At 40.3% G+C, this 115,343-nt stretch carries 106 protein-coding genes, 3 tRNA genes, 4 pseudogenes and 2 riboswitches (1 of these 115 running past the window's edge); of the genes and pseudogenes, 67 read left to right on the forward strand and 46 right to left on the reverse strand.

The annotated features are described in order from the left end of the window. Positions 1–219: 219 nt before the first annotated feature. Positions 220–2,037 carry a hybrid sensor histidine kinase/response regulator gene (locus tag I8752_RS00015; RefSeq protein ID WP_214430275.1) on the forward strand — a complete coding sequence of 606 codons (1,818 nt, stop codon included), beginning with the start codon at positions 220–222 and terminating at the stop codon, positions 2,035–2,037. Positions 2,038–2,115: 78 nt separating this feature from the next. Continuing rightward, positions 2,116–2,688 carry a Uma2 family endonuclease gene (locus tag I8752_RS00020; RefSeq protein ID WP_214430457.1) on the forward strand — a complete coding sequence of 191 codons (573 nt, stop codon included), beginning with the start codon at positions 2,116–2,118 and terminating at the stop codon, positions 2,686–2,688. Positions 2,689–2,886: 198 nt separating this feature from the next. Here the strand turns inward: I8752_RS00020 and I8752_RS00025 are convergent, their stop codons facing one another. From I8752_RS00025 to fdxB, 8 genes are all read right to left on the reverse strand, one after another. Further along, positions 2,887–3,366, reverse strand: coding sequence for an ArsC/Spx/MgsR family protein (locus I8752_RS00025; protein WP_214430276.1), 480 nt, complete (start codon positions 3,364–3,366; stop codon positions 2,887–2,889). Positions 3,367–3,486: 120 nt separating this feature from the next. Then, entirely contained in the window at positions 3,487–4,098 is a 612-nt protein-coding gene (locus I8752_RS00030) for a cysteine dioxygenase family protein (protein ID WP_214430277.1), read from the reverse strand. A 5-nt stretch (positions 4,099–4,103) separates the two neighbouring features. Further along, positions 4,104–4,241 (reverse strand): hypothetical protein, encoded by a 138-nt coding sequence (locus tag I8752_RS00035; RefSeq protein ID WP_225895364.1) that lies wholly within the window; start codon positions 4,239–4,241, stop codon positions 4,104–4,106. 67 nt (positions 4,242–4,308) lie between these two features. Then, entirely contained in the window at positions 4,309–4,794 is a 486-nt protein-coding gene (locus I8752_RS00040; RefSeq protein WP_214430279.1) for a hypothetical protein, read from the reverse strand. Positions 4,795–4,953: 159 nt separating this feature from the next. Beyond that, complete coding sequence (locus tag I8752_RS00045; RefSeq protein WP_214430280.1) at positions 4,954–5,541, reverse strand: cytochrome c oxidase subunit 3; 588 nt, start codon at positions 5,539–5,541, stop codon at positions 4,954–4,956. 75 nt (positions 5,542–5,616) lie between these two features. After that, positions 5,617–7,293, reverse strand: coding sequence for a cytochrome c oxidase subunit I (ctaD, locus tag I8752_RS00050; RefSeq protein ID WP_214430281.1), 1,677 nt, complete (start codon positions 7,291–7,293; stop codon positions 5,617–5,619). 102 nt (positions 7,294–7,395) lie between these two features. After that, a complete protein-coding gene (locus tag I8752_RS00055) occupies positions 7,396–8,430 on the reverse strand; it encodes a cytochrome c oxidase subunit II (RefSeq protein ID WP_214430282.1) in 1,035 nt (344 codons plus the stop codon). Between the two features lie 557 nt (positions 8,431–8,987). Next, the gene (gene fdxB / locus I8752_RS00060) at positions 8,988–9,281 is read right to left on the reverse strand and encodes a ferredoxin III, nif-specific (protein ID WP_214430283.1); all 294 of its coding nucleotides are present in this window, start codon (positions 9,279–9,281) and stop codon (positions 8,988–8,990) included. Positions 9,282–10,361: 1,080 nt separating this feature from the next. Here fdxB and I8752_RS00065 point away from each other — a divergent pair. Beyond that, positions 10,362–11,948 (forward strand): helix-turn-helix domain-containing protein, encoded by a 1,587-nt coding sequence (locus I8752_RS00065; RefSeq protein WP_214430284.1) that lies wholly within the window; start codon positions 10,362–10,364, stop codon positions 11,946–11,948. Here I8752_RS00065 and I8752_RS00070 read toward each other — a convergent pair. Together I8752_RS00070 and I8752_RS00075 are read right to left on the reverse strand one after the other, a co-directional pair. Beyond that, positions 11,945–12,100: a hypothetical protein gene (locus I8752_RS00070; protein WP_214430285.1), complete on the reverse strand. Its 156-nt coding sequence runs from the start codon at positions 12,098–12,100 to the stop codon at positions 11,945–11,947. The two genes, I8752_RS00065 and I8752_RS00070, sit on opposite strands and share 4 nt — an antisense overlap. 65 nt (positions 12,101–12,165) lie before the next feature. After that, positions 12,166–12,492 (reverse strand): YkvA family protein, encoded by a 327-nt coding sequence (locus I8752_RS00075; RefSeq protein ID WP_214430286.1) that lies wholly within the window; start codon positions 12,490–12,492, stop codon positions 12,166–12,168. Positions 12,493–12,777: 285 nt separating this feature from the next. On the opposite strand from I8752_RS00075, the gene I8752_RS00080 reads away from it, so the two are divergent. The 3 genes from I8752_RS00080 to I8752_RS00090 all read left to right on the forward strand — a co-directional run bounded on the left by I8752_RS00080 (position 12,778) and on the right by I8752_RS00090 (position 14,856). Then, positions 12,778–13,530: a MotA/TolQ/ExbB proton channel family protein gene (locus I8752_RS00080; RefSeq protein WP_214430287.1), complete on the forward strand. Its 753-nt coding sequence runs from the start codon at positions 12,778–12,780 to the stop codon at positions 13,528–13,530. Positions 13,531–13,575: 45 nt separating this feature from the next. Further along, complete coding sequence (locus I8752_RS00085; protein ID WP_214430288.1) at positions 13,576–14,247, forward strand: ExbD/TolR family protein; 672 nt, start codon at positions 13,576–13,578, stop codon at positions 14,245–14,247. A 243-nt stretch (positions 14,248–14,490) separates the two neighbouring features. Then, positions 14,491–14,856 carry a phage holin family protein gene (locus I8752_RS00090; protein WP_214430289.1) on the forward strand — a complete coding sequence of 122 codons (366 nt, stop codon included), beginning with the start codon at positions 14,491–14,493 and terminating at the stop codon, positions 14,854–14,856. 75 nt (positions 14,857–14,931) lie between these two features. Here the strand turns inward: I8752_RS00090 and psb29 are convergent, their stop codons facing one another. After that, positions 14,932–15,639 carry a photosystem II biogenesis protein Psp29 gene (psb29, locus tag I8752_RS00095; protein ID WP_214430290.1) on the reverse strand — a complete coding sequence of 236 codons (708 nt, stop codon included), beginning with the start codon at positions 15,637–15,639 and terminating at the stop codon, positions 14,932–14,934. A gap of 266 nt (positions 15,640–15,905) precedes the next feature. On the opposite strand from psb29, the gene I8752_RS00100 reads away from it, so the two are divergent. Beyond that, positions 15,906–16,508 carry a chromophore lyase CpcT/CpeT gene (locus tag I8752_RS00100; RefSeq protein WP_214430291.1) on the forward strand — a complete coding sequence of 201 codons (603 nt, stop codon included), beginning with the start codon at positions 15,906–15,908 and terminating at the stop codon, positions 16,506–16,508. 48 nt (positions 16,509–16,556) lie between these two features. On the opposite strand, the gene I8752_RS00105 is transcribed toward I8752_RS00100, so the two are convergent. Further along, a complete protein-coding gene (locus I8752_RS00105; RefSeq protein ID WP_214430292.1) occupies positions 16,557–16,925 on the reverse strand; it encodes an STAS domain-containing protein in 369 nt (122 codons plus the stop codon). 444 nt (positions 16,926–17,369) lie between these two features. Beyond that, complete coding sequence (hemF, locus tag I8752_RS00110; RefSeq protein WP_214430293.1) at positions 17,370–18,416, reverse strand: oxygen-dependent coproporphyrinogen oxidase; 1,047 nt, start codon at positions 18,414–18,416, stop codon at positions 17,370–17,372. A gap of 455 nt (positions 18,417–18,871) precedes the next feature. On the opposite strand from hemF, the gene I8752_RS00115 reads away from it, so the two are divergent. Beyond that, on the forward strand, positions 18,872–19,396 hold the full coding sequence (locus I8752_RS00115; RefSeq protein WP_214430294.1) for an SRPBCC family protein: 525 nt from the start codon (positions 18,872–18,874) through the stop codon (positions 19,394–19,396). 92 nt (positions 19,397–19,488) lie between these two features. Here the strand turns inward: I8752_RS00115 and I8752_RS00120 are convergent, their stop codons facing one another. Continuing rightward, positions 19,489–19,722, reverse strand: a complete 234-nt coding sequence (locus I8752_RS00120; protein WP_214430295.1) for a hypothetical protein — start codon at positions 19,720–19,722, stop codon at positions 19,489–19,491. 20 nt (positions 19,723–19,742) lie between these two features. On the opposite strand from I8752_RS00120, the gene I8752_RS00125 reads away from it, so the two are divergent. From I8752_RS00125 to I8752_RS00155, 7 genes are all read left to right on the forward strand, one after another. After that, complete coding sequence (locus tag I8752_RS00125; RefSeq protein ID WP_214430296.1) at positions 19,743–20,813, forward strand: Mrp/NBP35 family ATP-binding protein; 1,071 nt, start codon at positions 19,743–19,745, stop codon at positions 20,811–20,813. Between the two features lie 210 nt (positions 20,814–21,023). After that, positions 21,024–22,340, forward strand: a complete 1,317-nt coding sequence (gene rodA / locus I8752_RS00130; protein WP_214430297.1) for a rod shape-determining protein RodA — start codon at positions 21,024–21,026, stop codon at positions 22,338–22,340. Between the two features lie 127 nt (positions 22,341–22,467). Beyond that, positions 22,468–22,665: an NAD(P)H dehydrogenase subunit NdhS gene (locus I8752_RS00135; protein WP_214430298.1), complete on the forward strand. Its 198-nt coding sequence runs from the start codon at positions 22,468–22,470 to the stop codon at positions 22,663–22,665. A gap of 137 nt (positions 22,666–22,802) precedes the next feature. Then, positions 22,803–23,459, forward strand: coding sequence for an HAS-barrel domain-containing protein (locus I8752_RS00140; RefSeq protein WP_214430299.1), 657 nt, complete (start codon positions 22,803–22,805; stop codon positions 23,457–23,459). A gap of 149 nt (positions 23,460–23,608) precedes the next feature. Continuing rightward, positions 23,609–25,735: a cation:proton antiporter domain-containing protein gene (locus I8752_RS00145; protein ID WP_214430300.1), complete on the forward strand. Its 2,127-nt coding sequence runs from the start codon at positions 23,609–23,611 to the stop codon at positions 25,733–25,735. A gap of 435 nt (positions 25,736–26,170) precedes the next feature. Then, positions 26,171–27,121 carry a UDP-glucuronic acid decarboxylase family protein gene (locus I8752_RS00150; RefSeq protein WP_214430301.1) on the forward strand — a complete coding sequence of 317 codons (951 nt, stop codon included), beginning with the start codon at positions 26,171–26,173 and terminating at the stop codon, positions 27,119–27,121. Positions 27,122–27,274: 153 nt separating this feature from the next. After that, positions 27,275–28,666, forward strand: a complete 1,392-nt coding sequence (locus tag I8752_RS00155) for a UDP-glucose dehydrogenase family protein (protein WP_214430302.1) — start codon at positions 27,275–27,277, stop codon at positions 28,664–28,666. Positions 28,667–28,915: 249 nt separating this feature from the next. On the opposite strand, the gene I8752_RS00160 is transcribed toward I8752_RS00155, so the two are convergent. Both I8752_RS00160 and ygfZ read right to left on the reverse strand, forming a co-directional pair. After that, entirely contained in the window at positions 28,916–30,175 is a 1,260-nt protein-coding gene (locus I8752_RS00160; RefSeq protein ID WP_214430303.1) for an ATP-grasp domain-containing protein, read from the reverse strand. A 595-nt stretch (positions 30,176–30,770) separates the two neighbouring features. Then, complete coding sequence (gene ygfZ / locus I8752_RS00165; RefSeq protein ID WP_214430304.1) at positions 30,771–31,754, reverse strand: CAF17-like 4Fe-4S cluster assembly/insertion protein YgfZ; 984 nt, start codon at positions 31,752–31,754, stop codon at positions 30,771–30,773. A gap of 526 nt (positions 31,755–32,280) precedes the next feature. Here ygfZ and I8752_RS00170 point away from each other — a divergent pair. The 4 genes and pseudogenes from I8752_RS00170 to I8752_RS00185 all read left to right on the forward strand — a co-directional run bounded on the left by I8752_RS00170 (position 32,281) and on the right by I8752_RS00185 (position 36,682). Beyond that, complete coding sequence (locus I8752_RS00170; protein ID WP_214430305.1) at positions 32,281–33,723, forward strand: gas vesicle protein GvpD; 1,443 nt, start codon at positions 32,281–32,283, stop codon at positions 33,721–33,723. A gap of 75 nt (positions 33,724–33,798) precedes the next feature. Beyond that, positions 33,799–34,896 (forward strand): hybrid sensor histidine kinase/response regulator, encoded by a 1,098-nt coding sequence (locus tag I8752_RS00175; RefSeq protein ID WP_214430306.1) that lies wholly within the window; start codon positions 33,799–33,801, stop codon positions 34,894–34,896. Positions 34,897–35,417: 521 nt separating this feature from the next. Continuing rightward, the gene (locus I8752_RS00180) at positions 35,418–36,203 is read left to right on the forward strand and encodes an RNA polymerase sigma factor SigF (RefSeq protein ID WP_214430307.1); all 786 of its coding nucleotides are present in this window, start codon (positions 35,418–35,420) and stop codon (positions 36,201–36,203) included. Positions 36,204–36,311: 108 nt separating this feature from the next. Continuing rightward, a pseudogene (locus I8752_RS00185) lies at positions 36,312–36,682 on the forward strand (four helix bundle protein). A gap of 30 nt (positions 36,683–36,712) precedes the next feature. Here the strand turns inward: I8752_RS00185 and bchD are convergent. Beyond that, positions 36,713–38,743, reverse strand: a complete 2,031-nt coding sequence (bchD, locus tag I8752_RS00190) for a magnesium chelatase ATPase subunit D (RefSeq protein ID WP_214430308.1) — start codon at positions 38,741–38,743, stop codon at positions 36,713–36,715. A gap of 106 nt (positions 38,744–38,849) precedes the next feature. Between bchD and I8752_RS00195 the strand changes: the two genes are divergently transcribed. From I8752_RS00195 to rnc, 4 genes are all read left to right on the forward strand, one after another. Next, positions 38,850–39,437 carry a Uma2 family endonuclease gene (locus I8752_RS00195; protein ID WP_214430458.1) on the forward strand — a complete coding sequence of 196 codons (588 nt, stop codon included), beginning with the start codon at positions 38,850–38,852 and terminating at the stop codon, positions 39,435–39,437. 79 nt (positions 39,438–39,516) lie between these two features. Continuing rightward, positions 39,517–40,125: a hypothetical protein gene (locus I8752_RS00200; protein ID WP_214430309.1), complete on the forward strand. Its 609-nt coding sequence runs from the start codon at positions 39,517–39,519 to the stop codon at positions 40,123–40,125. Between the two features lie 803 nt (positions 40,126–40,928). Then, the gene (locus I8752_RS38535) at positions 40,929–41,159 is read left to right on the forward strand and encodes an HNH endonuclease (protein ID WP_214430310.1); all 231 of its coding nucleotides are present in this window, start codon (positions 40,929–40,931) and stop codon (positions 41,157–41,159) included. A gap of 104 nt (positions 41,160–41,263) precedes the next feature. Continuing rightward, the gene (rnc, locus tag I8752_RS00210; RefSeq protein WP_214430311.1) at positions 41,264–41,947 is read left to right on the forward strand and encodes a ribonuclease III; all 684 of its coding nucleotides are present in this window, start codon (positions 41,264–41,266) and stop codon (positions 41,945–41,947) included. Between the two features lie 96 nt (positions 41,948–42,043). Here rnc and I8752_RS00215 read toward each other — a convergent pair whose 3' ends face one another. Next, positions 42,044–43,345, reverse strand: a complete 1,302-nt coding sequence (locus I8752_RS00215; RefSeq protein WP_214430312.1) for a sensor histidine kinase — start codon at positions 43,343–43,345, stop codon at positions 42,044–42,046. A 451-nt stretch (positions 43,346–43,796) separates the two neighbouring features. Beyond that, a riboswitch (cyclic di-AMP (ydaO/yuaA leader) is annotated at positions 43,797–44,058 on the forward strand. Positions 44,059–44,154: 96 nt separating this feature from the next. Between I8752_RS00215 and ntrB the strand changes: the two genes are divergently transcribed. The 9 genes from ntrB to I8752_RS00260 all read left to right on the forward strand — a co-directional run bounded on the left by ntrB (position 44,155) and on the right by I8752_RS00260 (position 53,511). Continuing rightward, the gene (ntrB, locus tag I8752_RS00220; RefSeq protein WP_214430313.1) at positions 44,155–45,003 is read left to right on the forward strand and encodes a nitrate ABC transporter permease; all 849 of its coding nucleotides are present in this window, start codon (positions 44,155–44,157) and stop codon (positions 45,001–45,003) included. Between the two features lie 110 nt (positions 45,004–45,113). Further along, complete coding sequence (locus I8752_RS00225) at positions 45,114–46,553, forward strand: ABC transporter substrate-binding protein (protein WP_214430314.1); 1,440 nt, start codon at positions 45,114–45,116, stop codon at positions 46,551–46,553. 52 nt (positions 46,554–46,605) lie between these two features. Next, on the forward strand, positions 46,606–47,442 hold the full coding sequence (locus tag I8752_RS00230; RefSeq protein WP_214430459.1) for an ABC transporter ATP-binding protein: 837 nt from the start codon (positions 46,606–46,608) through the stop codon (positions 47,440–47,442). 17 nt (positions 47,443–47,459) lie between these two features. Then, positions 47,460–47,652: riboswitch (cyclic di-AMP (ydaO/yuaA leader) on the forward strand. Between the two features lie 105 nt (positions 47,653–47,757). Then, entirely contained in the window at positions 47,758–48,378 is a 621-nt protein-coding gene (locus I8752_RS00235) for a universal stress protein (RefSeq protein WP_214430460.1), read from the forward strand. 496 nt (positions 48,379–48,874) lie between these two features. Continuing rightward, positions 48,875–49,483 carry a hypothetical protein gene (locus tag I8752_RS00240; RefSeq protein WP_214430315.1) on the forward strand — a complete coding sequence of 203 codons (609 nt, stop codon included), beginning with the start codon at positions 48,875–48,877 and terminating at the stop codon, positions 49,481–49,483. 127 nt (positions 49,484–49,610) lie between these two features. Then, on the forward strand, positions 49,611–51,422 hold the full coding sequence (locus I8752_RS00245) for an OmpA family protein (protein WP_214430316.1): 1,812 nt from the start codon (positions 49,611–49,613) through the stop codon (positions 51,420–51,422). A 36-nt stretch (positions 51,423–51,458) separates the two neighbouring features. Then, positions 51,459–51,956, forward strand: coding sequence for a Rab family GTPase (locus I8752_RS00250; RefSeq protein ID WP_214430317.1), 498 nt, complete (start codon positions 51,459–51,461; stop codon positions 51,954–51,956). Continuing rightward, positions 51,957–52,361: a hypothetical protein gene (locus I8752_RS00255; protein WP_214430318.1), complete on the forward strand. Its 405-nt coding sequence runs from the start codon at positions 51,957–51,959 to the stop codon at positions 52,359–52,361. A 34-nt stretch (positions 52,362–52,395) separates the two neighbouring features. After that, complete coding sequence (locus I8752_RS00260; protein WP_214430319.1) at positions 52,396–53,511, forward strand: sensor histidine kinase; 1,116 nt, start codon at positions 52,396–52,398, stop codon at positions 53,509–53,511. Between the two features lie 16 nt (positions 53,512–53,527). Here I8752_RS00260 and I8752_RS00265 read toward each other — a convergent pair whose 3' ends face one another. From I8752_RS00265 to I8752_RS00275, 3 genes are all read right to left on the reverse strand, one after another. After that, positions 53,528–53,746 (reverse strand): chlorophyll a/b-binding protein, encoded by a 219-nt coding sequence (locus I8752_RS00265; RefSeq protein WP_214430320.1) that lies wholly within the window; start codon positions 53,744–53,746, stop codon positions 53,528–53,530. A gap of 336 nt (positions 53,747–54,082) precedes the next feature. Continuing rightward, a complete protein-coding gene (locus I8752_RS00270) occupies positions 54,083–54,295 on the reverse strand; it encodes a chlorophyll a/b-binding protein (protein ID WP_214430321.1) in 213 nt (70 codons plus the stop codon). Between the two features lie 19 nt (positions 54,296–54,314). Further along, positions 54,315–54,518: a chlorophyll a/b-binding protein gene (locus I8752_RS00275; protein WP_214430322.1), complete on the reverse strand. Its 204-nt coding sequence runs from the start codon at positions 54,516–54,518 to the stop codon at positions 54,315–54,317. A 520-nt stretch (positions 54,519–55,038) separates the two neighbouring features. Between I8752_RS00275 and I8752_RS00280 the strand changes: the two genes are divergently transcribed. The 4 genes from I8752_RS00280 to I8752_RS00290 all read left to right on the forward strand — a co-directional run bounded on the left by I8752_RS00280 (position 55,039) and on the right by I8752_RS00290 (position 60,633). Beyond that, on the forward strand, positions 55,039–58,158 hold the full coding sequence (locus I8752_RS00280) for an MFS transporter (protein ID WP_214430323.1): 3,120 nt from the start codon (positions 55,039–55,041) through the stop codon (positions 58,156–58,158). A 622-nt stretch (positions 58,159–58,780) separates the two neighbouring features. Beyond that, the gene (locus I8752_RS37890) at positions 58,781–59,098 is read left to right on the forward strand and encodes an orange carotenoid protein N-terminal domain-containing protein (protein ID WP_263985247.1); all 318 of its coding nucleotides are present in this window, start codon (positions 58,781–58,783) and stop codon (positions 59,096–59,098) included. Positions 59,099–59,111: 13 nt separating this feature from the next. Next, positions 59,112–59,285, forward strand: a complete 174-nt coding sequence (locus tag I8752_RS37895) for an orange carotenoid protein N-terminal domain-containing protein (protein WP_263985248.1) — start codon at positions 59,112–59,114, stop codon at positions 59,283–59,285. Positions 59,286–59,604: 319 nt separating this feature from the next. Then, positions 59,605–60,633, forward strand: a complete 1,029-nt coding sequence (locus tag I8752_RS00290; protein WP_214430324.1) for a VOC family protein — start codon at positions 59,605–59,607, stop codon at positions 60,631–60,633. Positions 60,634–60,645: 12 nt separating this feature from the next. Here the strand turns inward: I8752_RS00290 and I8752_RS00295 are convergent, their stop codons facing one another. Further along, the gene (locus I8752_RS00295; protein ID WP_214430325.1) at positions 60,646–61,629 is read right to left on the reverse strand and encodes an SDR family NAD(P)-dependent oxidoreductase; all 984 of its coding nucleotides are present in this window, start codon (positions 61,627–61,629) and stop codon (positions 60,646–60,648) included. 159 nt (positions 61,630–61,788) lie between these two features. On the opposite strand from I8752_RS00295, the gene I8752_RS00300 reads away from it, so the two are divergent. Then, positions 61,789–62,253 (forward strand): hypothetical protein, encoded by a 465-nt coding sequence (locus I8752_RS00300; protein ID WP_214430326.1) that lies wholly within the window; start codon positions 61,789–61,791, stop codon positions 62,251–62,253. A gap of 265 nt (positions 62,254–62,518) precedes the next feature. Continuing rightward, positions 62,519–62,974 carry a DUF1392 domain-containing protein gene (locus tag I8752_RS00305; RefSeq protein ID WP_214430327.1) on the forward strand — a complete coding sequence of 152 codons (456 nt, stop codon included), beginning with the start codon at positions 62,519–62,521 and terminating at the stop codon, positions 62,972–62,974. Positions 62,975–63,652: 678 nt separating this feature from the next. On the opposite strand, the gene arsS is transcribed toward I8752_RS00305, so the two are convergent. The 5 genes and pseudogenes from arsS to I8752_RS00330 all read right to left on the reverse strand — a co-directional run bounded on the left by arsS (position 63,653) and on the right by I8752_RS00330 (position 68,124). Continuing rightward, a complete protein-coding gene (gene arsS, locus I8752_RS00310) occupies positions 63,653–64,639 on the reverse strand; it encodes an arsenosugar biosynthesis radical SAM (seleno)protein ArsS (protein WP_214430328.1) in 987 nt (328 codons plus the stop codon). A gap of 62 nt (positions 64,640–64,701) precedes the next feature. Further along, positions 64,702–65,661, reverse strand: a complete 960-nt coding sequence (locus tag I8752_RS00315) for an inorganic phosphate transporter (RefSeq protein WP_214430329.1) — start codon at positions 65,659–65,661, stop codon at positions 64,702–64,704. Positions 65,662–65,678: 17 nt separating this feature from the next. Next, positions 65,679–66,647 (reverse strand): arsenosugar biosynthesis arsenite methyltransferase ArsM, encoded by a 969-nt coding sequence (gene arsM, locus I8752_RS00320; RefSeq protein ID WP_214430330.1) that lies wholly within the window; start codon positions 66,645–66,647, stop codon positions 65,679–65,681. A gap of 565 nt (positions 66,648–67,212) precedes the next feature. Continuing rightward, positions 67,213–67,575, reverse strand: a pseudogene (locus I8752_RS00325) (response regulator transcription factor); the annotation flags it as partial. Between the two features lie 261 nt (positions 67,576–67,836). Beyond that, positions 67,837–68,124, reverse strand: a complete 288-nt coding sequence (locus I8752_RS00330; RefSeq protein WP_214430332.1) for a Mo-dependent nitrogenase C-terminal domain-containing protein — start codon at positions 68,122–68,124, stop codon at positions 67,837–67,839. A 353-nt stretch (positions 68,125–68,477) separates the two neighbouring features. Between I8752_RS00330 and I8752_RS00335 the strand changes: the two genes are divergently transcribed. Next, positions 68,478–69,101, forward strand: coding sequence for a class I SAM-dependent methyltransferase (locus tag I8752_RS00335; RefSeq protein WP_214430333.1), 624 nt, complete (start codon positions 68,478–68,480; stop codon positions 69,099–69,101). A 28-nt stretch (positions 69,102–69,129) separates the two neighbouring features. Here the strand turns inward: I8752_RS00335 and I8752_RS00340 are convergent, their stop codons facing one another. Next, on the reverse strand, positions 69,130–69,600 hold the full coding sequence (locus I8752_RS00340; protein ID WP_404827068.1) for a GNAT family N-acetyltransferase: 471 nt from the start codon (positions 69,598–69,600) through the stop codon (positions 69,130–69,132). Between the two features lie 564 nt (positions 69,601–70,164). On the opposite strand from I8752_RS00340, the gene I8752_RS00345 reads away from it, so the two are divergent. Then, complete coding sequence (locus tag I8752_RS00345) at positions 70,165–70,359, forward strand: hypothetical protein (RefSeq protein ID WP_214430334.1); 195 nt, start codon at positions 70,165–70,167, stop codon at positions 70,357–70,359. Positions 70,360–70,496: 137 nt separating this feature from the next. On the opposite strand, the gene I8752_RS00350 is transcribed toward I8752_RS00345, so the two are convergent. From I8752_RS00350 to I8752_RS38945, 8 genes and pseudogenes are all read right to left on the reverse strand, one after another. Next, complete coding sequence (locus I8752_RS00350) at positions 70,497–70,718, reverse strand: hypothetical protein (RefSeq protein WP_214430335.1); 222 nt, start codon at positions 70,716–70,718, stop codon at positions 70,497–70,499. A 56-nt stretch (positions 70,719–70,774) separates the two neighbouring features. After that, positions 70,775–71,566 (reverse strand): YdcF family protein, encoded by a 792-nt coding sequence (locus I8752_RS00355; protein WP_214430336.1) that lies wholly within the window; start codon positions 71,564–71,566, stop codon positions 70,775–70,777. Positions 71,567–71,835: 269 nt separating this feature from the next. Beyond that, positions 71,836–72,342, reverse strand: a complete 507-nt coding sequence (locus I8752_RS00360) for a hypothetical protein (protein WP_214430337.1) — start codon at positions 72,340–72,342, stop codon at positions 71,836–71,838. A 79-nt stretch (positions 72,343–72,421) separates the two neighbouring features. Then, positions 72,422–73,966 carry a bifunctional aminoglycoside phosphotransferase/ATP-binding protein gene (locus I8752_RS00365; protein ID WP_214430338.1) on the reverse strand — a complete coding sequence of 515 codons (1,545 nt, stop codon included), beginning with the start codon at positions 73,964–73,966 and terminating at the stop codon, positions 72,422–72,424. Positions 73,967–74,057: 91 nt separating this feature from the next. Continuing rightward, positions 74,058–74,681, reverse strand: coding sequence for a 50S ribosomal protein L25/general stress protein Ctc (locus I8752_RS00370; RefSeq protein ID WP_214430339.1), 624 nt, complete (start codon positions 74,679–74,681; stop codon positions 74,058–74,060). Positions 74,682–74,738: 57 nt separating this feature from the next. After that, entirely contained in the window at positions 74,739–76,082 is a 1,344-nt protein-coding gene (locus tag I8752_RS00375; protein WP_214430340.1) for an adenylosuccinate synthase, read from the reverse strand. Positions 76,083–76,509: 427 nt separating this feature from the next. Continuing rightward, complete coding sequence (locus I8752_RS00380) at positions 76,510–76,695, reverse strand: hypothetical protein (protein WP_214430472.1); 186 nt, start codon at positions 76,693–76,695, stop codon at positions 76,510–76,512. Between the two features lie 109 nt (positions 76,696–76,804). Beyond that, positions 76,805–76,918 (reverse strand): annotated as a pseudogene (locus I8752_RS38945) (VOC family protein); the annotation flags it as partial. Positions 76,919–77,221: 303 nt separating this feature from the next. Here I8752_RS38945 and I8752_RS00385 point away from each other — a divergent pair. Continuing rightward, positions 77,222–77,458, forward strand: coding sequence for a hypothetical protein (locus I8752_RS00385; RefSeq protein WP_214430341.1), 237 nt, complete (start codon positions 77,222–77,224; stop codon positions 77,456–77,458). A gap of 200 nt (positions 77,459–77,658) precedes the next feature. Here the strand turns inward: I8752_RS00385 and I8752_RS00390 are convergent, their stop codons facing one another. Together I8752_RS00390 and I8752_RS00395 are read right to left on the reverse strand one after the other, a co-directional pair. After that, positions 77,659–78,444, reverse strand: coding sequence for a TrmH family RNA methyltransferase (locus I8752_RS00390; RefSeq protein ID WP_214430462.1), 786 nt, complete (start codon positions 78,442–78,444; stop codon positions 77,659–77,661). Positions 78,445–78,517: 73 nt separating this feature from the next. After that, positions 78,518–78,599: transfer RNA gene (locus I8752_RS00395), tRNA-Leu, on the reverse strand. Between the two features lie 395 nt (positions 78,600–78,994). Between I8752_RS00395 and murA the strand changes: the two genes are divergently transcribed. The 6 genes from murA (at position 78,995) to I8752_RS00425 (ending at position 84,723) form a co-directional block, all read left to right on the forward strand. After that, positions 78,995–80,374, forward strand: coding sequence for a UDP-N-acetylglucosamine 1-carboxyvinyltransferase (murA, locus tag I8752_RS00400; protein WP_214430463.1), 1,380 nt, complete (start codon positions 78,995–78,997; stop codon positions 80,372–80,374). 192 nt (positions 80,375–80,566) lie between these two features. Further along, positions 80,567–81,442, forward strand: a complete 876-nt coding sequence (locus tag I8752_RS00405) for a M48 family metallopeptidase (RefSeq protein ID WP_214430342.1) — start codon at positions 80,567–80,569, stop codon at positions 81,440–81,442. Between the two features lie 48 nt (positions 81,443–81,490). After that, positions 81,491–81,730 carry a hypothetical protein gene (locus tag I8752_RS00410; RefSeq protein WP_214430343.1) on the forward strand — a complete coding sequence of 80 codons (240 nt, stop codon included), beginning with the start codon at positions 81,491–81,493 and terminating at the stop codon, positions 81,728–81,730. A 134-nt stretch (positions 81,731–81,864) separates the two neighbouring features. Continuing rightward, the gene (locus I8752_RS00415; RefSeq protein ID WP_214430344.1) at positions 81,865–82,983 is read left to right on the forward strand and encodes an alpha-hydroxy acid oxidase; all 1,119 of its coding nucleotides are present in this window, start codon (positions 81,865–81,867) and stop codon (positions 82,981–82,983) included. A 384-nt stretch (positions 82,984–83,367) separates the two neighbouring features. Beyond that, positions 83,368–83,451 (forward strand) — tRNA-Leu (locus I8752_RS00420). Between the two features lie 603 nt (positions 83,452–84,054). Beyond that, positions 84,055–84,723, forward strand: coding sequence for a class I SAM-dependent methyltransferase (locus I8752_RS00425; RefSeq protein WP_225895374.1), 669 nt, complete (start codon positions 84,055–84,057; stop codon positions 84,721–84,723). Positions 84,724–84,829: 106 nt separating this feature from the next. Here the strand turns inward: I8752_RS00425 and I8752_RS00430 are convergent. Continuing rightward, positions 84,830–85,069 (reverse strand): annotated as a pseudogene (locus I8752_RS00430) (transposase); the annotation flags it as partial. 1,108 nt (positions 85,070–86,177) lie between these two features. Here I8752_RS00430 and I8752_RS00435 point away from each other — a divergent pair. The 18 genes from I8752_RS00435 to I8752_RS00520 all read left to right on the forward strand — a co-directional run bounded on the left by I8752_RS00435 (position 86,178) and on the right by I8752_RS00520 (position 106,178). Further along, on the forward strand, positions 86,178–86,975 hold the full coding sequence (locus I8752_RS00435; protein ID WP_214430346.1) for a WecB/TagA/CpsF family glycosyltransferase: 798 nt from the start codon (positions 86,178–86,180) through the stop codon (positions 86,973–86,975). A 672-nt stretch (positions 86,976–87,647) separates the two neighbouring features. Then, positions 87,648–87,968 carry a hypothetical protein gene (locus I8752_RS00440; RefSeq protein WP_214430347.1) on the forward strand — a complete coding sequence of 107 codons (321 nt, stop codon included), beginning with the start codon at positions 87,648–87,650 and terminating at the stop codon, positions 87,966–87,968. A gap of 104 nt (positions 87,969–88,072) precedes the next feature. Then, positions 88,073–88,975, forward strand: a complete 903-nt coding sequence (locus I8752_RS00445; RefSeq protein WP_214430348.1) for an ABC transporter permease — start codon at positions 88,073–88,075, stop codon at positions 88,973–88,975. A 2-nt stretch (positions 88,976–88,977) separates the two neighbouring features. Next, positions 88,978–90,270, forward strand: a complete 1,293-nt coding sequence (locus tag I8752_RS00450) for an ABC transporter ATP-binding protein (RefSeq protein WP_214430349.1) — start codon at positions 88,978–88,980, stop codon at positions 90,268–90,270. An 82-nt stretch (positions 90,271–90,352) separates the two neighbouring features. Next, positions 90,353–90,592 (forward strand): TylF/MycF family methyltransferase, encoded by a 240-nt coding sequence (locus I8752_RS00455; RefSeq protein ID WP_214430350.1) that lies wholly within the window; start codon positions 90,353–90,355, stop codon positions 90,590–90,592. Between the two features lie 53 nt (positions 90,593–90,645). Continuing rightward, on the forward strand, positions 90,646–91,698 hold the full coding sequence (locus tag I8752_RS00460; protein ID WP_214430351.1) for a polysaccharide pyruvyl transferase family protein: 1,053 nt from the start codon (positions 90,646–90,648) through the stop codon (positions 91,696–91,698). A gap of 264 nt (positions 91,699–91,962) precedes the next feature. Continuing rightward, a complete protein-coding gene (locus I8752_RS00465; protein WP_214430352.1) occupies positions 91,963–93,186 on the forward strand; it encodes a glycosyltransferase family 4 protein in 1,224 nt (407 codons plus the stop codon). Positions 93,187–93,307: 121 nt separating this feature from the next. Next, the gene (locus I8752_RS00470) at positions 93,308–94,102 is read left to right on the forward strand and encodes a glycosyltransferase family 2 protein (RefSeq protein WP_214430353.1); all 795 of its coding nucleotides are present in this window, start codon (positions 93,308–93,310) and stop codon (positions 94,100–94,102) included. Between the two features lie 82 nt (positions 94,103–94,184). Beyond that, the gene (locus tag I8752_RS00475; protein ID WP_214430354.1) at positions 94,185–95,258 is read left to right on the forward strand and encodes a glycosyltransferase; all 1,074 of its coding nucleotides are present in this window, start codon (positions 94,185–94,187) and stop codon (positions 95,256–95,258) included. A gap of 203 nt (positions 95,259–95,461) precedes the next feature. Next, complete coding sequence (locus tag I8752_RS00480) at positions 95,462–96,361, forward strand: glycosyltransferase (RefSeq protein ID WP_214430355.1); 900 nt, start codon at positions 95,462–95,464, stop codon at positions 96,359–96,361. A 44-nt stretch (positions 96,362–96,405) separates the two neighbouring features. Next, entirely contained in the window at positions 96,406–97,389 is a 984-nt protein-coding gene (locus I8752_RS00485; protein ID WP_318780802.1) for a glycosyltransferase family 2 protein, read from the forward strand. A gap of 113 nt (positions 97,390–97,502) precedes the next feature. Continuing rightward, entirely contained in the window at positions 97,503–98,627 is a 1,125-nt protein-coding gene (locus I8752_RS00490) for a glycosyltransferase family 4 protein (RefSeq protein ID WP_214430356.1), read from the forward strand. A 110-nt stretch (positions 98,628–98,737) separates the two neighbouring features. Further along, entirely contained in the window at positions 98,738–99,544 is an 807-nt protein-coding gene (locus tag I8752_RS00495) for a hypothetical protein (protein ID WP_214430357.1), read from the forward strand. Between the two features lie 9 nt (positions 99,545–99,553). Continuing rightward, on the forward strand, positions 99,554–100,804 hold the full coding sequence (locus tag I8752_RS00500) for a glycosyltransferase family 4 protein (protein ID WP_214430358.1): 1,251 nt from the start codon (positions 99,554–99,556) through the stop codon (positions 100,802–100,804). A 15-nt stretch (positions 100,805–100,819) separates the two neighbouring features. Continuing rightward, positions 100,820–101,998 (forward strand): glycosyltransferase family 4 protein, encoded by a 1,179-nt coding sequence (locus tag I8752_RS00505; protein WP_214430359.1) that lies wholly within the window; start codon positions 100,820–100,822, stop codon positions 101,996–101,998. 29 nt (positions 101,999–102,027) lie between these two features. Further along, complete coding sequence (locus tag I8752_RS00510; protein WP_214430360.1) at positions 102,028–103,398, forward strand: hypothetical protein; 1,371 nt, start codon at positions 102,028–102,030, stop codon at positions 103,396–103,398. A gap of 245 nt (positions 103,399–103,643) precedes the next feature. Next, complete coding sequence (locus I8752_RS00515) at positions 103,644–104,876, forward strand: glycosyltransferase family 4 protein (protein ID WP_214430361.1); 1,233 nt, start codon at positions 103,644–103,646, stop codon at positions 104,874–104,876. 93 nt (positions 104,877–104,969) lie between these two features. Further along, on the forward strand, positions 104,970–106,178 hold the full coding sequence (locus tag I8752_RS00520) for a glycosyltransferase family 4 protein (RefSeq protein WP_214430362.1): 1,209 nt from the start codon (positions 104,970–104,972) through the stop codon (positions 106,176–106,178). 80 nt (positions 106,179–106,258) lie between these two features. Here I8752_RS00520 and I8752_RS00525 read toward each other — a convergent pair whose 3' ends face one another. The 7 genes from I8752_RS00525 to I8752_RS00555 form a co-directional block, all read right to left on the reverse strand. After that, on the reverse strand, positions 106,259–107,494 hold the full coding sequence (locus I8752_RS00525) for a nucleotidyltransferase domain-containing protein (protein WP_214430363.1): 1,236 nt from the start codon (positions 107,492–107,494) through the stop codon (positions 106,259–106,261). 99 nt (positions 107,495–107,593) lie between these two features. Further along, entirely contained in the window at positions 107,594–109,432 is a 1,839-nt protein-coding gene (locus I8752_RS00530) for an ABC transporter ATP-binding protein (RefSeq protein ID WP_214430364.1), read from the reverse strand. A gap of 151 nt (positions 109,433–109,583) precedes the next feature. Continuing rightward, positions 109,584–110,483 carry a hypothetical protein gene (locus tag I8752_RS00535; RefSeq protein WP_214430365.1) on the reverse strand — a complete coding sequence of 300 codons (900 nt, stop codon included), beginning with the start codon at positions 110,481–110,483 and terminating at the stop codon, positions 109,584–109,586. Between the two features lie 342 nt (positions 110,484–110,825). Beyond that, on the reverse strand, positions 110,826–111,008 hold the full coding sequence (locus I8752_RS00540; protein ID WP_214430366.1) for a lasso peptide: 183 nt from the start codon (positions 111,006–111,008) through the stop codon (positions 110,826–110,828). Positions 111,009–111,113: 105 nt separating this feature from the next. Continuing rightward, the gene (locus I8752_RS00545) at positions 111,114–113,129 is read right to left on the reverse strand and encodes a lasso peptide isopeptide bond-forming cyclase (protein ID WP_214430367.1); all 2,016 of its coding nucleotides are present in this window, start codon (positions 113,127–113,129) and stop codon (positions 111,114–111,116) included. Then, positions 113,126–113,560: a lasso peptide biosynthesis B2 protein gene (locus I8752_RS00550; RefSeq protein WP_214430368.1), complete on the reverse strand. Its 435-nt coding sequence runs from the start codon at positions 113,558–113,560 to the stop codon at positions 113,126–113,128. Before I8752_RS00550 ends, I8752_RS00545 begins: the two co-directional genes overlap by 4 nt. Then, complete coding sequence (locus tag I8752_RS00555) at positions 113,544–113,858, reverse strand: PqqD family peptide modification chaperone (RefSeq protein WP_214430369.1); 315 nt, start codon at positions 113,856–113,858, stop codon at positions 113,544–113,546. The genes I8752_RS00550 and I8752_RS00555 overlap by 17 nt, the downstream gene beginning before the upstream one ends. A 696-nt stretch (positions 113,859–114,554) precedes the next feature. On the opposite strand from I8752_RS00555, the gene I8752_RS00560 reads away from it, so the two are divergent. Together I8752_RS00560 and I8752_RS00565 are read left to right on the forward strand one after the other, a co-directional pair. Then, positions 114,555–114,626: transfer RNA gene (locus I8752_RS00560), tRNA-Gln, on the forward strand. A 669-nt stretch (positions 114,627–115,295) separates the two neighbouring features. Beyond that, positions 115,296–115,343: the 5' portion of a GumC family protein gene (locus I8752_RS00565; RefSeq protein ID WP_214430370.1), read on the forward strand. The gene runs 2,151 nt beyond the window's last position; 48 of the gene's 2,199 nt are visible here — the first part of the coding sequence; its start codon is at positions 115,296–115,298; the stop codon falls past the right edge of the window.

Below are 115,343 nucleotides of genomic sequence, written 5' to 3' on the forward strand. Positions count from 1 at the left end.
AGATGAGGGAGATGAGGGAGAATGCATGAGAGAACTTTTCATTGCCCTTTAATTCTTTCTCTTCTTCAGATTCCTTTTTCTCGTCTCACCCAGTTTCTTGGCATTTAGTAAAGAAATTTAGATTTTATTTATATTGATTGGGAATTTTAGATTATTTTTAGAAATATGTAATAAATCACAATCTAAATAAGAGTAATCTATATTGCTCCCAGCTCCTCTATGTTAGATACATGGAAGCTACTGATCGTTGATGATTGTGTAGCAGATCGAAAAATCTATCGTCGATTTCTTTTAAGAGATCCGCACCTGTCTTACCAAATTTTAGAGGTAGACTGTGCAGAAGATGGGCTTGCCTTGTGCCAAGAAATGCACTTTGATGTCATTCTGCTTGATTTGTGTCTACCAGATATGAATGGGCTAGAACTCCTCGATCGCCTAAATCAAGAAGTTTTGGATACTGCTACACCAGTAATTATACTGACAGGACGTGGTGATGAAGAAGTCGCTGTGCAAGCGATGAAAAGGGGTGCTTTAGATTATTTGATTAAGCAACAACTCAAGCCAGATGTATTGCAATTATCAGTCCGCAACGCCATCAAGCAATTAGGTTTGCAAGCCCAACTCAGCAAAACTCAGGAGCGTCAGCGTTTAATAGCTACAACCGCACTGCGAATTCGTCAATCTCTTGATTTGGAGCAAATTTTGAATACGGCTGTAGTAGAAGTACAGCAACTTCTAAAGTGCGATCGCGTGATGGTATATCAGTTCGCCCCAGACCTAAGTGGTAAGATAGTTGCCTCCTCAGCTGAATCGGGCAATGTAGCGTTGGGCGATCGCCCAGATATCGAAGGATTGGTTTATCAAAGAGTACCCTCTCATTTGGAGGATCGCATCCAAAATATCTGCTATCAAGAGAGAGCAGAAAAGGAAAATGAGAATTGGGAACTAGGTGAGACAGGGAAAAAGTTAAATGTTAAAGGGCAAGAAGATGAATCTTCGCTTATTCCCTTTTCCTTTTGCCCAATTCCTAATCCTCAATCTTTAATTCCTGGTAAAAGAGCAATTTCTTATGTCTATGAAGCTGGCTTGAGTAATTGTTATGACACCCCAACCGCGCAATTTCATACTAAAGCACATCTAGTAGTTCCCATTAATCTAAGTAACAATGGCAACCTGACTCCTAAGCCTTGGGGTTTGTTGATTGCCTATCAAGATTCCGGGGAGCAACAATGGCAATCTGATGATGTGGAAATGCTCTATGAAGTGTCGGTGCAACTAGCGATCGCAATTCAACAAGCGGAATTACTAGCCCAAACTCAAGCAGCGTTACAGAAAGAAAAGCAACTCAACACCTTTAAATCTCAAATCATTGGCACGGTTTCTCACGAGTGTCGCACGCCCTTAACTTCTATCCTTGTTGCTGCATCAACTTTAGTAAAACACTCTCAGCAGTTAGATGAATCTAAACAACACAGATTCATGCAAATCATTGAGCAAAAAGCTAGGTATATGTCCAAACTCGTGGATAACATGCTTTTAGTTAACCAATTTGAGTTGGATAAAGCCAAGTTTAAGCCAATTCCGCTCGATTTACTGCAATTTTTCTTTGAACTTGTAGAACAAGAGCGAGAAACAGTAGGCGATCGCCACGAATTGATTTTTGAGAGTACTGGGAATAATCAAGGCTTTTGGGGCGATCGCGGACTTTTGCAGCAAATCTTTGCAAATTTAATGTCCAATGCGATTAAGTACTCTCCTAAAGGAAGCAGAGTAGAATTTCACCTGATCGGCAACGACTCAGAAGTGATGTTTTATGTCAAAGATCGGGGAATCGGTATACCGCTTGCAGACCAAAAAAACTTGTTTCAATCTTTCTGTCGTGGAAGTAACGTTGACACAATTCCTGGTACGGGTTTAGGACTAGCGATCGCTAAAGCTTGTGTAGAGTTACATGGTGGCAATATTACCTTGTCCAGTCAAGTAGGACAAGGAACTACAGTTACAGTCAGCTTACCAAAGCGATTTACTACTAATTGAGTGGGTAAGTGAAAATAAATATATCTAAATCCAGAAATGTTAGAACGCATAAAGCACTTACCAGTGACAAATAATGCTATGGTTGCAACTAGACCCCTACTTACACTGCAAGAATTCCTTCGACTACCACAAGGAGAAGGAGATATTACCTACGAATTAGTAGATGGGGAAGCAAAACCAAAGATGGCTCCAAAAAGGTTTCACTCCAGATTAACTCTTGCTCTTAGTCAACTTCTAACTCCCTGGGCGAAAGATCGCGGTGAGGTTGGTATCGAGTGGGCAATTACCTTAAAACGTCAGGGTCGTGACTGGGTTCCAGTACCAGACTTACTTTATGTATCTTATTCTCGCCTTCCTAGTGACATCATTGAGGATGAAGCTTGCCCAATCCCTCCAGAATTAGCTATTGAAATTACCTCTCCTGACCAAAGTTTTGGAGAAATGAGTGCAAAAGCCACAGACTACCTTGATGCAGGTGTAATGAGAGTTTGGGTAGTAGATGCAAAAGCTAAAACAGTCACTATTTTCTATCCTGACGCGCGACCTCAAACAAAAAATGGTGCAGACAGTTTAGAAGACTCCCTTCTCGAAGGACTGCAAATTACACCGCAACAGATTTTTCAACAAGCAGGAATTATAGCAAAGTGCTGAGTCCTGAGTGCTGAGTCCTGAGTAAAAACCCAGTTGCTTTAAGGCTTTGAGCAATCAAAACTGTCCTAAAGGGTGTGGCTACGGCTATACCTGAATCGTCAGTACTAGGATCGAAATCAAAACTGCCATGTTAATCAGGAGTTGACATGGCAGCGATTGAATTAATAAGAAATTTGTGCCTTAACAGCGCCTCTTGGTCTAATGATGGTTACAGCCACCTTTGTGATTGTGGTGATTGTCGTGGTGATGACCATTACCGTGGGCACAGCCTTGCAAATCTTTGCTCATGAGATTTTCGCTCATTTCTTGGAAGGACTCATCCACAGGTTTTAAGCCAATCCAAGCATCAATCTTTTCGACATCAAAGCCTACCTCACGGCGATCGCCTACTTCTAGTAAAGGACGGCGGATTAATAGAGGCTCTTTCAACATCAGCAACAAAGCAGTTTGTTCATCAGTGTTTTCGGGAACCACCTCACCAGATTTTACCCGTGGAGCAGAACGATTAAACCATTCGGCTACAGAGCGATCGCCAAAAAATGAGCGTAAACGTTCGGCTGTCCAAGGTTCTGTTAGTAGGCTGTACGCTACCACTTCATGACCCGCAGCTGTTAATAAAACTTTTTGCCTAGTACCATTTTTACAGCCTGGTTTTTCATAGAAAATTACTCTTGCCATTCAACTGCCTCCCAATTATTAATTCGTAATTACAACCACTGTCGAGATGCGCCATAGCCTGTTTTTACATAGATTTTGATTTTGGAGTTTACGCAGTTGAAAAATGTTGTAAGCATGGTGTTAAAACTTTTTAGCACTATGTTTAACTGGATCGAACTCGAATCTTTCTTTCGGATCGGTTTCCCCATAAACATTAAAAGTCACAGTTGGTTCGTCGCCTACTGCTTGTACGCAGTGAATTGCCCCAGGAGTGAAGCTGACAATATCTCCTGGCGACAGAATTATTTCACCAGTAGGTTCTATTTTGTCCTCTGATTTGGGGTTGCGATCGCGTCGCCAAAAGGTATTTTTTTCCTGACCTTTTAACACCGCCACTACTCCCCAAGTTCCATGATTATGAATGTTCGATCTGGTTCCCGGTGCAAATGTTACCGTTTGCACAGTTAAGGGAAAACCCAACTCATCATATAGGAGTGAAACAGAGGTTCCCGTTTTGGCAGAAGGCTCTAAATATTGACTTCTTACCCAGTAGGAATTAACAATCAAACGCCTGACTAACATCATGATTTCTGGGAGACGACTAGATTCATCCTCCACACCATTGAGAACATCTTCTACTTCAGTTAAAAACCGATAAAGACGATAATTCTCTCTTAGTAAATCCCATGCTCTGACAGATTTGCAGGCTTGATAATCACCATCTTCATTTACCAGCCAATCCCTACCTTTCATAAACTTTAAAATCTCAGTTGAGAAGATTGTGGTAAAAGAAATACTGGTGCGGGATAAAGAGAGCCGACATTACTATGATTGGGGATGGTGATAGGAGATGCAGGAAAAGTAGCAGGGAGAGGATTACTCGGAAGGTCAGACATAGAAAAAGGTTGATAGAGAGAAAAACTACTCATGACTGTTGATTGTTACTTGTTGATTGTTGACTAATTAATCATCATCTTCTGCTGGACGCGACAAAATATCCAAAAGGATTCCGGCTCCAAAGTCATTCTTTTTATCAATTTCTTTGACTCTGGCGCTGATTTCCTTGGCTCGCTCGATTTCCCCTAACTTTGCCAATACTAATCCAGCAGCAGCATAAGCATTCAAGTACAATCTGATTTGGGGTTCTTCTCGTCGATTAATTAATATCGGCTTCAGTTGCTCCCAGTTATCAGAGAAATGCTCTTGTTCTTTAATTTTATCTAAAACTTTAACTGCTGTTTGTAGTGCAAGTGAATAATTGTTTTTATAGTAGAAAAATCTATATGCTGCTACTAAAACTTCTGTATTTCCACCAGATATAGATAAAGCTTGTTGAATATACTTTTCTGAATCTGAGGTGTTTTCCCAGTTTTGTGCTGCTAAGATAAGTAATTTTTTGATATCTTCTGGAACCTGAAACCAGGAGAATCGATTGGCATCAACTTGCATAATCTTTTGGGGAACTGGGGAATTGGGGACTGGGAAATAAGCACAGGAGCAGGGGAGCAGAGGGGCAGACGAGAATACGCAACTCCCCACTCAGCACTCCCCACTCAAAACTCTTGTACAGATGCGATTAATCGCGTCTCTACTCCTGACTCAGCACTTTTAAAACAAAGTGAGAATGTACACTAAGGTGAACAGAACAATCCAGATGATGTCTACGAAGTGCCAGTAAATTTCTGCCATTTCTATGCCAGTGTGTTTGGTCGCAGAATAGTGACCGGGACGACGCGATCGCCACAATACTCCTAATATCAATAACAGTCCCACGAAAACGTGCAAACCGTGGAAGCCCGTCATGATGTAAAAGCAGTTGGCGAAAACGTTGGTGGTTAGACCATATCCTAAAGTGGCGTATTCATACGCCTGACCGAGTAAGAAAATTGCCCCCATGATTGCGGTAACGATGTACCACCGCCGCATTCCTTTGACATCATTCTTTTTAATCGCCGTATCACCCCAGTGAATGACGAAACTGCTGGATACCAGAATGATGGTGTTAATTGTCGGCAATAATAGTTCTACTTCGGTTCCTTCTGGAGGCCAAACCACTGTACTGCCTCTAAAGAACAAGTAAGTGGCAAAAAATCCCCCAAACATCAAAGATTCTGAGACGAGGAATGTCAACAGTCCCCATACTCTTAAATCTGGATGGTGTTCTTCGTGATGTTCGCTCGTGGTCGCTATGGTCATTTGGTTGACCCTCTAAATAAATGTCCAACAAAGGTGAAAGGGCGGGCAGGATGCCCACCCCACAAGATTTTTTAACTAAGCACTAACTTCTGGTGTACCTGCTGGCTGTACTTCGGAGTGACCGTAGTCGTAAGGGCCATGAGTGACAACGGGTAACACTTCCCAGTTTTCAATGAGGGGTGGCGAGTTGGTTGTCCATTCTAAGGTCAAAGCTTGCCAAGGATTATCACCCGCTAGCTTACCTTTGCTCCAACTGTAGATGACGTTGATGGCAAAGGGAATTACCGATATCCCCAAGACAAATGCACCAAAGGTACAAAGCTGATTAAGGTCGATAAATTGTGGGTCATACATGGCAACTCGTCGGGGCATTCCTTGTAAACCCAACTCGTGCATGGGCAAGAAGGTGAGGTTTGTGCCGATGAGTGTGAGGACAAAGTGAATCTGACCCCAAGTTTCATTCAGCTTGCGTCCGGTCATTTTGGGGAACCAGTGATAGATACCGGCATAGATGCCAAACACGGAACCGCCAAATAGAACGTAGTGGAAGTGTGCCACTACATAATAGGTATCGTGGACGTGAACATCAAAGGGGGCTGTTCCCATTGTCACGCCGCTTAAACCGCCCATAACAAACATGGACAACAAGCCAATAGCAAAAAGCATGGCAGTTGTAAAGCGGATTTTACCACCCCACAGAGTCGCAACCCAGCCGAAAATCTTCACGCCAGTGGGAACGGCAACGATGAGGGTAGAGATGGTGAAAAACATCCGCATCCAACCAGGTGTGCCGCTGGTAAACATGTGGTGTACCCAGACGAACAAACCGACGACGCAGATTGCCAAACTTGAATAAGCGATCGCTTTATAACCGAAAATTGGCTTACGCGCGTGAACGGGAATCACCTCGGACATGATGCCGAAGATGGGCAGAATCATCAAATATACTGCCGGGTGAGAATAGAACCAGAACAAGTGTTGGTAAATAACAACGTTACCGCCTGCATCTGGTTTAAAGAAGGAAGTCCCAAAGTTGAGGTCAAACAACAGCAGTATTAAACCGGCGGCTAACACTGGTGTGGAAAGCAGTGCCAAAACTGAAGTTGCTAGGATTGCCCAACAAAATAGAGGCAGCTGATCCCATTTCATGCTGGGAACCTTCATCATCAGAATGGTGATCACAAAGTTCAGCGAACCCAAAATTGAGGAAGTTCCCACCAGAACGATCGCTAATATCCACATTGTTTGAGCGATGGGCGCTGTCACCAAACTCAAAGGTGGGTAAGCTGTCCAACCTGATTGCGAACCACCAAAGATGAAACTACCTAGGATGAGCGCCCCAGCTGGCGGGTTTAACCAAAAGGCGATCGCGTTCAGCTTCGGGAAAGCCATATCCCTAGCACCAATCATTAGTGGCACTAGATAGTTACCAAATCCCCCAATGGCACTAGGAACGATCCATAGGAAGATCATGATCGTCCCGTGATTGGTCATGAAAGCGTTATACAGATTGGGGTCTAGCACATCTGCCTCTGGTGTTGCCAGTTCAGCACGCAGAGCGATCGCCATCAGTCCGCCGATCAAATAGAACACAAACGCCGTCACTAGGTATTGGATACCAATAACTTTGTGGTCGATATTAAACGTGAAGTAGTCGTACCATTTCCACGCCTTAGGATGGGAGGTGTGGGCAACCGTTGGGGGTTTATTTTCTTCTGGTGGCGTGTTCCGTGGAAATTCTACTTGTGTCATATTTTTGTCCTTTGTCAGTTGTTAGTTGTTAGTTGTCAGTTGTTAGTTGTTAGTTGTCAGTTGTTAGTTTTTTACTACTGACTACTGACTAATGACCACTGACTATTGACTACTGACTAATGACTCTAGAATTGCTGCACTAATCCCCATATGATGGGCGTGGGGAGCAAGAAACTCTGATGTTGATAAGTCGGCTGGATTGACCCTTCGGGTTCGCGAGTTCCCCATCGCCGGAAACCGCCAAGACGGGGACTCGCTCACTGCAATGATTTGCTGCGAATCTTGTTTTTGAGCAACCTGATTTTCACTCAGCCAGCTATCAAACTCTTCTGGTGTGTGAACAACTACTTGTGTCCGCATAGAACCGTGATAACCGCCGCACAATTCAGCACAAACTACGGGATATGTACCGGGTTTGGTGGCGACAAATCGCAGTTGGGTGGGGATACCAGGAAGCGCATCTTGCTTTAACCGGAAATTCGGCACCCAAAATGAGTGAATTACATCGTCTGCGGAAAGGTTGAGTAGCACGTCAGCACCAACGGGAACGTGCAATTCTCCAGAACTGATGCCAGTTGCGGGGTAGTTAAATAGCCAAGCGTATTGTATGCCTTTAACATCTACAACTAAGTCGGCTGGTTTACCTAGGGTTTTGGGAGTCGCACCAATACCAATTTCTGGGGCTGTTGCGGGTTTTAAGGAATCATCCAAGGTAGCCGCGATCGCGCTTCCTGTCATCTGAGCAGTATGCCTCGGTAAATGAGGATGACTCCCAGGCTCAAACCCTCCCATTCGATTAAAAACATCTACACTGTAAATGCCTAAACACAGGACAATCACTGATGGGATTGCCGTCCAAAAGATTTCTAGAGGAACGTTACCTTCTACTCGCACGCCATCGCTATCATCTCCTCGACGGCGACGATACTTGATCAAAAAAAGTACAATAGTTCCTTCTACAACCAGAAACAAAGCAATGGCGATGGTAAACATAATGTTGAAAAATCCGTCTACCAAAGGTGCTTGTTGCGATGCTTGTACTGGTAGTAAAGAGTGGGTGTGACCAATCCAAATGCTGATAGCTGTGACTACTATCCCAGCGACCAGAGTCCATAGTGAAACAGGAATTTGTTCCATATATGCTACCTGCTTTGTAAAACGTCTTTACACGTGTGATTTTCTGGTTTTAGGTATTAGCTATTAGGTATTAAGTCTTGAGAAAAATTCATTTTCTAATTCCCAGTCCCCAATCCCTAATCCCTAATCCCTAGTCCCTATTTTTGGCAATTGACTTTTAGATTTTCACAGGGCAGCGTTTTTTATTTTCACTTATTATTTTTCTATCTCACACTTATAAAAATTGGGGGAATTTTCCAGATTTTTTCACATCTTTCCCCCCAATTGTTCGCCATATATTTTAACTCCTATAACAAAGGAGCTTTTTGGTTACAAACCAGTTAATTTATACAAGAGTACACCGTTAGTCTTAATATTGACCAACCTATATTAGCAGCAAGTATGATTTTGTTAATAACTAACAATTTGTGATTTACGGTTCTGTTTACTACGAACTTTGTGTTGAGATTCGCTAAGTATTTATCGTTCCCCTCTAATTACCTTGCCTAGTGCGATCGCACTTTCTTCTAACAGTGCCTCCTTGTAAAAAACACAACTGCTAAAAATCCCAAAAAACCTTAATTGTTCAAAGCCGCATGGGTGTAGCAGTTCTTAGGACAAATCCGCGAACAAGCTTCACAACCAATACAGTTTTCTGGAGTAGCAACGACCATTACTTTCCGTTCGATTTCTTCATCATCTTCATCTTCTACAAATTCTCCTTCTTCGTTGAGTGCTTTCAAATCCAACACACTATAACCACAGACTTTCATACATCTGCCACAGCCGATACATTTGTCTTTGTCAATTTCTTGAGCAAATTTTGGTGTCCAAGTCTTACCACCAAATGTCACTCCTGTTAGTGTTGCCATAAATAACTCCTTGGCAGTTATGCCTACAATTTTGTTGGTGCTTCGATCATCATCCTAACCTAATCTCATTCTCTTGTTTTGATGTCAATCAACTAATTTTTAACTAATCAAATTTTGATGACTTTTTAGAATATTTTTCTGATTTTAGATGTTTTAAAGGTTAAACAAAAGTTTTTATCAATAATTATTTAGTCATTTTTCTTACTAAGATACTTATTTAACATTCTTCCATTTAAATAATTTATTCCTTGGAGTTCCCTGATAGCCAAGCCATTGAGATATTAGGAGTTCTGATAAATAATTGGTGGGCAATTTATAATCGGTAGGTCTTTATGCTTGGTAATAAAGACATATTTCCGTACAGACAAATCAATCGTTGTTAATTATTCATGTACAAAAATAGCAACTCTCTAAATAATGACATTGTTTTTCAAGTTTTCAATTTGCACAAAACATGCGATTGCAATAGTATTACAATATACATTTTATAAATTTATCTAGGAAAATAGCACATTTGCAGCCGAGATTAAACAAAGCAATAATACTCAATTTTACTTTTATTTATTTGTCTCTATAATTGCGCTCAAAACAGTAATTATCTTTTGATATTAATGTTACTAAAGCAGATTATTTAATTCCTGAAATAAATGTAACGTTTATGGCAGAATATTAAATAGCATTAAATATTAAAATTATTAATAAATCAGATAAAATTCACCTACAATAGGCGTAGATACTCGTTAAAAAGCTTTTGGGTAAGAATTCTCAGTCAAGTAAAAAAGGTTAGTAAGCTAAATATTTATTCAAATATAAAGAAATATTCCTAAGCTCATTGCGAACAAACTTATTGAAATCTTTATGAAATGTATAGTTAATAAAGAAGTGATATTAGGCTCAGTTTAAAAGCCTGAAATAGCTTCCAGTTGGATGCGAAGTCTGAAGATGAATGTGGGGAATGATGACAGCAAGAAAAATTTTTTCTTGCTACGGAGATAATGTGGTAGCAAATGATGAATAAGAGGACACATCCAGGGGAAACCTGAGCCAGACATCTCAACGATTAGAGTGGGAACTAGCCCTATGCCTTATACAATTCCTAACAACAGTTGCGTTGGATGTGACAACTGCCGTCCCCAATGTCCTACGGGTGCAATCAGACTAGAGAACGATGAATACTGGATCGATCCTTGTCTTTGTAACAACTGCGAAGGCTATTATCCGGAACCGCAATGTGTAATAGCTTGTCCGACAAATTCTCCGATGCCTTGGCAGGCGAAAAAAGGAAGATGTAAAGTTGAACCGAGAGATGCTACCAGCCCAGATTTATTTTCCAATGGGAAGAATAACCCATTTGCTTCCGCGATCGCAATTTGGGAAGCTTGCAACGTATTGGCACAACGTACATCCCTCAACTGGGAAATTGATGCTGAGGGTTACTTATGTTATGGACGACAAGTCAAACAAGGTCGAGGAGCGATCGCCTTTCACATCCAAGATCCCTTTAAAGTTAGCGATCGCGTCACAGACTTAACAGCCATCGAAGAGCTTGACATTAGAGCTGCTAGCATTCATTTGATCTTTGCCGCCCATGCTACAGCCTTAGAGCAACCTTGGCAAGAAGAGTTTGCGATCGACGAACGCCAAATCGAAAAATATTTAGGCTTAGAGAAACGCAAAGACCTGAGTAAAAATGCCAAGTTAGCTTTAATGAAAAACATTGTACAGCAAGCTTGCTCGCTAATTGTTTCCATTGACTGGCCGGGGCAAGGTCGAGTTCAAGGATTCTCAATTAAACAGAGTCGCTTGTGGCACTTAGTAGATATTCAGCACCACTTTCAAGAAGATAAAATGGGGTGCAAATATCTAGTTGGACTAACTTTTAAAGTGAGAGCAGGAATATGGGCGCAATATTTCTTAAATAAACAAGCATGTAAACAGCGAACTGCATTTTATCAATACGGTAGTCTGCCGAAAACGCTATTAACTACTGTAATGAGCATTTGGCAGCAACATGAAGGAGCAGTCAGACTTATGCTGTGGTTGCTGTTTAAAACCAAAATGGGTAAAGAACAACGCATCACTGTTCCTACCTTGCTACGCATCGCTTACGGAGAAGAAAAAGTCGCCCTGGCTGCCAGACAAAGAGAAGAACGCAAACGTTTGCTGCGAACATTTGAAAACGATCTAGAAGTTCTCAATCATCTTGGCATTAAACCAATTTTCGATCCTGTAACTTACCCAGCAGAAATTCAACCATTATGGGCTAAGTTAATGGGCATTCCTGAAGATCCAGATGAAGCATTGGAATTTTGGATCAATGATGCTGGTGGCGAAAACCGTCTCACAGATTCAGGCCCCCGTGGTAAGTGGAATCTATTGATGAATGCGCGGATTTTATCTTTTGAATTACCACCAGAATGGGAACAAAACTCTGAATCTGAAAAAAGGCAGCGGCGAACTATCAAGTCCAGAAGAAAGCCCAAAATTACAGGTGATTTGCTTGGCGAACAAATTTTACAGGCGCGGCAAAATTTAAAACTCTCCCAGCGGGAATTGGCAAAGCTCACAGGTAAAAGCCAAAGCTGGATTCGAGACGTAGAAAATGGTCGCTTAAAAGCCAAGTTAGAAGACCAATTACTGTTGCGAAAAGTTCTAAATATTGCTTAGAGGACTTCCAAATAAAAGCTGGCTTCACAGTCATCAACAGCTAGTGCTGTGCGGTGAATCACCACTGCAAACAGAAGTTGCCAGGAGGGCTGACCGCAGGGTAGCAAGTGGAGCGGTTTCCCTCCAAAGCCATTAACAAATATCCCCTGCATTGCAAGCTTATCTCTGAGCCAATTGCAAAAGCAGGGGTTTTTTAAATTTTATTCGATTGGAAAAACTATTTAACAGAGACAGCATCTACATCAATGGTGTTTGCGTTGGAAGCAGAAGCCTCTGACTGATTGTCTGAGTGATTTGGGTCTTGACTATTCACATTACCTTTGCGAGCCTTCCAGCCTTCAATCACTAGTCCAGATACTTCAGAAACTAGTAGTGTCATCAGGAAAACATCATCAATCTGTCCCACAATAGGTATAAAGTCTGGGGCGATATCAAATGGGCTGACTAGATAAACTAGTGTTCCTAAAATAACCCACCAACGGTACTTTGGATTACGAAGCAAATTGCGATACCAAGTGTAAAGCGATTGGACTGAGAATTTCATTTTTTAGCCCTCTAATTACTTTTAATTTTGACAAATTATACTAAAGATTTCTGGTGGGAATAACCGCCCATGTTAGTCTGGAAGACGCTACTCGTAAAGAGTTAGAGAAAAAAGGGGAAAGGTTTAGATATTCCCTTTTCCCAAGCGTTCCCCCTGTTTCCCCATCTTCTGACTGCTTACTTTATTCTGCGATTGGGCACAAGAATATGGTAATTGTGCATTAATCTCTAGAATTAAAATGCTTTGGGATATTTGTTCTAACAATGCAGGGAGGAAACTTAAGAAATGGATATTTTAGATTTGTTTTATAAGGGCGGGCCAGCGATGTGGCCTTTGCTTGTTCTGTCAATACTGTCTTTAAGCGTGATTTTCGAGCGTTTGTGGTTTTGGTTGCGAATTTTAACTCAGGAAAAGGAAATAGTCACTCGCGTTCTAGATGCTGCCCGTGATAATTGGGAAGTAGCTGCGGAAATGGCTAAACGAGCAACAGATCAACCTATCGGGCGGTTTCTCTATGCGCCTTTAAGCCTGCGTAATATTGATAGTGAAACCTTTCGACTGGCGCTGGAATCCACAGCCGAAGATGAATTAGCTGGGATGCGGCGGGGCGAAAAACTTTTAGAAGCCGTGATTGCCCTAGCACCACTGTTGGGATTGTTGGGTACAGTTTTGGGTTTGATTCACTCTTTGCGGTCAATTCGGATTGGCGATTTAGGAACAGAATCCACAGCTGGAGTGACAACTGGTATTGGTGAATCCTTAATTAGTACGGCAACAGGGCTAATAGTTGCGATCGTGAGTTTGGCATTTTACCGCTTGTTTCAAGGCTTTTTAGTCAACCAAGTCAAAGTATTTCGTAAGGCCGGGAATGAAATGGAATTGCTTTACCGTCAGTCGCCGCCTAATTTTAGCAATAGTACATCAGTAATAGCAGAGGAAACTTCACGCAACAGCTTCAATCCGCCCCGGAAGCGAGGTAAAAGCACTTTTCCCGAACCTCCTGCACCTCCAAATACTCCAGATTCATTAGAATCATAGTCAATTAATGTTAGATACATCCCAAATTATGCATAGAGTCAGACAATGAAAGTTAATCTACATACTCCAATTGAAGAAATACAAGTTCAGATTATTCCTTTAATTGATGTCGTTTTTTGTATCCTGACGTTTTTTCTGTTAGCAGCTTTGCAATTTACTCGCCAACAGGTAATTAATGTTGATTTGCCTAAAGCCAGCACAAGTACAGTCGCTAGTGCAAGCTCACAAAATGCCAGTCAGATTGTCACTATTGATGCTGTTGGTAATACTTACATAGAAAAACAACTCGTGAGAAAAGAAGAGTTGGCGCAGAGATTAAAGAAGTATCTCGAACAAAATCCCAACGGCATTTTAGTACTAAATGCATCGCGTACAGCTACTTACAATGATGTGATTGAGACTTTGGATTTACTCAGACAAGTAGGAGGCGATCGCGTCTCTCTAGGAATTATACCCGGCCCATCGCAATTACCCACATCACCTATACCTACTAATCCCAATTTTCCAGTAAATCCTGAAAACATACCTAATACTGTTCCAATTCCTGGAATCAATCCCCAAGGCGAGTTTAACCCTAACTTGCCTTCAAATCCTAATCAAGTTCCCTTACCCACAACACCCAGCCTACCACCAACAAATCAAGGTGTTACTCCCATCGTTCCCAGTACACAAGTACCTCAAGTACCTACAAAAACTAATCCCGTTCCTCAAAGATAAGATATCAGCTTTGTGAGTTACATTAATACCCCACCCGCGCGATCGCGCGGATGGGGTGTACCTCATATACTTGCAAGATGCTGTATTTAAATTTTTTCCTAAAACCTAAAGATATAAGAAATAAATTCTGGCTAGATAAAAAAAACTGCTAATTTACAAATAACTTGGTTGAGCTTCAAAGATTGTCTATCACCAAACTGAGTGTACCGCCAATTGCCATTTGCGTTTCAGGGGTTATGGCTAATGAATGAAATTGTTACGCTTTTAATTGTTTGGATAGTAACATCTATCAGCTTGTTAATTATTAGCAAGTTGCCTTTGGGAGTTGAAATTGACAATCCCCAAAAAGCATTTTTATCTGCTGCAATACTGGGTATTGTCACGGCAATAGTCAGACCGATTTTACGCCTAGTATTTGCTGTACCTAATGTGCTGACATTTGACTTACTATCTAGCATTTTTACCTTCATGATTGCCGTTGTTTGTTTTAGTATCGCGGCTTGGTTGGTAGAAGGCTTTCGCTTGCGTTTCGGTATTTGGAGTGCTGTACTAGGGGCATTTACACTCACTCTCATCAACAGCTTAATCTACAGACTATTGGGTGTATAAAGTTAAGAGTGATAAGTAATGAGTTATGAGTTGTTAATAACTCCTAACTCTTAATTTCTAACTCTTAACTTTTCACTATTCGTTGGCAGTTGGGGGAGCAACTGGGGCAGTTGATTGTTGTTTGCGCTGTTCGCGTTTTTTGCGATCCGCTGAGAGCATATCTGCCATTACTATAAGTGCTTGTGCCATCTTGTCTAAGTTTGAAAGGTATAACTCCAAATCTTTGTTGAGTTTCTCTTCTGAAAGCTTTAAGCCAGCAGCGACAGTTTTTAAAGCCTCAGTGCGTTGCTTTTCATCTTTGACTAATTCTGGATTTGAAAACTCTAGCAACGAGAATAAACCTATTGCAAACAAGCGACTGTATTTAAAGTTAGGATTATTAGCGATCGCTTGCAGTTGTGCTTGCAGGTCAGGATCGCGATCGAGATTTGTAGTTTGGCCGAGCCACGCTGTTAAATCATTTACTGATAGACTTTTAGCTAAATTTTGCAGCCGTTCAGCTTCTTGTCGATAGCGTTGTGGTTCCTGCTCTACAGCCTGACACAGGGCGTTAAAAATCGATTCTTTATCCCCCTCTGGTTGGTAGCCTTGCATGAAGCGGTCAAATGATGTGACGACACCCAATGCATAAATAGAATTGTAGCTAAAGTCAACATTGACTGATAGCAGATGCATTTCCACCATCAGTTCTTCCACAACCCGACGATAAATTGTGTTAATCGGTCGAGTGTGAAGGGAGTAAAAAGTTCGCTTTGTATCAGAGACGGTGCGGACGTTATTCACAAATAAAAAGAAAATGTTAAGCGCGACGTTATATTATTCTCTCCCTTAAAGGCGACTTTGCCAAGTTCAGGTTTCCGAACACGAGCTACTATTTCAGGAAACTCCAAAAAACTAATTAGTTCCCAGTCATACAGTTGACAGTCAATAATTACAAGTGGAATATTTTTTATTTGCAAGTCCTTTAACTAGTAGTATGAGGGGTGTGAACCCTCTTTGCTAGATAGCTACCCAAAAATTATGATTGATTGTGATTATGTATCGCAATTATGAGCTTTTCACCAAATTTAAGAGCTTTAGGTGAGTACCTAGCAGGTGAATTTGATAATCAAGAGCAAGCATTGGCAGAGCCAGTGTGGTTCGTCCACTTGCGGATGTGGCAAAGACCAGTAGATTTATTTCGAGAAGATAGCATTACCTTGTTTGCCGAACAAGCCAATATTCTTAACTTAGACCGTCCATATCGCCAGAGAATTATGCGGCTAATGCCAAATCAAGACTCTGGTTCGATCGTAATTCAGTACTATATGCTTAAAGATCCAAGTGCCTTAAGTGGTGCAGGTTGTAATCCGGCTTTACTTAAGACACTGGCGATCGAGCAATTAGATTTACTACCAGGTTGCATTCTCACAGTTACTCAAGAGATACTAGCTCCCAATAGCTATAAGTTTGCCGCTACTCCACTTCCAGAAAATCGTTGCAGCTTTACTTATCTTGGCAATAGCATACAAGTTTCCTTGGGGTTTGAAGCCACGACAGCAGAATTTCACAGCTACGACAAAGGAATTGACCCAGAAACTGGCAAAGCCACTTGGGGAGCGATTATCGGCCCTTATCGCTACACTAAGCGAGAACAGTACTCTCTATTTTAAATTTCAAATTTTGGATTCTACTGTAATTTAAAATCTCAAATCCAAAATTTAGCTAGCGATACTACGAGGTACACCTTCTAAAGCTTCATCCTCCGTTTCAAAGATTTCAAATACCGTATCCATCATCGTAACTTCAAACACAAGTTTGGCTTCTGGATGTACATTACAGATGCGGAAACTGCCCTTGACTTTATCAGCATCGCGCATCCCAGCGACCAAAGATGTCAGCCCAGAACTATCAATAAAATTTACTTGGCCGAGATTCACAACTACATGGCGACTGAGTTTAGAAATACATTCCTGTAACTTCAGGCGAAATTGCCAAGCCGTGGTGATATCAAGGCGACCTGCTGGTGTCAAGACAATAACAGTATTACCATCTTGGGTTGTATAAGTTGTTTGTTCTATCTGAATCACTAAGCCTCCCCGTGGCACTCATTTTAAAATTGACTGCTGCTGGATTTAATCTGGGATTGGTGAGTCGATAGACTTGCTTTTAGGCAATTTTTACTTTCTCTAAGCCAAAACAATCTCCGGAGAGTTAGTAAATGAGTTGACTCACCCCTTCCAAACTTAATTCAGTGCTAACACTTGAGATTAACAAGCGACAGCTAAATTTGTCACCTTTTTTGCTAGGTGCTTACTTTTAGTAGTTTAACTCACCAAAATAGTGCTGAGTAACCTTGTAAGTACTTAGTAGGGATTGGGGATTGGGAACTGGGGATTAGGGATTGGGGATTGGGGATTGGAAGACAAGGAGACAAGGGGAAGAGGCAGGGGGCAGAGGGGAAAAATGAGAAAAATATTGTTCCCTATTCCCTTGCCCAACTGACCACTGACAACTGACAACTGACCACTGACTTAGCACTCAGGACTCTTGAAGTTTAGCCAATCTTGAGGCTTGAGGAAGGTTTCATACAATTCGGCTTCTGGAGTATTGGGTTCTGGCTGATAACCGTATTCCCAGCGTACTAAGGGTGGTAGGGACATCAAAATAGATTCTGTACGTCCGTTGGTTTGCAGACCAAAGATAGTGCCTCGGTCATAAACCAAGTTGAATTCTACATACCTGCCCCGGCGATAGAGTTGGAAATTCCGTTCGCGATCGCCATACTCGATTTCATGTCGCCGTTGTACAATTGGCACGTAAGCTGGCAAAAATGCTCTGCCACAGCCTTGAACAAAGGCAAATAAATCTTCCCAATTGCGTTGCTCTGGTGCGCCCACTTGGTTGCTGTAGATGGCTGCTTCTCCGTTGGGGTTGGGGCCGCGATACAAATTACCCTGACCATCTTGATAATCCAAAAATAGACCGCCGATGCCGCGTGTCTCACCCCGATGCTTGAGATAGAAATATTCATCACACCAGCGCTTAAACACTGGATAATACTCTGGGTGGTGTTGATCGCAAGCCTGCTTCAGCGTTTTATGGAAATGGGTAGCATCCTCGGCAAAGGGATAATAAGGTGTTAAATCAGCACCGCCACCAAACCACCAGACTGGTCCTGCCTCAAAATAGCGGTAATTTAAGTGGACTGTCGGTACATAAGGATTGCGCGGATGTAACACTAATGAAGTGCCTGTAGCATAGAAGCCGTGTCCGGCAGCTTCGGGGCGCTGGGCTAAAATTGATGCAGGCAGATGAGAACCCCAGACTTCAGAAAAATTTACACCTGCTTGTTCAAATATTGCACCATCACGCAACACGCGCGATCGCCCTCCACCCCCTTCTGGACGTTCCCAACTATCCTCATGAAACTTACCTGCACCATCGATTTCTGCCAAAGCTTGAGAAATTTCGTCTTGCAGCTGTTTCATAAACTGACTGACTCTAGTTTGAGCATCAGTTGCTGGCAAAGACTTGGAAGGTACTGCGTCTACAGTGGGAGTGTGCGAGTTGGTCAACATAAGATTCCCGAACCTAAATTACAATTTCCGAAACGCCACAAATTTTTAGTTTAAAAATTTGCGGGCAAGACGAGCCAACAATCAGGCTCAATTTGCCCAGCCTAATTTTTTCTTAATGGTCAAGCATTTACAAAATTGATGGGCATGATTAGAGTTATTTTCCCTCAAATGCGTATAGGCTTGTATATTGACTGAGTTTTTTTTGAATTTCTTGATGGGATTCTGGTGTCAACGTCAGACTCTGGCGAATTAAAATACGAGCACTCTCTACTTTAAAGCATCAAGGTACGGACTGAACTGTTCAATGGTGTTTCACGAGTCGAGGTTTAAATTCAAGAGCGATCGTGTTATCCTCTATGCCTAATCAGGGTTTGCCATGCTGAGGGCAAATTAGAGAAGTGCGATCCAACCATACCAGAGTTACCAGCAAGTGTGTAACGAGGAGGATTAGGCAAATGCTAGGCTGTTTATCTAAATTCATCCACCGCAAACGTCGGCGGTTTTGCGCTTCTCTGGTACGGACGTATCGAGAAATTAGTTCTGCTTCTGTAGATGAACTCTGGCTGAAGGTAGTTGACTTAACAGACGTTTCCTGGCATCCACAGCTCAAAAGTACCAACGTTCCCTACGGATTAGTACCCAAACCCGGATTGATTTACCAAGCGGTGACGCGCTTTTCACCGTTTCCCATCCGCATTTTCGTAGAGCGTGTCAATCCCAGAGAAATGCTGAGTATTCGAGTACTAGCGATTCCAGGTGTCGAGGAACGGATAACTTACCAAGTAGAATCCACAGTTTGTGGCACTTGCTTATCTTATTCTGTAACGCTACGAGGTTGGTTGTCTCCACTGATTTGGTCATTGTCCCGTCCTTACGCAGATCGTGTAGCGCGCTCATTAGTCGAAGCAGTAGAAAAAGCCGCATTGCAAGCAGTCTCAGGAAAGAAAAAATCTCTTAACGATAGTTGTTTTGATTTTTAGGGAATGGGGATAAGACAGCAAGGTAAGAAAATTTTAAATGATGTTGACTCATCCTCAATAGCAAATCTCTAATCCTTAATACCTAAAGAAAGTTAAGATTCTATTAGATGATAATGAAAATTTTTAAGTTTCATTACGGCGATCGCAGTAAAAATACTAAGCGATCGCTCAACTAATTTGCATCTGGTGACTAGCCAAGACGCACGTGGTGATGTCTTCTCTACCCTAGCCTTCTCCTCTGGAGACGCTAACGCGAACGACAAGCCGCGCCAACAAAGCGCGTCCACAGGTTCTGCTTTAGCAGTACGGGTAATGCATTTATTCATTTTTAATTTTGAATTGTTTTATGTACAACGTCCTCGATTCGCGCTCTGTGTTAGAAGTGTTGCGACCAGTGCAAGACCCAGAACTCCGCAAAAGTCTGGTAGAACTGAATATGATTCGCAACGTCAAAATTGAAGGTGGCAAGGTAAGCTTCACTTTGGTGTTGACCACACCCGCTTGTCCCTTACGTGAATTTATCGTTGAAGACTGTGAAAGAGCTGTTAAAAAATTACCAGGCGTTACAGATGTCAGTGTAGAGGTGACAGCAGAAACACCCCAACAAAAAAGCCTACCCGATCGCAATGGCGTTCCTGGTGTCAAAAATATTTTGGCAGTTTCCAGCGGCAAAGGTGGTGTTGGTAAAAGTACAGTGGCTGTTAACGTCGCAGTGGCTTTAGCGCAAACTGGGGCGAAAGTTGGGTTGCTAGATGCCGATATTTACGGCCCCAACGATCCCACTATGCTAGGGCTGGCTGACGCTCAAATCGTCGTCCAATCCACAGAAAAAGGTGAAGTTTTAGAACCTGCCTTTAATCATGGTGTCAAATTAGTTTCAATGGGCTTTTTGATTGACCGAGATCAGCCAGTGATTTGGCGGGGGCCGATGCTCAATGGAGTGATTCGCCAGTTTCTCTATCAAGTGCAATGGGGAGAACTGGACTATTTGATTGTAGATATGCCACCAGGAACCGGAGATGCTCAGTTAACTTTAACCCAAGCAGTACCGATGTCAGGAGCAGTAATTGTCACTACACCGCAAAACGTAGCGTTATTAGATTCGCGCAAAGGCTTGCGGATGTTCCAACAACTGCACGTCCCGGTGTTAGGGATCGTAGAAAACATGAGCTATTTTATTCCCCCAGATATGCCAGATAAGCAGTATGACATCTTTGGTTCTGGTGGTGGCTCAAAAACAGCTGCCGAGTTGGGAGTGCCTTTATTGGGGTGCGTACCGCTAGAAATTTCTACGAGAGTTGGCGGTGACAATGGTGTACCTATAGTTGTGGCCGATCCTAATTCAGCTTCTGCTAAAGCATTAAAAGCGATCGCTCTTGCTATTGCTGGTAAAGTATCAGTTGCAGCCCTGACATAAGAAATTTTTAATTTCTGTCTGATTCCTAGGCAAGAGCCTAGGAATACAGATTATTACATAGTCGAAATCAAGCAAGATCGAGGGTGAAGTATAAAATTTTCATCCCATCCTGTGGTAATTCGCTACGCATTTACAGCCTTCATCCTTTAAACTTAAAACTTCTTGAGTCAATAAATTTAATTTTTCAAAGCTAAAGTCTACCATCGCACAATGTTATTAAAACGTTCGGTCCCGAAAATTCGCTGGAAGTATTGGGTTAAACCCTGGCAGCAAGTAGATTGGCTATTATTTTGTTTGCCCATTGGTATCAGTATTTTTGGCGGCATCGCAATCCTGAGTACAGAACTGAAGCAGCCAGTAACCGACTGGTGGTGGCACTGGTTAGTAGCTGGCATCGGTACTTTGATAGCTTTGTTTTTAGCTCGTTGCCGTTACGAAAACCTGATTCAGTGGCATTGGGTAACATACACACTAACAAACTTCAGCCTGGCGATCGTCATGCTGGCTGGTACTAGTGCTAAAGGAGCACAACGGTGGATTAATATTGCTGGTTTTAACGTCCAACCTTCAGAATTCGCCAAAGTTGGGCTGATTATCACCTTAGCAGCTTTATTACATAAGCGGACTGCTGCTACCATACCCAACTTTTGCCGTGCTTTAGCATTCACCGCTCTGCCTTGGCTATTGGTGTTTATTCAACCTGATTTGGCAACATCACTAGTATTTGGGGCAATAGTTTTAGGGATGTTGTACTGGGCAAATGCTAACCCAGGTTGGTTGATACTGTTAATTTCTCCAATAGTAGCTGCCATTTTGTTTGGTACATCTTGGCCTCTATCAGAACCATTAGTAGTGTTCAAAGAAATAGCCCTAGGACCATTAGGGTTAATTTGGGCAATTGCTATGGGAATTTTAGGTTGGCAGACTCTGCCTTGGCGGCGGTTTGGGATTGCTGGGATAGGTGCATGGATACTCAACATGCTGGGTGGCGAATTAGGTGTATTTGCTTGGAACCACATTTTAAAAGACTATCAAAAAGACCGACTAACGGTATTTCTTCGTCCCGGACACGACCTTTTAGGTGCTGGATATCACCAAAATCAATCTCGCATTGCCATTGGTGCTGGTGAAATTTGGGGATGGGGTCTATTCAAGGGGCCGATGACACAACTGAATTTCGTACCCGAACAACATACAGACTTTATTTTCTCCGCAGTGGGTGAAGAATTCGGTTTTGTTGGTTGTTTGTTAGTCTTGTTTGTCTTCTGCTTAATTTGCTTCCGTTTGTTGCACATAGCTCAAACCGCCAAAGACAACTTTGGCTCATTGTTAGCTATTGGCGTTTTGTCGATGATTGTGTTCCAAGTGATTGTCAACGTTGGTATGACTGTTGGGTTAGCACCCGTGGCAGGAATTCCCTTACCTTGGATGAGTTACGGTCGTTCTGCAATGCTTACCAACTTCATTGCTGTAGGAATAGTAGAATCGGTAGCAAATTTTCGACAAAGACAGAAGTATTATTTATAAGTTAAGAGTTAGTCGTCAGTGGTTAGTGGTTAGTAGAAAAATAACCGACAACAAAGCAACTGACAACTGACAACCAACAACTGACAACTATTAAGCTATTAAAAGTAAACAAGCGAGGGTAAAAATCATGATTCTGCCTGGAGCAACTGTTCGCGTCAAGAATCCCGCAGATACCTATTATCGCTATGAAGGACTCGTGCAACGAGTTAGTGATGGCAAGGTAGCTGTACTATTTGAAGGTGGCAATTGGGATAAATTAATTACCTTCCGCCTCTCAGAACTGGATCTCGTAGAAACCACAGCGGGACGTAAAAAAGCGAAATAGAACAAGAGTCAATAGTCAGTGGTCAGTAGTTAGTAGCTGACAACTGACCCCTACGGGTTCGGCAGTTGCTTCAAGTCGGGAAACCCGCCCAACGCACTGCCTCACAACTGACAACTGACCACTGACAAAGAACCAAGATGCGCCTTCCATTACCACAGTTTGCAAATAGCGATCGCCACCCCAACCACATTGCGGAGGTGATTGAAACTACTACTACCGAATTTTTAGCACAGTGTTTGGAACCGGAAGACTTGAGCTTCCCTCCCATGCCACCTTTTGGTAGTTGGGTTTGTGCTGTGGATGAAGAGTCAGGCAATCAAGTTTATGCTGTGGTGTATTATGCCACGACTATGCCAGTAGATTCCGTGCATAGAGCAGTGGCTCTGGGGTTGTCGTTGCAAGATTTGCGCGAGGAACAACCCCAGATATTTGCCATGCTGAAGACTGAATTTCGGGCGGCGATCGTTGGCTTTGAGCAGCCGTCCCCGATACTAGGTGCGAACCAAAGAGTGTATCAATATCTACCACCCCGTCCGCCGCAAATCCATCAAGCTGTTTATCGCTGCGAATCAGAAGCGATAATTAAATTCACTGAAGAACTAGATTTTTTGCGGACATTGCTTTCTGTAAACAGTGCACCAGTAGAATCCTTGACCGCAGCAGCTATTCGGGAAATTTATCAGTTACGCAAAGCTGACCGACAATGGCTAATTAAAGCTGGGCGTACTCTGAGCGTACTGTTGAAAGATGACTACGATCGCTTGCGGTTTATATTAAGTCAAATCCACCCATAGGTAGTTAGTTGTTAGATGATTGCCTAGGTAGTGTAAGTTCAGATTTTTTTTCCTTTTCGTCAGGGTGGCTTTTACAGTTATCTATATTAATTCAGACGATTGCCTTTGGGTTAATCGCAGTTTCACCGTCGCCCCTTTAAATCCTACCTATGGAACGAATATCAGAAGTTCTTGCTCTAGAACAAACAACCCAAGTTCTCGACAAGGAACCAATTGTTCCCTTTGCTATTTTGCTGGTGGTTATTTTAGTTGTACCCATTCTATTTGAGCGCGTAAGATTACCAGCTTTCGTAGGTTTAATATTCTCAGGGGTAGTACTTGGGCCATCAGGGTGGAATTTATTTCACACAGAATCGCCCATATTTAGCCTGCTATCAGACATTGGCTTAATTTACTTAGTATTTGTTGCAGGTTTAGAAGTCGATCTAGAGCGGTTTCGCCAAAGAAAAAAACGCTCATTGGGGTTTGGTCTTTTTAGCTTCATTATCCCCACAATTACAGGAACCTTAATAGGGCGAATTTTTGGTTTTGGTTGGAACTCTTCTATATTAATAGGCTCTTTATTTGCTTCCTATAACCTTTTGGCGTATCCCATTCTCAATCGTTTCGGAGTTGTCAATAATGAAGCTGTCACCGTTACAATTGGAGCCACAATTTTTACTAATATTGGAGCGCTTTTAGTATTAGCCGTTTGTGTAGCAAAAACTCAAATCGGGTCATTCAGCTTAGTAAAGCTAATCGCCTTGTTAATTACTTACTCCATCATCATTTTAGTTGGCTTTGATTGGGCAGGTAAAGAATTTTTTCGGCGGTCAGGAGATGATGAAGGAAACAAGTTTTTGTTTGTCCTGCTTGCTGTCTTTCTCGCGGCTGTAGGCGCTCAATTCATTGGGATAGAAAAAATTGTTGGAGCTTTTTTAGTAGGTTTAGCAGTCAATGAAGTAGTAGGTGAGGGGCCAGTAAAAGAAAAGGTAGTATTTGTTGGCAGCGTTCTATTTATTCCTATTTTCTTTATCGATCTGGGCTTGCTGATAAACCTGTCTACTTTTTTCCGCGGTCTGGGAGTACTCAAATTAACGTTTTTCATTGTAATCGGTTTAATTACTAGCAAATTTATAGCAGCATTATTGGCAAAACTAATTTACCAATATAACTGGCAAGAAATGCTAACAATGTGGTCGTTATCGCTGCCCCAAGTGAGTACGACATTAGCAGCAACTTTAGTGGGATATCGAACTGGTTTACTGCCGCTAGAAGTTTTAAACAGCATCGTTATTTTAATATTACTGACATCAACTTTGGGGCCATTGCTAACTAGTCAAATAGCTGTTGCTTTGCCCTCTTCTCCAGCTTTAGAACCAACAGCCCCAAGTTTATCCGAGCAGAAACCAGAGGAAACGCACAGTGCTTTTACTATAGTGGTATCCGTCCAAAATCCTCAAACCCAGCAATATTTAGTTGAAATAGCAGCATTATTAGCGCGTCAGACCAATAGTAGAATTGTACCGCTGGCGATCGCTACTGCTGGTACTCAGATGGATGCACCACAGCTAGAAGCCTCTTTGCAAAAGAGCGAGCGCTTATTGGCAAAAGCTACAACCCAGAGTCGAAGCTTAGGAGTGCAAACAGAACCATTATTACGAATTGATGATGCTTTTGCTGCCGGAATTAGTAGGGCAGCCCGCGAACAAAAAGCGAGTCTAATTGTTATGGGTTGGGGTAAACGTACTGGTTTGAGAGCGCGTTTATTTGGCAATGCGATCGATACTGTGCTATGGACATCTCATTGTCCGGTGGCAGTGACACGTTTAGTAGACTCACCAAAAAAAATTCAGCGCATTTTAGTACCAGTAGAAAACTTAACAACACCGTCATTGCAGCCTGTGCAATTAGCTCAGATGTTAGCAGAGGCAAATCAAGCCCAAGTTACTGTGCTGAATGTGTGCGATCGCCGCACTAGTTCTAGTAAAATCGCTTCCAAGCGATCGCATCTTTTTTTGCTTGTGTCTAAATTAGGTTTGCCCAATCCACCAGAAATTCAAATTATCGCTCATGAAAATGTCGCCCAAGCAATTTTGCAGGCAGCGCGTTTGTATGATTTAGTAGTTTTACCTTTTACACGCAATCGGACAAGTTCTGGTGGATTAGCCATTAGCGATGTTACCACTCAGTTAGCTAGGCAACTCACTTGCTCCATTATCATGCTCGGCGAACCACAACGCACTCCAACAGGAACTCTACTAACGCGAGTTCCTAACACTACAGCTGTTGTGTGAGAAGAGTCAGTTGTCAGTTGTCAGTAGTGAAGAGTGCTGAGTAGAGACGCGATTAATCGCGTCTGTACAAGAGAGCGCTGAGTAAGGAGTTCGGTATTCTCCTCTGCCCCTCTGCTCCTCTGCTCCTCTGCCTCCTCAGCTTTCCCTACTTTGAGACTATTTTAAATTTTGCTGTAACAAAACTTTATTTTTTTGAAGATTTGATGAATTCTAAGCTGAAAAATTACAAATCTGAGGCGATGTTTGTTATTTTGCTAGATGAATTAACTAGCAGTAGAGTACAAATTTAACAAAATTGCATACGCAAACAAACTACTAAATCCGAAAATAACTTTTTTAATTAGCGCTGTTCTTCCTATATTTTTGGATCTTTGCTGGGTACTCTAAAAACAAGCTAAAAAGCTATTAACAATATTCGTAAGTAACTGGGAAACTATGAGAATTTTGGTAACGGGCGGTGCTGGATTTATCGGTTCCCATCTCATCGACCGACTTATACCTGAAGGGCATGAAGTAATTTGTTTAGATAATTTTTATACAGGTGACAAACGTAATATCCTCAAATGGATAAATCATCCTCGTTTTGAACTTATCCGTCACGATATTACCGAACCAATTCGGTTAGAAGTAGATCAAATTTATCACCTAGCTTGTCCTGCTTCCCCAGTACATTACCAGTTTAACCCAGTTAAAACGGTTAAAACTAACGTGATTGGGACGTTGAATATGCTGGGTTTAGCCAAGCGCGTGAAAGCTAGATTTTTCTTGGCTTCAACCAGTGAAGTATACGGCGATCCCGAAGTTCATCCCCAAACTGAAGATTACAGGGGTAGTGTTAATCCCATTGGACTGCGTTCGTGCTACGACGAAGGCAAACGAGTTGCTGAGACTCTGGCATTCGATTATTACAGACAAAATAAAGTCGATATTCGAGTCGTCAGGATATTTAATACCTACGGGCCTCGGATGTTAGAAAATGATGGTCGGGTGGTGAGCAACTTTATAGTTCAAGCCTTGCGTGGTAATCCTTTAACTGTGTACGGTGATGGTTCGCAAACACGTAGTTTCTGCTATGTTTCTGACTTGGTAGAAGGATTTATCCGCCTGATGAATAGTGACTACACAGGCCCCGTGAATCTAGGAAATCCAGGTGAATATACGATTCTGCAACTAGCACAAGCGGTGCAAAATCTCATCAACCCAGACGCGCAGATTAAGTTCGAGCCACTACCTGCTGACGATCCGCGTCGTCGTCGTCCCGATATTACCAGAGCAAAGACTTGGTTAAATTGGGAACCTACCATTCCTCTGCAAGAGGGGTTAAAACTGACAATAGAAGATTTCCGCGATCGCATCAAAAGCGACATCAAGGATTTAGTCTCTTGAGCAGCATTTAACGCCGCTCTCAGTTTTTTTGCAGGCTAAGCACATCCGTAGCCTGTACTTTTACTAGCTGGATTTTCCAGCACTTATGTAAGTGTCATATTGACAACTTCTTTTTAAAGACTAACCCCCAGAAAAGGCAAGGAGTTAAACTAAATGCGTGTTTGCGTCATTGGTACTGGTTACGTTGGTTTAGTTACAGGCGCTTGCTTGGCTCATATTGGTCATGATGTCATTTGCATAGACAACAACGAAGAAAAAGTCAAGTTAATGAAATCTGGACAGTCACCAATATTTGAGCCGGGACTCTCAGAAATCATGCAGTCTGCGATTCAAGCAGGGACAATTCAGTTTTCATCGGATCTTGCTGCTGGAGTCGCTCATGGCGAAATTCTATTTATTGCGGTGGGAACGCCTCCTTTGCCGACTGGTGAAAGTGACACCCGTTATGTGGAAGCTGTAGCTCGTGGGATTGGAGAAAATCTCAACGGTGGTTATAAGGTAATTGTCAATAAATCTACAGTACCCATTGGCTCAGGTGACTGGGTACGGATGATTGTTTTAGATGGAATTGCGGAACGCCAAAAAGCACTTGTACCTGCTGGTGGGGTATCAATTGAGGAGAAACTGCCTGAAGTTGCAGCCCAATTTGATGTGGTTAGCAATCCAGAGTTTCTGCGTGAAGGTTCGGCGGTGTATGACACCTTTAACCCCGATCGCATTGTACTAGGTGGCAATAGTCAAAGAGCAGTCGGCTTAATGAAGCAACTGTACGCCCCAATTGTGGAGCGCAAATATGCTGAGAATCAATCTTTACCACCTGTGCCTGTGTTGGTAACAGACCTCAGTTCGGCAGAGATGATCAAATACGCTGCTAATGCCTTCTTGGCGACTAAGATCAGTTTTATTAACGAAGTTGCTAACATTTGCGATCGCGTCGGTGCTGATGTCACCCAAGTAGCAAAAGGCATTGGTTTAGACTCTCGCATTGGGAATAAATTCCTCAATGCTGGTATTGGCTGGGGTGGTTCCTGCTTCCCCAAAGATGTTGCTGCTCTAATTCATACAGCTGATGATTATGGCTATGAAGCCCAATTGATGAAAGCCGCAGTTACAGTTAACGAACGCCAGCGGCTGATTGCTCTAGAAAAACTCCAGCAAGCATTAAAAATTCTCAAAGGTAAAACTGTTGGATTACTCGGTCTGACCTTCAAACCCGATACAGATGATATGCGCGATGCCCCAGCACTTAACTTGATTGAGCAGTTGAACAGACTGGGAGCCAAAGTTAAAGCCTACGACCCCATTGTTTCCCAAACAGGTCTGCGTCATGGTCTTTCTGGCGTACTAGTAGAAACTGATGCCGAACGGTTGGCTGATTGTTGCGATGCGTTGGTACTTGTAACCGAATGGCAGCAGTTTAGCACGCTAGACTACGCCAAGATGGCTAAACTAATGAACCACCCCGTACTCATCGACGGTCGTAACTTCCTTGACCCCGAAACTATGGTAAGGGCTGGTTTCCAATATGTAGGTGTTGGACGATAGAAAATTAAAAGTTAAGAATTAAAAATTAAAAAAGTAAAGACAAAAAATCTACTTTTTTAATTTCCATAGTACCGCCTAGATTTTTCTAGGCGGTATTTCATTTGTTTTAGACAAAGAAGTTTTGGAAAAATTGATGTGAAGCTAACTTATACCATTTACCAAAAATAATGATACAGATCCAACCCAGAAACCTAGACTAAATGGGATTTCCTGAATTACGAATTACGAACTACGAATTACGAATTGGTATTACTGCAATCCCTTCTTTTGTAAGTTCTGCTCGATATACTGCATCTCCTGAATTGTTTCTCCGGTAACTATTCCGTATATTTCGGTATAGGTTTTTTCGTCTCCACTTCTTTCTAGAGCCGACAAGATTATAAAGTCCTTGCGGTCTAGTTCTGGTTTTATGCTTTCTAATACAGATTCTAAAGATCCGCTCATGCGGTAGTCGCTGGAATATTTAGCTACTTCTTTTCCCAACCCCAATAAAGTATGGCGTTGTAAGCAAAGTGGCGTTGAACCATTGACGCGGAAATTAGCATCAATTACATAAAGCTGTCCATCTCGATTTTCTAAAACGTCAAAACCAATAACACCAAAATAGCCTTGTTGGTGAGCATACTGACCAATAGCGGCTATGATTTCATAGAACATGCTCATGTCAGTTTTGCGGTAGTGAATTACTCCTCCTAAATAATTACCCTCTGAGGTAACAAGTTGATTTGTAGTGCCGATGAGCGTGATGTCTCCTGCTTTATTGACATAGAATTGTACGCAGTAGTTTTGCACAGTATTCTTGACGAACTCTGAGACAATAATTGTATTCAATAGCTTAATATCGAGATATTTTCTTAGTTCTGCAAAACAGGAATTTAGAGCTTCGGTACTATTAATAATATAAGTACCTTCACCAGAAAGTCCGTGAGATGTTTTAATCAAAAATGGAAATTCTGGTAACTGAATATCTTCGAGACTAACTTGCTGAAGATTGTAGGTTGCGTATTTTGGATGTGGTACTCCCAGTTCGGCTAGCGTAGCTTTACTAAGCAAGTGGTAGTGGGTATCTGGAGAAATGGCGTGTTTTTCTGTTTGCAGACTATCAAAGGGAAATAGAGTGATAATTTTGTCAAAGCCATCGCTTTTGCTCAGTTCATCTAGATAAAGCGATCGTTGTATTATCTCAATGTTGGTATAGCTAAAACCAAAATGTTCTCGCCAATAATCAAGCAATAAATTTGGCGGCAAACTCATGACAATTCCCGGAATAACATCGCCCAAAACAGCGAGATTTTTCCAAGGTTCTTTTTGGCAAATCTTATCGTAGGAGGTTTTAGTGGCTTCCTCATTGCCATCTTGAATAAAATATTTTTTCGTATTCGGGTAAGCAGACCAACTAGCAGTTGCAGGATAATTCAGGAGAAATGCATAGCGTGCATCTATAATATCTTGAGCAAATAGCTCCGAAAAAGAACTCCCTTGAAAGTAATGAAAGTTGTATTGTGTCATATTTAATCTGAATTCAACAAAACTCCTGAATTTGTTGTTTTTGGAGAGGCACTGGTAGCCAGACTTTAATCTATCTATCTGATTAAGGCTGTTTTGTTGAGATTCAATTTTTTCACTCTGTCTTGGAAATTTTGTTTGCCAAGCGCCACGAGAATTATCAAAAGAATCTGATTTAGAAACGCAGTCTGTGTCTCTTCAGCCATAGCCTAAAAAATTGAAGCTAGAAATCAAAAGCTAGCAGTTTCTAAAAGTACTTTTCAAGAAGCTGCTCTCAAGACTTCATATACTTACTTCCAAATACTTGCGTTTTTATTGTGATGAATCTTAAGAATGTAGGGATCTGACTCAAGTTAGATAATTCCAAATCTTTCGTTATAATTTGAACTGAAATCTAATTTTGGTAATCTATTTGTAATTTGTCCCAATAGTGATTTTTCAGTTGGCTCAATCAATAAACACTAAAAACATTTCTGTTGCTGTCCCGTTTAACAGGAAGTTGATGTAATTAACAAATGAGTTGCTTATGAAGTTGGGGTTATTAGATACTCTGTGTCATCTGCGAAGCAGTAAGCGTTTACGTACTCCTCAATCTCGATTACTGCGGATACTCATGAGAGACAAATGGGACTGCAACGATTTCACCCTCGGTTTCTCCGACTCGAACTTTCAAGCCTACACCACCAGCTTTGCTGCGGATGTAACCTAATCCAAAGTGACCGTCAGCGGTTTCTGTATAGCTAGTAAGTTTACCGACTTTTTCATCCCCGATCGCGATCGCATTTCCAACTTCAGCAGGCGCATTGAGACGAATTCCCCAAAGATATTGCTTTACACCTTTATATGTATTTAATCTGGCGATGGTTTCTTGTCCGATATAGCAACCTTTGTTAAAAGAAATTGTCTGCCATAAGCCTGCTTCTAGAGGATTGTAATCGTCAGTTAGTTCTAAATCTGGGGCTGGTCTTCCTTGTAATATTCGTAATGTATCCCAAGCGCGATCGCTCAGTTCTACCGTGCCCAATTCTAAAATTTGATTCCACACCTTTTGCTTATCGGTAGCTGGCAAAATCAATGTGTATCCCGCAGCAGCCAAACCGCTACCCACTGCCACAACAATATTGTCAATTAAAAGATGATTGCCATAGGGTTGACCGATAATTGCGCCTGCACCCAGCTTTTCTACCACTGCGTCACTGCCTGGCCCGATTAAACTGAAAGTAGCTGTTTCATCAGTAACATCGGTTAACTGTACCTTGTCAGCAAAGAAAATGTAGCGATCTAGCCATTGCAGTAAAAACTCGCGCCGACTAGGCGAAACCAGTAACAACACTGCGTCATCAAGAACGTAAGCACTTACTAAGTCAATCGTGCGGGCTGTGGATGTCACCATTACAGTATCACAGCCTTGTCCTGGCTTGAGACTTTGGAAATCGTTGGTACTTTGATTGTGTAAAAAACGGAGACGGTCGTCATCAGAAACACGGATGCGCCCCCAAAAAGAGCGATCGCATACAGCAACCCCCACTGTTGCGGCTTGGATAGCTGCTGTGTCTTTAGCCTCGATTGCAGATGTAGCCATAGCAGTGAATTGCCTCGTTTCAATGTTTCTGCATTGGCAATCTTAGCAAAGAATCAAAAAGAGCGATCGCTCTTTTTGGTATGAGTTTAAATCTCAGTCAAAATTTCAAAGTCAGGATAATTTAATATTTTAATTATTGCTGTTTTTATAACAATACAGAATCGTTTATTTCATACATAATTGCTCGTATTTAGCAACCAGCTGCTGTACATCTGGGTTGAGTTTGATAGTGCTAGTAAATTTACTCATAGCATCACTGGAATCTATTAATTTTGATGACTATTAATCCGAAGTCGAGCGATTTCAGGTGAAGGTTGATGTTATTCTAATTTTCGGTAAATGCAAAGCTGGAATTTTCCAGGGTCTGTTTAGTAGAAACCTATACAGTACTCAAAGTTTTCTTTACGCTCAAATACAAGCTTGAACTTTCTGACTCCTGATTGGTGCTTAAAACCTATATGTTGCAGAAATACGAACCTGTGCTGGAATTTGATTACATTAATAAGTAAAGGAAGACTGTTCGCAAATGTCTGAAAATCGTTTGTCTTCGGGAATTTCGGGTTTAGACGAAGTTTTATCTGGTGGTTATGTCTCCGATCGCACCTATTTAATCCGGGGCGGGCCGGGGGCTGGTAAAACAACACTGGGAATGCATTTCTTAACAACAGGAGTGACAAACGGCGAACAAGTTTTGTTCATTACCTTAGGAGAAACCGTTACACAACTGAGGCGCACTGCCGAAGTATTGGGATTTGACCTACAAGGTGTCACCTTTCTTGACCTTAGCCCGACACCGGAATTTTTCGCCCAAGTTCAGACTTACGATATTTTCTCGCCAGCAGAGGTGGAACGCGAACCCACAACCCGCCGCATTGTAGATCGAGTAGAAGCCCTCAAGCCACAACGCATTTTTATTGATTCGATGACGCAGTTTCGCTACCTAGCAAGCGATACGTTTCAGTTTCGCAAACAAGTGCTATCATTTCTAAGATTTTTAGTAGAGCAAAGTACAACTGTTTTATTTACCTCAGAGAGCAGTGAAGAAGCGCCCGACGATGATTTACAGTTCATGAGTGATGGAGTAATCAATCTAGACTTTAGGCATAATGAGCGCACACTCTGTATCTCTAAGTTTCGAGGGAGTGACTTTCAAGATGGCCATCATGCAATCCGCTTAACTAGTACGGGAATGCAGCTCTTCCCTCGGTTAATGCTCCAAGATTATGGACAAGATTTTAATACTGAAGTAGTTTCCTCTGGCATCCCCGAAATCGATGAGTTGCTGCACGGTGGGATTGAGCGCAGCACGATTACTATTATTAGCGGCCCCAGCGGTGTAGGTAAAAGCACATTGGGACTTCAGTTTATGAAAGAGGCCGCCGGACGGGGCGAACATTCGGTGATTTACACCTTTGAAGAAAGAAAAGAAACGCTGCTGCGCCGTGCTGAGGGCATTAACATCGCGGTTAGTGCGATGCAGGAAAAGGGGACACTTTCAGTTGTGCAAGTAGAGCCGCTGTATTATACACCCGATGAATTTGCTAACCTTGTGCGTCAGGAAGTAGAGCAACAAAAGGCGCAGATTGTGATGATCGATAGTGTATCCGGCTATCGGCTGTCGGTGCGCGGCAAAGACTTGATTAGCCACCTTCATGCACTGTGTAAGTACTTGCAAAACATGGGTGTTGCTGTGCTGTTGATCAACGAGATTGAAATGATTACAGGAGATTTTCGAGTTACAGAAATTGGCATTAGCTATTTGGCAGACACAATTATATTTCTGCGCTACTTAGAAATGCAAGGCGAACTGCGGCGAACGATTGGCGTTCTCAAAAAGCGGATGACTGACTTTGAGAAAACCTTGCGCGAATTTGAGATTAGTCGCTACGGACTTAAAGTCGGCAAGCCACTTACACAGCTGCGAGGCGTGTTGACTGGAGTGCCTGAAATGCTTGGGGATGAATTGTGATAGCGTATCTATGTTGATTCAGCCATCAGTGAAAAACCTTGGCGACAGCATTGCCAGTTAGCAAAAGAATGAGCGATGAGTCGAATTTTAATAATTATAGAGCAATCTGAGAATCGCCGCCTGTTGGCAGAGTCGCTGAGTAAATATTACGAGGTTGCGATCGCCGACTCAGTTGTGCAAGCGGGAAAAGCCGTACCACTCTTAGATGAGCCGTTTGATTTATGCATTCTCGACGGCCCGGCACTCGATCGCCTCTGGGAATGGGTGCAAGCCAGAAAACACAAAGAGCAACCCGTTTTTGTGCCCTTTTTACTGATTACAGTCCGCCCGGATGTAAAACTATTGACACGGCATTTGTGGCAAACTATCGATGAGCTAATTACAAAACCGCTGGAAAAGCTAGAGTTGCAAGCACGAGTGGAAATGCTCTTGCGATCGCGCCGACTGTCACTACAGCTTCAGATCGCGCTAGAGCAAGAACGCGAACTCAAAGAACAAAAATCGCGTTTTGTCTCAATTGTTTCCCATGAATTTCGCAACCCATTAAATGTCATTTATGGTTTCATTCGTTTGCTACAACAGCGCGACTTTCCTAAAGAACAGCAATATGAGTTTTTCCAACGCATTCAAGCTGCCGTTAGCCGCATGGTTGCCTTACTCGATGACGTTTTGATCTTAGGAAAATCTGAAGCGGGTAGCCTAGCATCTAATCCCGTTGAACTTGCACTTGAGCCTTTCTGCCGCAAGTTGATCGAAGAAATCAAGTTCAGTACAAACACTAAGCACACTATTGATTTGAAGTGCGAGGACGAATGTTTCATAGTTCATATGGACGAAGCTTTACTGCGGCACGTTTTGACCAATTTATTATCTAATGCCATCAAATACTCCGCACCCGATAGCACCATTCAAGTGCGGCTGCAATGTAAATCAGAAACAGTAATATTTCAAGTGCAGGATGAAGGCATCGGTATTGCTCCAGCAGACCAAGAACGACTGTTTGAATCCTTTTATCGTGCTAGTAACGTCGGTAAAATTCCTGGAACTGGATTAGGGCTGACGATTGTGAAACAGGCAGTTGAGCGGTATGGCGGCACGATCGCGCTCAAGAGCAAAATTAATGTTGGCACAACATTCACCGTCACCCTACCCATCAGCAGCGAAATATCATAAAACAGAGGGGAAAAGGGGAAAGGGGGAAGGTTTGGTATTTTCCCTTTCTCCTTTAACCTTTGACCACAAGAGTGCAAAAAGCACTTTTGCTCATAGGTATAATGTTTTCGCATTGCCAATCTGAGTAAATGATAGCTGCGATCGCTATGAGTTAGACCCGACTAAGAAATCAGATTTACAATTTATTTAAGTATTAATACAGAATATGTCTGCATTGCACTTATTATGGTGGATTGCTATTGAGCAAGTTATGCATTTTTCAGCATAAATAGCTAGCTTTTGTTGCAAAAAATCAACATTATCTAGCGCTCAATTGAAAGTTGCAAAATCAAAATAACCTGCAAAAGATAGGCCAGGGTCATCATGCGTGTAAATACTGAACGGCAGAATGAGTACCCCCGTAAGTTCAGTGAAACGACGATGGTTTAATCATCTGTGACTAAGGAAAATAATGACAGCTTTCAAGGCAATATACGCAACTCCATTTTTTGAAAAAAAGGAGTTACAAAAAAGGAATTTATATGGCAACAACTGAGTCATCTGTACGGGCTGACGGTATAGAGTTATTGCATTTATACCACCAAAATCCCTCTATAAAACTTCGTAATAAACTTGTACAATTACATACTGGATTAGTGCGGAAGATGGCTCATAAATTTAGCCATCAATGTAATGAACCTTATGAAGATTTAGAACAAATCGGTTATTTTGGTTTAATTAGGGCAATTGAGCGCTTCGATCCCAGCCAAGGATATGCTTTTAGTTCCTTTGCCGTGCCATATATTCGCGGTGAGATGCTGCATTTTTTACGCGATCGCAGTACTCTATTAAAAATTCCTCGTCGTTGGCAAGAACTGTACAATGAAGGTCAAAGAATTCGCAAAGAATTAGCAATGACTTTGGGCCGCACTCCCAAAGATTCAGAAATTGCTAATATACTTCGGGTATCTCTGCAAGAATGGCAAGAAACTAAGTTAGCGGCTCAAAATCGTATGCCTTTGAGTTTAGATGCTACCGCAGTTCACTATGTTGATTGCCAAATCACTTTAGGTGAAGCGCTTCCTTGTCCTCGTTCTACCGCTCTCCAAATCCAAGAAGAAGAACGCCAACAACTCCAAGGTGCTATTAGTTTACTAGAAGAAAAGCCCCGCATGGCAGTTGAAATGGTCTTTTTGAAAGAACTTTCTCGCAAGGATGCTGCTAAGAATATCGGCACTAGTCCCATGACAGTAACCCGGTATCTGCAAAAGGGAATTCAAGATTTGATGGGTTATTTACAACCACAGGTGATGCCTACGGGGTCTTGATGTGTTTATTAAAAGTAGAAGAGATGAGGGGGATGAGGGAGTAGGGGGAGATGAGGGAGAAGAGTGGATAAAGTTATTAAAGACCACAAGGATTTAGAAGTTTATAAAATGGCTTTTGATGCAGCCATGAAGATTTTTGAACTATCAAAAAGTTTCCAATAGATGAGCGTTACTCACTAACCGATCAAATTCGTAGGTCTGACGCTCGAAGACTCGCTAACGCTTCGCTATCACGTTCAGTATGTGCTAATTTTGCCGGAGGATGGCGTAAAAGAAGATATCAAGCCGCTTTCGTTGCTAAATTGAATGATTGTGAGGCAGAATCAGCGGAAACTCAAACTTGGATAGAGTTTGCTGTGAAGTGCAACTACATCGATATTGAAATAGGTCGAGAACTCTACGGTACATACAACCAAATTCTCAGCGGCCTAGTACATATAATTAACAACCCATCACATTGGCTGCTAATTAAACATTAATCCCCCTCATCCCCTTCATCCTCACTATACTCAACGAGATTTTAGATCGGCGATCGCACCTCTAGTCATGGCAGCAATGGTTTTATCGGACGCTTTTGGCAAATGATAATACTTGCCTCCTGCTGTTTGCGATAATTCCTTGGCAAAGCCAGTGGAAACAAATTTACTTTCTGTGTCAATTACCAATAGTTGCATTCCCAAAGCTCGTAATCTACCAGCAATTTCTAACAATTCTGCTTTGATATCTGGCTTTTCTCCTGGTTCTAGCTGTTCGCCTAAAGAACGCGCTAAAGGAATATTACCCCGCCCATCGGTTATCGCTACAATCACCACTTGCCCAATATCACCACTCATTTGGGCATTTAGTCCGACGCGTACAGCTTGCGTTAAACCATGTGCTAGCGGCGAACCTCCACCACAGGGCAACCTCTCCAAACGATTACGTGCTAAGGCAATGGAACGTGTTGGGGGCAATAATACCTCCGCGTGTTCTCCCCGAAAGGGAATCAAAGCTACTTGGTCGCGGTTTTGATAAGCTTCGGTCAAAAGTTGCATGACTGCACCTTTAGCGGACTGCATCCGGTTGAGGGCCATTGAGCCAGAAGCATCTACCACAAATACTACCAACGCCCCAGCTTTACGTACCAAACGTTTCGAGCGGATATCACCCTGCTCGACAATCACTTTGCGCTCTGGATGTCTCTCTCGCCGTGCTTTTTGATACGGGGCAGCGGCTCTGAGGGTGGCATCTACAGCAATGCGCCGCACTTTCCCTTTGGGCAACATCGGCTTAATGTAGCGTCCTCGGTCTTCAGAAAAGATGACACTACGGCTACCAGATTTGCCCTGTCGTTTGGCCATTTGAGCAAAATAAAGCACGCTGTCATCAAGAATTACCCCTTCCGGGTCGAAGATGAATTCTTCGGGGATACTCGGTGGTTCTTGCTGTTCTTGCTGTTCTTGTTCTTCTTGTTCCTCCTCCTGTTCTTGTTCTTCTTGTTCCTCTTGATTTTCAGGTGGGGGAGGTGGTGGCGGTGGTGGCGGTGGTTGTTCTGGTGGCGGTGTCTGCACGATTGTTGCTCGTGGGACAATTACTAATTCCACAGCACGGCGTAAATCTTCGGCATTGACTGTTGTCCGTCCCTCCAAAGCCGCAGCCGCTTTCGCAACTCGCACAGCAAATAACTCAGCGCGATGTCCTTGGACTCCACCGCGAATTGCCTCATTGACTAAGTAAGCAATTTGGTCGTGGGTGATGGTTACTTCTTTAAGCCATTCCCGTGCCAAAATGATTTGAGTTTTGAGCGCGTCTAAATCTTCATGGTACTGCTGGAGAAATTCTTGGGGAGATTTAGAGTAAGCGATTGCAACCTCTACTGCTGCTACTCTTTGATCTAAGCCGAGTACGCCATCAGCCGAAAGTGCGATCGCAATTCTATCTAGTAAATGCTCTCGCAGTGCTCCTTCTTCTGGGTTATAGGTGGCAATAAACAGCGGTTTGCAAGGATGCTGAAAACTAATTCCTTCCCGCTCAATTTGGTTGCGTCCTTCAGATAATACTGTTAGCAGTTGATTTGAGATTTGGTCGTCTAATAAATTAATTTCATCCACATACAAAACGCCTCGGTTAGCTGTGGCGAGTAATCCAGGCTGAAAAATGGTATCACCTTGTTGTACCGATTTTTCTACATCCACAGAACCTAGGAGTCGGTCTTCTGTCACACCCAGAGGAATTTGTACGAAAGGTGCAGGGATGATGTCGGTGGGGACATCTTGAATATCTTTATCTGCGTACTCTGCTAAAAGTAAATCGTCCCAGTCTTCTGGGTGGCTGGGGTCGCAGTTGCTAATCGAGCCTTTCACCACTTCAATGGGCGGTATGAGGGCGTGGATAGCACGAGCCATCACAGATTTTGCCGTACCGCGACGACCTGCGATCGCAACTCCTCCCAAACCCGGATCGACGGCTGCTAATAGCAAGGCTAATTTAATTGCTTCTTGACCGACTACGGCTGTTAAGGGAAAGGCAGCGATCGTCGGGTTAATGGTAGGCGCAGGCATTGTTCGTCAAATAGCTAGTCTCGGCTTTTAGCATATCAATTTCTGGCACATTTAAAATAAGTGTTATGCCAATAAAGGCGTTACGTTTTCTTTAGGGAGCAAGATGATGAGTATGATTCAGGCTAAACGCTTCACACTAGCTGAATACCACAGACTCATAGAATTGGGCTTTTTCCATGAGGATGACCGTATTGAATTAATTAATGGAGAATTAATTGAAAGGGTATCGAGAGGTACGGCGCATGAAACTTGTCTGAGGAATTTATGGAAGCAACTACCAAAACTTATAGGAGATAAGGCTACTTTGCAATCTCAAGCTCCAATAGCTTTGCCACCTAATAGCGAACCCGAACCTGATTTCGCTATTGTTAAAAACCGAGATGATAATTATCTTACCGGTCATCCTGAACCTGCTGATATTTTACTAGTAATAGAAATATCTGATTCTTCTTTAGATTACGACCAAGATGTAAAAATACCACTTTATGCTAAAGCAGGTATTTATGATTATTGGATATTTAATTTATTTGATAACCATTTGGAATGGTATGGCGAAGCTTATCAGGACGATCGAGGTAAATATGGGTATCTCAATAAGCGGATTATTTTGCCCCATCAAATCATATCTTTGCCTAGCTTTCCTGATTTAATTGTCAGTTTAAATAAGGTATTTCCACCCAGATTTAATTATTAAACTTTACTATGACAATTCACATTCACCAATAGTGTTTAAAATTGACGATCGATTAGTTTGACTGTAAATCAGATTCATTATGGCTTATAGTGATTTTAAGCTTGTTGAAATTATTGATTCTTTTGGTTTAGTTATCCACGAGTCATCGAGACTATTTGCAACTGTACAAGAACAAGAATGTAGTGCGTTATTATCTACTATTCTTAGCGAAAATGTGGATTTAGCAGTAGCAATCAGTTCCGAAAAAGCTCGAAGCGAGATGATTATCAGTCCAATATTGTTAGAAATAAGGCGAAAATTTAATTATGAAATCAGTCTTTTTTCTGGAGTAGATTTTACCGTTGATAGCCAACGAGGACTCAATGGTTTTTGTGATTTTATTTTAAGTCTTTCCTCAGAGCAATTGCTTGTACGCAGTCCGGTGGTTGTTTTAGTCGAAAGTAAAAATGAGAATTTGCGCTCTGGTTTAGCACAATGCATTGCGGAAATGGTAGCTGCCCAGTTTTTTAACGAGAGAAATGGAAATCAAATTAAAGCTATATATGGTGCTGTTACTATTGGTACTATCTGGCAATTTCTCAAATTAGAAGATAATGTAGTTTCGATTGATTTGAGCGAATATTACATTAAGGATATTAAGAAGATTCTCGGTATTTTGTATAGTGCGATCGCCCAAAATAAGCCATAAATAATCGTCTTAATCAAGGAAGGATATGACTTGATTACAGTTCAGTTAAGGCTAAAATTAAAGCTACTGACGTAGGTTGGGTTGAGGTACGAAACCTAATATGAACAAGACTTTATTGGGTTTTGCTGTTGCTCAATCCAATCTACTATTCTCTTAACTGACCGTATTGAATCCTAGGCGTTGCTAATTGAAAATATGAATCAGGCGATCGCTACAATCTGATAAGCGCATGAGGTCAAGACCTGCACTGAGCCATACTTAAGATAATATATCACTAATCGAATAGAGAGTTTAAGCATTTCTCCCGACTTAGAATAACTCATCAATAAATTGATAAAAGTAAATTTTAACCAGTACCCATTGACATGACTACAATTGCATGTGCTATATTTTCGTCAATGCAGCAAAAGATTCATCATCCAAAAGCATAAAGCTGAGGTTGGTGGTCGCATATGTGGCAGTTTTTAACTTCTAAGTGAACGTGTAATCAACCAGTTAAGTAGCTGGTGATTTAAGTATCTAGTTAACTAATTAAATCAAAGTTTAGTTTGTTAGCTGGATACTTATGTTTCTAACTACTTACCTAGTTTATTACACGCTCACCTAGAAGTTAGAAACTGCCGGATGTGCGACTTCTAATCTACATTTGGTACAACTAGCTTATAGAGCTAGTGGTTGTGCTAAGTATAAGTATTGTTATAAAGATTTCCAGTTAGGATTTCTGTTACATAACACTAACTTGATGCTAAATACTTGATGTTCCAATGCTGTTACAAATAACAAGCAAAAGGAAACTATAGCTCATGAATCCTAGACAGAAACGCAATAAAAAGCAAAAACTTCTTGATTTCTATGGTTCTGAATGTTGGTGGTGTAGGCAAAATCTACTAACAGAATATTTGACAATCGATCACCTTGTACCAAAAAGTCATGGTGGTTCTGATTCATTTGAAAACTTACGACTTTCTTGTTTACCATGCAATAATTCTCGTGGAAATAGTCTTTATCCACCTATTTCATGGAGGAAAAATTAACTATTTTTAAAAAATACTTTTGTTTTTTAAAGCTTATCTCATGTAGGGTAAGCATCCTGCCTGCCTCTTTCATTCAATGAAAATTCCAGATTAAAAAAAATAAAATGCACAAACTTCTAATATTTCATGATGAAAAACTTTTACGCCGTGCGCTTACCCATCGTTCTTATGTTCATGAAAATCCCGGCGAAGGCGAACACAATGAACGTTTAGAGTTTCTTGGTGATGCTGTGCTGAATTTTTTAAGCGGCGAATATCTCTACCGTCGTCATCCAGAAAGGGGAGAAGATGAATTAACTCGTCGCCGTTCTGCATTGGTAGACGAGAAGCAGCTAGCAAAATTCGCTGAAGAGGTAGGTTTAGATTTTCGGATGCGACTGGGAAAAGGTGCAATTCGAGATGGAGGCTACCAAAATCCTAATTTACTCAGTAGCACATTTGAAGCCGTCATTGGTGCTTACTATCTCGATAACGATTCAAATATTGAAGCAGTTCGCGCCATTATAGAACCACTGTTCGATTCTGTACCCGAACAAATTGTTGTATTTCGCTCTAATGTAGATTCAAAAAATCGTTTTCAAGAATGGGTGCAACGCAACGTTACCACAAATCCGCCTAAATATGTCACAGTTCAAACTGGCGGTTTATCTCACGCGCCAGAGTTCATAGCGAAAGTATTTGTAGACGACAAAGATTACGGAGAAGGCAAAGGACGCAACAAAAAAGATGCAGAAAAAGCAGCAGCAGAAGATGCGCTAGCTAAGTTGAAAAAACAAGGGTTGATATAAAATTGCTAGTTGTCAGTTGTCAGTTGTCAGTTGTCAGTTGCAAAGATAACTAACAACTGAAAGTCTGAATGCGAAATTATAAAACTTAGACCTGCATTAGCTCATTTCTACTTGCAAAGGTAAGGTGACGATGAAAGTAGAACCAACTCCTATTTGAGAAACTAAGTTGATTTGCCCTTGCAGTAGTTTCACCAAGCGGTAAACTATTGCCAATCCCAAGCCAGTACTATCAGGAAGAGGTGCTCGATCGCTGGAACTAGCACGAAAGTAGGGTTCAAATATCCGGGTTTGGTCTTCGGGTGCAATGCCAATTCCGGTGTCAGAAATTGCGATCGCAAAGTGCCCACTTTTGCCCAATGGTGTCTCTAGAATCATTGCTGTGTTTCCCACAGCAACAGGAAAGGGGTTATCTTTTAGAAAATCCTTTGTCGGCAACATCGGGGCAGTTCTGTCATTTTCTAGCATTTGACACGCTATAGTAATAGTCCCTGAGACAGTGTAGCGAATTGCATTACTTACAAGATTTGTCACAACTTGTTGTAATTGCAGAGAATCTGTGAATACTTGCTCAGGAGCGCGATCGCAATTTACCACAACTTTTAAATTTTTCTTTACAGCCAAAGGCTCTAACATTTCGCACACATTGTCGATCAATTCACTGACATTCGTTGGTGCGGGCTGGAGTGTTATCTGCCCAGCGTCATAACGCGAAATTTCTAGTACATCATTGATTATGCTGAGTAAGTGTCTGCCATTACGTAGTACGCGCTCAATATGTTCTAAATTGACACTATTATTTTGTACCTCAGTTCTCTGCCGTTGTTGGCGTAGAAACAAATCTGAGTAACCAATAATCGAAGTCAGAGGATGTTTCAAGTCGTGGGCTAGTTGCGAAAGATACTCTTGATTAGCACTAACTAAACGAGTCAGTTCTTCATTATGCAGCGTTAATGATACATATAGATGTTGCAAGTCTCGCAAACGCTCATCTACATAACTCTTGAAGCAGCGAGCGATCGCTTCATCGATCGTAGCGTCAATCAAACGCATAGAACGAATTATCCCTGGGGGTGTTCCCTTCAACAAATCTGTTTCTATAGTTTCAAATATGACCGATCGCAGTAGATGATATTCTCTAGCAATCTCTGCTGGGTCGAAACCTTGTTCGGCTCGCAGAACCCCATGCTGTAAGCCCGCAGTAATTATCGACTTTACATCACTATCCTCAGATTTTGAAAGCACCGTTACCATTGCTTTTAAGACATCGGGGATATGATCTCGTATGGCTGTGTAAGATAGATCGTCAGCACTTTCAATCCGCCTATCTTTGCGAACTGCTATCACCCATTTGTATAGGATGATATCAGTTTTTTCAGCCAGTACTAGACTAAAATCCATGATGTTAAATTCTACTAAGAGATAGATGAGAAAATTCTATATGTAATCAGTTTAGCGAGTATAGCGACTCCTTACTAAAATAAGTCATAACTTTCACCTATCAAAAGGAATAGATTTTATTTATCATAGCGCTCGCTGCCACCAAGTCCTTTGCTAGCTTCGTTGACCAGAGATTAATAGATTGGAATGTATAAACTAATGCATATTGGATAAATGCTAATTTAGCAACTAACAGTCTCAATGCTATGTTTTACGCCTTTGTTTAGTTTGCTGTTCAAGGATTTTATTCACAACATAACATTGATGTATAAAATTTATTCATTACAGATAAGCCAAGAGAGCCACTTAATATCGGTATTTAAATAAACAAAATTTATCATAAGGCAGATGTATTTACAGAGCAACAATGTTATTGTTTACAAAGAATAAACATAATGTTCAACGCGTGTTTAGAGTAAGTCAGCCTAATCCAGCGTTTCACAGTGCATAACGCTGGAGCGGAGGAACCATTTAATGGGGCGTATCTTACAGAAAGTTAGAAGTAAAGAGTAGCAAAGATGCAATTATACTCTTACGAGAAGCCGCTCTTACGAGCGTCTAAGCGTCTGTACGAGAGTTACTAATATCGAACTCAGCACTCAGCACTTTCACAAGAAGGGCATCTCTCAGCCCTAGCCCGTCAGCTAACTTCGTAGGCATTGAGAGGAGACTGAAGAGTCGGCATTTTTGTAATGTTCCGATCTCATCAGTGTCCAAGGCTGGTACTGCTCGGATTTTTTGTACCTGCACTTAGTTCTGTTGAGGTGGCAATGGTATTTCAATTAAATTTAGCAGCGATCGCCGCGATCGCTGGAAAGGCAGCTTGGAAAAAAGTAAAACCTGTAATTGTCAGAGATGTTTTTTTACTGCCTGCCCTTGGATTCTTAGGGATTATAGTGCTGTGGTGGGTAGTTGCGCTTGCCAACCATGAATTGATGCCCACCCCACCAGAAGCGTTAGCCGCTAATCTCGACTACATCCTAAATCCCTTTTACCAAAGAGGCCCCGGCAATTTAGGAATTGGCTGGTTGTTGATAGCAAGTCTGCGACGGGTATTGCTGGGTTTTCTCTTAGGTGCGATTGTGGCGATTCCCTTGGGATTTCTGATTGGCATGTCTAAATCAGCAATGCTGGCTCTTAATCCCATCATTCAGATTTTTAAGCCTGTATCCCCCCTAGCTTGGTTGCCAATCTCTTTAGCCATCTTCAATTTGGCAGACCCTTCAGCAATTTTTGTGATTTTCATTACCTCTCTATGGCCGACAATTATTAACACCGCCCTAGGAGTTTCTAGCGTTCCCAAAGATTATTTAGACGTAGCGCGAGTCTTAGAAATGCCCCGTTGGCGACAGATTACAAAAATTATTTGGCCAGCAAGTCTGCCTTATATTTTTACAGGTCTGCGAATTAGTTTAGGGATTGCTTGGCTAGTAATCGTTGCTGTGGAAATGCTCACAGGCGGTATTGGTATCGGCTTTTTTGTTTGGGATGAATGGAGCCGTTTAAATTTAAGTTCGGTTTACTTAGCTGTCTTAGTAATTGGTTTAACTGGGCTAGTTCTTGATTATGCAGTGGGCAAAATTCAAGAATTAGTCACCCGCCGTCCGACAGCTTCTTAACTAGCAAAATTAAGACAGACGCGATGAATCGCGTCTCTACTCATCTTTTTTACAGACGCGATTAATCGCGTCTCTATTCAGCACTCTTTATCGCCACTGGAGCTACAGAAATGGGTGATAACTGGACTCGACGAGACTTTATCAAAGGAATAGGAACAACGACAGCCGGGATGGCACTGTCGTCATGTGCCATCAAAGGGAATACTGGCGCTAAAGGATTGACTGAAGAAGCTTTAGCTGTTGAACCAGTAGTTAAATCCAAAGAACTAGAAAAACCGGATATTACAGTTGGTTATGTTCCCGTTAATGATTGTGCGCCATTTGCGATCGCCTGGAAAAAAGGATTCTTCCATAAATACGGTTTGAACGTCACACTCAACCGCGAGGCTAGTTGGGCAACTTCCCGCGACGGACTAATTTTCGGTCGTTTAGATGCTTCTCCTGTAGTATCCGGTGCAGTTACCAACGCCAGAATTGGTGCGGAAGGCGCGCGCCACGCTCCTTTGTGCGCGGCAATGACCATACACCGCCACGGTAACGCCATGACGATGAACAAAGCCATGTGGGATTCTGGGCTGCGTCCGTGGTACGAGTATCAACAACAATATGGTGATGGTGCATTGGAGGCTTTTGGTAAAGATTTTCGCAGGTACTTTGACAACCAACCCCCAGAAAATAGAGTTTGGGCGGTAGTCTTGAGTTCTGCCATATACGAATACTTCGTCCGTTATGTATCTGCTGCGGCTGGTGTCGATCCATTCAAAGAATTTCGGATTATCATTGTACCGCCTCCCCAAATGGTGACAAACGTGCGGATAGGGGCAATGCAAGCTTACATGGTGGCAGAACCTTGGAACACTAGGGCAATTACAGGTAACGAAGGCATTGGCTTTACCTTCGCCCAAGGTAAGGAAGTTTGGGCAGGACACCCAGATCGATTACTGGGAGTCATGGAATCTTTCATTGAAAAATATCCTAAAACCTACCGTTCCCTAGTCAAGGCTATGATTGAAGCTTGCCAATATTGCAGCAAAGCCGAAAACCGTCAGGAAGTTGCCGAACTAATTACAGATCGTTCTTTTACAGGTGCAAAACCCAAAAAGCCAGGTGCGCCAATTACGAAGTTTACAGGGCCGGCAATTCTTGGTAATTACAACTATGGCGGCTTTGATGGCAAAGACCGCACTATTAAAGCTGCTGACACCACAATTTTCTTTGATATTCCAGACAACGTTCCCAAACAGCCAGGAGAACACTCAACATTTTTATGGAGATCGAGGAGTCTCTGGTTGATGACACAGGCAGCGCGTTGGGGTCAGATTCATAAATTTCCCAAAAATGCCGAAAAACTAGCCGAAAAAGGCTGGAGAACAGATTTATACCGGGAGATAGCAAGTGAAATGGGGATCGAGTGCCCGAAGGATGATTACAAAGTAGAACCTCCAGAAGTATTTATAGATAAGAAAGGTTTCGATCCCAGCAATCCAGTGGGCTATTTAAATAGTTTTGAAATTAGGGCTAATGCTCCCACTCGCTTTTTCATGTCTTAATTATTAAGTTCCAAAATGACTACTGACTAAATTATTTTCGGAGCATTTGATGATGGAATATACCTCATTACCTAGCACTACTCAAAATGAAGTTATGCCCCACACTGGATTTTTAGAAATTGAAAATTTAGTCAAGTCTTATCCAACACCAGATAAAAGTAATTTTGTTGTACTAGATGGTGTTAATCTCTGCATCGGGGAAGATGAATATATTTCTGTAATTGGACACTCTGGTTGCGGAAAATCAACTCTATTAAAGATTATTGGTGGTTTAGAAAAAGCAACTTCTGGCTCAGTGCGCTTAGATGGAAAAGAAATTCGTAAGCCAGGAGCCGAGCGGATGATGGTATTTCAAAATTACGCACTTTTACCTTGGCTAACTGTACGAGAAAATGTCCGTTTAGCTGTAGATGAAGTGCTAAAAAATGCTAACCGTGCCGAAAAAATTAGCATTGTTAACGAACACTTAGCGATGGTAAACTTAACGGCGGCGGCTGAGAAATATCCTGAAGAAATTTCTGGAGGTATGAAACAACGGGTGGGTATTGCCAGAGCCTTAGCAACTCGTCCAAAAATGTTGTTAATGGATGAACCTTTTGGGGCACTAGATGCATTAACTAGGGGCAAATTGCAGCGACAGGTATTAGATATCTGGGAAAACAATCGGCAGGCAGTAATGATGGTTACTCACGATGTAGATGAAGCAATTTATATGTCAGATCGCATCGTATTAATGACTAACGGGCCGGAAGCTACGATTGGGGAAATATTGGAAGTGCCCTTTCCTCATCCACGCGATCGCGCCGCCATGCGAAACTCAAAAGACTACTTTGAACTCCGCAACCATGCTCTCAATTTCCTCGATCGCTACTTTACACAAGACGAATAAATTTAGACTATTATTTCTTTAGTGGGTAGCCTAATTCAAATTCATCAAAAGCAGGATTTGGAACGGAGGAACCAAATTGTGGGGCGCATCTCGCACAGAGCAGCAATTTTAAGAGTGAAAAGTGACTAATCTTTAACTCAGCACTCTTGAGAAAGACACCTTCCAGTCTTAGCCCGTCAGCTAACTCCGTAGGCAATGGAAGGAACCTCCAAAACTTTGGCTGTAATACCAGTTGTTATTGGGGTTTCCTTGCCCTGCTTCTCATTCATCACTCGTTATTCTTGGGGAGAAGTTAAAGCTGTGAAAATCAAGCCAATGTTAGCGCGCCTGCAAAGCGCCATCGGTAGAGACGATTTAATTGAGCAAATGGTATTGCTACCAGAGCCAAAAAAATCTTTTTCTAAAAAAGTTCAAAAAGCAAAATCAGTAAACCTAATCGTTGGTTATGATGCTTCTCCTAACAGTCACACCGCACTAGATATTGCTTTTTGGATTGCTCATCAAACGCGTTTAGCCACCAACAATCAAGTTACAGTACAAGCTGTTTATGTAGTAAAAGACAATCACAATAGTCAACATCCAGATATTTTGAGCTTTGCAAAACGCTTGCCTCAACTAGAATGTCCAGTAAACGATGTATCAAGGTCTATCACACCCGTCTTGACTCAACCAAAATTGCAAGGGATTGCACCATCTCTACAAGAAGCTGATAGAATTCTTTGGCAAGCAAAAAGTCTAGCTGAAGAATGGCAGGGTTCCTTCAAATCTCATTTGCGCTTTGGTGAAATTGCTACAGAACTGAAGAAAGTTGTGGAATCAGAAACCGCCGATATACTATTTCTGGGATGTAAATCTATTAGTCATCCGATTATTCAGATACTAGGTTCTAATTTTCCTTGCGCTGTCGTAGGTATACCTAATTGCATTGACGAATAATCGTAGTGCTTAATTCTAGCGATTTTTCTTTTAATTAAAACACAGCAAAAAAGCTACCTAATATTTAGGTGGCTTTTTTCACCACCATGCAAATAATTTAGTAGATGATACCAATTTGAAAAAAGAATGCAACAGATATCTTGGTAGGGGCGCTATTACGTTCACCCTTACAAACAATTCATGCGTCGCAAAGATTATTGAAATTAGTATGAGCATAAATAAACGCAAATCGAGTGAATATTCAAATAAATAGGAAAAACCCTTAAACTTTTCCTTCTTGATTGAAACGTATTGAATCGGCTTTTGTTGATAAAAATTTATAAAACATTAACTATCTAAATAATAACTTAATATATATTTCTATCTTTAGGGAGTTAAAATCAAATACTGTATTTAAAGATACTTATACTGATTTGAGATTGTCATATCACCAAATTCTGTCTACTGTCACAATTAAAAGCAAAATTAAATTTCAGTCTCCAGAAGGATTAAAAGTATGAACCCACCTGAAGAATATATGAATAATAATTTAGGACAACTCAGGGAAGGGGAGTCAAATCAAGAAATCACCAAACAGTTATCTAGTGACAATAGTATTAGTGAAAGTAACAGCCTAGATAAAGTTAGAGAAATTCTTTTTGGCAGTCAGGTACGAGAAGTTGAAAAAAGATTTGCGCGTCTAGAAGAACGTTTAGTTAAAGAATTTACAGATGTGCGAGATGAGACAAGAAAACGTTTAGATGCTTTGGAAATCTATCTTAAAAAAGAGGTAGATTCTTTAACAGAACGGCTAAAAAATGAGCAAACAGAACGTAATGCTGCTGTGCAAACACTTAGTGAAGAACACAGAAATATAGCCATATCCTTAGAAAAAAAGTTTGCCCAATTTGATGAAAAAACTACCAATAGTCAGCGGGATTTACGCGAGCAGATTCTCAATCAATCTAAAAGCTTACAAGACGATCTCCGGCAAAAGTACGAGGAAATCCTAGCTTTGCTGGAACGGGAAGCGCAAGAACTGCGTAGGGACAAAATAGATAGTTCCAAGCTTGCAGCTCTGTTTACAGACCTAGCTATTCGTCTAAATACGCAAAACAAATCGTGAGTCAGTTGTCAGTTGTCGTAGAGACGCGATTAATCGCGTCTGTACAAGAGTCAGTTGTTTTATTTCTTCTGCTCCCCCTGCTCTCCCTGCTCCTTATCTCCTCATCCCCTGTTGAGAGATTTTAGTAATGAGTGATTCTCTAAATCAAAGACCGAAAGCATCAGCTGAAGTCACAAGCAGCAACAATCAATCTTTTGATCTTTCTTCTAGTAACAAAGATAAACAACTCAGCGATGAACTGAGTACGCTTCGCAGTTTGCTCTTTGGTATTGAGCCAGCCGAACTCAACAAAATTTATGAGCGATTAAACAATCCCCAAATTCAACCGGAAGATATCAGCCGCCTGCTTCCAGAAGCTGTAGTATTGCGGTCAAAGCAAGATAAACAACTGATTGAAGCAATAGTATCGACTGTCGAACAAGCCATTCAAGCTTCTGTAACACAAGACGAAAATGTACTTTCAGAAGCGTTTTTTCCCATAATCGGGCCAGCTACCCGCAAAGCAATTTCCACAGCGCTTGAGGAGATGATGCAATCTCTCAATCAAACCTTGGAACATAGCTTGTCGCCTGAAAGCTTTAAGTGGAGGCTAGAAGCGCGGCGTACAGGGAAATCATTTGCAGAAATAGTCCTGCTACGTACACTACTTTATCGAGTAGAACAAGTATTCCTAATTCATAAAAAAACTGGATTATTGCTGCAACATGTAGTAGTTAACCAAGTAACCACTCAAGATCCGGATTTGGTTTCTGCGATGTTGACGGCTATCCAGGATTTTGCTAGAGACTCGTTTAGCGTAGGAAAAGAAGATGCACTAAAAAGTTTGCGGTTTGGAGAACTCATCATTTGGGTCGAAGAAGGGCCGCAAGCATTACTGGCTAGTAGTATTTGGGGAAACCCTCCCCAAGAGTTAAGGTTAGTTTTTAAAGAAGCGGTAGAAAAAATCCACCTGAAGCTGGGGCCAGAAATTAATGACTTTACAGGAGAGACAGAACCATTTAAAGCTAGCACGCCTTATTTAGAAGCATGTTTGGTAACTCAGTCTAAATCTGCTTCTCCAAAAAATAATTATACTTATGCAGTGGCTTTCTTAAGCACAATAGCGATCGCTTTGGGTATTTGGGGCTTTTTTGCGATTCGAGAACATCTGCGCTGGCAAGCATATCTCCAAAAACTCAGCTCTCAACCAGGTATTGTTGTAATTAATACCAAGCAACGCTATGACAAACATTTCATTTTGGGAATGCGCGATCCGTTAGCGGTAGATCCCAATACGTTGATACAACAAACAAATCTCAATCCGAAAAAAGTTATCGGTCAATGGCTACCATATCTATCTTTGGAACCACAATTGACTGTCAAAAGAGTTCAAAAATTGTTGCAGCCACCCAAAACAGTATCATTACAAATCGATAATAATGGCATTCTTCATGCCACAGGCTCTGCACCTCGTCAATGGATTTTAGAAACACGTAAGACATGGCGATTCATTCCGGGAATAACTCAATTTCAAGATAAAAATCTTGTCGAGCTGGAATTCCTTCAGTTACAGTCCTACAAACAGCAAATTGAAGAAAAAAGGCTATTTTTCTCAAGAGGTTCGACAGATTTTATTAGCGGTGAAACTGGTAAACTACATGTTTTGGTATTATTAATTCAAAAGTTTTTCGCTACTGCCAAATATTTGGGGAAAGATGTCCAAATCCAAATCATCGGACACACTGATATAGAAGGAACAGAACAACAAAATATGCTACTTAGCCAAGCCCGTGCTCAGAAAATCTTATCTTATTTAAAATCTCAAGGAATCAATACTAGTAAATTTAAAGTTTTAGGTATAGGTTCTAGTATACCTTTACAGCTAAAATCGATACCAGAAGCCGAAACAGCTAGCCGGAGAGTATCTTTTGAAGTATTCATAGCTAATATCCCTAATTAAAATTGAGTGGGGGAATGAAGAATAGGAAAAACCTGTATGATTCAGAAAAAAGTTTGTATGGTAGGTGCATTTGCTACAGGTAAAACTAGTTTAGTCGCCCGATTTGTACATAGTATTTTTTCAGAAAAATATTACACAACTGTCGGTGTAAAAATTGATAAAAAAACTATAGATATCCAATCAAATCAATTAAATCTTATTCTTTGGGATATTCATGGAGAAGATGAGTTTCAAAAAGTACGTCTGTCGTATTTACGAGGTGCGTCTGGATATTTATTAGTTATAGATGGTACGCGCAAAAATACCTTAGAAAAAGCTTTAGAATTGCAAACACGAGTAGAAAATACACTGGGGAAAATTCCCTTCATTTTGGTACTCAACAAATGGGATATGACTGATGAATGGGAAATTGAAACAGCAGAAATAGATGCTATTAACCAAAAGGGTTGGACTGCGATTAAAACCAGTGCTAAAAATGGACTAGGTGTAGAAGAAGTTTTTCAAACTCTTGCTAAAAAATTTTTGGATAATTAGATGCTAAATATCCCTCCTCCCGTAATTGACTATATTTTAAATTATCTTTTAGAAGCACGTTCTCTTGCTTATCTATTAGTTAAAAAAGATGGCACTCTTTTGGCTTGGGGCGGTAATTTAGCAGTATATGGAATTACTAATCTTTGCCAAGGGAGGAGCGTAGGCGAGCAAGTTTGTTTCTTGGAAGGGTTATTACCGTTAGACGATATACCGCTATTTCTGCCACTCATTAAAACGGAGTACAATGTTTGTACAGATGTTCATATTTTTCCTTCATATGAGGGAGATTGGGTATTGTTATTGGATAGTACTTGGGATGAAAATCAACTCTCACTCATTCAACAAAATACAAATGATTTCAGTCTAATAAAAGAAAAATTAACTAAAATACAAAATCCTAAATAGAGTCAAAATTAATTGATTTTGGCAGTTGAAAATCATGAATAACTTTATACTATCTGAACTATTCGCTACACTCAATATTTTCATATTAGAGCGACGTAAAGATGGTTTTTTTAGAATTAATGGAACTCCACCAGATTGGGTTGAGCGGTTTTGCGCTCGAAGATTGACATCAGAAATGGATATATTCATACCACAGACAGAGTTCCCTTTTTTAGGAAATTTTCTGATTGATGCAGAAGAATTCTGGCAGAGTAATAGCAGTACCAAGCTGAGTTCGGGTTTGTGGAGTGAAGTAGATTTAACTGGTAAAGAATACCAATTTGAAGCTTATGCAATTTCTATGAATAATAGAGAAATATTATTAATCGAATTGTTAGGCGAAAAGTTTATCCAGAAACAATCTTTAATACAAAAAGCTAGAAATAGTCAGTTAGATTATCAGCATTTACTTAAAGAGACTGAGAGAAAAGATGTATTAATTCATTGCATTATCCACGATATAGCAGGACAATTAAGTGCGATTAATTGCTGTTTAGCTTTGCTAGAATTTGAAAATTTATCAGTTAAAGGAAAAGAATTTTTAGAAATTGGTAGAAAGCAATCTATTCAGCAAGAGATGCTAATAAAAAATATTTTAGATGTATTTTCTAATGAGGTGCGATCGCTTGAGGCTTTCACGGTCGATGTTGAAGATGCACCAAATATTTTAAGTTCCGCGCAAGAGGTAATTGAACTTTCTCAACCGACGTTCATACTTAACAATAAACAGTTACAGCTAACTGCCAATATTAACATAGCAGCAGACTGGAAAGTTGTTGGAGAAAAATCACGTTTGGATAGGCTGATTTTAAATCTTGTAGAAAATGCTTATCGCTACAGTCCTCTGGGTTCTACTGTGACAATTGATTTACAACCAGATGGAGAGTATATTCTCTTGAGTGTGGATGATGAAGGTAGCGGTGTGCCAGCAGAGATAGTCAATACTTTATTTCAAAAGTTTTCTCAAGGCAAACATAAATCAGGTCGAGTTGGGCTAGGTCTTTATTTTTGCCGGATTACAGTTGAACACTGGGGAGGGACGATTGGTTATTTACCACGCCAAGAAGGCGGTTCCAGATTTTGGTTCCGCCTACCTAGACCGATTAGTTGACTTTTGAATTGTTAACTTAGGATTGGTATCCAAGAATGCGTAGTACGTCTCGCAGCACGCTATATCCTGCTAAATCCCACAGTAAGTAGGCTAGAAAGCCAATCATTGCAAAACGACCGTTCCAGATTTCGGATTGGGGAGTCCAGCCAAAAAGAAATTCATTGCGATCGCGATCGTTGTAAGCTTTAGCAACAGATGGTGGATTGGTAGACGGACGAGTTTCACGAGTTTCCATGATTTTTACTCCAGATAGTTGAATTGATTTCTTGCAAAATACTTAATTTGTCTTTGAGGTTAACTAAAGCTGTTTTTGTAGGGCAAGAATTCTTGCGGAATTTGTAAGCTAATAATCATTCAAATTGCATCCTCCGAAGTTTGCTCAACGGGGGGAACCCCCGCACGCAACTTCTCTCCGCGTCTCCCCTTCTCCACGTCTTTGCGTCTTTCTAAGGCAAAGGATTGTGCAACTTAAAGGTAGATTGGCTTACTTCAATGCCTTACTATGTCTGTAAACCTTAGTTACATTCACAACAACATTGAGATTTTTTGGATTTTGCAAGCAGTCTGATATTTAGTAGCCAATCAGATGCAATACGTCACGAACAACGCTATACCCAATTAAATCCCAAAACACATAGGCGATAAAGCCAATCATTGCTAGGCGACCATTCCAGATTTCGGCTTGAGGAGTCCAGCCAAACAAAAAGGCATTGCGGTCTACGCCATTGTATTCTCTAGCAACAGGTGGTAAATCAGTAGATGAACGAGTTTCACGAGTTTCCATGATTTTTACTCCGATAGTATTAGCGATTAATGAGGGCAAGTACATCTCGAAAGACGCTATAACCAGCTAAATCCCAAAGTAAATAAGAGACAAAGCCAATCATTGCAAAACGACCATTCCAGATTTCAGATTGAGGTGTCCAACCAAACAGCAATGCATTGCGATCGCTGCCATTGTATTCTGTAGCAATTGTGGGCAAATCTGTGGAGGAGCGACTTTCCATTTTTTTGTCCTGAACAATTTGTTACTTAACTTTAAGTTAGCTATTCATCAGCAAGATGCTTTCCACCTCTGGGTACAAACTACAGGCACTTCTTGTGGACGATTATCTTAAACTCATTCTTCTAACAAATACGCCTTGAGAGGGTGATAAAAAAGATATTTGTAAATAAATGTAAATACTTGATAAGAGATTGGTGATAAAACTATAATTTAGACAAATCAATTTGCTGCAAGTAAGCAATTGAAACTTAAAAACTGATATCCAATAATTAGTCAAATTGTTCGCTGGAAAATGGCAGCAAATTTGATATTTATACCGTTAGATAATATAAATTCTATCTAACGCTAGATATAATTTTCAAACTTCAGAGAGATGCTTTTAGCGTCTAAATTCCAGGATTCTGAGATTTACACGAGTTAGGTATCGCTAGAGATACAGACATATATACAATACATACACAGTTGCTTCTCATCACGAAATTCTTAATCTCCCAAATTTCAACTTAGAACAAGGAAATACAATGTTTCATAGTACGGAAATCATGCTGGGACTCTACAAGCCACTGTTGTGGCTCGTACAGACCCCAGTAGATACCTCAGGCATTACGCCAGCCCAGGCATCGGTTCTTACTTCCGGGCCGCACTTTTTTGTTGCTTTAATCTCTGGTGTGATTTTAGCTTTTGCTTTCCAATTAGTATTAACTAACCTTTCCGTGGCAGCTGGTATTTCCTACTTGGGTCGTCCATCTGACTCAGATAGTGACGAAGCGGGAAGTTTGGGAGGTACGATTCGCAAAATCGGCACGGCAGTGGGTATCTGGACGTTAGTCACTGTGACGATCGCCTTATTAATTGCTAGTTTCCTAGCAGTAAAATTGAGTTTAGTGATTTTAGACCCCAAGCTAGGAGCAATTTTGGGGTTAGTAATTTGGGGTGCTTACTTTTTACTACTGATGTGGGTGAGTTCCACCACAGTAGGTTCCTTAATCGGCTCGGTAGTCAACACAGCAACTTCTGGCTTTCAAGCGATTATGGGCACAGCAACGGCTGCGCTAGGCGCAAAAGCTGTGAATAGTCAAGTTGTAGCCACAGCCGAAGCCGCCGCCGCCGCCGTGCGTCGGGAATTAGGAAGTGCGATCGACCCTGTGAGTCTGCGGGAGAATGTAGAAGACTATCTAGACAAACTGCGTCCCCCAGAACTGGACATATCCAAAATTCGCGGCGAATTTGAAAAATTACTTAACGACCCGCAATTACAAGCGATCGCCGGCAGTTCAGATTTAGGTAACATCGACCGCCAAAAGTTTATCGATTTAGTTAGCAATCGCACCGACCTTTCTAAGAAAGATGTCGGTCGCATCGCCGATACACTCTACAACGTTTGGCAACAGGTAGTGAGTCAGAAACAACCCACCCAAGACCGCTTGGGTGAATTGATGGATTATCTGAAATCATTGCCACCAGGACAAACTAAAACAGATGAACTCAATGCTAAATTAGATCGGCTAATTGCCGAAACGCGTTCTTCCAAACAAACAACCGAAGAAGCGGCCCCAGGGCCAATTCAACAGACACTACAGCAGGGAATCACCGCTTTAACTGGCATTGTGCTGGGCAGAACAGACTTGTCAGATTTTGATGTAGAAAAGATATTGCGATCGCTTACCACCGCCAGAGACAAAGCAACCGAACAAGCAGATCGGCTTGGTTTGCCCACACCATCGCAACCTTACAGCCCCATCCGTGCTGATATTGAAAACTACCTGCATACAACTTATGCTTGGCAGCTGAGTCCTGAAAGAATTTCCCAAGAATTTCGGGATGTTGTTTACGACCCAGCAGCAGACCCAGGTACAGTGCGAAGGGAACTAAATCGACTTTCCCGCAACGACTTCGTGAGAATCCTCCAAGAACGGGGACTGCTGACTCAAGCACAAATTCAGCGGATTGCCGACCGCTTAGAAGCTGTGCGTCAAGAAGTGCTAGTGACAGTTACAGCTGCTGAAGAAAGAGACATAGTACAAGACCTGCAACGGCGAGTAGAAAGTTATTTACTCGTTACGCCCAAGACAGAATTAACTAGTGAAGGGATTGAGAAAAATTTCAAACCCCTAATCGCAGATTCAGACGCAGATTACGAAACTTTGTCGCGGCGACTGGCGCAAATTAACCGCGATCAATTGCGGAGAACTTTGTTACAACGCATAGATGTGCAGTCATACGAAGTAGACAGCATTCTAGACGAAATCGAAAAACAGCGCGATCGCGCCTTGGTAGAAGCTAAAGGGCTGGCAGACCAAGCAAAATATCAAGCAGAAACTCTATGGTTGAATGTAGAGTCATATCTGCGTAACACCGGGAAATCGGAATTAAATCCCGATGCCATCCGCGCCGATCTCAAAAGACTGCTGGAAGATCCCCAATCTGGAATTGAGGCAATCAGCGCCCGTTTGTCTCGCTTTGACCGCGATACCTTAGTACAGTTGTTGAGTCAGCGCGAAGATTTGAGCGAAGACCAAGTTAATCAAATTATTAATACTGTTGAAGACTCTTGGCACAGTGTCCGCAACGCACCTCAAGCTTTAGCAGAAAAAGCCAAGGATCGATATGACAGTGTAACTACAACAATTGCTGATTACTTGCGGAATACTGGCAAAGCAGAACTTAACCCAGAAGGAATTCAACGAGACTTTAATCGATTGTTTGAAAACCCGCAAGAAGGAGCCGTAGCCCTGCGCCGTCGCTTATCTCAGGTAGACAGAGATACATTGGTGAAACTGCTGAGTCAACGCGAAGATTTGAGCGAACAGCAAGTCAATGAAGTCATTGACTCAATGCAAACTTCAATTCGCAACTTTGTGCGCGCGCCGCGTCGTCTCGCCACCCGGACGCAACAAAGAGTCCAAAATTTCCAAGCTTATCTGGAAGAATATTTACGCCAAACTGGTAAAGAAGAACTCAACCCAGAAAGCATCAAGCGCGATGTCCAATTGCTGTTGCACGATCCGCGAGTTGGAATTGAGAGTTTTAGCGATCGCTTGTCTCATTTCGACCGTTCGACCATTATTGCCCTGTTGAAAATCCGCGAAGACATGACTGATGAAGAAGCAGCGCGGATTGCCGATAATATGATCTCAGTCAGGGATCAATTTGTCGAACAAGTGCGGAGTATCCAAAGACGGATTCAAGGCGCGATCGATGGGGTTTTTGAGCGTATCCGTTATTATCTCAATTCCTTAGATCGCCCAGAACTCAACTATGATGGAATTAAGCGCGATGTTCGCCAATTGTTCGACGACCCGCAAGCTGGGTTTGATGCCTTGCGCGATCGCTTATCTTCCTTCGATCGCGATACCTTAGTTGCAATTATGAGTTCCCGTGAAGATATTTCCGAAGAAGATGCCAACCGCATCATCGACCAAATCGAACGGGCGCGCAACACAGTATTGCAACGTGCAGAACGCCTACAACAAGAAGCCCAACGCCGCCTAGAAGAAGTGAAGCGCCAAGCACAGCGGCAAGCAGAAGAAACCCGCAAAGCCGCAGCTACGGCAGCTTGGTGGTTGTTTGCTACAGCCGTAGTCTCCGCTATTTTCGCCGCATTAGGAGGAGCGATCGCTGCTGTATCTGGTGTAGGTTGATAAGTTGTCTCCGCTAACTATTCTGGGCCTCCTAAGTATTAGGAGGCTTTTTTGTATAAATGAAACTCTTGCCCGCCCTGATTATGCAAGTTAATGCGAACAGCTTACACACAAGTAATTTAATCAGTTCAAATCGTTTTTTGTAGTTATGCCGTAGGCTAACGTACCACCAGATATTTCTACAATTTCAAGTTTACTTGACTCGAAGAAAGAAATAAAAGTAATAAAAACCTTGATTTTCAACCTATTTACAAATAAATACAGAGTAAAAAGCATTATTTTTACTCTGTCTTCCTCTAGTTTGCTTATTGGGGTATTTGCACCCTAAATTTATGACGCTCTTTGTTTTGTATTTCATAATTTAAGTTAAATTTTATCGGATTTCATCTGTCTTTTGACTGGTTTAAATATCTGAGTTTTTGTAGTAAGACTCTATCTTTTTAAAGTGTATTTTTTCTAGCCAAAATTTCTCATGTAAATAGAAGCATAATTGGAAACATTCAAAGTTATTACGTTGTAGATTTAATCACTCAACAGCACATCTTTTTTGACTTTAAAAAACTCTGTAGTCTCGACAAATTGATACTTTTTTGAAGTATCAATGATAATTTTGGAGGTTTTTATGACTTCTACAAATATTGACCCAGCAAAGCAAATAGTATCAAATTTTCAGAGTCTAGACATAGACGATCGCTTAGTAGGATTAGCAGGAATTTATCCTCAAATAACTGATACAATTACTGGTAATCCAATCGATACATTACCAATAGAAAAAGCTGCGGAACGGGTAGTACAAATTCAACAGATATCCCCGGAAGAACAGCTATTTGCTTTGCGCGATTTACTACCAACACAAAAAACTGACCAAGATGAAGTGATGCTCGATCCAAATTCGATCGAGGCGGCAGTAGAACTTGCTCAAGGCGGAAATTCCTACTAGTGAGTATGGTTCCATGAGTACTGAAGGTAAATTAGCTTTTTGGTACTTATTAGGTGAAAGATTAGAAACCACAATTATTGGTATACCAAGCGACTATGAACCTTCTGAACAAGCAATAGAAGTCTTGAACTCCCTTGAATCATTCAACACTGAGCGATTAGTGTCTTTTCTGAAACAAGTGCTGTAAAACTTTCATCAGATATAAGGTGAGCAATACCCACCTTATATCTAAATGATTATTTAGTTTTATACATTTTTTGCTGGAAAAAATAGATATGAGGTTATCAAACAGAGAATATGCCAGAATTTTATCCTTTAAAATCTAATTTTCACTAGATTAACTCAACTTATAATAATAAATTCCTTCAATTTTGCTAGTTTGAATTTTTCCAACAGAAAACACCTGAAATTCCAAATAAACTTTAGTATTTCTGCAAAAGCTTTATTTTTCTTGACCAGTCCGTTATAGTCAGTACCCAATCCGCAATCTAAAATCTCAAATTTGTATGACTCACGGGCAAGAAACCGCAATTGAAGGTATCTATGAAGTATGTATTGGTATCCCAGATCCAATTGTTGCAATTCAATATTGGGAACAATATGGTTATCGCATCGGCCAAGTAGGTGAATTATCCGCGCAGGCAGCTGATAAATTGTATGGGGTGAATTCATCTTTACGCTCAATTCGCCTTTACCACCAAAATGCCGATCATGGTTTAATTCGGTTAATGATTTGGCAAAACCCGACGAATCAAGGATTGGGGTTAGCATCGATGAAAGTTAAGGGAAATCGTTGGGCAACTACCTTAACCGCTGACGCGCTTAATATTTTAAATCATGTAGAAGATGCGAAAGCTGCTGGTTGGCCTATCAGATACACTATCCCTTACTGGGAAGTTATCTACAACAAAGAGCGCAAAAGCCGTCCTTTCATTGACTCGGCGGTTGGCGTGCGAGAAATGCTATTACTGCAACCCTTGACTCGACAAGTTTTATTTCAAAGGTTTGGCTATACACTGCCGCATTACGGACAAATCGATCGCAATGCTGCTTTGAAAACTAGTCAGTTTACTCACATAGGGATGATTGTCCAAGATGACAGCAAAGAAAGCCTGAAATTCTATGAAGAAGTTTTGGGTTTGCTGCGCGTGCGTGATGATGTTGAGACTAGCTATGAATCTTCACCAGCTGGTCGAGAGCTATTTGACCTCAAACCTGGAGAAAAGTTTATCGTCACAGCCTTTGACGATCCCCGTTCCTCCAAGTCTGACCTGATGGCTGCACGCAGTGGTAGACTTTATATCATCAGATTTCCAGATGCGATCGCATTAGAGTCGCAGTTTGAGGCAGCACAACCAGGTAGCTTGGGTATGTCGCTTTACACATACCGCGTGCGGGGAATAGAAGCTTATAGCAATCGCCTCAAGGCAAGTCCAGCGCAAAACTTGACCGACATCCTAGAAAATGAGTTTGGCGAAAAAAGTTTTTCCTTCATTGCACCGGATGGCTACTTCTGGACTTTGGTAGAAAGTTAACAAGTACAGGAATTAGTAAATTTTTGGCGAACTCAGGGTACTGAGTAGTAACAGCGGCCACGGCATTTGAATGTCGGGTATCAGCCACGAATACTTTCTCAATGAAGGTAATGCAAACGGCAGCAGAAAACGCAACGAGCGTAGGGATACAGGACGATTTCCGTCTCTATCTACTAGTCCGTATTTTTTAGCAAGTTCGGCAACAATCTGGACGCGTCCTGTACGCTTGATCGAATTTTGCTCACAAGCAAGTTTAGCAATGACGCGTCCTGTTAATAAAGGAGTTTCCCAATTGTAGCGATCGCCAAGCCATGAGTTTTTCTGGTCAGTAGCATTTCTTTGTTCTAAATCCAATGCCAAACGGGAAAAGTGTTCTGTACCAACAATACCAGGCCAAACAGAAATAGAAGTGACATTGTGTGGCTTGAGTTCAACAGCCATATCAGCTGCGAGGCGATCGCAAGCTGCTTTTCCAGCACCGTATGCTGTACCAAAAATATAAGACATACCACCCCACGAAGAAAGAGTACAAATCAATCCCTGACGACGCTTAGTCATCATCCGAGCTGCAAAAACACTCGCAACATAGTGACTGCGAAGACCGACGTTATTGCTAGCATCCCACAGGCTCGGTTCGCAATCCCAAAAGGGCCTTCCATAAGCCTCTGTTAATGCTTGAACTCCTGAGTAAGCATTATTAACTAATAGATCCAGCTGTCCATTCTGTTCGTCTTGAATGCGCTCAAAAAGCAAACGCACTTGCTCATCGTTGCTATGGTCTACCTGGACAGGAATGCATACACCCCCAGCTTCCTCAATGGCTAATTGAGTTTCATTCAGACTACCGCCGATGTCATTTGTAGAACTAGAGTTATTGAGACTGCGACCCGTGATATATACCGTCGCGCCAGCCTCGCTCAGACCAATCGCAATTCCTTTACCAAGTCCCCGTGTAGCACCTGTGACCAATGTCACTTTCCCCTCAAGGTGTTTCATTATTACTTGCTCGTTTGCACTTAGGTTATACCGTTAGCCTAACTCCAAGCGTTCGCGATGTTGCCAAATTAAACTAAACCAGTCAAATGTTTTGTCCCTAAATCCGAAAATCCGCAAGTTGAATTTGGAGTTTATAGTAATTAAACTTGAGTGTAAACAATGAAGGATTTTAATCGCAAACAAAACAAATCATTTTCGATAATTTTAGCTACAGTTTGTGGAGCTGCTTCACTACTAACTGGAACATTAGGAACGTCTTCTTTTGCTGTTGCTTCACAATTAATACCTAGCGATCGCCCATCAGCAAATAATCAGATTGCCGCAAATCCATATACTTGTCCTCGGTATGCTGGAGGCGGACTTTTAGAAGCTTATATTGAAACTCCTAATTTTGCTATTTATATTTGCAATAAGCGCGGACAACTTTTCTACACCAGTACTTCTAAATTGAATGGTCGAGGTATCCGGGCTTTACCTGCTTATACAGAAGAAGGGACAGGATATATCGCTAGAAATGGCATATATGAATATGTTGTCAATGGTGCGTCTTTGGAAATTCTGAAAAATGGCCGGGTTTTACAAACAGATCCTGTCATTAAATATGTAAGTAAATCTGCTAATTAATTACAGTACCAAATAAAAGTATGGAATTAGTTAAGTGTGAAAAAAGCTAATTCCATACCTTTGGATAACATATCTTCAGTTGCACAGAATTTAAGCCTGTATTCTAATTCCTAAGTCCTGAATTCTGTTTTGATAAAGGTGTACCTAGCTTCACAAAAACTAAATAGAAGTCTTATACCAATAAATTAAAGTACTTTTTGGTCTAAAATTCCGGATAATACTGCTGAAAGTGAGTCTATGTATAAAAAGAGAACTTCCTTGCATTATGATTAATCAGATTACTGCTTTAGAGTCTTGTTGGCATACTTCTCCACCCTGGGGTAAAGCTATGCCTCCACTAACAGTTCAAATACTCGAAAAAGTCTTCTTGTCAAGCTCTGACTTGTCAGGTTATTGCTCTGGGGTTCAGTGGGAAGGGCAAGAGTGGGTTTATGCAATTGTTTGCCTTGGTGAAACACTCTACTTACCTGCTAGAGAGTTTTGCGCCACAAATATACTAGAAGACATTACTATTCCCATTCCAGCTTTTGAATTGGGAGATGTCGTAGAAGTTGATTTTAGCGAAAAGCCTTCACGGCGGATTATTCAAGGTATTTTTAGCCTCAAAAGTAACTGGCTTTATGCTGTAGAGTGGCGATCGCCTATTTTGGAAGAAACAGCATCGACTCAAAGCAGGATGATATGGCTTGCTGATGTTGATTTGGTCAGAATAGAGGCATAACCACCGTCAAGATGTTGCTGACGACAAATAATCTATCACTGAATAATAAAAAAGGAAAAAACCGTGAAACACTGTGTGCCACGGCTTTTGATGTGGTGTGAGGAGCTTAACTAAATATCATCATAAAGCAACTGACTGGTGAGCGCACCCCTGTAACAATTTTGGTAACAGAATTTTTCCACGTTCTTTAGCAAGGTGTAATAAATCACTGTACGGTAACGGAATGTGCTTTTAAGTTAGCCTTCTGGAGATTTGGACAACGCCAGTGATTATGAGCGAATACTTTTTTATCTGCCAATGATTTTAGTGTAGATTGGTCATCATCGTGCGCTCAACTCTGGAGGGTATAACTTTAATAGTTACTGGCGCAATGCTTGGGTAAAAATGAACTTTGCATGGGAACGAATGAAACCAGAAAGGTATCAATGGTAACTTGAAAAGCCCGCAAACTAATTACTAAATAAGTTCTTTATTTTATCTACGCTTGCAAAATAAAAACCGTGGTAATTTTGAGGATTCCACGGCTTTTTGGTGTGGTGTGAGGAGACTTAATCTCATCTCATCATAAACCCATCTCAGGATTAGTAATGTCAACCGAACAGATTTTGTAACAAAATTGTTTTTTGATGACATAAATATGTTTTTTCAAGGTCAATCAAAATGCAAAAACGATTGACTCTATACTAAAGCGCCACCACAGCTGGAACCAGATCCAGCGGTACAACCATAGCAATAAGCAGCAGTTTGTACTTCATTAATTAAATCTAAACTGCCAGCTTCTAGCAATTTTGCCACTGTCAAGGTTTCACCATTGTGAGCTTTTGCAGGCAGATTCATCATTTGGTTAAAATCGCAATCATATATATTGCCTAAATAGTCAATTGAAAGCTCATCCCGACACATTAAATGTTCAACTGTATTGTGATTGAAATGTGATTCTAAAAACTGCAAATAACCTGCATACAGTTTTTTTCGTTCTAAATACATTTTAGTTCTGCCAACTGGCACATTAGTAATTGTGAAGAGATTGTTAAATACAATGTCAAAATGTTCTTGTAAGAACATTTTATAATCTTGTTGCAGATTAGTCTGTTCGGGAGCTAAGGAAAATTTTTCGCTTGTAGGCAACTGCGGATTATAAACTAAATCTAAGATTAAATTTCTCTCTTTACCATAGCCCAGTTGATTAAGCCATTGTAAAGCCTTGATTGAACTGTCAAAAACACCATTACCGCGCATTCTATCGACATTATCTGCTAAGTAACAAGGCAGCGAAGCAACAACTCTTACATGATTTTGGGCAAAATATTCTGGCAGATCGCCAAATCCATTTTCAAAATAAATAGTCAAATTAGACCGGACAATTACTTGTTTACCTGTCACTCTTGCCGCTTCTACTAATGGTTTAAATCCATAATTCATTTCTGGCGCGCCACCAGTTAAATCTACAATTTGAATTTGGGGCAATCTGTGAATTAATTCAATCAATTGTTCGCAAATTTCTGGAGAAAGTTCTTCTGTACGTTTTGGCCCCGCTTCCACATGGCAGTGCGTACAAGCAAGATTGCAACGCTTACCTAAATTTATTTGTAAAACCGCGATATTTCTTTTCGTTAAAGGTGCGTTTAATTTGGATTTAAAAGGTGTAATTGCTGTATTTAGCATAGATTTTTATTATCCTTGATAATTAAAATTAGCGGGCAATTATATTCAAGTAAAAGCTTCGTTCATCCTTGTAATAATCTATATGTTATTCCACTAACAATTGTGGCAGTGGGTAAAGTAAAAATCCAGGAAATTAGAATTTGATAAAAAATACCTAAGTTGACTTTTTTACCCATTAGTCCCACACCAAAAATAGAACTTACAGAAACTATACTGGTAGACACAGGCAGCCCAAATTGAGTAGCAGCGATCGTTAGGATTCCAGTTACTATATTGGCAGATAAGCCTTGAGTATGATTCATGGAAGTGATTTTTTCACTCATGGTTTCGGCAATTTTTTGGGAGTTGAGTAAACCCCCAAGAGCTATGGCCATTGCTACCGTAATCATTCCTCCTTGAATTGAAAAATAATCAATAATTGAAATGAGCGAGACAATTTTGGGAGTGTCATTCAAGCCTCTAGTAAAACAGATGATGCCAGAACTGATAAAATGACAAGCATCGAGAGTTTTCTGGTTTGATTGTAGGTTCCATTTCTCACTAAGATACTCAAATAAGCTATAAATTCCGATTCCTAAAGCTATAGCAATAACTGGACTGAGTAATAAAGGTAAAACAAACAAATTTCCCAAAGCAGCAAAATTAACTTGCAGTCCCTTTGCTACTAATCCAGCGCCAAGTATTGCACCTGTTAAACAATGAGTTGTGGAAATGGGAAATCCAGTCAGGGCAGCGACTAGCACAGTCAAACCAGATGCGATCGCCACGGCAATATGAAACTCTGGGGCATTAGCGATCGCATCTGGTAGTATTCCTTTTCCAGAAAAGTTTTTTACTAGGGCGCTAGCAAATATAATTGAAGCTACTGCACCAGCAAAAGTTGTAATAGTTGCCCACAAAATTGCTGTTTGATAGCTGGTTGTTCGGCTACCAAACAGTGTTGCTACCCCTTTAAAGTTGTCGTTTGCCCCATTTGAGTAAGCTAAAAAAAGCGTAGACAGAAATAGACTAATTAAAAACATTTGGGGGTTTCTTAAAGTTAACAGCAACCACCGCCACTATAGTACCAAGTCGAATCAGTAATAATTATTTCCGCTGGCTTCAAAGCTGCAAGTTTAGTAGCAGTTTTATCGCAGACTGCTGCGGGGATACCGCGCTGAAGCAAATGCCCTGCTGAATCATCAAAAAAAGATTCTAAACCAGCATAAATGGCTGTCTTACCAGTGAATATACAAGCACCATCTTCTGGAATAGCAACTTTGAAACAGACAGAATCGAGACTTTCTAAAAGTAGATTATCTTGGAGATTATATGTTGTAGAATCTAGCAAACGATAAGGACGACGAGCGCGGACTTCTATTTGACCAAAGCCAGCATTGATGATACGTTCGGTATACTCTTCATAGGTGAGTGCGCCTGATAAACACATAGCTCGTAGACGCTCATCTTGTTGCAGGTGTTGGGGAATTGGACGAGTAGCAATAGGATCGCTCATCTGCAAACGTCCACCTGGTTTTAATACCCGAAACGCTTCTTTTAAAGCACGAGTTAAATCTTCTGGTTCAAATATATTAAAGAGACAGTTCTGTGCCACAATATCAACGGCAGCATCAGCCACAGGCAAGTTAAAAGCATCACCCTCTTTGATTTCCACAAAGCTAGTGTCAAACCAAGGGTTTTCTGTAGCAGCAAGTTCCAAGTTGCGTGTGGCGGCTTCTCGCATTGCTGCAACTGGTTCAATCGCAATTACACCACCAGCACGGCGGGAAAAATAAGCAAATTGTAATGCTTCCAAACCACCACCAACACCAACATATAGCACCGTAGGTTGATTTGAGAGTTCGGTAGGGTGAATAGTTGTACCACAGCCATAGTTCATTTCCTGCATTGCCAAAGGAATTCGCAATCCTGGTAGTTGCAGGGGTGTACTTTGAACGCAACAAAGCCCCACTTGTGGCGTTTGGGTAACTTCTTGGTAGAATTGTGCTGCTGTTTCTAGATAAGTCATTACAGTTTTGATTTAACGTGTTTTCGTATAGAGTCTACCTTGTGCATCCTAATATAACTAACTGTCACAGTGTAGAGGTATAATATCAATTCCCTCTTTCACGGTTATAAATTACTCTCCTCTATTTGCTTGTTGTTCGCTATTAGCAAGCTGAGAATAAAGTATAGGGACGTAAGGGGAAAATTTATTCTTACCCCATACCCCATACTCCTACACCTCGAATTTAGTAAATCTGGAAGCCTTATACCAATTCTCTATGAAGATGCGCTCAATTATTTGAGGACTGAGTACAAGAAATTAAAAATGTAGACCCGCGACTTCTCAAAGGGTATCGCGTACTGCTTTATAGAAGCCGCAGGTTAGGGTAAAAATGAGAGATGGAGAGAGTTTAGCAACGCTTCACAAAGAAAAGCGGCGTTGCTGAATAAGGGGATGATTGAGGCTGACGCGGGGACGCGGGGACGCGGAGACACGGAGAAGCGGAGATTATGGTTGATGTAAATTCCAAAATCATCCCGCAATTATGCAACGCCAGAAAAGCTATTACGTAAAGATCGTAAGTTTATTGTTTTGTTTGCAATTGGGCCTGGACTCTGGCTAATAATTCCTCAATGCTGAAGGGTTTTACTACATAATCATTAGCACCAGCGTCTAAGCTTGCAAGGCGATCGCTCGCTTCATCTTTAGGAGTTAATAAAATTATCGGCACTTTATTGCCCGTACTTCGCAGGCGGTGACAAATTTCCAAGCCCGATAAGTTAGGTAACATCCAATCCAAAATGACTAAATCTAGATGCCACTCCCGTGCTGCGGTGAGTGCAGTTAATCCATCGTAGGCGATGCTGACTTGATAGCCTTGATAACTCAGTTCTAATTCGAGAAATTTCGCTAATTTGACTTCATCTTCTACTAATAAGATGTGCGTCATGATGATGTTAATGATTTCAGCAGAGTATGGCAAACAACACAAACTAATAATGATTGATACCAAATTGGCATAGTATTCTTTGAGATTGCTGGAATGGCCTTTTAGTAAAAACTTTTTAATCCAAAATTGGTATTAGAGAGTCATGAACTACTCAATAGCCAGACATCTAATTAGTTCTACGTTAGCTTAGTATAGATTTGAGTAGGTGACAACCGTAAGTCTGTAATTACCGATACTACTACAGCAAGTAGTCATTCAATTTTAGCAATAGGCTGTAATATCTTCACCACAATCATCTGCAAGATAACAAAGTGCTTTAAAACGCAGAGTCACCACTTGCTCGTAGAGGGGATTTAATTTACACATTGGGGGAATGTGAAATAGCTTACGACCAAACAGCTTGATGTCTCGTTCAAAAGGACATTGGGCTGGGATGGCTTTGCACAAGAGATGGGCTAGTTTGGAATTATGAATTTCTATTGTTTCTAACCACTCGCGGACTGGGTGCAGTAAGTCGTTGTGTAATCGGATTTGAGTAAAGCTTGTCATGATTGCTCACCTTGAGAATTTCAAATTTGACTGATTTGATTAGGTTTGAACCTCTGTATATAGATAGGATCAGGTTCTATGATTTTATGCAACGATGCTGATTTTTTAGTTTTTGATGCACCTATTGGTGTAGTTCCCTCTTTTTAGGAACACACTTAATTACACATTCCAGACCTTGTATTCCAGATAATTTGTCCAACTATCGCATAGCTGTTATGCCAAACGCTAGGCTAGATATTATCGGACTGCAAAGCTGCAATTACTAGTAGCTATAGTTAACTAACTTCTTGGAGGCGCAGCTACAATCTCCTTAATAGAAGCGCCAAGCTTCGGAGCATGGTCTGCGAAAACTAATGACGGATAATTTTCTCAGTAATAAAAAACAAATTTTTGATATCTGGGCCCCAAGCTATGATTGGCTCTTTCCCTCAGTAATTTACCGCACTATCCACAAACGGTTGCTAGAATACGTCGAATTACCAGAGCGAGCAAATGTACTCGATTTAGGCTGTGGTACTGGTCGTCTACTTGAGCGCCTTGCTACTCAATTTCCCGATTTGCGTGGTACTGGGTTAGACCTTTCTCCTAATATGTTGCGCTTGGCAAGACTGAGTAATTGCCACCATCCGCGTTTAATTTTTCTTGAAGGTAAAGCTGAGTCTTTGCCTTTTGGTGAGGGTCAGTTTGATGCTGTTTTCAACACTATCAGCTTCTTGCACTATCTAGAACCGAAACAAGTGCTAAGTGAGGTAGCGCGAGTACTTTCTCCTGGTGGACGCTTTTACTTGGTTGACATGACTACTACAACAGAAGTATTTCCTCAATTGCTACAAATTTCTCCCTTGGGAATTAGACTCTACAGCCCAAATCAACGCGAACTTCTCGGCTCTGCTGCTGGGCTATTGTGTTTGAGTCACCAATATTTATTAGGGCCTGTTTTGCTAACAATTTTTGCTAAACCTTTGTTAGATACCTAGTTTTAATGAACTAAAAATCTCCCGCATTTTATCTGTCGGGAGTGTCAACTCGATACTGCATGAAGATTACAGGAACTTTAATTAGTCTTTTGGCTAATTGAGAGAATCCAAATTTACGTTGAAGCGACGCTGGCAAGTCTTCATAAGATATAGTTACAAAACCAAAGCGGCTATAAAACTGGGCCAGCCGTTGACCTAAACATTCCAGATACAGTGGTTGAGTAGCTGTATCAATTAGATGCTGTGTGAGAAAACTACCTAAACCGCGACCTCTCCAAGCTGATTTAACAACTAAACTGCCAAGTTCTTGCGCTCCTGAGAAATTACGTAGTTGTCCGCAAGCTACCAAATCTCCATCGCACTCGATCGCACAAAACTGCTGCCAACGTAATTGAGTTGGTTCAAGTTTGGCTGATAATACCAACAATCGAATCAACCACTTATCCGCAGACGTTGCCCTACGGAGGACACATCCAGATGGTAACGACTTTTGCAACACCGTTCTAAATCACACCTTACTTTTCACCGTCGATTGTAGAGCCGGATTAAGTATATTTGATAAATTGCTTTACTGCAATTCTAACCTTTACTAAATCTCTTGCATTAGCCAATAATAGCAATTCACTGAAACATATTTCTACCAAAATTTTCGACTCTTTCAAATTTTTATCTGAATTGCACACAAATAATCTAGTTTACTGATGAAATTCGAGCAAGCGACAAACCGCAGAATTATGGGGCGAGATTCATTGTTCTAAAAACTGCTTCTTTTATTTCATCTCTTATTTGCAGTTTATTAAAATTCGTCTGAGTTAAGAGATATTGCGAATTTAGTTCATATCCTTACGTTAGCTATTAGTCTTCTATCTAAAAGCTAATTACCATACTAATAAATCTAAATCTGAGATAAATTCACTTTAGGTCTGGTGATGACTTGATTGAGTCGTAAATAAGACTTCCGATAGATATAACAACTATCCAAAATTGAATTTTAGATAGATGAAATTGCACTTCCTGTCTGATTAATATAAGACTGAGATCAAATGATAGGAGTTTAAAAATTATGGCTGAAGAACAAAAAAAGCCTATTAATCAAGAAACCCCCGGTGCTTCCGGTGGCTATCAAACCCCCATCGAGGAAGATATTCGCAAGACTGGTGATGCTGCAAAAAGCGATGCTAAAAAAACTGCTACACCAGAAGCACCTGGAGAAGATGATGTAGCAGGCAGTCCTAACCAAGGAACCGAGTCGCGTTAGTCGATTTGAACTGTCATAAGTTGCGATCGTTTTATCAAGTCTTATTTTATAGACCTGATTTAGTAATTTAGGAAATTTTGAGTGGGTAATTGCGCTTTTAATCGTAATTACCCATTGTTTGTTATTGGTGGTCTAGTTTATCTTCTACGAAACCACCGGAAAATATTTAGTTCGCCGCGCATTCTTTTTAGTTCTTGGCGGTGGCTTTCTGCTGTTATATAATACCAATCACAATGACGCTGAAACTCTGAGCGCGTCTGAACTTCTTGGTAGAACTGGTGGGTTGTTTGGTAAGCAGCAAAACTTTCTTCAACCTGAGGTTGAGGTGATGGAATAATATAAGGTAAATTTTTAGACATAATTTTAATTGAGTTAGGAGTTAGGAAATTAACGTACCTCATAACTCCTAACTTGACTAAAGCCAACCGCGCAAGCGATATACAAAACTACCAACGTATTCTTTTAAAGCGTTAGTAAATAGCTGTAAGTTATTGCTATCAGGTAATAAATTTAGTATAGCGGCTTTGGGAGTGCTGCTGAGTTCTTGGAGATCGCTCTGACTCACGAGAAAGTCAGTAGGGGCAGGAATAACATCAATACCTTGACGTTGGAAAATTTTCAGCGATCGCGGCATATGCATGGCGGAAGTCACCAACAATACTTGACGAATCCCACGAGTCTCTACAATTTTCTTGACATTTACGGCATTTTCGTAAGTATTCAATGAATCAGGGTCTTGCACAAGTGCTTCTGATGGTACGCCAATAGAAGTGAGGATTTGAGCCATATCTGCTGACTCTGGTGCGCCGCTACCGCGCCAATCAATACGACCTCCACTGAGAATGACAAGCGGGGCTTTTTTTTGGCGATATAGTTGAGCAGCATAAATCACGCGATCGCCCGATTCGCTCAAATCGACGGTCGGTCTTGGGAAAGAAGCTGATTTAGTTGCACCACCTAAAACTACAATTGCTTCGGCATTGGGTATTTGAGCAGCAGGAAGATTTTGCCATTCCAGCGATCGCACTAATGATTTTGCAACCCAAGCATTACTGCAAACAAGTAATGAAATTAACGCTAGTGCGATCGCTGCTGCTGCAATCCGCGGTCGTTTCCATAATGTTATTAGTGCCACTATTAAACTCACGCTGGCTAATCCCAGCGGATAAAAAAATAGTGGTAGCAACTTGGAGAGATATAAAAACATGGTGGGGACTGAGGACTGGGGATTAGGGACTGGGGATTAGGGATTAGGAATGATTGAAACAATTTATTGAATATATAGCAAGCGAATTAAAGGTTAGGACATCTTGAAAGCGTGGATGTTAGGAATAGTAATGTTTTACCTCCTGCCATACAGTATTTCTCAAGGAAGTGAAGTACAAGGGTTTTGCAAAGCCTTACACCCTTACAAGAATTTGCATTTACCAAGTTGGAATCTGCCATATCTCTTACCAAGTCCCCAGTCCCCAGTCCCTAATCCCGATATCTTCTCCAAAACTGAAGATTGACTCCAGAAGGACGACGGAAACGGCGGACGGGTCTTCTTTTTTGTTGTTTGGTGACTCTATTGCTAGGTCGTTCGCTATCCGCTTCTACCGCCTCAGTGGGTAGCCGAGTTTGAGTTTCTTCCTTGCTTCCCCACCAAGCAATAATCCATCCTCCCCCCATAGCACCTATTCCACCTAGCAAAATACTCATGGGCGCAGAATATCCTATAGACACAAAGCCTAGCAAGAAAAATAACCAATATTTTAGTGCGGCATCAACACCATCAGAGGAAGCTACAGTTGGGGCTTGGGGACTATTTTTACTTGCATTTGTCATCCAGCCTAAAGTGAAACCACCCAAAATCCCTAGAAAGATACTTAGAGATAATGGAGAACCTGTCAGCGACAATATAAGTATTAAAAATGCCCCAAATATTAGTTGAGAAAAGAAGCTGGGAGAGATAGTTAACAAGTCATTGTTTTTGGGTGCCATAAGTTCACTACTAATAAATTAAAAATTTGAAATTAAAAATTAAAAATTTCTTGGTATTTTTAATTTTTAATTTTGCAAGCTATTGGCGAATTATTTGTGTTAATTGTGCTTGTTGTGATTGAGTTGTGTCCCAAATCTGAACGTAGGATTTTTCTGTATCGCTAAAGGGTTCGGATTGCTTTATTTGCGATTCCAATAAATTGACGGTAGCATCAGCAATATCATTCGTGCGGTTGATAAGACGCTCTTGTAGAACTTCTAAGGGGGCTGTGCAGTAGATAATTTTAAGAGGAATTTGGTGTTTTTCGGCTTGGGCGATCGCTTCTTGACGTAGTGGTTGTTGGTCGTACTTAGCATCTAAAATTACTGAGAATCCTTGACTAGCTAGTATAATTCCCAAATTTAGCAACCGTGCATAAGTTTTCTGGGTCATCTCAGGTGTATATAAGTCATCCCCACCGCGTTCCTTCAGGGCAATTCCGCCTAAATGCTTCCTGACTGCATCTGAGCGAATGTGAATGGCATTCAATTGTCGAGCTAAATATTTTGCCGTTGTACTCTTCCCAGAACCAGATAATCCCGACATCAAAATCAGTTGTCCTTGCTTGGGTTGAGTATATTCCCAAGCTTGTTTGTAATAGTTAGCCGCTGTTTTCGTTGCCTCTTCCTTTACTGTCTGAGGTACACTCGCATCGTCTAACAAAAATGAAGTCACTTTTGCCCGCACATAAGCCTGACGGCTTAAATACAGAGGCAGTACCTGTAAACCTTCCCAATCTCCAGTTTGCTCTATATAGGCATTCAAAAAGGCATTACCCAAATCTTTACGCTGCCGCGCTTCCAAATCCATCACCGCGAATGCCACATCGTACATCACATCAACAAAGCGAAACGGCTCGTTAAATTCAATGCAATCAAACAGCATGATTTTGTCATGCCATAAAGCAATATTTTTTAGATGTAAATCACCGTGACATTCACGAATGTAGCGATTTTGAATTCTGCTGACAAATAATTCTGGGCGTTCTGCAAAAAATTTATCTGTATATTGCTTTGTTTCGGCGAACTGTGCCTGCGTCTGGGGGCTGCCGATATACTTCTGGGTTTGCTCGTAATTCTCATCAAAAGCAGCTCGTACTTGCAGTACTTCACCAAAACTGCTAATGTAATCATTCGTCTGTGCTTGAGCGTGGTATTGAGCTACTACCCCTCCCAGTTCCTCTAGTTGTGTTTCATCTAGTTTACCTTGTTCAAAAAGTGTGCTAAACAGCAACTCTTGAGGAAACTGGCACATCTTCAGCACGTACTCTACAGGCTCGCTAGTTTCACCTAAATGGTATTGCTCGCCTACCAAAGTCACAGGTAAAACTTCTAAATACAGCTCGCCTGCTGCCCGTTGATTTAGACGCAATTCTTCATGACAAAAATGCTGTCGTTTCTCTAAGGTAGAGAAGTCTAAAAAACCAAAATTCACTGGTTTTTTCAGCTTATAGGCATAATCTCCAGTTAGTAGCACATAAGAAATATGGGTTTGAATTAATTCAATCGGTTCTGTCACGGCATGAGGATAAAATCCAGGCTGCAACATCTGCTCGATTAAAGGTGGGAGGATTGCTTCTGTCATCTCTTTCTTTTGCGCTTTCTACGCCTGGTGCAATTCAAATACAAAAAAACCAGGAGTTTCCCCCTGGTCTCATCAAAAATTATTACATACTTTACGTATTTTCAGAGACTGTTTCACCTGCTGCCTCAGCTTCAGCCTCCTCCTCAGCAGCAGCACTGATTTGCGGCTGCGAAACACTGACTACGACTTGCTCTGCTTCACCTAAAGCTGTTACGCCTTCAGGCAAGACTAGCTCGTGAATACGCAAGCTGTCTCCAATTTGCATGTTAGAAACATCAATTTCAATTACCTCTGGAATATTCTCAGGGGCACAACTTACTTGCAATTCAGTAACTACAGTGTCTAAAAAACCACCTTCTTGTTTAACACCAATAGCATTTCCCACAAAACGCAGTCGTACTTCTACATTTGTATCGCCGTGACCCGCAACTGCAAAAAAGCTGAGGTGGTAGGGTGTACCTTTTGCTGGATGAACCTGAAGTTCTCGCAGCAAGGCTTTGCCCCGCCAAGGTGCATCAGTAACGTTTAAATCAATCAAGGTATTGTTAACTGAAGCTTTTTTAAGTAACTGCTCAACAGTTTTGGCATTAATAACCAGAGAAATTGACTCTGTACCCTTATGACCGTATAAATTGGCGGGTATTTCTCCAGAACGGCGCAAAGCTTTTGGCTTGCTACCTTCTGGTCGCTTTTGACATTCGACTGTGAGAGGCATAGAAGTTGTTAGTTGTCAGTTGTTAGTTGTTAGGAGCACTTAGCACTCAGAAACTCACTACGCACTCAATAGAGAGGCGGGTGTGCCGTCAGCGTGCAATAAAGCGCGTTTGGGGCCGTGAATGGGGTCTTCTACAATTATGGTTTGATCGCGGCTTGCTCCTAAAGAGACGATCGCGATCGGGACTGCCATTAATTCTGCTAAGAATTTTAGATAGTCCAGTGCTTGCTGTGGCAAGTCTTCTAGGGTGCGGCAATGAGTTGTTGATACACCCCATCCCGGTAAGGTCTTGTAGATGGGACGACACCGGGCAAATTGACGGGAACTAGTGGGGAAGTTTTCAGAGCGTTCGCCATCTATTTCATAAGCGACACAAACTTTGATTTCCTTTAATTCATCGAGGACATCCAGTTTGGTAATCGCCATACAGTCCATACCGTTAATCCGAACGGCATAGCGACCAATGACAGCATCAAACCAGCCGCAGCGACGCTTACGCCCGGTGGTTGTGCCGAATTCTGCACCGCGATCGCACAATAATTCTCCGATTTCTCCATCCAATTCGGTGGGGAAAGGCCCTTCTCCTACTCGCGTTGTGTACGCTTTCGATACGCCAATTACTCGGTCAATCATTGTCGGTCCTACCCCCGTACCAACGCAAGCGCCCCCAGCTACGGGGTTTGAGGAGGTGACATAGGGATAAGTTCCGTGATCTAGGTCGAGGAGCGTTCCTTGCGCTCCTTCAAACAAAATATTGCGCCGCCGCTGAATGGCATCGTATATTTTTAGTGAGGTGTCAACCACGTAAGGTCGCAAGCGATCGGCATACCCCAAATACTGCTTAATCACCTCTTGAGGGTCTAAAGGCGGCAAGTTATAAAGCTTTTCTAAAATAACGTTCTTATAATTAATCGTCCATTCTAATTTGTCGTGCAGCGCTTCCGAGTCCATCAAGTCTAAAACCCTGATGCCCGTACGCTCTGATTTGTCTGCATAGGTGGGGCCTATACCTCGACCAGTAGTGCCGATTTTATGAGTTCCCCGTCGTTCTTCCGATGCCTGGTCAATCAACCGATGGTAAGGCATGGTTATATGGGCTGTCTCAGAAATCAGCAGATTCTTAGTAGAAATGTTTAATTTCTCTAACTGGTCGAGTTCTGTTATTAAAACCTGTGGATCGATGACTGTCCCACAGCCGATAATACACTCAGTATCTGGATACAAAATACCAGAGGGAATCAAGTGTAGCTTAAAAGTCTGACCTTTCACTACAATCGTGTGCCCAGCATTGACACCCCCTTGGTAACGTACCACAACATCTGCGGAGCGGCTGAGTAAGTCAGTTATTTTACCTTTCCCTTCATCGCCCCACTGGGAGCCTATCACAATGACGTTAGCCAAGCGTTTATTTTATAGAGGTAAAGTTTCCACGAAGAACCATTATCAACATATTCTGCTGATAATGTCAAGATAAATGTAAAAGTATGACACAAATTTATATGTTCAGTAGTGAAAAGAGCAGGGGAGCAGGGGAACCAGGGGGGCATGATAACTGGGGGAGATGAGGGGGATGAGGAGGATGAGGGAGACAAGAAATAATAATTACTTCTGCCTTTTGCCTTTTGCCTCCTGCCTTTTGCCTCCTGCCTTTTGCCTCCTGCCTCCTGCCTTCTGACAACTGACTCTTGGAAAGACTTGGGTTAATCGCGTCTCTACGACAACTGACAAATTAAGGTACATCCAACCCTTTAATCTAGTCACCATGACATATTCCAGCAGCCTCAGTGATGCAGAGTGGGAAATTGCTGAAGCTCTGTTGCACCAAGTATTACCTCGGAAGAAACGGACACGACCCTTGCAGTTGTAAAAATGTCACATAGTCAGCCCGAATTGGTTCGATACTCAATTCAGTTTTCAGGACTTTGACGACAGTTTGGGGCGTTCCTAAAACCCAACTGGCAAAGGTATCGGGATGTTTTTCAGAAAGTAGTTTGCACAGGTTATCGAAGGACATTGATGATAGACAAGAATTTTACGAGGCATTGTTATTCTTTCGTGGGGAGTGGTTTAAAAAGCGATCGCTTTCTCAATATGAAGTTACCAATAACAAAATAATGAACTTGCTAACCCTCATAAATCTCTAACGGTAAATTATCTGGGTCTTTAAAGAAAGTAAATTTCTTACCTGTAATTTCATCAAGTCTGATATTTTCTGTTTCTACACCGTGGAAGTTCAACAGGACTTACGCACAAGATTTATTTTATGCATCCTCAACTAATTTTCTCATGATTTGAATAATATTTGACACAGCCGATTACTGTTACTAATTTCAGCAATGGCCTATAGGTCAGCCATTTTATATAGTACATAAATACTATAAAATAGCGATCGCGCTGTGCCAGTTGCGTAAGTCCTGTTAATGTGTAAAGTTGATACAGCAAATAGCTACAAATATTATGTTGTTATATATGCAAAATTTCCAATTATAGTAACTGCAAGCAAGATTACGCCAGTAAATCAGGATTTTCGAGTTAACATTATGGAGCAAAGTCAGCAACCACAGCGCCGTGCCGCCGATTTGGAGTTTCAGGAATCTCTCGATCAATTAGAGGATATCCTACATGAAAATTCGACAGAAGATGAAGAGACACCAAAGTTACACGCTGGTAGTACCAGTGAAGTCGAAATTAGTGAAGATTTGTCAGATATTGATTTAGCGGCTTTTGAGGACGCAGTTGCTGATATTGAACAATATTTAGAAGACAGAACAAAATAAAAGTGCTGAGTTAGGAGACGCGATTAACCCAAGTCTTTCCAAGAGTTAGTTGTCAGTAGTTTTGAGTGCTGAGTGCTGAGTGGGGAGTTGCGTATTTTCTTCTGCTCCTCTGCTCCTCTGCTCCCCTGCTCCCCTACTCCCCTACTCCCCTGCTTTACATGCTCCCTTGTCTCTGTCTCCCTCATCTCCCCCTGCTCCCCTTACTCCCCCTGCCTCTTCTGCCGCTGTGCTTCATATAACATTAAAGCAGCTGCGATCGCCACATTTAAAGACTCTACTCCTGGACTAAGGGGAATTTTCACTTGTTTGTCTGCTATCTTGGCTAAATCTGCTGATAAACCAGCACCTTCATTTCCCAGTAAAATCAAACTGGGTTTTCGCCAGTCTACTTCCCAATAAGTTAAAGTTGCACTGGGTAAGGTTGCCACTATCTGCATTCCTGACTGCTGGCAAAGTTGTACTGTCGCTTTTAAATCTTCACTAATTGCCGTTGTCAAGCGGAACCACTGCCCAGCGGAAGCACGTAAAACTTTCGGATTATCTAAATCTACACTATCACCGCTCAACCACAACCCCGATGCACCAGCGGCGGCAGCAGTGCGGATTATTGTACCTAGGTTTCCCGGATCTTGTACAGTTTCTAAAGCCAGCACTGTACCGATAAACGGCACTTGAGTTTGAAGTTCGCCGCGTTTTGCTGTGGCAACTACACCATCAGGTTGTACTGTAGTAGCGATCGCGCTTAATACTTCCTCACTGACAATTTCTGCCCGTTCGCTGCGGCTACAAGCTGTTTCCCACAGTGAAGGATGAGTAGTTTGCCATTGGGGAGTACAACACACTGTAATTAGTGGGTAATTAACTGCACAAGCTTCCTCTAATAGATGCGTCCCTTCCAATAAAAACAGCTTTTGTTTATGCCGCTCTTTAGTAGAGTGCAGCTTGCGGATTTCCTTTATTAGAGGATTTTGTAAACTAGTCAACATTTTAGAGTGCTGAGTCATGAGTTCTGAGTCCTGAGTCTTATCTCTACTTAGAACTCAGCACTTTTTACTTTGATGCGGAACCCGGGACTTGAACCCGGAAGCCTTGCGGCACTAGAACCTGAATCTAGCGCGTCTGCCAATTCCGCCAGTTCCGCTGGCATCGATTATCGACAATTTACTATTATTGCTTAATTATGGATATTTGTCAAGGACGATCGCTAACACAATTGTATAGATATTATGAAGGGAAAATTGGGAATCATTAATAATGGTTGAGTTTACCTGAACCCAATTCCCAATACTGAAAGAAGATAATCGTGTTTTCACTGAGTATTTTGTGTTGCCAAAGGAGTATACTCAAAAATTCTCATGAGGAATTTTGAAATGTCTATAATCCTTGCCCCAGATTGTTTTCGGTCTTAAATGTCTGTCCAAAAAATTTTTCTTGTCGCAAGATGTAACGTCAAAATTGTAGACAAACCGATTCTTTACTGTAGAATCAAAACCAACTTTAACCTATAGAATATGTATTTTTTTTGGAGGTAGACTTATTAATCCTTCTAGCAGCTTACCAGATGCCAAACTTGCTCCGGAAGTAGACTCCTCAGTCTTGCAAATATGGGGTGGGCATCCTCTGCGAGGTCATGTAAAAATTAGCGGGGCCAAAAATTCAGCATTGGTGATTATGGCTGGAGCCTTGCTGTGTTCAGGAGATTGTCGTATCCGCAATGTTCCTTTATTAGCAGATGTGGAGCGGATGGCTCAGGTATTGTCAGCTTTAGGTGTTCGCCTTACGCGACAAGGTGACATTCTAGATATTAATGCTAGTGAAATTACAACTTCAAAAGCTCCTTACGAACTAGTTACCCAATTACGGGCAAGTTTTTTTGCCATTGGCTCAATTCTGGCACGGCTAGGAGTGGCACAAATGCCGTTACCAGGTGGTTGTGCAATTGGAGCTAGACCAGTCGATCTGCATGTCCGAGGACTGCAAGCGATGGGAGCTGAAGTGCAGATTGAACATGGTATCTGTAATGCCTATGTTCCAGGTAGCAATAAAAGATTGAAAGGAGCCAAAATTTACCTGGACACCCCCAGCGTGGGAGCGACAGAAACATTGATGATGGCTGCTACCCTAGCCGATGGCGAAACAATCATCGAAAACGCTGCACGGGAACCAGAAGTAGTCGATTTGGCAAATTTCTGTAACGCTATGGGAGCCAAGATTCAAGGTGCAGGCTCTAGTACAATTACTATTGTTGGCGTTCCTAAGTTGCATTCCGTTGATTACAGCATTATTCCCGATCGCATTGAGACAGGAACATTTTTAGTTGCTGGAGCCATTACCCGTTCAGAACTTACTTTGTCACCAGTACAACCAGACCATTTGATTCCAGTAATTGCCAAGCTGCGAGAAATTGGAGTCACAATTATTGAGGAAGCGCCTGACTGCTTACGCATTCTGCCAGCAGACATTCTGAGGGCAACGGATATTGAGACTTTGCCCCATCCAGGCTTTCCCACAGATATGCAAGCGCCGTTCATGGCTTTGCTAACATTGGCTGAAGGTGACAGCCTGATTAATGAATCTGTGTTTGAAAATCGCTTGCGTCATGCCTCCGAGTTGAATCGCTTAGGAGCTGATATTCGCGTCAAAGGCAATACTGCTTTTGTTCGCGGAGTACCAATGTTATCTGGTGCACCAGTATTAGGTACGGATTTGCGAGCATCAGCAGCTCTGGTCTTAGCAGGACTAGCAGCCGAAGGAAAAACCACAATTCAGGGCTTACATCACCTCGATCGGGGCTACGATCGCCTTGATATGAAATTGCAGCAATTAGGAGCTAAAATCCTGCGTGTGGGCGAAGTCCCAACAGATGCAGAAGTTACTTCTACTGCAACTAATCCCCCAGCATCGATTTCGAGCTAGTAGTTCTTATCAACTATGTAGGGCAGGAGTTAGGAGTTAGTTGTCAGTTGTCAGTTGTCAGTTGTCAGTTGTCAGTTGTTTTATCTTCCCCTACTCCCTGCTCCCTGCTCCCCAACTATCACACCCTACTTCTCGTTATACTAACTGTGGGAAGCTGTTGATATTTCGTTTTTCCAGCTTACTTGCTACACCATGTCTTTCTTCAAAACCCCGCTAGTTGGTTTAAAAGCTGACTCATTTCGTCATCCGTTAGACTTAGAAGCAACTAAATCTCTCAAACAGATACCAGGTTTAGACTTGATGGTGCGGAATTGGCTCGGGCCAATGGCAGAGCAGGTTTTTTATGTGGAAAATATTGCCTCCAGTGTTTTGGTGGGTGAAAACCAGCTGCCTGATTTACATAAATTGTTGTTAGAAGCCTGCAAAACTTTAGATATAGAGCCTCCTCAATTGTATGTCCGGCAACATCCGGCCCCGAATGCCTACACTTTTGCTATGCGAGGTAAGCAACCTTTTGTTGTGTTGCACACCTCTTTAATTGATATCTTGACACCAGAGGAAATCCAGGCAGTCGTTGCCCACGAATTGGGACATCTCAAGTGCGACCACAGCGTTTATTTAACGCCTGTGAATTTATTAGTCTTGGCCGCAGCAATTGTACCCAATGTCGGAGCTTTTATTGCCCAAGCCATACAAGCACAACTATTAGAATGGGTACGCTGTGCTGAGTTTACTTGCGATCGCGCCGCATTACTAGCAACCCAAAATCCTAAAGTTGTCATGTCAGTATTGATGAAGCTGGCTGGTGGTTCCCCAACTCTAGCCCCGCAACTTAACCTCGATGCCTTTGTTGCTCAAGCTCGTGCTTACGACGATATCAGTAAGACGGAACTCGGCGAAATGGTGAAAGCAGCCCGTACAGCTCAATTAAGTCATCCAGTACCAGTATTACGAGCGCGAGAAATTGACCGTTGGGCAAGCAGTACAGAATATCAAACTCTGTTGCAAAGTCATGGTTTAAAGCATAACAGTGAAGCTGCATCCAAAGGCGGATGGCGCAACTGGTAAATCCAACAGAACACAACCTGTTGTCATAGCTTGAACTAAAGAATAAATATGAGTGAGTTAGACCGGATTGAGAAACTAATTGAATCCAATGCTAGAGCAATTCAGGCATTGACAGATCAAGCCAGTGTTATTTTACCCAGACTCGATGAAATGCAGCGACAAATATCTAATATGCAGCGACAGATAATAGATAATGTCAGACGAATCGATGACAATACAGCCGATATTAGAGAGTTAACACTTGAAAATCAGAGAATTTTAAAATACTTGGAATCCCTAAGTAAATAAAGTGGTTTACCAATTGGTGATTGCAATTGTCTAGTAACAGTGTATTGTTGTGCGATCGCGTCACTCTAAAGGAATTTATGATAACTCTGGTCGGATAAAATCATACGTCCTTGGTTAATCTCCCAATCACTACCATGACAGATGTATCAAATAACGATCGCTTCCATCCAATTAACTTATTTGAATACGAACGGCTAGCAAAACAGCATCTATCGCAGATGGCGTTTGATTACTATAGCAGTGGTGCTTGGGATGAAATCACACTGCAAGATAATTGGGCTGCTTTTGAGCGAATTAAACTGCGACCTCGGATGCTAGTGGATGTAAGCGATCGCAACTTGAGTACTTCTATTTTAGGACAACCTCTGCAACTACCCCTGCTCATTGCACCGATGGCTTTCCAATGTTTGGCTCATCCAGTTGGAGAAGTTGCCACAGCACTAGCTGCGGCATCAGCAGGAGTGGGTATGGTGTTGAGTACATTAGCTACTAAGAGTATAGAAGATGTAGCAACTGTAGGACAAGAACAAAATGCCTTGCAATGGTTTCAGCTTTACATCCATAAAGACCGAGGCTTGACTCGTGCTTTAGTAGAAAGGGCTTACACAGCAGGCTACAAAGCGCTTTGTCTAACAGTAGATGCTCCAATACTGGGACAACGGGAACGAGATCGGCGTAATGAATTTGCCTTGCCGCCAGGAATGCATCCGGCTAATCTTGCAACTATCTCAGGTCTAAATGTTTACCATCAACAGGGGGAATCTGGGCTATTTACCTATTTTGCCGAGCAACTCAACGCATCAGTAACTTGGCGCGACTTGGAATGGTTGCAATCTATCTGCCCATTACCTTTGGTACTTAAAGGAATTTTACGGGAAGATGATGCTATTCGGGCTGTAGAGTATGGAGCCAAAGCAATTATTGTTTCCAATCATGGTGGCAGACAACTTGATAGTGCGATCGCCTCCTTAGATGCTCTTGCTGAGATCGTAGCAGCAGTCGGTAGTACCGCAGAAGTGCTATTAGATGGAGGTATCCGACGGGGCACAGATATTCTCAAAGCTCTAGCAATAGGAGCAAAAGCAGTGCTCGTCGGACGACCTATTTTGTGGGGACTGGCCGTAGGAGGACAAGCTGGTGTATCTCACATTATATCGCTGTTGCAAAATGAGTTAGATGTAGCAATGGCTCTCAGCGGCTGTCCTAATATACAGGATATTGACTATAGTTTAGTTAAGTCAGTCAATCTCTAAAAGAACATAAACAACTAGCTTGAGAGTAAAGTTAGTGTGGGAATTCAACTACCACAATTGAATCATGCACTGTAAGTTTATTCAAGCATAGCTTTTTACTGATACAAATAGTCTTATTTATCAGATAAATCAAGAAATAGTTGAAATACCCAACTATGTACTATTAAATACAACACAATATGCATGAACTAAATTTGGTTGTCTCAGAGTTTAGCTGACTTCAAGCAAAAAATCTCCATATCATCGGAGAAATTTCTATATAACATCTAGGAATTTATGTCAATAATTAGCTATGGATTTTGCAAAAGTTGAAAATTCAGGATTATTTATGAATGCTTGTTACAAATCCACTAGATAAGGTATGATAGTTAAGTTGCATGAGAAGGGCGGGTGGCGAAACTGGTAGACGCACCACACTCAAAATGTGGCGACCTTGCGGTCATAGGAGTTCGATTCTCCTCCTGCCCACTTAAAAAATACTGAAATAACACTTTCTGCTGAACTATTTGTCAAGCACAACCTGTAGATTTGTGGTTATCATATTACACGGTTGCCTAAAGACTTTGTTGGGCAAGACAATGACAACCCCTGAGTCAAAAGTTCTGGGCTTACACAAATTATATGAATTTTTGGCGTTTTGATGGCTTGATAAATTAAGATTATTATTAATTTTTGCATAACCCTTTAGTTATGTCTGTCTTTAGATAGATGAAATATATTGTGAGATTTTACATGTAGTTTTATACATAAGATTTACCTCTAAAAAGCTAAAAACTTTTATGCAACTTAATTTTTGCTTTAAGGGTAATTGCTATTAATAATATGTATTATATATCTCTATTTAGTTATAAGCTAGAGAAATAAATTTAGTAATTTATATGTAATAAATAAAAACTAGTTATAATTTAAAGAATCAAATAAAGAGCGTAAATTTTTCTAGAAACATTGTCATAATGTAAGAATTAAATAAGGTTAGTAAGATGCAGCTCATAAATTTAAAAACAAAACCGGAAATGAAATTTTTTCTTTATGAAGTGGTGAAACCTCCAATAAAGATTCGGTTTTTTGGAAATGGTCGTTTCTGTCCAGTTTGCCAGAGCAATGAGCAATGTACAAAATTTTAAATCAGCACCCATTCCTGTACCACAAGCGATGTGTCCAGTTTGTCGCTCAGTGATGCGGCATCGACTAATGTGGATATTCTTTGAAAGGTGTACTAATCTTTTCGATTCAAGTAAGAAAAAAATGCTGCACGTTGCGCCAGAATATTGTTTTCAAAGGCGCTTGAGTCGAATTCCAAATGTAGACTATTTGACTGCTGATATTTCTATGCCTTCAGCTATGGTGAAGATGGACATCACAGATATTCAATATCCAGATAATACTTTTGACGTAATTTATTGTAGTCATGTCCTCGAACACGTTTTAGATGATAGAAAGGCAATGCGTGAGTTTCATAGAGTCCTAACCGATAAAGGTTGGGCTGTTTTACAGGTGCCAATTGAAAGGGCTGAAACTACATATGAAGACCCATCTATTACAGATCCAGCCGAACGACAAAAAGCATTTGGTCATCTGGATCATGTTAGATGCTACAGTGCTAAAGATTATGAGCAACGTCTTATTGATGCAGGGTTTCGTGTAAAACGTATCAAGCCCCTTGAATTTACAAACATAGAGGAAATAGAAAAGATGAGGATTTCAAAAAATGAAGATATTTTCTTGTGCACTAAGTCATAAAAGCTGATTCGCAAACAAAAGCTTAATATTTCGTTCGCTTGAGCCGTAAGACGAATCAATGAGTCATGATTATATCTCAAGTCATTTGCTTCAAGTCGGTAAAGCTGCCTAAAGCACTAGCTCCTTTTTTTGTGGTCTTCACTGAGCAAGAATCTGCGATCGCCACAGTAGACTTTTCGTAAGGCTCTAAATTTTGTCACAGTTGATGACACACTTTGTTGTGAATTTTCTGCCAAGTGCTTTTGCGTTGCCATTTCGCAAAGCATCCATACACTGTTGTATAAGAAGGAGATCGTGAAGGCAACATTACCCACTGACACCCAGTACGTTGCACGCAGAATATAGCTAGGACTTACATACAGTACATAATTACTACACGAAAGTCAGGTATTTCAGCCATGTTTAGCACTTAGCGATGTCTACGACGGGCTACGCCTACGCAAATATGCCAATAAATCAAAGTTATGTAAAGCCCAGAAACGACTAAATATCGTTATCAATATTATGGTTAATTTGTATAGCTCGTAATTGCTGATAGTATTGATAATTTATTGTCAATCTACTTCTATAGAATGCCCAAATCATGTGGAAGTAGGTAGGAGAGGCTGGAGAATAAATTATTCAGCATCACTTAAATCGCTTGGGTAAAAGGGAGTAGGGAGTAGGGATTGGGGAGTAGGGAAACTAAGCCGCCCCCTTCGGGGCGGGGTTTCAACCTATCTTGTGCAATACAAGGATTTTTCGCGCCACTTGCGGGCGAGGCTTTAACCTTTTTCGGGGCTAATTTCTTCCCCTACTCCCTACTCCCTACTCCCCACTCCCGCCCCGAAGGGGAGGTAAAGATAAATGTTATGCAAAAGATTAAAAGAAGACAGCAAGCTACAAAATAATATCAGTAGTCAACATAGGGAAGACAAACATATCTTGCTATTTTTTTAGCATTTCTGCTAAAAATCACAGCACATATACTCTAGATTAAAAGTTATATAGATGACACTTTTGCAATTATAAAAAAATATCTTACTACTAAAAAATACTATTTTCCATAAAATCCTTTATTATTCATTCATATATAAAGGAAAAATTAGCAAATTAGCTCTTTAAGATTGCACCAGAATACAATATGACTTTGCCGAATCAAGTATTTTCGCATAAGTATATTTAATGCAAATGTAATGCTAGCGTGAATAAATCAGAAATAAATTATGAAGTAAATATGAACTTTGCTATAAAAAGTGTAACAACTGTTAGTTAAGCCAGTAAACTAATATACGGTTACAGATAATCCTAGTATTTTCAGGGAAGTACAAAAATTACCAAATTAAATATTACAAGTGTTCAAGCCTAGACACGCTATCAGTAACAAAAAATTCCAAACTCATACTTATTGATTTTTCTAGGTGCGAAAAATTCCCTAAATAATGGATTCTTATCTTTGACACAAGGGGTGATTTATGGTAGGAGGAATGTTTCTGCCTACTCAAAAGGTACTTGATTTTCCTATTACGGCTTTGCGCTTTGCCGATCAGATACAAACAATCTTGAAATGGGCGATCGCTAGAGAGAGTAAAACTGTATGTGTAGCCAATGTACACATGCTCATGGAGGCTCACTGGAATTCGGAGTTTGCAAGCGTGTTAAAAAGCGCAGATATAGTCACTCCTGATGGTATGCCTTTAGTTTGGATGATGCGGCAAATGGGAGCGCGTTACCAAGATCGGGTAGCAGGTATGGACATCTTCCTAGCATTGTGTCAGCAAGCTCAAGTGCAAAATATTAGTGTTTTCTGTGTAGGTTCGCAAAACGAAATTCTTTCTAGAATGAGAAAAAAGCTAGAGCAAGAATTTCCGAGGCTGAAAATAGCAGCGATGGAACCTTTACCTTTCCGTCCCCTGACTGAGACTGAAGACCAAGCTTTGATTAATAAAATTAACTCCAGTGGTGCTGGCGTGGTACTTGTATCTTTAGGATGTCCAAAACAAGAAAATTGGATGGCACAGCATAAAGGTAAAGTTCAAGCAGTCATGATTGGATTGGGTGGAGTTTTTCCAGTTTATGCAGGTATTCAAAAGCGCGCCCCAAGAATAGTTCGAGACTTAGGACTGGAATGGTTTTATCGCTGGGTTCAAGAACCACGTCGACTCTGGCGACGCTATGCTACAACTATTCCACCGTTTATGTGGTTAGCAACAAAACAACTGCTATTATCAAGTCGTTTGAGAGGAGTCTTCTTAAATGGAACTGGAGATTGAGGACTTAGTATTGCTAATTTTGGTGTAATACAAGATGCTACTCTGAGAAATCTAACTTTCTTTGGTTACTCAAAGCTTGCAGAAACAAACGCTGTTTTAGAGATGTCTGAAAAGCAAAAACTTAAGTCTTAGTACTTTTGTAACTGAATATAGCCAAAAATTTACTATCTATATATTCTTAGTACTGAGGCAAGCATGTTACCTTGTATCTTTTTTTGCAAGGTTAGTACGCGAATATCTGCTGCAACATTTCCCAAAACATCACAAGAAAATCAAAACTTTATAAAATCTTAATAAATAGCAAACTCGACTAAAGAGCATTTAAAGTTCAAGAATATAGGCAGTAGGCTATTTTGTAATGAAATTGAATCCATGCATCAGTAGATTTTCTTATGAAACTTTTTTGAATGCTGCTAATTTGCCAAAAGATTATGGCAATATAAATTTGACAGCAGTTACAAAACGCAATAATAATTTTTGTAACCAAAATTAGCCATTTAATGTTATGTATATATCTCAGTGACATATTTTCAGCAGAAGACTGCGGCAAGAGATAGCAATTCAATAAATACAATGAGGCTTACTTGCATGAGATGAAAAACAACTTATTACTCACTGAGTTCGGAATATGACAAATAAATACTGCCAGTCCTTTCATTGGTAAAACCTGTAATGGAATCACCAAAACAATCATCAAATTTCCGACACAAAAGAGTTAAAGAGGTATTTGGGTCTGCAATAGAGAGTTGGATATGTCAGACAATTGCCTTGAGTGTTTTCTGGTCAGTGGCAGGTATAGTATTTGCAAAAAGTTTTGAGTTAGTTGTTTTACTAGTGTTATTCGTAGCTTTTTTACAACTTATTATTGAACGAAGATTTGTTGGAGCGATCGTTCAACGTCAGAAATTAAAACTAGAGTATTTCAATATTGTCTTCATGACTAGTTTAGGATTCGGTGTGTTTGTAAGTGACACTGAATATAGTGTTTGCTGATTGGACACAATCAGCACGAAGGTATTACCAAGCTATAAATTTCTTCAGTGTTTCAACTTTAGATGTGATGATTGTTAACTTTGTGGACTTCATGGAACCGAATTATGGGTCAATCAATCAATAACAGCAGGAGTTCAGCAAAAATACAACAAACAATCCGAAAAACGCCTCGAGTAGTTTATCGACCTGAAAGTCGAATGCGGCATCCACTGCAACTATTTCAAGAAATGTGGCGGGACTTGCTGGGATCGCGAGAATTAGCTTGGCGTTTATTAATACGGGATATTAAAGCTAAATACCGTCAGTCATTGTTAGGAGTTTTTTGGGCATTTATACCTCCAGTTATATTGGCGGTTGGTTTTACCTTTGCTAAAGGTAGCGGCGTAGTCAATCTGGGTAATACAGACTTACCCTACCCTGCCTACGTTATGTTTAGCATGACCTTGTGGCAAACATTTGTAGAAGCGCTAAACGGGCCTATTTTGGCAGTAACAGCTGCAAAACCAATGTTAGCAAGGATTAACTTTCCTCGTGAAGCGATAATTATTGCCAAATTAGGGGAAGTGTTTTTCAACTTTGCTATCAAGCTAATTCTAATTGTTGGCTTGTTTATCTGGTTTAAAATACCAGTTACTTGGAGCGTGATTTTAGCACCAGTAGCTTTAATTCATTTAATATTGCTAGGAACATTTATTGGTTTGCTATTAGCTCCTATGTCTGGTTTATACCAGGACATCACAATGGGAATCACCTTAATTACTGGACTTTGGTTGTTTATCACTCCAGTTGTCTATCCCGTTCCTAATGGTGGAGTATTTGGCACTATTGTAAAGCTGAATCCTGTTACACCTTTGTTAGTAACAACGAGAGAATTAGCAACAACAGGTGTAATATCAGATCCGCAAGGATTCTGGATTGCAAGTTTGATTGCAATTGTAGGATTGCTAATAGCTTGGATTATTTATCGTCTAGCAATGCCCTTTGTAATTGAGAGGATTAGTTCGTAATTATGATTGGGATTAATGAGCAAGATCTGATGTTGAAGCCGCAAGATGATGAAAGTGATATTGTCCTTTCTGTTAATGGAGTTTCCAAAAAATTCTGTCGCAATTTAAAGCGGTCTTTGATATATGGCGTTCAAGACATCACTTCTGAATTATTAGGATTGCGAGAAAAAAGTGATAAACTGCGACCAAAAGAGTTTTGGGCGTTGGATAATGTTAGTTTTCAATTACGACGGGGAGAAGCATTAGGCTTAGTAGGAAAAAATGGCAGTGGTAAATCAACGCTTTTAAGAATCATCGCAGGATTGATTAAACCAGATAGTGGATTTGTAGAAGTTAACGGTCGAGTAGCACCATTAATTGCGCTTGGGGCAGGATTTAATCCAATTTTGACAGGGCGGGAAAATATTTATGCCAATATGTCAATTTTGGGTTTGTCTAAGAAAGAAATTGATGAGCGATTTGATGAAGTTATAGAGTTTGCAGAAATCGGAGATGCAATTGATACCCCTGTGCAAAGCTATAGCTCTGGGATGGCAGCAAGGTTGGGGTTTGCTAGTGCAATTCATACTGAACCAGATATTCTTTTAATTGATGAAGTGCTGGCTGTAGGAGATAGCCGATTTAGAGGAAAATGTTTTCAGAAATTGCACGATCTCCGTCAACAGGGCACATCTTTTATATTAGTTAGCCATGATTCTCATTCAATATTAACTGTATGTGAATCTGCTGTTTACCTGAAGAAAGGAGAATTTATCGGTTTTGGTGATGCAGCTTCTATAATGAATAAATATGAGAAGGATTTATTCCTTGCTGATGAAGAACAATCTCCAAAACAAATATCACTTTTAAAGGCTAGAGAACATTTTGGTTTAGAAATACAATCTATATTTTTTAAGAATTATCAAGATGAATTAATACAATCACCAATAACTGGTGAACCTACAAAATTATGTCTTAAGTGTAAAGCCAGTGAAAAAATAGATAATGTCAGTATTACTTTTGCGATTAGAGGATTAGGCAAAGGCAGTGAAACTGTTTTACTTATTAATAGTATGAGGGATAAAGAATATATCAGCTTATCACCTGGTGAATGTGAAATACAATTACAAATGCCTTACCTCGGTCTGAAGCTTGGACACTACATCATGGACGTATATGCTAAAAGAGAAAAACTTTATCATCTTGATGCTGTGGAGTCTTTTAGATTTACCGTAGAAGGTAGCGAAGAAAGTATGAGTAGATGTATATTTTACCAACCTCGCGATTGGGAAATTATAGAAGGTATGAATGTTTAATGAATCATAATACCATACACAAAGTGAATTGATATATTTATTTGCAATAGTGTACAAGAGGTAAAGTAATGAATAGTAAAATATGGCAAAAAATTATTTCAATTTTTGCAAAATTTACGCACATATAGATTGTGATTGGTATGAACCTGTTAAATTTTGTCTAGAAAGCATCTATCCAATTTTAAGTAAAGGTGACTATATTGCTCTTGATGATTATTATGATTATGGTGGATGTAAAAAGGCAGTTAATGAATTTATTGCAAAGCATAATGACATTAAAATAGTAAATGATGATAGGAATTTAATTTTATTGCATCATTAAGGTAAATATCAAAATTTTGTATTTATTGTAAAAAATAGTGAGTGTGTTAAGACATGAAAATTTGCTTGTTTGATCCTGGTCTTGAAAATAATAGTGGTACTCCTAGCGCTAATTTAGGAGATTTAATTATTCAAGAAGCGGTTGACCGGGAAATAAAAAGCTTATTTGGAGATTTCGAGCTTATACGTATTGCTACACATACTTTTCCAGATCAGAAACATATTGATATTGCTCGGAAATCCCCTTTAATACTAGTTGGAGGCACTAATTTATTGCATTGGCGCATGAAAGAATACAGACAATGGGCGATATTGCTAAAGCAAAAAATACAAATAAATAGAGCCGTTTTATTTGGTGTTGGTTGGAGAAAATATGAGGAATTATCGCCTGATTTTTATACCAAAATTTCTTTAAAGGCAGTGCTATCGAATAGGCTGTTTCACTCTGTTAGAGATAACTACACCAGGACGCAGCTTCAAAACGCAGGTATTAAAAATGTAATTAATACTGGATGTCCAACTATGTGGCCAATTAAAGATATTAAATCACATGAAATCCCGCAGGAAAAAGCTGGAAATGTACTTATAATGTTTACTGATTACTCAAAAGAACCAGACCTAGACAAAAAATTGCTTGAATTAGCGTTGTCTAAATACAAAAAAATTTTCATATGGCCACAAGGCAGAGGGGATTTAGATTATATTTGTAGCTTACTTTCTGTTACGGGTTTATCAGCTATTCTTTTAAACAATAATGCTATTAATAATATTACTAATCTCATTTCAGATACAAATTTTTCAGTAATAATTTTAGAACACTCCATAGACGCATTTAAAAATTTTCTTATTTCCCAAGTTCAGTTTGATTACATTGGGACGAGACTCCATGGTGGAATTAAATGCCTCCTATCGAAAAAAAGATCACTGATTATAGCAATAGATAATAGAGCTAAAGAAATAGGTCGTGAAACTAGATTACCAACTGTGAGTCGTTCAGATTTGGATTATATGAGTAAATGGATTGATGGGCCTTCTACTACAAATATTACACTAGATATAAACCCAATTAACACATGGAAATCTCAATTCAAGCAGTTTATTAATTAAATATTTTATTTTATGAGTAATTAAGATGGAGTTTATATGTTGAAACTTAATAATATCAACTAAGAATTTGATTCATAATGAGTTTTGCAATTGTTATGGGGCAGAGTTTATCGCTTAAAAAACCTTATTGAGTGTAATACTCTGATTAGAGCCTTTAGTTAAGCCATAGAGACCCAGTTTTAAAAAGCAACTTTTAAAAGCTTGTAAATAGAGGCAGTTGTTAAAGCAATCTTATGAAAAATCAGTTGCTCAGACTCGAAAAGCATGAAAATTACACATATCAATCAATCAGATATCGAAGGTGGAGCTGCGATCGCAGGCTACAGACTACATCAAGGCTTATTAGCTCAAGGAATTGACTCACGTTTGCTGGTGGGTAAAGCTACAACCAGCAGCGATCGCGTAGCTTCTATACAACGCAAACAGCGCATTGAGAAACAACTCTTCCGTGTGACTGGGCATCTTGGTTTAAACTACGTTAACCTAATCAGTAGCTTTGATATTCCGAAGCACAGTTTCTATCAAAATGCAGATATACTTAACTTTCATAACCTTCACACTGGTTATGGTTATTTTAACTATTTAGCAATCTCAGCATTAACTAAAAACAAGCCAGCAGTTTTTACGCTTCATGATATGTGGAGTTTTACTGGTCATTGTGCCTATAGCTATGATTGCGAGCGCTGGAAGATAGGTTGTGGCAAATGTCCTTATCCAGCTACCTATCCCAAAATTCAAAGAGATAATACCCGCCTAGAGTGGAAACTGAAAAATTGGATTTATAGCCACTCTAACCTTTCCATTGTTACTCTCAGCAATTGGTTAACCAAGCAAGTTAAGGAGAGTATACTTAACAGTTTTAACATCTACCATATTCCTAATGGTATAGATACGCAAGCCTATAAACCTCTCGATCCCGAACAATGTCGCTCTGTACTCGGTATTCCAAAGCATAAGAGAGTTATAATGTTTGGGGCAGAAAACTTGAAAGATACGCGCAAAGGAGGAGATTTGCTGTTAAAAAGCCTGCAAAATCTCCCAGAATCTCTTAAAAGTGAAACTATATTAATAAATTTTGGAAAAGGAGGGGAGTCAATTTCAAATGCTGTAGGAATACAAAACCTAAACTTGGGATATGTTAGTAGCGATCGCTTAAAGTCGATTGCATATTCTGCTGCCGATTTATTTATTTTTCCTACCCGTGCTGATAACCTACCCTTAGTGTTGCAAGAAAGTATGGCATGTGGTACTCCTATGGTTTCATTCAAAATTGGTGGAGTTCCGGATTTAGTACGCCACGGTATTACTGGCTATTTAGCTACACCAGAGGATGCTGATGATTTTTGTAGCCAGATTGTCGAGTTATTAGAAGATCAAAGTTTGCGCGATCGTATGAGTCAAAATTGCCGAGAAATTACTATTCAAGAGTATTCTTTAGAGCTACAAGCTAAACGATATATTGCTTTGTATCAAAGAATTAATAATTAAAAATAATCTAAAAAATATTAAGAAATCATATCTTCATATTAAATGGAATAACTTATCAATAATTTATTTTATCAACTATCAACTAAAGTTTTTTACACCACAAAAGCAAATTTAAATTCACATGATTAGTGTCATTACTCCAGTTTATAACGGCGAAAAGTTTATCGAAGGCTGCATTAAAGTTGTTATAGCTCAAAGATGCCCAAATATGGAACACATCATTATAGATGGAGGTTCAACAGACAAAACTGTAACAATTATTAAACAATATGCAGACAAGTATCCACATATCCGATGGATTTCTGAGAAAGATAAAGGACAATCTGATGCTATGAATAAAGGCATATCAATTGCAAAAGGAGAAATAATTGGCATTTTAAATGTTGATGATTTTTATAACTCAAATGTCTTGAATCGGGTGTTAGAAATTTTTAAAGACTTGCCAGAGCCTAGTTTAGTTGTTGGAAATTGTAATGTAATAAACGATCGAGATGTTATACAGTACGTCAATAAACCAAAAGAATTAAGTATCATACCTTTATTACTCAATAAAGTTCCCCATCCTTTTAATCCTTCTGCTTATTTCTATCATAAAAAGCTGCATGATTTGATAGGATTATATGATAAAAATGAGCATTATGTCATGGACTTAGATTTTATATTTAAAGCAGTTCAAAGAGCAGTTGAAGTAAAATATGTAGACGAAACTTGGGGAAATTATCGTTCAATACAAGGTACAAAAACCAATTTGTCTAAGGCTAATGGTCAACATATCCAGCTCGCTAAATACATTAGGAAGAAACATATAAGGAAGTTACCACTACTTCAGCAGTGTCAGTTGGCTATAGAATCAAGCTATTTATATAAAGGAATTGGAAAAGTAATTAAACTTTTTAAATATTTTCCAAATTATTAGTTTATAGCTATCCTAATCTATCCACAGATAAAACATAAGTAGTTAAAAATTGTCAACTACTATTGGAATTTAAAAATGTAATATGAGTAATTTAAAAGTTGCTTTTGCACCTTGGTATACCAAGGAAAATCCTTATCAAGTTCAATTGTCTGAAAAACTAACACTATTAGGAGTTCAAATAAAACCTACTGATTGTAGCACTTTATATCTTTTATCTACTATCAAACAGAGTAAAGTTAATATTTTACATCTACATTGGCTAGATCATTTTTTTTTGCTGAGATCAAATAAGTTACAGTCTTTTATAAAATTAATTTTGTTTATTAGCCAAATACTTATTCTCAGGCTAACAAACGTCAAGATTATTTGGACAGTGCACAATATAAAAAATCATCAAAATAAACATTTAGGGCTAGATAGATTAGGAGCTATTCTAGTTTCTAGACTAACTCATGGATTGATTGTTCACAGCAAAGCAGCAGAAAATGAAATAATCAAAGTATTTCATTTAAGGCAAAATAAAAAAATATTTATAGTCCCACATGGTAACTACATTGACGTATATGAAAATAAAATCAGTCAAGTAGAAGCGAGGAAGTATTTAGACATTCCAGATTCCAGTTTAGTGTTGCTATTTTTTGGCTTAATTCATCCTTATAAAGGAGTACTCGATCTCACCAAAGCTTTGAAGCAACTAAATTACGAAGATGTATGTCTGGTAATTGCAGGTAAACCATGCAATGAGGTAATGGCTCAGGACTTAGCTCAAGAGGCAGAGGATAATAGCAAAATTAAATTTATATCTGGCTTAGTGCCTGATGAACAGGTTCAAGTATATATGAATGCTTGTGATGTAGTAGTGCTTCCATATAAAGAATTCCTCACATCGGGGGCAGTGATCTTAGCAATGTCATTTGGTAAAGCATGTGTTGCGCCACGTAAAGGTTGTATAAATGAAGTTTTAGATGATACTGGTTCATTTTTATATGAGCCAGATAATGAAGATGGATTATTGCAGGTTTTGAATACTGTAGTTCAAAAACGAGATTATTTATCCAAGATGGGTATGCATAACTATAAGTTAGCCAGTCAATGGAATTGGAACTATGTTGCCAAACAAACACTAAATGTTTATCAAAATTATTTAAGCTTTTAACTACTGTCAATTGCTATGAATTGAGCGATGGTCATATTTTAATAACCTGAAAAGACATATAACAAGAACATATTTTAAACTAAAAATCATTACGTAAAAAAATATAATTTAAGTGATACTAATCATAATCATGCCTAAAATGCTTACTTTTAAATTACAAATGATTACCCTGATGAGTTAGTTTTAGTTGTGCCTACATACTTATGTATACTTCTTTTGTTAGTGTAATTATTCCGGTTTTTAATGACTCTGAACGCTTGAAGCTTTGCTTGCAAGCTTTAGAAAATCAAACCTACTCAAAAAATTTATACGAGCTAATTGTTGTTGATAATGCCTCGCAACAGGAGATAAAAAGTTTAGTTATTCAATTTAGTCAAGCAAAGTTAACTTATGAAAGTCAACCTGGTTCTTATATTGCACGCAATCAAGGTATCTCAATTGCGAAAGGCGAAATTTTAGCTTTTACAGATTCTGATTGTATTCCAGCTTCCGATTGGATTGAAAAAGGTGTGAAAAATCTACTTAGTACACCTAATTGTGGATTAGTAGCTGGTCGAATAGACTTTTTCTTTAAAAATCCAAAGAAACTAACTCCAGTAGAGCTTTATGAAAATATCGAAATGCCTTTTAATCAGGAACTGAATGTACAGGAAACCCACTTTGGGGTAACTGCAAATCTTTTTACATTCAAGCACGTAATTGACAATGTTGGCAGCTTTGACGAAAAGCTAAAATCGGGTGGCGATCGCGAGTGGGGAGAACGAGTTTTTCAAGCTGGTTATCAACAGATTTACGCAGATGATACTCATGTAAAACATCCTGCTAGAAATTCATTTTCTCAACTTTATAAGCGAATAGCCCGTTTTGAAGGTGGTAAATACGATTTAATGGTGAGGAAAAATATTTCATCCTTTAAAGTAGTCATAAGTTTACTATATGCTTTAATACCACCATTTAAAGCTGCATATAAGGCTTGGAAAAATTCAGCATTAAAGGGAGTGAGACAAAAAATGCAATTTATTATAGTAATTTTTTTTGTTAGATATGTAATTATTATTGAGAGAATACGGCTTTATTTGGGTGGTAATTCTAGAAGAGATTAGTTTTTACTTATACCTTATAGCGATAATAAATAATAACTCAAACAGTGTATTTAGAAAAATCAACGACTATGGACAACCAAATATATAATATTACAAGCAATCCTTTGGTTAGCATCGTAATCACCAACTATAATTATGATAAATTCCTTGATCGGGCAATAGATAGCGCGCTAAATCAAACATATCAAAATATTGAAGTTATTGTTGTTGATGACGGTTCACAAGACAAATCTAGAAAAATTATTACTAGCTATGGTAACAAAATTATCCCTATTTTAAAGGAAAATGGCGGACAGCCATCCTGTTATAATGAGGGATTTTTAGGAAGTCAAGGTGAAATCATATGCTTTCTCGATTCTGACGATATATTTTTACCTACAAAAGTAGCTGAATTAGTAAGGGTATTTGAATCTTTTGCAGAAGTTACTTGGTGTTTCCACAGTATCCAGTTAATCACTGAAAAAGGTGAGCTTTTAGATGTAGTCGTCACACCCAATTACATATCTCAACAATGTGATTTTCGAGGAAGGATTAAAATGGGCAAAATTCCTCCTGCTCTTCCACCTTCTTCTGGTCTATCTTTTAGAAGATCGTTACTAGAGAAAATTTTACCTATGCCTACAACTAAACTTATATCGGCAAGCGATTATTATATCAAGTTTATGGCAGTAGCACTTGGAAAAGGTTTTACATTAAGTGAAAATTTAGCACATCAATGCATACACGATAACAACGCAGCAACTTTAAGAAAAGATAGACAACATATAAAAGCTAGAGAATATTTGTTAACGGGAAAGTGGATAAAACAGGAGTTTCCACAATTTAAAAAGTTTGCTAACAAGTTATTTGCTGTTGGTATAATGTTGGATAACAATGCGAAAAACAATAGTTATGAAAATCATGAGATTGTCCAAGATTATTTAAAAAATATCTCTATTTATGAAAAAATTAATATTAATACTATTATCCAGTATTTCTTGATAATAGGTGGTATAAAATCAATATTAAAAAACGTTTTTAATTATTAAGAGTTTAATTTTTCAAAAATTATGCATCAAAAAATTGAAAATTTTAAAATGTATGAGCTATATAAATAAGTTAACTATCAATCACTAAATGCAATTATTAGGAATAATTAAATATGCGCGTTGCAATTCTCCGCAGAACACCACAAGTTTCTTTCAGCATGGATGTTTACGCTGATGGTTTAGTCAGTGGGCTGAAGGCTGTTCGACCAACATGGGAAATTGTGGAATTTGCACCAGCACAATATCCGTCAGATAAAAAGAACAGTGTTTGGTTGCTCGGACTGTGGAAGTACTACGAACGCTATTGGCGTTATCCTCGCACGATCCAAAAACAGAATGCTGATATCTTCCATATCATCGATCATAGTGACGGTCACTTAGCCCGGTGGCTCCAGATAAAAGCTCAACCAAAGATAGTCACATGCCATGATTTGATCAACTTATTTCAACCGGAAAACATTTATGGTCGGACACCTTTACCCTTTGTTAGTATGGCAGCTTGGAAATTTGCCATTAGAGGAATGGAGAAAGCCGATCGCATTATCAGTGTTTCTGCTCATACAGCCAAAGATGTAGTCAACAACTTAAAGATTATCAAAGAGAATATTACAGTCGTACCTGATGCTATTGAGTCAATTTTTCGCATCCTTCCACAAACAACAGTTAAATCCTTACGCCAGCAAAATGGTGTTTCACCAGAAACATTATGTTTGCTCAATGTGGGTTCCAATCATCCGCGCAAAAATGTTTTTACTATCTTAAAAATTATGAAAGCTCTTAAGGAACAGAGATTGCCTGTTTACTTTTGGAAAACAGGTGCTGACTTTACATCCGAGCAAAAAGTTTTTATTAAAACCCACGAACTGCAAAATTACATTGCCTATTTAGGCAAGCCCGATAAAGAAAAATTAGTTCAAATTTATAATGCTGCTGATGTACTTATAGCTCCATCACTTTACGAAGGATTTGGTATGACTATTCTTGAAGCTATGGCCTGTGGAACGCCAGTCATCACTTCAAATGTTACATCTCTTCCGGAAGTAGCAGGCAATGCAGCTATTTTAGTCGATCCAATGGATGTTCAAGCAATGGTAAAGGCAGTATGTCGTCTTTTGGAAGAGCCTAACTACCGTAGCTCGTTAATTGAAGCAGGTTTAGATAGAGTTAAACCTTTTACTTGGGAAAATACTGCTGAACAAATCGCTACAGTTTATGAAACAATGCTGGAGAAAAGATAAATTGTCTACAAGTGTTATTTTTGCCTAAGTATGCATCTTGAATTTAGTTACAGGTAAAAGTAGTTTTTTACGTAATTAACAACTCGGTATAATAATTAAAAAGACTAGCTATGATAAATTCTCAACAATTAACCATTCTTGTAAATAGCACAGATAGTTTTGAGGATTGTTGGCAGCCTTTTTTTACTCTTTTTTCAATTTATTGGCCAAATTGTCCATACCCAATAGTGCTAAACACTGAGACAAAATCTTTCTCTTATCCTGGTCTGAATATTCAATGCTCTCAAGTAGGAGCTAATGAGTCAGGTAAAAGGTTAAATTGGAGCGATTGTCTAATTCGCTGTATTGATAAAATTCATTCAAAATATATTTTCTATTTACAGGAAGACTATTTTCTAAATGATTATGTAAACGCTAGTCTTATCGATGATTTTCTTCAAATAATGGAAAATGAAGGATATTCCCATATCCGACTAAGAGAGTCTATTGCAAATAGTCCTCACAAGCCATCTTCTAAATATCCTCTTCTCTGGAAAATCTCTCAAAAATCTAACTATCGTATTGGGTTACAAGCTGGTTTATGGGTCAAAGATAGACTGCGTTTTTATCTGAAACCGAATGAGACAGGATGGGAATTTGAACGCTGGGGAAACCGTAGGGCGCAGAAGATTAATGACTCTTTTTACTGTCAAAATCTTGATTACTTCAATCGCCAAAATAGATATATTTTTCCGTATTATCCTACAGGAATAGTGAAAGGTAAATGGTTTAAACCTGCTGTTGTCGATCTGTTTAAACAACATAAAATTGAGGTTGATTTTTCAAATCGAGGATTTTATGAATTAGATAAAATACAAAATTTAGTGCAATTATTGAGAAGTAAAATACGAAAAATATTCATGCTTTATATTCCATAAAGTTAAACAATGAAGAATTTAAAGATTTTAGTGTCTGCCTATGCTTGTAGACCAAATATGGGTTCTGAGCCTGGAGTGGGTTGGAATACAGTTCGAGAATTAGGTAAATACCATAAAATATGGGTGCTTACTCGCGAGGATAATCGCTCGTTTATTGAAGCTGAACTGAGTCATTATCAAACTCAAGGGCTTAATTTTGTGTACCTTGACTTCTCTGGATATCGGTGGTGGAAACATGGTCTTGGGGGAGTACATCTTCACTACTATCTGTGGCAGATCAAAGCTTATTTAATTGCTCGTAAGCTACATAGTGAGATCGGTTTTGACATAGCACATCATGTGACTTATGTCAGGTATTCGTCACCCAGTTTTGTTTCACTATTACCAATTCCCTTTATCTGGGGTCCTGTAGGAGGTGGAGAATCAACTCCCAAAGCTTTTTACAAAGATTTCAGCCTTCGTAGCAGAATCTACGAATTGTTGAGAAATCTGGCTCGCTGGCTAGGAGAACAAGACCCATTTGTACGTCTGACCGCGCGACGTAGCAGCCTAGCTTGGGCTACAACTGAAGATACGGCTAAAAGGTTGCATCACATCGGTGCAAAAAATGTTCGAGTACGTTCTCAGTTGGGTATTTCTCAGGAGGAATTGATTAAAATAGATTACACAATGCCGATTAATTCTCCAATCCGGTTCATCAGTGTCGGTCGACTTCTGCACTGGAAAGGTTTTCATTTGGGATTAGCTGCATTTGCCAAAGCAAATCTTTCTGATTGTGAGTATTGGATTGTCGGCGAAGGACCTGAAGAACAACAACTACGAATTCTCACTCAAGAACTAGGTATTAGCGAACAAGTGAAATTTTGCGGTAGTTTGTCTCGTAACCAGACCTGGAGTAAGATAGGACACTGCCATATTTTAGTTCATCCTAGCTTGCACGAATCAGGGGGATTTGTATGTTTGGAAGCAATGGCTTTAGGGCGACCAGTGATTTGTTTGGATTTAGGTGGTCCAGCCGTTCAGGTGACATCAGAAACTGGCTTTAAAATCCCAGCACATACACCTGAGCAAGCTGTGGATGAGTTAGCTGAAGCCATAGCTTGTTTGGCTCAAGACTCAGAATTACGACTAAGCATGGGTCGTGCAGGAGAAAAACGGGTTGCCCAATTTTTTAACTGGGATATAAAAGCGAAATCTTTAGCGCAGCTCTATGAAGAAATAGTTGGCGATCGCAAATGCAGTGGTAAAGTTTTAGCTTAAAGGCGCGATAAAGCAATGCGTATCCTAAGTATACATAACAACTATCAAATCCGTGGTGGCGAGGACGAATCTCGTGAGTCAGAAGAAAGACTGTTACGAGAAATGGGTCATGAAGTTGACGTATACCAAGAGCATAATGACCGGGTAGCAGAACTAGGAGCCGTACCGATGGCACTCAGAACTGTCTGGTCAACAGAGTCTTACAACATAGTTAAACAAAAACTCAGTAGTTCAAATTACGACATAGTCCATATACAGAATTTTTTTCCTTTAATTTCACCCTCTGTTTACTATGCCGCAAAGTCTGTAGGCGTGCCTGTAGTTCAAACCTTGCGAAATTACCGCCTCCTATGTCCTAATGGCTTATTTTTCCGCGATGGGGAAGTCTGTGAAGATTGTATGGGTAAATTCATTCCCTATCCTGGAGTTTTGCATGGTTGCTACCGCGAAAACCGATCGGCAACTGGAGCCGTAGCAACCATGCTAACTGTACACCGCGCTATGCGTACTTGGATAGAGATGGTAGATGTATATATTGCTCTAACTGAGTTTGCGCGGCAGAAATTTATCGCAGGCGGTCTGCCAGCCGAAAAAATCGTAGTCAAACCTAACTTTGTGAATCCCGACCCAGGTGTAGGGAAGGGTTCGGGTGGCTATGCTCTTTTTGTAGGAAGACTTTCTACAGAAAAGGGATTAGACACTTTACTTGCTGCTTGGGAACATCTAGACAGCAAAGTACCTCTAAAAATTGTTGGGGATGGTCCTCTAAGTTCTCAGGTTATGGAATCAGTCAAAAGACTACCTGAAGTAGAGTGGCTGGGACGCAGACCGATGTCAGAAGTACATCACCTGATGGGAGAAGCAATATTTTTAATCTTCCCCTCCAAATGGTATGAAACTTTTGGTCGCGTGGCAGTTGAAGCTTTTGCTAAAGGTACTCCCGTAATTGCTGCTAATATTGGGGCGATCGCAGAATTGGTAGACTCTGGTCGAACAGGCTTACATTTTTCACCTAGTAATTCAGAAGATTTAGCTGCCAAGGTGGAATGGGCTTTAGCAAATCCAACTTCGCTTGCCCAGATGCGTCATCAAGCAAGGGCTGAGTTTGATGATAAGTACACTTCTAAAGAAAACTACCGAAGAATAATGGAAATTTACAGGAAGGTTTGTAATTGTAAGCTTTCAACAATCTGACTCAAGCAATTAAAACCACAGGGAGAAGTATGAATGCAGAAATAGCACGTCGTACAAAACCAGAAGGATATATCCAAAACACAAGTTTAATATTAATCGCACTTGCTAGCACTTTTTTTTCTCGTCTTATTGAGACTGCGGGTTTACCCGGATTAATCAATTTTCTACACTTTGCCATTGTCCCTGTAACTGTTGGAATCGTACTAGCTAGTAGCAGAGCCAAAGACAGGTATCAAATAGCAAGTACTTGGGCTATTTTATCTGGTCTACTTCTCTTTTTAGGGGTGATGTTAATTAGTGCCCTTTTAAATAAAGCAGGATTAATTAATGTAGTATTGGATTTCTTGCTTCTTGGAGAACCTTTTCTGTTACTGGCAGCTATAATTAGTATTCCTTTTTCCCCAAAAAGTTTGGCAAAATTACAAACTTGGATAATGCGTTTTTGCTTTATTAATCTCTTTCTGGCTTATTTACAAAACTATATTATAGTACCATACTTTTATAATTATTTACATACCAACCTTGGCGGTGCAGATCTCGTCCAAGGAGTTTTCTTTATCTCTGGAGGTGGTAATAGTTTATCAGCTGGTGTTTCCCTAATTTTTAGCGTGTATATTTTTCAAAAGGTAAATAAGGCTCCTTTTTGGCTGCGAATCATTGTGCCTCTTGCCTCATTTTGGCAGGTGTTGATGAGTGACTCAAAGCAACCACTAGTAGTATTCATAATAGCTTGGGCTATTTTGTCACTGGTTACATTTAAGAATATTCGCAAATTATTTTTGTATGTAATAAGTGTAGTTGTTGTTATAGCCGTCCTTTTTTGGTGCATCCAAAATTTAGAAATCTTTCGAGCTTACAAAACTTACGTCGATCCCTATTGGTACGACCCGAACGAGCGTACTATGCAAATTAAATTTGCTGCATTGCGTATTATCCCTTCATATTATCATTCACCTTTAAATCTGTGGTTTGGTCTAGGTCCTGGTCATACCGTTGGACGCTTAGGAGGAGGGATGCTTAGTAAGTATGAAGATTTACTCAAGCCACTGGGAGTTACAATTAGTCCTGTTGGTCAAGCTGTTTGGGATGAATTTGGCTCTCTTGCCTTTGGAGGCCAAGTAGGTTCCATAAGCACTATTTTTTCTCCTTTTTGGGGCTGGGCTGGAATCTGGGGAGATTTAGGATTTGTTGGCTTAGGAACATATCTTTATCTTGCCTCTTTAGTCTGGAGTAGACTTTGCAAAGATAGTTTTTCTAAGTTTTTATTGCTTAATGTATTAATAGTTGGTTTTGTTTTTACTCAGTTGGAAGAACCTGGTTACATGCTCTTCATAGCTATGATAGTAGGTCTGATATGGCAGGAAAATAGGCAAGAAAATTTAAAGATGTATGGAAGATAAACTTTTATAGCAAGTCTTTATTTACAATCAGTAGTTAATATGGATCAACAAAAAGGAAAATTGTTTGTATTGCCGAAGTCTTAAATACTTTTTACATGTGGGTGATAAATTTACAATAATTTTAAAATTATTGAACAGCAATATCTGCAAGTATTTATACACTTTTACCATCGTAAATGAAACATAAATACGTTACACATCAATCTGTATAATAAAACACAAATCTCGATACTGACGAGATTTTTATGAAAATTATTATTTCTGCGTATGCCTGCGAACCAGGTCAAGGTTCTGAGCCAGGGGTCGGCTGGAATGTCGTTCGGGAAGTCAGCAAATATCACCAAGTCTGGGTCTTGACCTCACACTGCCACCGCCTAGGTATTGAAGCGGAACTAGCAAGCAACCCCTTGCCTAACCTAAACTTCGTTTACCTCGATCCCTTTGGCTGGGTAATAGATTGGAGCCTGAAAGGAAAACAGACACAGAGGTGGGTTCAGTTTCACTACTACATCTGGCAAATTAAAGCTTATTTTGTCAGTTGCTTACTCTACCAAGAAATTAACTTTGACATAGTACATCATGTGACTTATGTCAGGTATTCGTCACCCAGTTTTGTTTCACTATTACCAATTCCCTTTATCTGGGGTCCTGTAGGAGGTGGAGAATCAACTCCCAAAGCTTTTTACAAAGATTTCAGCCTTCGTAGCAGAATCTACGAATTGTTGAGAAATCTGGCTCGCTGGCTAGGAGAACAAGACCCATTTGTACGTCTGACCGCGCGACGTAGCAGCCTAGCTTGGGCTACAACTGAAGATACGGCTAAAAGGTTGCATCACATCGGTGCAAAAAATGTTCGAGTACGTTCTCAGTTGGGTATTTCTCAGGAGGAATTGATTAAAATAGATTACACAATGCCGATTAATTCTCCAATCCGGTTCATCAGTGTCGGTCGACTTCTGCACTGGAAAGGTTTTCATTTGGGATTAGCTGCATTTGCCAAAGCAAATCTTTCTGATTGTGAGTATTGGATTGTCGGCGAAGGACCTGAAGAACAACAACTACGAATTCTCACTCAAGAACTAGGTATTAGCGAACAAGTGAAATTTTGCGGTAGTTTGTCTCGTAACCAGACCTGGAGTAAGATAGGACACTGCCATATTTTAGTTCATCCTAGCTTGCACGAATCAGGGGGATTTGTATGTTTGGAAGCAATGGCTTTAGGGCGACCAGTGATTTGTTTGGATTTAGGTGGTCCAGCCGTTCAGGTGACATCAGAAACTGGCTTTAAAATCCCAGCACATACACCTGAGCAAGCTGTACAAGATATTGCCCAAGCAATGAGGTGTTTGGTCTCAGACCCAGAGTTAAGATTGTGTATGGGTCATGCTGGTCAACAACGGGTAAAAAAATTTTTTAGTTGGGAGATTAAAGGTTTTTTCTTATCAGAACTATATAAAGAAGTTTGTAATCAGCAATAAATACCTGAGCTAACAAACCTGAATTTTACCAGTTTCTACCCTTCTAACCTAATTTATCAATTATTTATCAAAATCCAGCTTAGAGAAACAAGCATGAAGCTGTTAATTTTACATAATCGCTACCGATTTGCTGGTGGCGAAGATAGGGTAGTTCAGGCAGAAAAAAGGTTATTAGAGGCGAATGGTCATGAAGTGATTTTGTTGGAAGAAAATAACCATAGTATAGTCAGCGTTTGGGATACATTTGTAGCAGCAGGAGGAGCTATTTATTCTTTTGCAGCTAAAAACCGGGTCGAAGCAGAAATAAGACGATTCTGCCCAGAAATAGTACATGTGCATAACTTTTTTCCGCTCCTTTCTCCTGCTGTGTACGACGCTTGTTATAGTGCGGGAGTACCTGTTGTTCAAACTCTTCACAACTATCGGCTTGCTTGTCCTAAAGCAATGCCATTTCGAGATGGTAATACTTGTGAAGATTGCATTGGCAAACTAATACCTTGGTCAAGTGTTGTTCATGCTTGCTACCGCAACTCTCATCTTCAAAGTTCAGTTGTGGCAACAATGAGTACTTGGCATCGACTACAAGGTACTTGGCAAAAGCGAGTAAATGCTTATATTGTTTTTACCCATTTTCAAAAACAAAAAATGGTTCAAGCCCGACTACCGCCAGAAAAAATTTATATCAAACCAAATTTTGTTTTCCATACTGACTGCGTGCATAAAGATAGCCAGTATAATAACTACATACTTTTTGTTGGAAGACTTTCAGAAGAAAAGGGAGTTTCACTTCTGATTGATGCTTATGTTCAGAACAACTTATCTATACCACTAAAAATTGTTGGTGACGGCCCGTTACGTCTGGGACTACAAGCAAAAGTTCAAAACGCAGGATTTAGCAATTTGATTGAATTTTTAGGATTTCAGGATCAATCAACAGTTTTTCAACTAATGCATAATGCAAAGTTTTTAGTAATACCTTCCATTTGGTATGAAGCCTTTCCTTTAACTATCGTAGAAGCTTTTGCTTGTAGTCTTCCTGTATTAGCTCCTAAATTAGGGAGTATGGCAGAGATAGTAGAAGATGGAGTAAATGGTTTGCACTTTGAAGCTAGAAATCCTCAGGATTTAGCTGCTAAAATCAACTGGGCAATAAAACACTCAGAAGTAATGGGCACTATTGGTAAAAATGCTCGTTCTACTTATGAATTAAAATATACGTCAGAAGCTAATTACAACCAGCTAATTAAAATTTATCAAGAAGTAATTGATAAAGCTAAGTTTAAATTAGGCAACAAATTTTAGTTTACTTGAGTTAAAAATATGATTTTTTTATATAGTATATGTATCTTAAATTATTTTAATTAAGTATTTGTATTACTTTTCTAATTAATTATATGAGTTATCATTAAGCGAATAGGTCGAATTAAATAGTAGAAAAATGATAAGAAACTAGGCAAACTTACAAAACTACGGTCTGCAATTGTGGGGATAATTATATGTTCATAGCAATAATAAATCCTGTCTAAAGTATGTTCTATTAACTTTAGATGAAATAATGCTATTTTCAACTGGTTACTCGAAAAAGAGTCTGCTTTTGGACAATAAAATAGTATAATAATCTGAGAACAAAGGGATTTAACTACTAAATCAACTGCTATTTCTTTTAGGATATTTTCAGGAAGCTCTGCATCCAAAAGCTCATGAGCTAGTGAAAGTCCAAGTAACAGCATTCGTCTCATCCGTAGCTTGGTAGTACGCTGCCAAAGCTTTTCCCAATTTACCTCTGGATGGGCACGAATTGCTTCGGCTAGATCGCAAATCCGATTCAGCGATCGCCAACAATCTTTACCACCTTGCGAACAGAGAACTATAATCAAATTCTCTGGGGAAAAGCTGAGTATTTGTTTGTCTGCAAAAGAAATAATTTTTGTATCTTCCCAGATCCAGTCTGTATTATAGGTAAATGAAAATTGCTTTGATAAAATGCCTTGGTGAACGTCTAAAGTAATCTGCTCTTTAGGATTATTTAAATGTAGTTCCCAATGAGAACGCAGATATGCATTCTGTTCTTGAACTGTGAGAGATTTCAGATAAACTGCTTCTTTTTCACTACTATCAGCATATGGTTCAAATCCTTGAGCCATCAAAACTTCTTTGGTCTTGATAAAATCTTTTTTGTGAACTAAAAGATCCAAATCGCCGAAAGTTCGACGCGCTATATCTCCGTAAATTGCAGCAGCCAACACAGGCCCTTTAAAGGGAATTACAGGAATTGCATTCTCTGCAAAAATATTGAGAATTTTGACCAGTTTACTTGACTTGAAAAGGCTGCGTTGAGCATTAGCAAAATAATAGCGCTGCAAATAAGCTAGTATATCTTTTGGCACAAATTGCGAATAAGTATTGTTGAGAGTCAAAAATAGTAGTGGTAATACTCGATGCCAATAGGCAATTTCTAGTAGATATTTCCAATCAATATCTTCTTTTAGGAGTATTTTGATTTTCTCACTATTTTTCTCATCTATAAAAGTGCGCGTACAACAAAGTAATAACTTAATTTCCGGACGAATATTTGTATTTTGCTGCTCTATTGTTTTTTCTAATAATACTTTATTCATAGATAATACTTACTTGTTTGATGATTTTGTACAAACGATCGCATATTTTTAATTAAGTGAGTTGATTTAGAAAAAATAATTACTTGATTGAGTAAATTACTAAATTAGGCTATTTTCAATTTTGGTTGACGAACCAGCTTCCATTTGATCTCGCCAAGACTGTGCGTAAAGACCGTTTAAATTCAACAATTCGTTATGGCTACCAGATTCTACAATCTGGCCAGCACGCATCACGTGAATAATGTCTGCCTGCATCGCTAAGGTAAAGCGATGAGTAATTACAATTGCAGTGCGATCGCTTGCTAAACTACGGAATCTCTCCAGCCAATCATTTTCAGCCCAAGGGTCCATAGCACTAGTTGGTTCATCCAAAATAATAATTTGGGCGCGTCGAAAAAATGCCCGTGCTAGGGCTAGGCGCTGCCATTGTCCGCCACTCAAATCAGTTCCATCTGGAAACAACTTGCCTAACATCGTGTTATATCCTAAAGGCAAGCGTAAAATCTTCTCATGGATACCTGATGCTTGAGCTGCTGCTTCAATTTCTGCCTGATTTGATGCTGCTGACACATCACCCAAAGCAATATTTTGACCAGCCGTTGTATAGTACGAGGTTGGAGATTGAAACAAAACGGTAATTAATCGGCGGAGTTCTTTTACAGAAAAGTCACGTAAATCTACCCCATCGAGTTCAATACTTCCGGAATCAGGGTCATAAAAGCGGCACAAAAGCTTAATTAGCGTGCTTTTTCCAGCACCGTTATCGCCAACGATCGCCACAATTTTACCAGATGGAATTGTGAGATTAAAATTCTCTAATACAGCTTCTTCATTACTAGGGTAGCTAAATGTAACCTGCCGAAAACAAATTGCTTGTTTGGGTTTTAAAGGCACTGGTACAGGGTTAGGCGGATCGACAATTTTGGGCTGAATCTTTAAAAAATCAAACAAATTACCGATAAACAAGCTATTGCGATAAATTTGTCCCAGATTACCTAAAATATCTTTAACAATTCCTTGCCCTTGACGAAATGCTTGAAAAAAGAGGGCTAAATCTCCTAAAGTTAAAATCCCTAATAATACTTGTCGCCCCATCCAAACTAAGGCGATACCAGAGATAGTTAACGCAATTATCGCCGCAACGAAGCGACCTATAGTTTGATCTCGCAGGAGTTTTAGCTGTTCGTGTCTGAGTCGGCGACGCAGATTTCTGTAAGATGACCGGAAGTGATTGGCAGAGTCAAACAACCTGATTTCTGCTGCCATAGCACTGTTTGTCAGTAGATAGTCGTAGTACATCAGCCATCTGCGATCGGTTGTGGTTCTTTGCGACCATTGATACTGAACTTTGTTTAAGTAAATCAGCACATAAAATGCCGGAAAGGCGCTGATAACAAGAATGGTGGGTAGCCATAAACCATAAGGAAGCAAAACCGCAGCCATCGCCAACAAAGTAACGCCGTTCTGCAATAGACCGCCAGTACTTTCTAGTAAAGCAAGCGATCGCCCACTTGCTCCTTCCCTAGCTCTATTTAATTTGTCGTTATACTCAGAGTATTCATAAAATCCATAATCTACAGCAACCGACTGTTTTTGAATCAAATTAGTGATATAGTCGCCTACCAATTCTGATTGAGCTGTGCGAATCCATTCAGCCGCACTACTCAACAACTCCCCCACGAGCATAATGCCCGCTATTAAACCTACTGGTAAAAGAATTTTCTGGATACTGGCCGTAGAGATACCAGAACCAGTGACATGCACCAAAGCATTCACCGCCCAGGGAGTGAGAGAAATAGAAGCTGCGGGAAGCAATCCTTGGACAAACAGCAAAACCATCCAGACTAATGTCCAATACCTAGATGCACTCCACACCAAGCTGAGAGTTCTAAGCAAATGGGAAAATATGATGTTGGCGCTGCGAAGTTTGCTAATCAAGATATCAAAACCCTATAAATTCTCGAAGCAATTACAAAGAACTAAAAATATAGCCGTAGTTATCCTGGTCAGGACAGTGTTGATTGCTCAAAACTCAAAAGCAACTGGGTTTATACTTAGCACTCAGCACTCAGCACTCAGCACTCAGCACTCAGCACTTCGCTGTAGCAGTCAGAGTATCGGCGCTGTCTGCCAAGTCATGCTCAACAAGCTTCACTAGTTCGGGTAAGTCTGCTAGAGCAGGTTTGCGAGTGAAGCGACGGAAGCTAACGTTTTTTACAAGCTCAGTACAAAGACGCAGATGAGAAGCAACAAATTCTGGTTCTGTCACTGCCATCATGGCACGGGTGTGACGCACCAGTTCTACGAAGGCATCTTGGGGTTGCAAACTGGTAATTTCGTGATTAGTGCCCTTGGAAAGTACATAAATCCGGTGTAACGGTAGGGGATTTTGTTGGAAACCTCGACGAGGAAATTTATAGGCTAGCTTAAATGAATTTTGAGTAACCGGAGATAAACTGTCGGTATTGTGTCCTAGAGAAGCTAATGCTTCCGGCCAAAGCTTAAATTGAGGGTAGGCAGGAAAAACTGTTAGACGACCTGCGGTGATTTCCACAGGCATGACATCATCTGTTAAAGTATCATAACCCTGAGTGTGGAATGCCGCTGCTAAAGTTGATTTACCCCATCCAGAACCACCCATAAATGCTACTGCTTTGTTGTTGATATCAACACAACTAGCATGAAGAACCAGTAGTCCTCGTTGCCGCAGTAATACGCACAATATAGGCCCTAAAACTAGGGTGCGGAGTAAAGCTTCTTCCACCCCAGGCAGAGTATCAACAATCACCTCATTTCCTTTGGATATGACAAATTTACCAACTCCTGGTAAATCTCCCAAGAAATTGCTACCGCGATCGAATTCCGCCCCAGTGACATCGCCGACTTTACCAAACCGTACAATTACATCTGGATTGCCCTCGCTCTCAATCAGTTCGGGCAAAAGTAGTTCAGAAGCAATGTATAAATTGTAGGCTTGATAAACTTTCATATTTGGTTATATGCGAACTATTACTATCTTCTCAAGAACAGTTTATTAGTACAGCATTTCATAAAATCGTAGTGAATTAACTAGTCCATTAATAATGGCTATGATTCAGTAACATCACGACTTTTCTGTACTTAGGATTCTGGCAATTAAAATCAATATTTAAAACTCAAATTTCACAAAAAATACATTTATTCAGATGAAATGCCACGGGGATGCGCCATAATTTTTGGTCAAATCCCTGCGGCAATCTATCTAAATAGTTTTTACAAATCCCATCCGAAGTTTGCAGGGAGAAGTAGTAGAACTATTTCTCCTGCAATTTTCCTATTTGATGGATAGCCTTTATTGGTGGAGGTCTACGGAACCATCACCAGTGATTGGGCTGTTAGTAGCGGGGTTGCTTGCGGGAGAGGAACTGCCGGGAAAGAACAAGAAATCGTCCTTATCGGATTTGCCTAGCAGTTGGGTAATCTCCGCAACGTTGCCGTGAGTTGTTAAAGTGGGTGTGCTGTACTGTTTTTTCATGATTGCATCTCCTCGTTTTGAGTTTGATTTGTAATTTAGGGTAATAACCCTTAATACTTGGACTTACAGCGTGCAAATAAAGTCACAACCTGCCAAGAATTGGACTTACAGCATCACTTGCTTGTGGTCAAGCCACAAAGCTAAAGTAACAGCCTGCCAAACTACCGTACTGTCATCATTGCTAGCTTTGTCATCGGCTGATATCAACCGCTGATAAGCTGTTCGTAAGAAATCTACATTTATATACTTTTCGATACTTTCTAATTTATTGCACATCACTTCATCTAGAATCTGGCGATCGCGATGCACTAGACCATGCAGAAAATTCGGTGTTAAATTTGTTTTTCCCCCTCGCCATTGAATTGTTTCTGGTAAAATGCCGTCTAAGGCACGACGCATTACCATCCGACCCCATCCTTGGCATAACTTCTGCTCAGAAGGTAACGCTAGACAAAATTCAATTAGTCGCTTGTCCATAAATGGATGACGAGCTTCTAAGGAAAACATCGCTGCATATTGATCCATCTGCTCTAAGGTGTAAACCAGTATTCCTTGTGTGAGACTACGCCAATGTTCTTCCCGAAGGGTGAGCGGCGATTGGGTGGAGTTATCTAGTGTCTGAATCCGCTCTTCTAAATGAATTTGTTCGGCAAATTGACGCTTAACTAAGGGAATTTGCGAAATCAAGGATTTCTGAGATTTTTCTTGTTTATGCCAACGTTGCAATATTTGCTGTATAAAGGGTTTGATTCCATGATGGATAATCAGTAGTTTGCGGGAAATACCAAAATATTGGTGGATTTTCTGCACTGCTTGAGCAAATGCTATCCAGCGGAACTGTTTGGCTAAATCCCGCAGTTGTGGCAAACCATAATTTCGCAACACAGCGGTGTGTGAAACATTATGATGTGGCGATAAAGCTTTTACTTCTTGGGCAAAAGTGTTCCACTTTCCTTGGCGAGCGAGTTCGCTGAGTCTAGTCGTACCGTGGCTAACGGTGGTGTCTCCATCAAAACCATCTAAAGTAATTCGCAGTCCCAATTTTTTTGCAGCATCATTGATCGTCCAAGGATAAAAATGACTCGGCCCCAACAAAGCTTCATCTTCATACTGGAAAATACTATTCAAGTTAGATAGCGGGCCAATCCCATCGCCACGAACATAGTGGGGAATTAATCCTCCCTGTTCGAGTACCGCATTGATATACGCACGCTCGTCACATTCAGGAATTTTGTCAAAAATACTTGAAATGGTATGTAGCTGAGTTTTTCCTTCTTGAGTAAGTAAATTCCGGGCTACACAAGTAATAGCAGAAGAGTCTAATCCACCGCTTAAGTGAGCTGCGATCGCAAAGGCACTACGCAAGCGACAGCGTACTGCTTCTGTAAATATTTTCCGAAATTCCGCTGCATAGGCTTCGTTCGATTCTAACTGTAATTCCCGCTGCTCCAGCGTCCAATACGACCAGATATTTAACCCTGACTGGTTAACAACCATACTGTGAGCGGGAGGAAGCCGCAGGATATCTTGATATGTAGTGATGGCTTTGTCTTCCATCATCAATGCCAAGTAATCAGCAATTCTTACCTCGTTTAGTCGGCGCGGTACTTGTGGTAAACATAACAGCGCCTTAATCTCTGAAGCGAATACAAAGACTTGATTTGGTAGGTAATAGTAATAAAAAGGCTTGACTCCAAAATGATCTCTTGCACAAAAAAGAGATTGCTGGCGTTTATCCCAAATAGCAAAGGCAAAGTCACCTAAAAGATGTTCTGGGCAAGATTCGCCCCACTTTTCATAAGCAGCTAATATAAACTCGCTATCTGTAATCTTTTCAATTGGGCGTTCTGGCAGTTTCAATAAGGGTATCAGTTCCTCTCGATTATCAATCCGAGCATCTGCTGTAATTACAAGATTCCCTGCTTGATTCACTAGAGGTAGTTTCTCTATTAACGATTCAGGAGTTGTCCATAGCATTCGATGTCCAAAACCAACAGACTCCTCAACCCAGATATCTGCACCATCGGGGCCTCGATGTGCAAGTATATCAACCATTTTTTCTAAATATTGATAACTCACAGGCTGACTGTTGAGATTTTGAACACCCATAATGCCACTCATAATTTCACTCCCTCCAAGGATGGCAGTGGCATATAGCGCGAAAGGTCTTGAAGATTGCCAATCACAACCCATCCTTGGTACTCAATCCAAGCATGAGCTTCCAGTTTTCCTGTTTCTCCTTTTGTAACACCGATGCGGAGTTCGGGAGAATAGCCGTAGCGATTCATCAGTACTTGAGTAGCCAAAGCACGCGCCAAACACTTTGCCCCAGGTACATAGCGGGTTGCTGCATTGACAGCCCAAACAATTTTGCTTATGGAGACTCGACGGTAAGTCTGCCCTTGCTGGCTAATTCTATTTAATAGTTTTAGTAAGGTGCTAAACCGTAGTAACCACAGCCCTAATCTGATTCCTGCCAATAAAATTAAGGTCTCGATTAAAAAATAGCGATCGCCTGCTCTCAAGCACAGGAAATTACGCAATCGTCTCATTTTTGACCTCAATTAGTCCAGCAGCTAGCAGGTTATTCAGTAAGGCTATCAGGTCGCGATCGCAACGTTCCGCTTCTACTTCATACTCTTCTAAAAGAATATACTTAATATCTTTAACAGCTTTTGGTTCTTGGATTAAAGTCCAAATCCTTGCTCCTATTTCATTTAATCCATGATAAATCCCAGTCTTGAGATGCAGAATGACCGCTTCGCCACCAATATCTGAGAAGATTTGCTCTTTATCTGCTACTACTACTGAAGAGTCTGAGATGTAAGTTTCTAATTCTGTAAATTTCATTTTTTCAATTTCCCACTGATTACCTATCTAAGATTTGGCATAAGTCACGCATTGTCTACAATGCTTGCCATATTTACATTTGGTAAATAGAAAAGTGATTTTATACACGAGCTTTATCATAACTTGCTAACGAATTATCAAAAGCTAAGGTATCGACCCAGTTACGATCTCAGACAAAATTTACCTCTGTAGCACGATATTTTTTATATAAAAGCTACACTTTATAGTTCTGTCATAATTTTTTCTGATTAAGATACTCAAAAATTTTTGATAAAAAGTGTTAATCATATAAACCAAGCGATTCAGTAGCATTCATTTACATAGTCTTGTATCCAATATTTTGGATAAACTAGGAAATTTACTCACTGTATTCAATTGTTATTTTACATACATGTATTCTTTTTTAAAGACAGATTCATCAAAAAAACACAAATATGTCAAATTTTTGTAAAGTAAAATTGCACCAATGCTGTTATTAAGCATTCACTAACTGAGTGCAAACAAATATGAGGTTGTGCTGTTTATCGGTACTCTTTAGTCAGTACTTGCTTACAGTACGTGGGGTCATTTTCTTTCCAAAAACGGTAATTCAACATCTATTGGCTGAATGTATCATTATGGGGTTTTCCTGAATCTCCTCTTCAAGTACTTGACATTATCCCCAGATAGGCTGCTATATTAATGAAGGCATGACTTTGGGGCGTAGCCAAGTGGTAAGGCAGCGGGTTTTGGTCCCGCCATCCCTAGGTTCGAATCCTAGCGCCCCAGTAATTATCAAAAAATATTTCTTATTTATAATCGGGTTATTGAGTTTGACAGTTCTCCATAGCCTAATTGCTGTTTATCCACTACTGCAAGAGTTCAGGTGAGATGAGCAATTCCGATCGAGGCATATTCTTCCAAGCAGCAAGTTAGAGAATTATTTTGTGACTAAGCTTTCATCTTGGCTGATTCAAACAGCAATGCCGAACAAGAACAGAGAATAGAGAGTTCCTAAATTTGAACGCTTTATCCATAGTTGCAAGCAATCTCGGCATAATTCTTTGTTAAGTAGACTTTAAATTTGCAACTCAACTTCTAAAAGTCAAGCACTCCTTACCTCCTGGGAGCTTGTAACAATTCCCATAGCTTTGATTCAAGACTAGACGAACTCACAAATTTATCCTACGCAATGTTACTGTAGTTATATTGCACTACACAAACTTAGCCTGTATTTTAAAGACTGTAGTCAAAAAGATGGGTACATTAGCCTAGTTTTTTACAGCACCCACAATATTGAGGGTATTTGGACTATATAATTAATCAATTAATTTATTAGTTTGTTTGAGTACACTAGCAAGCCAAGGTAATTTACGAAAAGTCCAACTACCTACGCCAATATCAAAGTCAAAGGATTCACTTGTGTAGAAAGTTTTGGTAGTCTAATTTACAAATACTATGCAAAAGTCAGAGAAATATACTCACCCGTTGTCACAAGCTAATGCT

Source organism: Dendronalium phyllosphericum CENA369 (assembly GCF_016056275.1).
Classification (GTDB): Bacteria; Cyanobacteriota; Cyanobacteriia; order Cyanobacteriales; family Nostocaceae; genus Dendronalium; species Dendronalium phyllosphericum.

What these genes read in the sequence shown, in the direction of transcription:
- I8752_RS00535 (WP_214430365.1), bottom strand. Translation starts at nt 110,483, where the DNA reads ATGAAAGTTTATCAAGCCTACAATTTATACATTGCTTCTGAACTACTT.
- I8752_RS00380 (WP_214430472.1), bottom strand. Translation starts at nt 76,695, where the DNA reads ATGTCCTTCGATAACCTGTGCAAACTACTTTCTGAAAAACATCCCGAT.
- I8752_RS00140 (WP_214430299.1), top strand. Translation starts at nt 22,803, where the DNA reads ATGCGCCTTCCATTACCACAGTTTGCAAATAGCGATCGCCACCCCAAC.
- I8752_RS00450 (WP_214430349.1), top strand. Translation starts at nt 88,978, where the DNA reads ATGATTGGGATTAATGAGCAAGATCTGATGTTGAAGCCGCAAGATGAT.
- I8752_RS00235 (WP_214430460.1), top strand. Translation starts at nt 47,758, where the DNA reads ATGTTAGCGCGCCTGCAAAGCGCCATCGGTAGAGACGATTTAATTGAG.
- I8752_RS00435 (WP_214430346.1), top strand. Translation starts at nt 86,178, where the DNA reads ATGGTAGGAGGAATGTTTCTGCCTACTCAAAAGGTACTTGATTTTCCT.
- rnc (WP_214430311.1), top strand. Translation starts at nt 41,264, where the DNA reads ATGCACAAACTTCTAATATTTCATGATGAAAAACTTTTACGCCGTGCG.
- I8752_RS00170 (WP_214430305.1), top strand. Translation starts at nt 32,281, where the DNA reads ATGTCTGAAAATCGTTTGTCTTCGGGAATTTCGGGTTTAGACGAAGTT.
- I8752_RS00075 (WP_214430286.1), bottom strand. Translation starts at nt 12,492, where the DNA reads ATGAAATTCTCAGTCCAATCGCTTTACACTTGGTATCGCAATTTGCTT.
- I8752_RS00360 (WP_214430337.1), bottom strand. Translation starts at nt 72,342, where the DNA reads ATGGCACCCAAAAACAATGACTTGTTAACTATCTCTCCCAGCTTCTTT.
- I8752_RS00100 (WP_214430291.1), top strand. Translation starts at nt 15,906, where the DNA reads ATGAGCTTTTCACCAAATTTAAGAGCTTTAGGTGAGTACCTAGCAGGT.
- hemF (WP_214430293.1), bottom strand. Translation starts at nt 18,416, where the DNA reads ATGTTGACCAACTCGCACACTCCCACTGTAGACGCAGTACCTTCCAAG.
- ctaD (WP_214430281.1), bottom strand. Translation starts at nt 7,293, where the DNA reads ATGACACAAGTAGAATTTCCACGGAACACGCCACCAGAAGAAAATAAA.
- I8752_RS00135 (WP_214430298.1), top strand. Translation starts at nt 22,468, where the DNA reads ATGATTCTGCCTGGAGCAACTGTTCGCGTCAAGAATCCCGCAGATACC.
- I8752_RS00125 (WP_214430296.1), top strand. Translation starts at nt 19,743, where the DNA reads ATGTACAACGTCCTCGATTCGCGCTCTGTGTTAGAAGTGTTGCGACCA.
- ygfZ (WP_214430304.1), bottom strand. Translation starts at nt 31,754, where the DNA reads ATGGCTACATCTGCAATCGAGGCTAAAGACACAGCAGCTATCCAAGCC.
- I8752_RS00465 (WP_214430352.1), top strand. Translation starts at nt 91,963, where the DNA reads ATGAAAATTACACATATCAATCAATCAGATATCGAAGGTGGAGCTGCG.
- I8752_RS00265 (WP_214430320.1), bottom strand. Translation starts at nt 53,746, where the DNA reads ATGGAAACTCGTGAAACTCGTCCGTCTACCAATCCACCATCTGTTGCT.
- I8752_RS00070 (WP_214430285.1), bottom strand. Translation starts at nt 12,100, where the DNA reads ATGCAGGGGATATTTGTTAATGGCTTTGGAGGGAAACCGCTCCACTTG.
- I8752_RS00355 (WP_214430336.1), bottom strand. Translation starts at nt 71,566, where the DNA reads ATGTTTTTATATCTCTCCAAGTTGCTACCACTATTTTTTTATCCGCTG.
- I8752_RS00065 (WP_214430284.1), top strand. Translation starts at nt 10,362, where the DNA reads ATGCCTTATACAATTCCTAACAACAGTTGCGTTGGATGTGACAACTGC.
- I8752_RS00495 (WP_214430357.1), top strand. Translation starts at nt 98,738, where the DNA reads ATGATAAATTCTCAACAATTAACCATTCTTGTAAATAGCACAGATAGT.
- I8752_RS00270 (WP_214430321.1), bottom strand. Translation starts at nt 54,295, where the DNA reads ATGGAAACTCGTGAAACTCGTTCATCTACTGATTTACCACCTGTTGCT.
- I8752_RS00425 (WP_225895374.1), top strand. Translation starts at nt 84,055, where the DNA reads ATGGTCGTTTCTGTCCAGTTTGCCAGAGCAATGAGCAATGTACAAAAT.
- I8752_RS00030 (WP_214430277.1), bottom strand. Translation starts at nt 4,098, where the DNA reads ATGAAAGGTAGGGATTGGCTGGTAAATGAAGATGGTGATTATCAAGCC.
- I8752_RS00445 (WP_214430348.1), top strand. Translation starts at nt 88,073, where the DNA reads ATGGGTCAATCAATCAATAACAGCAGGAGTTCAGCAAAAATACAACAA.
- I8752_RS00365 (WP_214430338.1), bottom strand. Translation starts at nt 73,966, where the DNA reads ATGACAGAAGCAATCCTCCCACCTTTAATCGAGCAGATGTTGCAGCCT.
- I8752_RS00540 (WP_214430366.1), bottom strand. Translation starts at nt 111,008, where the DNA reads ATGAAAAAACAGTACAGCACACCCACTTTAACAACTCACGGCAACGTT.
- I8752_RS00350 (WP_214430335.1), bottom strand. Translation starts at nt 70,718, where the DNA reads ATGTCTAAAAATTTACCTTATATTATTCCATCACCTCAACCTCAGGTT.
- I8752_RS00015 (WP_214430275.1), top strand. Translation starts at nt 220, where the DNA reads ATGTTAGATACATGGAAGCTACTGATCGTTGATGATTGTGTAGCAGAT.
- I8752_RS00545 (WP_214430367.1), bottom strand. Translation starts at nt 113,129, where the DNA reads ATGAGTGGCATTATGGGTGTTCAAAATCTCAACAGTCAGCCTGTGAGT.
- I8752_RS00520 (WP_214430362.1), top strand. Translation starts at nt 104,970, where the DNA reads ATGAAGCTGTTAATTTTACATAATCGCTACCGATTTGCTGGTGGCGAA.
- I8752_RS00155 (WP_214430302.1), top strand. Translation starts at nt 27,275, where the DNA reads ATGCGTGTTTGCGTCATTGGTACTGGTTACGTTGGTTTAGTTACAGGC.
- I8752_RS00480 (WP_214430355.1), top strand. Translation starts at nt 95,462, where the DNA reads ATGTATACTTCTTTTGTTAGTGTAATTATTCCGGTTTTTAATGACTCT.
- bchD (WP_214430308.1), bottom strand. Translation starts at nt 38,743, where the DNA reads ATGCCTGCGCCTACCATTAACCCGACGATCGCTGCCTTTCCCTTAACA.
- I8752_RS00290 (WP_214430324.1), top strand. Translation starts at nt 59,605, where the DNA reads ATGACTCACGGGCAAGAAACCGCAATTGAAGGTATCTATGAAGTATGT.
- fdxB (WP_214430283.1), bottom strand. Translation starts at nt 9,281, where the DNA reads ATGGCAACACTAACAGGAGTGACATTTGGTGGTAAGACTTGGACACCA.
- I8752_RS37895 (WP_263985248.1), top strand. Translation starts at nt 59,112, where the DNA reads ATGAGTACTGAAGGTAAATTAGCTTTTTGGTACTTATTAGGTGAAAGA.
- I8752_RS00515 (WP_214430361.1), top strand. Translation starts at nt 103,644, where the DNA reads ATGAAAATTATTATTTCTGCGTATGCCTGCGAACCAGGTCAAGGTTCT.
- I8752_RS00085 (WP_214430288.1), top strand. Translation starts at nt 13,576, where the DNA reads ATGAAAGTTAATCTACATACTCCAATTGAAGAAATACAAGTTCAGATT.
- I8752_RS00305 (WP_214430327.1), top strand. Translation starts at nt 62,519, where the DNA reads ATGATTAATCAGATTACTGCTTTAGAGTCTTGTTGGCATACTTCTCCA.
- I8752_RS00225 (WP_214430314.1), top strand. Translation starts at nt 45,114, where the DNA reads ATGGGTGATAACTGGACTCGACGAGACTTTATCAAAGGAATAGGAACA.
- I8752_RS00080 (WP_214430287.1), top strand. Translation starts at nt 12,778, where the DNA reads ATGGATATTTTAGATTTGTTTTATAAGGGCGGGCCAGCGATGTGGCCT.
- arsM (WP_214430330.1), bottom strand. Translation starts at nt 66,647, where the DNA reads ATGACTTATCTAGAAACAGCAGCACAATTCTACCAAGAAGTTACCCAA.
- I8752_RS00240 (WP_214430315.1), top strand. Translation starts at nt 48,875, where the DNA reads ATGAACCCACCTGAAGAATATATGAATAATAATTTAGGACAACTCAGG.
- I8752_RS00370 (WP_214430339.1), bottom strand. Translation starts at nt 74,681, where the DNA reads ATGCCTCTCACAGTCGAATGTCAAAAGCGACCAGAAGGTAGCAAGCCA.
- I8752_RS00500 (WP_214430358.1), top strand. Translation starts at nt 99,554, where the DNA reads ATGAAGAATTTAAAGATTTTAGTGTCTGCCTATGCTTGTAGACCAAAT.
- I8752_RS00455 (WP_214430350.1), top strand. Translation starts at nt 90,353, where the DNA reads ATGGCAAAAAATTATTTCAATTTTTGCAAAATTTACGCACATATAGAT.
- I8752_RS00260 (WP_214430319.1), top strand. Translation starts at nt 52,396, where the DNA reads ATGAATAACTTTATACTATCTGAACTATTCGCTACACTCAATATTTTC.
- rodA (WP_214430297.1), top strand. Translation starts at nt 21,024, where the DNA reads ATGTTATTAAAACGTTCGGTCCCGAAAATTCGCTGGAAGTATTGGGTT.
- I8752_RS00555 (WP_214430369.1), bottom strand. Translation starts at nt 113,858, where the DNA reads ATGAAATTTACAGAATTAGAAACTTACATCTCAGACTCTTCAGTAGTA.
- I8752_RS00115 (WP_214430294.1), top strand. Translation starts at nt 18,872, where the DNA reads ATGCTAGGCTGTTTATCTAAATTCATCCACCGCAAACGTCGGCGGTTT.
- I8752_RS00405 (WP_214430342.1), top strand. Translation starts at nt 80,567, where the DNA reads ATGTCTTTCTTCAAAACCCCGCTAGTTGGTTTAAAAGCTGACTCATTT.
- I8752_RS00280 (WP_214430323.1), top strand. Translation starts at nt 55,039, where the DNA reads ATGTTTCATAGTACGGAAATCATGCTGGGACTCTACAAGCCACTGTTG.
- I8752_RS00335 (WP_214430333.1), top strand. Translation starts at nt 68,478, where the DNA reads ATGACGGATAATTTTCTCAGTAATAAAAAACAAATTTTTGATATCTGG.
- I8752_RS00150 (WP_214430301.1), top strand. Translation starts at nt 26,171, where the DNA reads ATGAGAATTTTGGTAACGGGCGGTGCTGGATTTATCGGTTCCCATCTC.
- I8752_RS00300 (WP_214430326.1), top strand. Translation starts at nt 61,789, where the DNA reads ATGAAGGATTTTAATCGCAAACAAAACAAATCATTTTCGATAATTTTA.
- I8752_RS00385 (WP_214430341.1), top strand. Translation starts at nt 77,222, where the DNA reads ATGGAGCAAAGTCAGCAACCACAGCGCCGTGCCGCCGATTTGGAGTTT.
- I8752_RS00230 (WP_214430459.1), top strand. Translation starts at nt 46,606, where the DNA reads ATGGAATATACCTCATTACCTAGCACTACTCAAAATGAAGTTATGCCC.
- I8752_RS00055 (WP_214430282.1), bottom strand. Translation starts at nt 8,430, where the DNA reads ATGGAACAAATTCCTGTTTCACTATGGACTCTGGTCGCTGGGATAGTA.
- I8752_RS00160 (WP_214430303.1), bottom strand. Translation starts at nt 30,175, where the DNA reads ATGACACAATACAACTTTCATTACTTTCAAGGGAGTTCTTTTTCGGAG.
- I8752_RS00550 (WP_214430368.1), bottom strand. Translation starts at nt 113,560, where the DNA reads ATGAGACGATTGCGTAATTTCCTGTGCTTGAGAGCAGGCGATCGCTAT.
- I8752_RS38535 (WP_214430310.1), top strand. Translation starts at nt 40,929, where the DNA reads ATGAATCCTAGACAGAAACGCAATAAAAAGCAAAAACTTCTTGATTTC.
- I8752_RS00020 (WP_214430457.1), top strand. Translation starts at nt 2,116, where the DNA reads ATGGTTGCAACTAGACCCCTACTTACACTGCAAGAATTCCTTCGACTA.
- I8752_RS00275 (WP_214430322.1), bottom strand. Translation starts at nt 54,518, where the DNA reads ATGGAAAGTCGCTCCTCCACAGATTTGCCCACAATTGCTACAGAATAC.
- I8752_RS00175 (WP_214430306.1), top strand. Translation starts at nt 33,799, where the DNA reads ATGAGTCGAATTTTAATAATTATAGAGCAATCTGAGAATCGCCGCCTG.
- I8752_RS00090 (WP_214430289.1), top strand. Translation starts at nt 14,491, where the DNA reads ATGAATGAAATTGTTACGCTTTTAATTGTTTGGATAGTAACATCTATC.
- I8752_RS00415 (WP_214430344.1), top strand. Translation starts at nt 81,865, where the DNA reads ATGACAGATGTATCAAATAACGATCGCTTCCATCCAATTAACTTATTT.
- I8752_RS00040 (WP_214430279.1), bottom strand. Translation starts at nt 4,794, where the DNA reads ATGCAAGTTGATGCCAATCGATTCTCCTGGTTTCAGGTTCCAGAAGAT.
- I8752_RS00255 (WP_214430318.1), top strand. Translation starts at nt 51,957, where the DNA reads ATGCTAAATATCCCTCCTCCCGTAATTGACTATATTTTAAATTATCTT.
- ntrB (WP_214430313.1), top strand. Translation starts at nt 44,155, where the DNA reads ATGGTATTTCAATTAAATTTAGCAGCGATCGCCGCGATCGCTGGAAAG.
- I8752_RS00475 (WP_214430354.1), top strand. Translation starts at nt 94,185, where the DNA reads ATGAGTAATTTAAAAGTTGCTTTTGCACCTTGGTATACCAAGGAAAAT.
- I8752_RS37890 (WP_263985247.1), top strand. Translation starts at nt 58,781, where the DNA reads ATGACTTCTACAAATATTGACCCAGCAAAGCAAATAGTATCAAATTTT.
- I8752_RS00035 (WP_225895364.1), bottom strand. Translation starts at nt 4,241, where the DNA reads ATGTCTGACCTTCCGAGTAATCCTCTCCCTGCTACTTTTCCTGCATCT.
- I8752_RS00145 (WP_214430300.1), top strand. Translation starts at nt 23,609, where the DNA reads ATGGAACGAATATCAGAAGTTCTTGCTCTAGAACAAACAACCCAAGTT.
- I8752_RS00295 (WP_214430325.1), bottom strand. Translation starts at nt 61,629, where the DNA reads ATGAAACACCTTGAGGGGAAAGTGACATTGGTCACAGGTGCTACACGG.
- I8752_RS00505 (WP_214430359.1), top strand. Translation starts at nt 100,820, where the DNA reads ATGCGTATCCTAAGTATACATAACAACTATCAAATCCGTGGTGGCGAG.
- I8752_RS00460 (WP_214430351.1), top strand. Translation starts at nt 90,646, where the DNA reads ATGAAAATTTGCTTGTTTGATCCTGGTCTTGAAAATAATAGTGGTACT.
- I8752_RS00045 (WP_214430280.1), bottom strand. Translation starts at nt 5,541, where the DNA reads ATGACCATAGCGACCACGAGCGAACATCACGAAGAACACCATCCAGAT.
- I8752_RS00025 (WP_214430276.1), bottom strand. Translation starts at nt 3,366, where the DNA reads ATGGCAAGAGTAATTTTCTATGAAAAACCAGGCTGTAAAAATGGTACT.
- I8752_RS00345 (WP_214430334.1), top strand. Translation starts at nt 70,165, where the DNA reads ATGGCTGAAGAACAAAAAAAGCCTATTAATCAAGAAACCCCCGGTGCT.
- I8752_RS00245 (WP_214430316.1), top strand. Translation starts at nt 49,611, where the DNA reads ATGAGTGATTCTCTAAATCAAAGACCGAAAGCATCAGCTGAAGTCACA.
- I8752_RS00470 (WP_214430353.1), top strand. Translation starts at nt 93,308, where the DNA reads ATGATTAGTGTCATTACTCCAGTTTATAACGGCGAAAAGTTTATCGAA.
- arsS (WP_214430328.1), bottom strand. Translation starts at nt 64,639, where the DNA reads ATGCTAAATACAGCAATTACACCTTTTAAATCCAAATTAAACGCACCT.
- I8752_RS00215 (WP_214430312.1), bottom strand. Translation starts at nt 43,345, where the DNA reads ATGGATTTTAGTCTAGTACTGGCTGAAAAAACTGATATCATCCTATAC.
- I8752_RS00200 (WP_214430309.1), top strand. Translation starts at nt 39,517, where the DNA reads ATGGCTTATAGTGATTTTAAGCTTGTTGAAATTATTGATTCTTTTGGT.
- I8752_RS00490 (WP_214430356.1), top strand. Translation starts at nt 97,503, where the DNA reads ATGCGCGTTGCAATTCTCCGCAGAACACCACAAGTTTCTTTCAGCATG.
- I8752_RS00525 (WP_214430363.1), bottom strand. Translation starts at nt 107,494, where the DNA reads ATGAATAAAGTATTATTAGAAAAAACAATAGAGCAGCAAAATACAAAT.
- I8752_RS00250 (WP_214430317.1), top strand. Translation starts at nt 51,459, where the DNA reads ATGATTCAGAAAAAAGTTTGTATGGTAGGTGCATTTGCTACAGGTAAA.
- I8752_RS00195 (WP_214430458.1), top strand. Translation starts at nt 38,850, where the DNA reads ATGAGTATGATTCAGGCTAAACGCTTCACACTAGCTGAATACCACAGA.
- I8752_RS00330 (WP_214430332.1), bottom strand. Translation starts at nt 68,124, where the DNA reads ATGACAAGCTTTACTCAAATCCGATTACACAACGACTTACTGCACCCA.
- I8752_RS00120 (WP_214430295.1), bottom strand. Translation starts at nt 19,722, where the DNA reads ATGAATAAATGCATTACCCGTACTGCTAAAGCAGAACCTGTGGACGCG.
- I8752_RS00180 (WP_214430307.1), top strand. Translation starts at nt 35,418, where the DNA reads ATGGCAACAACTGAGTCATCTGTACGGGCTGACGGTATAGAGTTATTG.
- I8752_RS00315 (WP_214430329.1), bottom strand. Translation starts at nt 65,661, where the DNA reads ATGTTTTTAATTAGTCTATTTCTGTCTACGCTTTTTTTAGCTTACTCA.
- I8752_RS00410 (WP_214430343.1), top strand. Translation starts at nt 81,491, where the DNA reads ATGAGTGAGTTAGACCGGATTGAGAAACTAATTGAATCCAATGCTAGA.
- I8752_RS00510 (WP_214430360.1), top strand. Translation starts at nt 102,028, where the DNA reads ATGAATGCAGAAATAGCACGTCGTACAAAACCAGAAGGATATATCCAA.
- I8752_RS00440 (WP_214430347.1), top strand. Translation starts at nt 87,648, where the DNA reads ATGGAATCACCAAAACAATCATCAAATTTCCGACACAAAAGAGTTAAA.
- I8752_RS00390 (WP_214430462.1), bottom strand. Translation starts at nt 78,444, where the DNA reads ATGTTGACTAGTTTACAAAATCCTCTAATAAAGGAAATCCGCAAGCTG.